We start from the raw sequence: 115343 nt of genomic DNA on the forward strand, positions 1-115343 counted from the left end.
TGCCGAAGAGGTTGCGGTCGCTGCCCTGGGGCGCTGACTTTTGCACGTCGCCCGACGAATTCAGCAGCTTGTAGACCGGCGACTCGGTGTTGCGCACCGACGAGGTCTGCGTGGTGTCGATGTTGGCGGTCGTCTGCTTGTTGACGGCACTCGAACCAACACTGTCGTTATTGGCATAGGCGCTGCCAGCGGCGATCAGAAGCGCGGCGGCGGTAAGGACAATCTTCTTCATTTTGGGCACTCCTGGATTTCAGATCCCGGAGCGGCGGACTTGACCGCCGCTCTGCGTCTCGTCTTGGGATCGACTGTTTAGTTGTTGCCGAAAAGGTTGCGGTCGCTGCCCTGAACGACGGGCTGGTTGTCGGCATGGGCCGGCTTCTGGATCGAAGCGGTATGCGAGCTGTCGACTGCGGCGGCAGGCTGGTTCGCACCGTTGGAACCATAATTGTCGCTACCAGCGAAGGCGCTGCCGGAAATGGCCAGAAGGGCGGCGGCAGTGAGAACAATCTTTTTCATTTTTTATACTCCAGTATTTTCAGTTTTTTCGTCCGTCTAGCGGCGTGTCTTGGGAAGAAAATCGCGTCGTTCGGACAGCCCCGATGTGGGAAAGCCAGGTGGCGGTTTCCAATCACGAAGTTGTTTCGCTTGGACCATGACTCTGCATCTTGAAATTGTACCAGAGCCTACTACCACCAAGCTTTTTATCAACTTTATCAATTGGTTATCAAAAAGCCACCTATGCATCACCAACAGTGTCGGAGTGCCAGCGTTCACACCGTCCTGCACGCACCGTCAACAGAAACGAACCGTTCGGTTCGATTTCAGAATCCTCTAATAGTCACTTTTTGATACTATTAACCCTTTCGACGCCGGCTAACTCCCGATCGGCTGGCGATTCGTGACGGGCGCCAAGTGCGGCAAAAGCGGGAGATCGGCCTTCCCTAGGAGATGGGCTGCGGTATTCACATTCCGTGTCGCGCCCGCATGGATACGATGTCGCTTTCATGCCGCCACCGAACCGGCCGTCGTGATTAGATCATGGCATCTCAGGTGCCGCTTGGTGACGACGAAGCGGAGAATTGGGAAGCCGGTCAAAACCCGGCGCTGCCCCCGCAACGGTGGTGGAGTTCAAGTCGCAACGGGAGACCACTGGGCCACAAGCCTGGGAAGGTGTCGCGACCGTCCGCAAGGACACTCCAGAGCCCGGAAACCAGCCCGAGATTTCTAGACTCGACTGATCGCGGTGGGCGGTCAAGAGGTGGATGGTGCATGTCCGGCCTGGCGCCGGGTTGCCGCTAATCTTTCCTCCATCACCACCAGTTCAGTCCTTGAACACGAGGACAGGACATGGATGCGCGCAACGACATGCTGAGGCTGCTGCACAGCCGCAAGCAGGGCTACTCGCTGGAACAGCCCTTTTACACCGACGCCGATTTCTTCAAGCTCGACATGGAACTGATCTGGTATCGCGACTGGCTGTTCATAGGCCATGACTGCGAACTGCCGAAGCCCGGCAGCTTCATCACCGCCCAGATCGGCGACTATCCGGTCGTGCTGGTGCGCGACCAGCAAGGCAAGATCAACGCCTTCCACAATTCCTGTCGCCATCGCGGCAGCCGCGTCTGCAACACCGAGAAAGGCACCGCTGCCAAGCTCGTCTGCCCCTATCACCAGTGGACCTACGAACTCGACGGCCGGCTCTTGTTCGCCCGGCAGATGGCCGATGGTTTCGACAAGAGCCAGTTCAGCCTGAAGCCGGTCGCTTGCGAAAGCGTCGGCGGCTACATCTTCATCTGCCTGGCAAAAGAGCCCGCCGACTTCGCGCCGATGCGCGCCATGATCGAGCCCTATCTGCTGCCGCACCGACTGCGCGAGGCGAAGGTCGCCTTCGAATCGACCATCGTCGAAAAGGGCAACTGGAAGCTCGTCTGGGAAAACAACCGCGAGTGCTATCACTGCGCCGGCAACCACCCCGAACTCTGCAAGACCTTCCCGGAAGCGCCGACGGTGACCGGTGTGCAGGGCGCCGACAGCGACCCCGAAATGCTGGCGCACTGGGCGAAATGCGAGGCGGCGGGCCTCCCTAGCAAGTTCCGCATCGACCCGGCCGGACAATATCGCGCCACCCGCGCGCCGCTGCTGCGCGATGCCGTCAGCTATACGATGAACGGCAAGCGGGCAGTGACGAAGAACCTGTCCGACACAGTCTCGGCCGACCGGATCGGCACCTTGATGCACTATCACTACCCGACGACATGGAACCACATTCTCATCGACCACGCGGTGACCTTCCGCGTGCTGCCGATCAGCGCCACGGAGACCGCGGTGACGACGAAGTGGCTGGTCCACAAGGATGCGGTCGAAGGCGTCGACTACAACCTCGAAGAACTCACGCATGTCTGGACCGAAACCAACGATCAGGACCGCCGCATTGTCGAGGAAAATGCCTTCGGCATCCTGTCGCCGGCTTATGAGCCCGGCCCCTATTCGGAACTGCATGAGGGCGGCGTCATCCAGTTCGTCGAATGGTACGCGGCCTTCATCGGCCCGCGCCTTGCCGAAGGCGGCCGGCCGGCGCTGCGCAGCGTCGCCTGAGGGGTGGGGGATGAACGCGATGACCGACCTCGGGCTTTACCGCCACCTCGACGAGATGGCGCCCTGGAACGACAGGCTGCAGGTGTTGGAGGTGATCGGCGTCGCCGACGAGGCGCCCGACGTCAAGACCTTCACCTTCCGCTCCGACAACCAGACCTGGTTCCGCTACAAGCCGGGCCAGTTCGTGACGCTGGAACTGCCAACCGCCGGCGGCCCGCTGATGCGCACCTACACGCTGTCGTCGTCGCCGTCGCGGCCGTTTTCGATCGCGGTGACGGTGAAGGCGCAGGCCGGCAGCCTCGGCACGCGCTGGATGTTCGATCATCTGAAGCCAGGCACCCACGTCAAGGCCTATGGACCGGTGGGCGACTTTTCGCTGCACAGCCATCCGGCGGCGAAATACCTGTTCATCTCGGCCGGCTCCGGCGTCACGCCGATGATGTCGATGCTGCGCTGGCTGAACGACTGCGCGCCATGGACCGATGTCGGCTTCGTCAACTGCGCCCGGCGGCCGGAAGAGATCATCTTCCGCAAGGAACTCGAATTGCTGGGCAGCCGCATGCCCGGCCTGTCGCTCGGCTTCATGATCGAGGAACGGTCGAGCCGTGAAGGCTGGTTCGGCCATATGGGCCGTATCGATGCCATCCGCTTGCCACTGCTGGCGCCCGACTTTCGTGAGCGAGAGATCTTCTGCTGCGGCCCGGATCCGTTCATGCGCGCGGTGCGCGGCATGCTTGAAGCCTCGGGCTTCGACATGGCCAGATACCACCAGGAAAGCTTCGCCGCTCCCGCGGTCGAGGAAGTACCGGCGCCGTTTGCCGTCCCGGCGGACGGCGGCACCGGAGTGCCTGTCGAAGCCGTGACCCCGATCCGCTTCGCGCTTTCGGATGTCGACGCCGAATGCGTTGCAGGGCAGACCGTGCTGCAGACGGCGCGCGCCTCGGGCGTCAGGATCCCCGCGGCCTGCGAATTCGGCCTGTGCGGAACCTGCAAGGTCAAGAAGGTCTCGGGCGACGTCGAGATGAGCCACAATGGCGGCATTCTCGATCACGAGATCGACGACGGCTTTATCCTGGCCTGCTGCTCGAAGCCGCTGTCGGCGCTCGAAATCGAGGCCTGAAGCGTAGCGGTTCAAACGCCGTAGCGCTCGGTACGGATGAGGCCGGGCGGGACTTCGGCATCGATCAAGGCCTGGGCGGCGGCTGACACGAAGGCGTTCGAGCCGCAGACGAAAGCAAGCCTCGGCGGCTCGGGCAGCCGCGCCATGGATTGCATCATCATCTGGACGTCTATCCGCCGCGAATAGTCCTCGGGGCGCCGTGCGGCCTCGCGCGTCAGCGTCAGCACAAGGTCGAACCCGTCGCGACGGTTGTCGAGGCCGATCAGCTCGTCGCGAAAAATCACCTCATCCCAGACCCGCGCCGAAAACACCAGCGCGACCGGCACCGAAGATTTCCGCGCCACTCGGTGGCGCACCATCGCCATCAGCGGCACCACGCCGGAGCCGCCTCCGACCAAAAGCAGCGGCTCGCCATCGCTGTCGGACCAGACGAAATGGCCGCCGAGCGGACCACGCAACTCGATCTCGTCACCGACCACGGCCACCTCGTGGAAGAAGGGCGAGACCTCGCCATCGTCGAGCCGCTCGATCGCCAGCTCGATAGTCCCGCCACTCTCGGGCGCCGAGGCGATGGAATAGGAACGGCGCGCCTGGTAGCCATCCGGCGCCGTCAGCCGGACATCGACATGCTGTCCGGCCTGATGGACGAAAGGCCGCGACAGCTTGAAGACAAAACTGGTGACGCGCGGCGTGCGCTTTTCGATGCGAATGATCTTCGCCGTCTGCCAGGGCGATTGCGCCGCCGCTGCCTCGCTCATGGGTCGCCGGAGTAGCGCTGCTCGCGCCACGGGTCGCCATAGATGTGATAGCCGCGCAATTCCCAAAAGCCCGGCTCGTCGCGTTCGGTGAACTGCAGCCCGTTCAGCCATTTGGCCGACTTCCAGAAATAGAGATGCGGCACCAGGAGCCGCGCCGGCCCGCCATGGTCCGGCGTGATCGGCTTGCCCTCATAAAGCAGCGCCACCATCGCCTTGCCGGCGACAAGGTCCTTCACCGGCACATTGGTGGCGTAGCCGTCGAACGAATGCGCCAGTGTGAAGGAGGTCGGCGACCCAATGCCGGCATCCGCGAGGATGTCGTCGATCAGCACGCCTTGCCATGCCGTGTCGAACTTGGTCCACGCGGTCACGCAATGGATGTCGCGCGTCATCCGGGTCAGCGGCAGCGCATTGAACTCGGCCCAGCTCCACTTCTTGATCGGCCGCGGTCCGTGCTTGAGCGTGAACGACCAGTCCTCGGTGCGCAAGCGCGGCGTCGGTCCGGCCGACAGCACGGGAAAACCTTGCTCGAGATACTGTCCGGGCGGGATGCGGGCGTCCGTATCCGTCGGGGGCCTTCGCCCGGAAGAGAAGCCGCGGGTAACCATTGGGACAATCCGTTTGCGCTGCGTTCGAAATCGACCGCAGCCAGTGTTCGCGAAGATATCCCGACGGGCAACAGGAATCTTGGGCAGCCCGACGGGCTCACCGCCGATGCGGCAAGCCTGTCGAACTCGTCCCTCAGCCGGCGGCGAAGGGCACCGCGACGAAGATCTGCGCGTCGCCGCGATCGACGAGCAACAGCACAGATTTCCTGCCGGACTTGCCGGCCTGCGCGATCGCCTGGTTTGCCTGCCTGGCGTTCTTCACCGGGGTCTGGTCGACACCGACGATGACATCGCCCGGCTGGATGCCGGCGGCCGAGGCCGCCTTGTCCGGATTGACGCGCTCGACCAAGGCGCCGCGCTGGTCGTCGGTCAGGTTCAGCTGCTCGCGAACATCCGGCGTGAGGTCGGTGAGGCCGAGGCCGAGAGACGGCACGCGCAAGGCCTGCTCCGTGGACTTGCCGCCATTGCCTTCGGCCGATGCGGTCTGCACGTCATCGCTGTTGCGTCCGACATCGGCGGAAATCTGCATGGTCTTGCCGTCGCGCCAGACATTGAGCATTTCCCTGGCGCCCGGTGCTACGTCGGCGACGGCACGCGACAGGTCTTTCGGATCCTTTATCTCCCGGCCGGCGAAGCCGGTGATGACGTCGCCGGTCTTGATGCCCGCCTTCGCGGCCGGCGATCCGTCGGTGACCTCGGAAACCAGTGCGCCGCCGGGATGGTCAAGGCCCATGGCGCTGGCGACGTCCGGCGTCACCTCCTGGATCTGGACGCCGAGATAGCCATACTGGATGTCGCCGCCCTTCATCAGCTTGGCGACCACCTTCTCGGCCTGGTCAGACGGGATGGCGAAGCCGACCCCGACGCTGCCGCCATTGGGCGAATAGATCGCCGCGTTGATGCCGACGACATTGCCCGCGACATCCACCAGCGGGCCGCCGGAATTGCCGTGGTTGATCGGCGCGTCGATCTGGATGAAGTCGTCGAACGGACCGCTGTGCAGGTCGCGGCCGCGCGCCGAAACGATGCCTGCGGTGACCGTGGTGCCGATGCCGAACGGGTTGCCGAAAGCCAGCACCTGGTCGCCCGGCATTAGCTTGTCGGAATCGCCCCATTTGACGGTCGGCAGGGACTTGTCGGCCTTGACCTTGAGCACGGCGAGATCGTTCTTGGCATCGCGGCCGACCAGCTTGGCGGGAAGCTCGGTGCCGTCATCGAGCGTCACCTTGATCGAGGTGGCGCCATCGATGACGTGATTGTTGGTGACGATGGTGCCATCCGAGCCGACGATGAAGCCGGACCCAAGTGCCTCCGCACGCTGCGACTGTTGCTGCGGCGGGGTCTTGGGCATGGGTGTTGCCTGGTCGCCGAAAAACTGACGGAAATAGTCGTCGAAGGGCGAACCGCCGTCGAAGGGGGAGTCTTCGCTCATCGTTTCCGGCTGCGCTTTCATGACGGTGGTGACCGTCACCACCGCCGGCTTGTCGGCCGCCACGATCGGAGCAAACGAGCCGTTCGGCGCCTTTATGCCGGCGACGGGGGTCTGGGTTGTCGGAACGGTGCTGCTTGCGCCCATATTGTTCGCACTCTCTGCGAAGGACACCACGAAGGGGGATAGGATCAGCGCAGCGCCCAGCAAGGCCGCGACGCGATGTCTGCGAAGGATATCTGACATGGTCGTCTGTCCGGGCGAGAGTTGATCCGGCGCCGTGGCCGCTTCTCCCGTACGGGAAACCGGCCATCCGGCGTGTCGACGGTTGCGATTGCCTGTCTCGCCTGGCATGGCAGCCGACCGGATCGACAGACCTGCATCTAGGGTCTGGATGGGTCCGAATTAGGGTTCTTGTGCCATCTTACGAAGATTTAATGTCCGCGGGCGCTTCGGTCGGCGCATCAACGCCCATTGGTGCGCCTGAGATAGGCCGAGGCGATCTCCCGCATCCGCTTGCCGTCGAAGCTCGGCCCGTGCCCGCCATGGCCGATGCGGATCGGCAGGTCGAGCAGCCGCTGCATCGTGCGACGATAGGCGGCGCGGTCGGAATCCGGCAGGTCGTCGATCAGCATGCCGTCATAGATGGCATCGCCGGCGAAAAACAGGCCGTCGGCCTCGTCGAACAGCGCGATCGAATCAGGCGAATGTCCCGGCAGGTGCAGCACCTTGAACTGCCGGTCGCCGAGATCGACGACATCGCCCTCGGCAAGCGTCCTTGTCAGCGGTGCCGGCGGGATCCTGTAGTCGGCCGCTTTCCAACTGGGCGCCGGCAATTTCGAGACGGCGCCGTCGAGATTGTGGAACATGTAGGCGTAGGTCACCGCCTCATCCATGCTGTCGAATTTTTCGGCGCTTTGCTCCGGTCCCGCCCGCAGCGGGAATTCGTGCAGCGAGCCGACATGGTCGAGATGGATATGGGTGGCGACGACCAGCAGCGGCTTGCCGGCGGGCGTGTCAATCTGGGGCGCCAGCGGGCAGATGCCCATGCCGGTGTCGACGAGCAGGTCGACGTCGCGGCCTTTGAGATGCCAGATGTTGGCGCGCACGAAATCGTGCACGAACGGCTCGGTCAGCATCGTCGTCCTGGCGTCGATACTGGTCTTGCTGAACCAGTCGCCCAGCACACGTTCGTCCATCAGAGTGGCACCCACCAGACTGGCGCCATCAGACGAAGGGCTTTCCGACCTTGTATTTTTCCGGCACCAGCCGCCTGAGATAGGCCATGCCGGCCTCGGACAGTTGGTTGACATCGGGCTTCATGAAATCGTCGGGCATGTGGCGCGTCTTGCCGGCGACGTTTTTCAGCGGCACCTTCTTCAGCACGGTCTTCGTGCCGTCATATTGCAGAGCCACCGAGCCCCCACCCTCCTCGGCGACGGCAACGGCGAAGGCGCCGGCATCGAAGGCCTCCTTGGCGTCAACGGCGCTGATCGCGCCGACATAGCCGCGCGGCATATAGCCGAGTGCATCGACACGTGCGCGCTTGCCAGGCAGTCCCTCGGCCAACGCCCGTTCCAGCGCTGCCGGCAGGTCGCTGCCCGACAGCTTGACGTTGCCATGGGCGTCGCGCTCAAGCTTCTCCGGTGGCACCAGGCTTTCGACCAGTGCCTTGCCGTCGGCGGTGCTGACGCCTTCGGATACGGCGACGATGCAGCGCTTGTGGCGGTCGAGCGCGGCGCGCACGTCGTCGATGAAGCCGGCGGCCGAGAACGGCCGCTCCGGCACGTAGACGAGATGCGGGCCGCTGTCGGGGTCGAGCTGCCATGCGGCCGCGGCTGCGGTGAGGAAGCCGGCGTGCCGGCCCATGACGATGCCGACATAGATGCCGGGCAAGGCGCGGAAATCGAGATCGACCGAGAGGAAGGCCCCGGCAACGAACTCGGCCGCCGAGATGAAACCCGGCGTGTGGTCGTTCTCCTCGAGATCGTTGTCGATGGTTTTCGGCGCGTGCACGAAGGCCATCGTGCCGCCGGCGGCGTCGGTCAGGATCTGCTGCGTGCCGGACGTGTCATTGCCTCCGATATAGATGAAGGCGTCGGCTCCGGCCTTCTTCAGGCCGTTGAGGATGACCTCGCAATAGGCCGCGTCTGGCTTGTCACGCGTCGAGCCCAGTGCCGCACTCGGCGTCGCCGCGATCAGCCTGAGCTGTTCCTCGGAGATGGCCGAGAGGTCGGCATAGTTGCCGTCACGAATGCCGCGCACGCCGTGGATCGAGCCCAGCACCTTGGCGCCGGGATGCCGCTTGCGGATCTCCAGTGCTGCACCAACCATGGTCTGGTTGATGACAGCGGTCGGTCCGCCGCCCTGCGCGATCACAAACGTTCCTGACATTCTTCAATTCTCCGGATGGTGGCTTCGCAGGCACATTCGCCTGTCTTGCGGCATCACGCAACGGGAGAGTCAAACGGCTGCGAGCAGCCGTCGAACGATCAGACGACGACGACCGGGTTCTTCTTGGAAACGCGGCTGTAGAGGTCGATGATGTCCTGGTTGATCAGGCGCACGCAGCCCGACGACATCGCCTGGCCGATGCTCCACCATTCGGGCGAGCCGTGGATGCGGTAGCCGGTATCCTTGCCGTCCTGGTAGATGTAGAGCGCCCTTGCACCGAGCGGGTTGGTGAGGCCGCCGGGCTGGCCGCCCTGCCATTTCACCAGCTCCGGCTTGCGCGCGATCATTTCAGGCGGCGGCGTCCAGACCGGCCATTCCTTTCCGTACTGGATGTTGGCGCGGCCGGACCAGCGGAAGCCGTCCTTGCCGATTCCGACGCCGTAGCGGATCGCCTCGCCGCCGGGCTGCACCAGATAGAGCATGCGCTCCTGCAGGTGCACGACGATGGTGCCGGGCGCCTCGCCGGTCTTGTCGACGACGATCTGGCGGCGAAATTCCGCCTTGACCTTCTGATAGGGCACTGCCGGCACTTCGAATCCGCCATCGGTGAGCGAGGCGTACATCACGTCCGGGCCGGTGATGTTCTTGTCGACGCTGATCGCGGGACGGATTGGCCGCACCGAGCCGGTGGTGGTGTCGTCGAGCTGCAGCTGCGGCAGGTCGAGCGTCTGGCTGCAGCCGGCCATGCCGAGCAGCGCCATGGCGCCGGCGCCTGAAAGCACCGCGCGGCGGGAAAGCAGATTGTCGGCTTCGATCGCGTCGCCATTCACTGGCGGCGTCAGATTTTGCGGCTTACGCATGCACCCAAACCCTACGCTGTCGGCGGAAACACGGTCCGGCCGGATAGGGCCAGTTTCGCCAATCATGGTTGAAAAAGCGTGAAGAGCCGGACTTTGGTCTTAACCCTGTTCGGCTGTCACCCGCGCGGGCAAGGCGAAACGGCCCGCCTCGGGATTTCGAAGAAGCCTCTTTACATTTTTGCGCGCCCAAGGATTTATCCTTTTCTTTGCGCTCAAGGAGACACCGATGTCCTTCGAAAACTGGGCCGCCTTCGCCGCCGCCTCCACCATCCTTCTCGTCATTCCGGGCCCGACCATCCTTTTGGTCGTGTCCTATGCGCTGGGCCAGGGCTGGCGCACGGCGTTGCCGATGGCGGTCGGCGTGGCGCTGGGCGATTTCACCGCCATGACGTTGTCGATGCTGGGCATCGGCGCGCTGCTGGCGGCATCGGCCACCGTTTTCACGGTGCTGAAGGTGATCGGCGCCTGCTACCTGATCTATCTGGGCGTAAAACTGTTCCGCGCCGGCGGCGCGCTCAAGGCCGAGCCGCGCACCGACGTGGTGTCCTCGGCGAAAATGATGGCGCATGCCTGGCTGGTAACAGCGCTCAACCCCAAGAGCATCACCTTCTTCGTCGCCTTCCTGCCGCAGTTCCTCGACCGGCACGCGGATTTCTGGACGCAGATGCTGGTCTTCGAGACGACCTTCCTGGCGCTCGCCTTCGCCAATGCCTTCGGCTATGCGCTGATCGCGGCCAGGGCACGCAATGTCGTGCGCAATCCCAAAGCGATCCGCATCTTCAACCGCACCGGTGGCACGCTGCTGGTCGGCGCCGGCATCGCCACCATGGCGGTGCGCTCGGGTAATTGAGGCGGAAGAATTCGCCTGCCCTGCCTGATTTTGCTTGCTCGATGGGGCCTGGGCCCAGGGTTGGCGTGCCAGCTTTTGTTGGCCTAAGATAGGCTGGCCTCGGCATCTGATGGAGGGCAAGGCATGGCGGTCAAGGACGCATTCGGCCTGACATTGTCGGGTGCGACGGGGGCCGGTTTCGCGCCCTACGCCCAGGCCGTGCGCGAACTGCAGTGCTTCATTGGCGATCCCGTCGCCTCAGCCGACCGCGCCATCGCCGAAAACCCCGATTTCGTCATGGCGCATGTCTTCAAGGGCTATCTCTTCGGCCTCGCCACTGAGCGGGCGGCAAGCCTGGTGGCCAAGGCTTGTCACGAGGCTGCGCTGCCGCTTGCTGCGACGCCGCGCGAGCAGGCGCATGTCGCGGCCCTCGGTCATCTCGCCGCCGGCCGCTGGCATGAGGCCTCGCGAACGCTCGAGGACATCGCCATCGACTTTCCGCTCGACATGGTGGCGCTGCAGACCGGGCACCAGATCGATTTCTTCACCGGCAATGCCCGCATGCTGCGCGACCGCATCGGCCGCGCGCTGCCCTTCTGGCAAAAGGACATGCCCGGCTACCACGCCGTCCTCGGCATGCAGGCCTTCGGGCTGGAGGAGATGGGCGACTATGCGCGCGCCGAAAAGCTTGGCCGCACGGCGGTCGACATCGAGCCGCGCGACGGCTGGGCGCAGCACGCCGTTGCCCATGTCATGGAAATGCAGAGCCGGCAAAGAGACGGCATCGCCTGGATGCGCGCCAACCCGGAGGCGTGGACGAAGGACAGCTTCCTGCAGGTGCACAATTGGTGGCATCTGTCGCTGTTCCACTACGATCTCGGCGAGACCGACGAGGTGCTGGCGCTCTATGACGGGCCGATCTACGGCACGCCGTCGACGCTGGCGCTCAACATGGTCGATGCCTCGGCGATCCTGTGGCGGCTCTATCTCGGCGGCGCCGATGTCGGCGACCGCTGGGCAGCCCTTGCCGCCAACTGGCCCAAGGCCGGCGCCGGCAATTACGCCTTCAACGATGCGCATGCGATGATGGCCTTCGTCGGCGCCGGCCTCGAAGCGCCGGCCAAAACCCTACTCGAAGCGCAGCGCGAGGCGATGCGCGGCAACGACGACAATGCTGCCTTCACCCGGGATGTCGGCCATCCCCTGACGCTCGCCATCAAGGCCTTCGGCGACGGCAACTATGCCGAGACGGTACGCCTGATCCGGCCGATTCGCGCCATCGCTCAACGCTTCGGCGGCAGCCACGCGCAGCGCGACGCTATCGATCTCACTTTGATCGAGGCGGCGCTGCGTTCCGGCGACCATGCCCTGTCGCGGGCGCTAACGGCGGAACGCACGCTGGCGCGGCCGGACAGTCCGCTCTCGGCATTGTTTTCGCAACGCGCCGCCGAATTGTCCGAGAATTGACCGGCGGCGAATCTTGCCTTAAAAACTGGCCAAGCCAGATTTTTTCGAGACCCGAAAAAAATAATGGCAGTGGGAGGAAAGCATGTATCTCGGCCTCGATCTGGGCACGTCGGGCGTCAAGGCGCTGTTGATCGATGCAGGTCAGAACGTCATCGGCTCCGGCCATGGTTCGCTCGACGTGTCGCGGCCGCATCCCGGCTGGTCCGAGCAGGATCCGGCCGACTGGATCGGTTCCTGCGAGACGGCGATCGCCGAGCTGAAGGCGTCGCATCCAAAGGAGCTTGCCGCGCTCAAGGGCATCGGCCTCTCCGGCCAGATGCATGGCGCCACTTTGCTCGATGCCGCAGACAAGGTGCTGCGCCCTTGCATCCTGTGGAACGACACGCGCAGCCACGCCGAAGCGGCCGCGCTCGATGCCGATCCACGCTTTCGCGAGCTCACCGGCAACATCGTCTTCCCCGGCTTCACCGCGCCGAAACTCGCCTGGGTGAAGAACAACGAGCCCGATGTTTTCGCCAAGGTGGCGAAGGTGCTTTTGCCCAAGGACTTTCTGCGGCACTGGCTGACCGGCGAGCATATTTCCGAAATGTCGGATTCGGCCGGCACCTCCTGGCTGGATGTCGGCAAGCGGTGCTGGTCCGCCGACCTTCTCGCCGCGACCTCGCTCGACGAGAAGCAGATGCCGTCGCTGGTCGAAGGCACTGCGAAAGCCGGCGGCCTGCGCGCCGAACTGGCCTCGAAATGGGGTGTGTCATCAGGCATCCCGATCGCCGGCGGCGCCGGCGACAATGCGGCCTCGGCCTGCGGCATGGGCACGGTGGGAGCCGGCCACGCCTTCGTCTCGCTCGGCACGTCGGGCGTGCTGTTTGCTGCCAACGCCTCCTACCTACCCAATCCGGCAAGCGCGGTGCACACGTTCTGCCATGCCTTGCCGAATACTTGGCACCAGATGGGCGTCATCCTCTCGGCCACCGATTCGCTCAACTGGCTGTCGGAGATCACGGGCAAGGGCGCTGGCGAACTGACTGCCGAGCTTGGCGATACGCTCAAGGCGCCGAAAGGCGTGTCTTTCCTGCCCTATCTCTCGGGCGAACGCACGCCACACAATGATTCCGCCATTCGCGGCGCGTTCACCGGGCTGGCGCATGAGTCCAGCCGCGCCGTGCTGACCCAGGCGGTGCTCGAAGGCGTCGCCTTCGCTTTCCGCGACAGTCTCGAAGCGTTGAAAAAGGCCGGCACGACCTTGACGCGGGTGACGGCGATCGGCGGCGGTTCGCGCTCGCGCTACTGGTTGAAGGCGATCGCCACCGCGCTGCAGGTGCCGGTTGACATTCCTGCCGAAGGCGATTTCGGCGCCGCCTTCGGTGCGGCCCGGCTCGGGCTGATCGCCGCGGCCGGCGCCGATCCGCTTGCCGTCTGCACTGCGCCGGCCACCGACGCCACGATCGAACCGGATACGGCGCTGATCGGCGCCTATGCAGACGCTTATCACCGCTACCGGTCGCTTTACCCGGCGATCAAGGGCGCCACGGCATGAGCGGGCTTTCGCCCAGGCCGTGGCATCGCGGCTCACTGCGCCGGCACCTTGTCGAGGAAACCGGTGACGCTCTTCAGGCGGCCGTTGTCGATGACGCCGATGTCGGTGCCTTCGATCACGGATTCGGTGCCTTCCGGCCCGAGGTTCCACGAGAAACGGATCGTGTCGCCAAACCCGTCCGGTTTGCCCTTCAGCGAGAAGCGGAAGCCGGCAAAGCGCTGCTGCATGCCGTCGATGAGTGCGGCGACACCGTCGTGGCCGTCGCCTTGCATGATCGGATCACGGTAGCTGACATCCTCGGTGAAGGTCGCTTCCAGCAGAGCCTGCCGGCGGACGGCATCGCTCTCGTTCCAGGCGGTGATGTAGTTTTGGGCGATCGTGTTGAGGTCGGTCATGGTCTGTCTCCTTCGTTGAGTGGCTTTGACACCAGCCTTTTCGACCAGCGGAAGAACGAAACCAATTACGCCTGAGGTAATCAGGGCGAACTATCGAGAGGACAAAAATCATGAGCAGCGGATTTTTCGGCGACATCCAGAGGATCAAGTATGAGGGACCGGATTCGACCAATCCGCTGGCCTACCGGTTCTACAATCCCGACGAGGTGGTGGCCGGCAAGCGGCTGGAAGACCATCTGCGCTTCGCCGTGGCCTACTGGCATTCCTTCGCCTGGCAGGGCGGCGATCCCTTTGGCGGCCAGACCTTCGACCGTCCCTGGTTCGCCAAGGCCGGCGGCATCGACACGATGGAGTTGGCCAAGCTCAAGGCGGACGTCGCATTCGAGATGTTCTCGCTGCTTGGCGCCCCCTATTTCTGCTTCCACGACGCCGATGTCCGGCCGGAGGGCAAAGATTTTTCGGAAAGCGCCGCGCGCCTCGACGAGATCGCCGACTATTTTGCGGGAAAGATGAAGCAGACCGGCGTCAAGCTGCTGTGGGGCACCGCCAACCTGTTCTCGCACCGCCGCTTCATGTCGGGTGCGGCCACCAATCCCGATCCCGATGTCTTTGCCTATGCGGCGGCGACGGTGAAAAGCTGCATCGACGTCACCAAGCGGCTGAAGGGCGAGAACTACGTGCTGTGGGGCGGACGTGAGGGCTACGAGACGTTGCTCAACACCGACCTTGGCCGCGAGCAGGAACAGGCTGGCCGCTTCCTCAGCCTCGTCGTCGACTACAAGCACAAGATCGGCTTCAAGGGCACCATCCTGATCGAGCCGAAGCCGCAGGAGCCGACAAAGCACCAGTACGACTACGATGTCGCGACGGTGTACGGCTTCCTCAAGCGCTTCGGGCTGGAGAAGGAGGTCAAGCTCAACGTCGAGCAGGGCCACGCCATCCTGGCTGGCCATTCCTTCGAGCACGAACTGGCGCTGGCCAATGCGTTGGGCATCTTCGGCTCGATCGATATGAACCGCAACGACTACCAGTCGGGCTGGGACACCGACCAGTTCCCCAACAATGTCCCGGAAATGGCGCTGGCCTTCTACCAGGTCTTGCTGGCCGGCGGCTTCAAGACCGGCGGCACCAATTTCGACGCCAAGCTGCGCCGCCAGTCGCTCGATCCGCAGGACCTGCTGATCGGCCATATCGGTGGCATGGATTCTTGTGCACGCGGGCTCAAGGCCGCCGCCCGCATGGTCGAGGACAAGGCGCTGTCGGGACCGCTGGCCGAACGCTATGCCGGCTGGAATTCGGCCGAGGCCAAGGCGATGCTGTCGGGCAAACGCACGCTGGAGGAGATCGCCGAGCGTGTGGTGAAGAAGAAGATCGAGCCGCAGCCGCGCTCGGGCCGCCAGGAACTGCTCGAGAATATCGTCAACCGCTACGTCTGAGCGCGAAATTTCGTCCATACCCTTTCCAGGGGCGGCCAAGCATTGCTGCCCCGGAACGGCTTTGCGCGATGGGCGGGACCGACGACACGGTTCTGCCCCGCATCGCCCCTCAATCGCCTCGCTCTTGCCTTCAAACAGCCGTCACGGATCTCGTATAAGGATGGCTCCTGTGGCGGGTGAAGAAGAAGGAGGCGAACCGATATGCAGCACGAACGCGAAATCGACGCCCTACTCTCGTCCGGCGAGACCGGATCGATCATCGATCGGCTGATGGCGTTGCCGAGACCTACCGACGATGTGAAGAACGAATGGGATCGCGCTGTCAGCAGCCGATTCGAAGTCCGTCTGGCGAGACAGATGCGCTCGCAGATCGACAACGGCAGCGATCGTCAAAACGCTGCTTGAGCCACCAAAGCGCTCCGCGCTTTGGAATCTTTGTTCCATGCATGTCGTTGTCCCAAAACCGCTACACACTTTTGGGCGACACGCACTATCCCCGGCGCAGCCTGACCGGCGCTTCGCCGAAAGCTCTTGAAAACGCTCTGGAAAACGCTGCGGCGGACGAAAACCCCGTCCGCCCGGCGATGTCTGCCATGGCGACGCGCGTATCGACCACCAGCCGGCGTGCGGCACCCAGCCTGAGCCTGAGGTAATAGGCGCCCGGCGTCTCGCCGATCGACTTGCGAAAAATGCTTTCCAGCGTCCGCGCCGTCACCCCGGCGCGCTTGGCCACCGCGGCGGTGGTCAGCGGCTGGTCGACATGCGCTTCCATCAGCCGGATGGCTTGCGCCAGCCTGGGATCATAGCCGTCAAGGCGGCCAAGCGAGACCAGCGGCTGCGCGTCGGTGGCGGCGCGTGCCTGGTCGTAGATGAACACGCTGGCGACATCGAGCGCCACCGCCATGCCGAGCCGCGTGCGAATCAAATGCAGCATCAGGTCGAAGGTCGGCGAGGCGCCGCCCGAGGTGAAGACGGGACCGTCGATAACGTAGCGGTCGGGGCGCACGTCGACGCCGGGAAAGGCCGACGAAAAATCCTCCATGTCTTCCCAATGGGTGGTGGCGCTGCGCCCTTCCAGCAGGCCGGCGCGTGCGACCAGCCAGGTGCCCGCCTCGACGCCGCCGCAGGCTCGCGCAGCACGCGCCGCGCGGCGCAGGCCGGCAAGCAGCGCCGACGTGGCATAGTTCTGCGTGCCGAAACCGGCGACCACGATAAGCACGTCGGTGACTTCGTTGGCATCGAAGCGGCCGCTGACCGCAACCGGCAGGCCGCAAGTGGTGACCGGCGCCTCACCGGTCACCGAAACCAGTTTGAAGTCGAACAGTGTCTCGCCGGCGATGCGGTTGGCGGCGCGCAGCGGATCGATGGCCGAGGCCACGCACATGATCGACGAGCCTGAAAACACCAGCAGCGTCACCTTGAGCGGTGAACGCTCGGCGCGAAAGATTTCAGATTTTTCGCTTTTGATCATATCCCCTTCGTAAAACGCAAAACAGTTTCCGACAAGTAGCGCAATGTTGTCGTCTGTTTCGATTGGGAGGAAATTTCATGCCGCTCGCAATGAACCGTGAGGTCTTCATTACCTGTGCCGTGACCGGGTCCGGCGGCTCGCAGGACCGCAGCCCGCATGTGCCGCGTTCGCCCAAGCAGATCGCCGATTCGGCGATCGACGCGGCCAAGGCCGGTGCGGCGATCGTCCACTGCCATGTCCGCGATCCCGAGACCGGCAAGCCTAGGCGCGACGTGCATCTCTATCGCGAAGTCACCGAGCGCATCCGCGACGCGAACGTCGACGTGGTGCTAAACCTGACCGCCGGCATGGGCGGCGACATGGTGTTCGGGTCGCCCGAGGCGCCGCTGCCGCTGAATGAAAAAGGCACCGACATGGGCGGCGCCACCAACCGCGTCGAACATGTGCGTCAGTGCCTGCCGGAGATCTGCACGCTGGATTGCGGCACGATGAATTTCGCCGAAGCCGACTATGTCATGACCAACACGCCAGGTATGCTGCGCGCCATGGGCGGCATGATGACGGCGCTCGGCGTCAAGCCGGAGATCGAGGCCTTCGACACCGGCCATCTGTGGTTCGCCAAGCAATTGGTCGAGGAAGAGGTGCTGAAGCCCGACGCGCTGGTTCAGCTCTGCATGGGCGTGCCGTGGGGGGCGCCCGACGACCTCAACACCTTCATGGCCATGGTCAACAACGTGCCGTCGACCTGGAACTGGTCGGCCTTCTCGATCGGCCGCAACCAGATGGCTTATGCTGCCGCCGCGGTGCTGGCCGGCGGCAATGTCCGCGTCGGGTTGGAGGACAATCTGTGGCTCGACAAGGGCGTGCTGGCGACCAATGCGCAACTGGTCGAGCGTGCCGCCAGCATCGTCACCAATCTCGGCGCTAGGATCCTCGGGCCGGAAGAAGCGCGCCAGAAGCTCAACCTGACCAAACGGGCGCCGATCGCCGCGTAGTTTGGAGGGTGTCGAGATGACTACCGTCAAATTCACCGCGATGAAGGATGGCGACAGGGAAGACTATGAGTTCCTGACCACGCATGAGATCGACTACGCTGCCAGGACCGGCGAGCGGCTGCTCGATGCACTGGTGCAGCTCGACGAGGGCCTGTCCGGCTACAAGATCACCCGGCTCGGCCATTCGCTGCAGGCGGCCACCCGCGCCTGGCGTGACGGCGCCGACACGGACTGGATAGCCTGCGCCCTGCTGCACGACATCGGCGACATCTACGCGCCCTACAACCACGACGAATATGCGGCTGCGATCCTAAAACCCTTCGTACGCGAGCAATGCACCTGGGTGGTGGAAAAGCACGGCGATTTCCAGCGCCTCTATTACGCCCATCATCTCGGCGGCAATCCTCACGCGCGCGACCGCTTCGCCGGGCACGCCTACTTCGACGATTGCGACCAATTCTGCGAGCGCTGGGACCAGTCAAGCTTCGACCCCGACAACGAGACGCTGCCGATGGATTTCTTCCGACCTTTCGTGCTCGAAGTCTTTGCCCGCAAGGCCTACGACCCATTGGTCATCCGCGCCGGCGAGCGCGTGCCCCTCATCGATCCAGACATGGCGAACACAAGAACCGGAGCCTCCGCATGAGTATCATCAACAAGGCGGCCGCCATTGGCGGCGGTGTCATCGGCGCCGGCTGGGTGGCGCGGCTGCTCTTGAACGGCATTGACGTGTCGATCTTCGATCCCGATCCAGAAGCCTCCCGCAAGGTCGGCGAAGTGATGAAGGGCGCGCGGCGCGCCTACAAGCAGATGCTGCCCGGCGGCCTGCCCAAGGAAGGCAAGCTCACTTACGCCAAGACCATCGCCGAAGCGGTTTCCGACGCTGACTTCATCCAGGAAAGCGTGCCGGAAAGGCTCGACCTCAAGCACCGCGTGCTGGCCGAGATCGACGCCCATGCACCCGCCAATGCCATCGTCGGCTCCTCGACCTCCGGCATCAAGCCGACCGACATGCAGGTGGCGATGAAGAAGCATCCGGAGAGGCTGGTCGTCGGCCATCCGTTCAATCCGGTCTACCTCTTGCCGATCGTCGAGATCGTCGGCGGCGAGCAGACCTTCCCCGAGGCGATCGAGGTCGCCAGGGAGATCTATGCCTCGATCGGCATGAAGCCGGTGGTGATCCGTAAGGAGATCGAGGCCTTCGTCGGCGACCGCCTGCTCGAAGCGGCCTGGCGCGAAGCGCTGTGGCTGATCAAGGACGGCATTTGCACCGTCGAGGAACTCGACGACATCATGCGCTATGGCTTCGGCCTGCGCTGGGCGCAGATGGGCATGTTCCAGGTCTACCGCGTCGCCGGCGGCGAGGCCGGCATGCGCCACTTTATGGCGCAGTTCGGACCCTGCCTGCAATGGCCGTGGACCAAGCTGATGGACGTGCCGGAGTTCAACGACGAACTGGTCGACCTGATCGCCACCCAGTCGGACGACCAGGCGCACGGGCTGTCGATCCGCGAGCTGGAAAAGATCCGCGACGACAATCTGGTCGCCATCATGGAAGCGCTGTCGAAGCAGAACAAGGGCAAGGGCTGGGGTGCCGGCGCCTTGCACAAGGACTACACTAGGCAGCTGGCCAAGCTGGCAGCGAAGAAGCCGACCGCCTCCAAGGCCGCCGAAAAGGCCAAGGCGAGCAAGCCGGTGAAGAAAACCGAAAAGCCGAAGAAAAAGAAGAAGGGCTGAGACCATGGACTTCGGTCTGTCGGAGGAGCAAAAACTCATCGTCGAGACGACGCGCGCGTTCGTCGAAAACGAGCTTTACCCGCATGAGCAAGAGGTGGAGCGCACCGGCGTGCTGCGCCGCGAGCTGATCGAGGAGATCAAGGTCAAGGCGATCGAGGCCGGGCTCTATGCCGCCAACATGCCAACGGAAGTCGGTGGCGCCGGGCTGGATACGGTGACCTGGCTGCTCTACGAAAAGGAACTCGGCCGCGCCAACTACGCGCTCCACTGGACCTGCGTGGCGCGTCCTTCCAACATTCTTCTGGCCGGTACGCCGGAGCAGCGCGAAAAATATCTGTTCCCATGCATCCGCGGCGAGAAGTGGGACTGCCTGGCGATGACGGAGCCGGGCGCCGGCTCCGACCTGCGTGGCATGAAGGCGACCGCCGTGCAGGACGGCGACGACTGGGTGCTGAACGGCACCAAGCATTTCATCAGCCACGCCGACCTCGCCGACTTCGCCATCGTCTTCATGGCTTCGGGAGAGGAAGAGTCTTCGCGTGGAAAACGCAAGAAGATCACCGCCTTCTTCGTCGACAAGGGCACCAAGGGTTTTACGGTGCGCGACGGCTACCGCAACGTCTCGCATCGCGGCTACACCAACGCCATCCTGGAATTCGACGACTGCCGCTTGCCGGCGAGCCAGGTGCTCGGCGAGGTGCACAAGGGCTTCGATGTCGCCAATTCCTGGCTCGGCGCCACCCGCCTGCAGGTCGGCGCCACCTGTCTCGGCCGCGCCGAGCGTGCGCTTGGCCATGCCGTCGAATATGCCGCCCAGCGCCAGCAATTCGGTCAGCAGATCGGCAAATTCCAGGGCGTGTCGTTCAAGCTCGCCGACATGGCGACCGAATTGAAGGCCGCCGACCTGATGGTGTTCGAAGCCGGCTGGAAGTACGATCAGGGCACCGTCACCGACCAGGACATGGCCATGGCCAAGCTGAAGGCCACCGAGATGCTCGCTTTCGTCGCCGATGAGGCGATCCAGATCCATGGCGGCATGGGCCTGATGGACGACCTACCGCTGGAGCGCATCTGGCGCGACGCCCGCGTCGAGCGCATCTGGGAAGGCACTTCGGAGATTCAGCGACATATTATTTCGCGGGCGCTGCTGCGTCCGTTCGGGGCTTAGAGCATGATCGCCAAAGCCGGATTCCGGTTATTGGAAAAGATCGAGCTCAAACGAAAAGATGACCATGCATAAACTCGAACGTCTCCTGCGCCCAAAATCGGTTGCCGTATTCGGCGGGGCGCAGGCTGCCGCCGTGGTCGCCCAGTCGATCAAGATGGGCTTTGCCGGCGAGATCTGGCCGGTGCACCCGACCAAGGACGAGGTCGCCGGACGCAAGGCCTATCGTTCGGTCGCCGATCTTCCGGGTGCACCCGATGCCGCCTTTGTCGGCGTCAACCGGCATCTTTCCATCGAGGTGGTCAAGGCACTCGCCGAGCGTGGCGCCGGCGGCGCCGTCTGCTTTGCCGCCGGCTTCCTCGAGACGGAAGCCTATGACGAGGATGGCGAGCGTCTGCAGGCCGAGCTGGTCGCCGCCGCAGGCGAAATGCCGATCATCGGCCCGAACTGCTACGGCCTGATCAACTATGCCGACGGTGCGCTTTTGTGGCCCGACCAGCATGGCGGCATCAGGCTGGCCGAGGGCGGCCGAGGCGTCGCTATCATCACCCAGTCGTCCAACATCGCCATCAACATGACGATGCAGAAGCGCGGCCTGCCGATCGCCTTCCTGATGACCGCCGGCAACCAGGCGCAGACGGGCCTGTCCGAAATGGCGCTTGGCCTGATCGAGGACGAGCGCGTCACCTCGCTCGGGCTGCATATCGAGGCCTTCGATTCGGTAGCCGGCTTCGAAAGACTGGCAGCGCGCGCCCGCGAGTTGAAAAAGCCGATCATCGCCATGAAGGTCGGCCGCTCCGAGCAGGCCAGGCAGGCGACCGTCTCGCACACCGCTTCGCTGGCCGGCTCGGACGCCGCCTCGGGCGCGTTCCTGAAGCGGCTGGGCATCGCTCGCGTCGATTCCATCCCCGCCTTCATCGAGGCGCTGAAGCTGCTGCACGTCACCGGCCCGTTGCCTGGTTACCGGCTGTCGTCGATGAGCTGTTCGGGTGGCGAGGCGTCCGTGATGGCCGACAGCGCGGAAGGGCGCTGGGTCAATTTCCCGGAGCTCACCCACAAGCACCGCGCCCATGTCAAATCGACGCTCGGGCCGTTGGTCGCGGTCGCCAACCCGCTCGACTACCACACCTTCATCTGGAACAACGAGCCGGCGATGACCGCCACCTTCACCGCCATGGTGTCGGGCGGCTTCGACCTTAACATGCTGGTGCTCGATTTCCCGCGCCCGGACCGCTGCTCGGATACCGATTGGTGGGCAACCTTGCGCGCTTTCGAATCGGCGCTCAAGACCAACAAGGCGCAAGGCGCGATCGTCTCGTCGCTGCCGGAAAACCTGCCTGAAGAGTACACGGCAGGCCTGATGGCGCGCGGCATGGTGCCATTGTTCGGCATTTCCGAGGCGATGGACGCCGCCCAGGCGGCCGCCTTCATCGGCTGGGCCTGGCGCGAGCCGCAGGCGCAGCCGATCGACACCTCGGCATCGGGCGCGCCGGTAGGCGGCCATGTCACGCCCGACGAGGCCGAAGCCAAGGCGCGACTGATCGAGGCCGGATTGCCGGTGCCGAAAGGCGAGCGTGCCGGCAATGCCGTCGAGGCGGTGATCTCGTCCATGGCGCTCGGCTTCCCCGTGGCGCTGAAGGCTTTGGGCGTCACCCACAAATCCGAGATGGGCGCCGTGTTGCTCAACCTCAAGGATGCCGAATCCGTCAGCACCGCCGCTCATGATCTCGGCCCGCTGGGCACCGGCCTCTATGTCGAGCGCATGGTGCGCGACGGCGTTGCCGAACTGATCGTCGGCTTCACCCGCGACCCGATGTTCGGCGCGGTGATGACGCTGGGCACCGGCGGCGTTCTGGTCGAGCTGCTGCGCGACAGCGTGACGTTGATGCTGCCGGCGACGCGCGACGACATCGAGGCCGCGTTGCGCAGCCTGAAACTCTACCCGCTGCTCGAAGGCTATCGCGGCCGGCCGAAGGCCGATGTCGCTGCGGCCATCGAGGCGATATCGGGCATCGCAGCCTTCGTGCAGCAGAATGCCGGCGAGATCGAGGAACTCGACATCAACCCACTGATCGTCTGCGCCGAAGGCAAGGGCGCCTGGATCGCCGACGCTCTGCTGGTGCTTGGAGAAAAGAAGAATGGCTGACGTCATTTCGACCCGCCGCGAGGGCACGATCCTCGAAGTCACGCTCGATCGGCCGAAGGCCAATGCCATCGACCTCAAGACATCGCGGCTGATGGGCGAGACGTTCAAGGCATTCCGCGACGATCCTGAGTTGCGCGTGGCGATCGTGAAGACCGCCGGCGACAAGTTCTTCTGCGCCGGCTGGGATCTCAAGGCCGCTGCCGGCGGCGATGCTGTCGACGGCGACTATGGCGTCGGCGGCTTTGCCGGCCTGCAGGAATTGCGTGACCTCAACAAGCCGGTCATCGCCTGCGTCAACGGCATGGCGGTCGGCGGAGGCTTCGAGCTGGCGCTGTCCTGCGACCTCATCTACGCCTCGGACCATTCCTCCTTCGCCCTGCCCGAAATCCGCGCCGGCACGCTGGCCGATGCAGCAACGATCAAGCTGCCGAAGCGCATTCCCTATCATGTCGCCATGGATCTTCTGCTCACCGGCCGCTGGATGGATGTCGCCGAGGCGCATCGCTGGGGCCTGGTCAACGAAGTGCTGCCCAAGGAAAAGCTCGAGGACCGCGTCTGGGAGATCGCCCGCCTGCTCGCCAGCGGCCCGCCGCTGGTGTTTGCCGCGATCAAGGAAACGGCGCGTGTTGCCGAGGCGCTGACCTTCCAGGAGGCGATGAACAAGGTGACGCGCCGCCAGCTGCCGACCGTCGATGCCCTCTACGGTTCCGAGGACGGCATGGAAGGTTTTCGCGCTTTTGCCGAAAAACGCGACCCGGTGTGGAAGGGCAGGTAGGACGCAGTCCGTTCAGCAGCCATGACCGACTACAAAACCCTCATCGACGCCGAGACCTGGGCCTTCATCGAGCGCACCAATTCCCATTATCCGCCCGATACGATCGACTACACGATCGCCGAGCAGCGTGCGATCTATGACCGCATGTGCTGGGAATTCTTTGCCGGCTATCCGCAAGGCGTGACGGCTGAAACCACCGTCATCGCAGCGCCCACTCACGACATCCCGATCCGCATCTACCGCAACGCGACGCCGAACCCGGCCGCTATGGTGCTCTATGCCCACGGCGGCGGCTTCATTCTTGGCGGGCTGGACAGCCATGACGATGTCTGCGCCGAACTTTGTGCCCGCACCGGCTACGAGGTGGTCTCTGTCGACTATCGGCTGGCGCCGGAGCATCTTCACCCCGCCGCCTTCGATGATGTATTGGGCGCCTTCGAATGGGCCGCCAAGACTTACAACTGCCCAGTCCTGCTGTGCGGTGACAGCGCCGGCGGCAATCTCTGCGCCACCGTCAGCCATGCGACGCGCGGCCACGCTAGAAAACCGATCGGCCAGGTGCTGATCTATGCGGGCCTTTTCGGCGACCGTTCGAAGGGTTCCTACGTGACGCATGCCGAGGCGCCGATGCTGACGGTGCGCGATATCGAATACTACAAGCATGTCCGCACCGGCGGCGTGGATCGGACCGGCGACATCACCCTGTCGCCGCTCGCCGACGCCGATTTCGCCAACTTGCCGCCGACCGTGCTGATCACCGCCGAATGCGACCCGCTGTCGTCCGACGGCGAAGCCTATCGCGACCGCATCCTTGCCGCCGGCGGGCGGGCCTTCTGGTTCGAGGAGCCGGGGCTGGTGCATGGCTATCTCAGGGCCCGGCACACTGTCGGCCGGGCTCGCGCAAGCTTCACCGGCATCGTCGATGCGGTGTCGGCGCTGGGCAGGGGCGACTGGATATGGTGAAGCCTTCGCCATTTGCGCCGATCCGCAATGACGGCGCCTTGCCGTCAGTCACTTCGATCCAACTGAGCGACCAACGCACGAGCCTTCGTCTCGGCCAATGAACCTTTCCGCCTCCGTCCGCGACTGACGTGAGGTGCCGCATGGTGCGGCCCGGAAAGGAAAGCCCGCCATGACCAGACACCCAGAGGCTCCATGGTCTCCGGGAACAACAGAAGCTCAGCGCGACCACCGCCTTAGGGACGGAGTCGATGCGCTGGGCTTTCCGCTGATTCCGTTGACCCTGCGTAAGAGCCAGCGTATCGTGACCAGGAGGAAAGCAGACAATTCGATCAGGGACGAACGTGACGGAACGCCGCGCCTTGCCCTGATTCGCGCGGCGAGACCGGACGTTTCTCCCGTATCCTGTGGGGGGAATGTCATGTCTCGCGATCACGGCTCGTTCGTGCCCTCTCGCGCTGGCCGTTTGCGCCGCGCAAGGCAAACCGCCAGCGCTTTGCTGGCATTGGCGCTGACCGCCGGCCTGTGGCTGGGCAGCCCTGCCCAAGCGCAGGAAACCCAGATCATCTATCCCGGTTCGATGGCGGTGACCGGATTTTCCGGCACCATCATTCCCGGCTTCGAGGAAGGCCTGCCGCCCGGTGTCGATCCGGTCGACGAAACCTTCATCGACACCACGCGCGCAACCTTGCGCGTTTTCGACGTTTCAGGGCTGGGTGGACCGGCCTCGGGCCAGCTCGTCTACACGCCGCCGCCCTTCGAGGTGACGGCCGAGCAGATCGGCCAGGTGTTCGCCCTTGCCTATGACGACGGCGTGCGCGACGGCGTTCCCTCGGGCATTCCGAACCTCTATGCCGGTGCCACGTCGCTGCACGGCATCCGCATCGTCACGCCTGATGAAGACTCCGACGGACGGCCGGAACGCCAACGCCGCGGCACGGCGGGTGTCACCTTCATGGACGGCCAGTTCGGCATCGAGAACGGCGGCGGTCCCGGCACGATCTGGAAGATCGACGGCATCACCGGCGCCGTGTCCAAATTCTCCGACATCGACACCAACAGCGGTCCCGGCATCGGCGACATCAGCTTCGACGCCATCCACCGCCAGTTCTTCGCCAGCGACCTCGACACCGGCCTCATCCATCGCATCGACGCCAACGGCGCGCTGATCGACAGCTTCGACCACGGCGTTGCCGGGCGCCCGGCGCACGGGCTCGCCCCCGTCGCCGACGACGGCGCGGTGATGGATATCCAGGGGGCTGCCTTCGACAGCGAAGACCCCGACAGCTGGGGCTATACGCAGGACGAACGCCGCGTCTGGTCCGTCGCCTATCATGGTGGCCGGGTTTACTACTCGGTCGGCGAAAAGGCCGAGATCTGGTCGGTGGGCATTGCCCGCGACGGCAGCTTCGCCGGCGATCCGCGCTGGGAGCTGACGGTCAAGGCCGACAAGGACTACGCCGTCACCGACATCGCCTTCGACAACCAGGGCTTCATGTACCTGGCGCAGCGCGGTCCGGTGGAAAACCGCTACGACTACAGCCAGTTCGCCGATTCCGGCAAAGGCGAAGTCATCCGCTACTGGCGCGAGAACCCGGACGATCCCTCGACGGAATCGGTCTGGGTGGAAGCGCCGCAGGAATATGCGGTCGGCTTCCCGCAAGGCAACCGGCAGTCGGCCGGCGGTCTGGACCTGCAATATGGCTATGACGCGGACGGCAATCTCGACACCCGCTCCTGCGCCGACACGCTGGTCAACACCGGCGACAAGTTGCGCGACAATCCGGCATTGGCCGAACAGCTCGCCACCGGCGGGCCATCCGCCGTGCACGGCGTGCAGATCACGCCGACGCCGCTGGTCAAGCCAGCCAACGTGCCGCCCTTCGGCTCGTGGTTCGTCGACTTCGACGGCTATTTCGAAGACCCAGAGGTGGAAGGCCATGTCGGCGACGTCGAGGTCTGGCGCCCCTGCGAGGGCCGTGCCGGCTATTATGAGGAGATTCCGGGCGGCTATCTGCCACCGTTCTATCCGCCGGACTTCCCACCGCCCGGTGATCTGCCTCCATGTCTCGATGTGGAAGACGTCCAGTATTTCTGCACGCCCTCCGGCCTCGAGGCCGATCTCTATCTCCATGACCATGCCGGCTTCGGCGGCGATTCGATCAAGGCTTCGTCCAGGACGCCAGGCGTCGGGGTAACCTCACCCATGTCGCATGCGCCCGGCGCGCCCTACACGATCAACATCACCGGCCATTATCCGGGCGACACCGTCAATGTCGGGCTCTGCTTCTACAGGCAGTCCGACCGCGACAAGGGCGGCTACTTCCCTTGCTGCAAGATGACCGTGCCACTCAGAACGCCAGCCGTCAGCTGCGAACCGTGAGGAGGGAAAGATGATGAATCTCGCACTTTCCCCGCTCGCCCAGAGCAACCGGTCGACCAGCACGCAACCAACCGTCATGGAGACGATCATGAAACCCCTGTCACTCGCCAGGCGCGGCGCGCGCTGGCTGATGGCGGCCGGTATCGCGGTCGCCATGCTGACGCCGGTACAAGGCTTCGCGCAAGACGCTGTCCCGATCAGCCCGGAGCTGAGGCTCGACCTCGACAATTCGCGTGTCGTCAATCCGAGGCCCGACCGGATCGTGCCTTTCTTCACCAAGAAAGGCACTCAAAGAGGCTGCGACTACGTCGTCTATTCGCTGAGCTTCGGCTTGCGCGGCGATCCGCAGGGCTTTGCCGATCCAAGTCTCATAGCCAGACTGAAAAAGATCAGGGTCGACTTCAAGGACCAGCTTCCGCACGGCCTCGAGATCGTCAATGTGAACGTGTCCGGTGACGGCACCGATTCGTCCGGCGGTCCGCTGCCGGGTGCGACGATCAGCACGTCGGCAGATCCGAACGACACGGCGACGGTTTCCGATTTCCGGATTTCCGCCGCCGATCTCGACGGCGTCGGCGCTCCGAACGAGCGCATCATAAATTTCCGCATCACGGCCAAGATCGATCATGCGGCCTTTCCCGCGCCGCCGATCGTCGACAACCAGGGTCTGATCACCGTGACCGCCGGACCAGGCACCGCGAAGATCATCCCGTCGCAGGATCCGAGCAAACCGGATGATGGCGATTTCCTCACCGGCGAAAAGACCTCGATCAAGATCGACCTGACCAAGTGCAACCGGCCGCCGCCACCTCCCGGCAAGGAGTGCTTCAAGGTGGAGCGCGGCAAGGTCGATTGCGTGCCCGGTGGCGGCGCCTTCATCTACCACATGCCGGTTGGCCCGGAGATGGGCGGCAAGTGGGTGCAGGTGTCGACGACGACGCCGGGCATCACCATCATCCCCGACACGCAACTGGTGCCGGCGGGCGGCGGTGTGCTCAACTGGAAGATCGTCGGGACATCGCCCGGCGACGTCATCCACCTCATCGTCACCGGTATCGAGACCTATGCCGGCCCGGAGGAAGGCTGGGGCCTGTGCTGCACGCAGACCATCGACATCGTCATTCCGCGTGACCTCAGATGCCCGCCCGACAAGGAGCCGGACCTCAAGGTCGAGAAGCGCGCGGACGTGACGCGTTGCACGATGGCCGGCGGCTGCGACTTCACCATCAGGGTCACCAATGTCGGCGGCGCGCCCTATCACGGCAAGATCCTCCTCGACGAGGTGACGCTGCCGGCCGGTTCCACGCTCGATTCAGGGCCGAATCCGCCCTGGGTCTGCGTGCCCGGAGCAACGCCGATGACGTGCACCCATCCGGTGACCACGCTCAACCCGGGGGCTTCCGTCGACCTCAAGCTCGGCTTCAAGCCGGCCGGGGGCTGGCAAGGCGGTGCTTTGCGCAACTGCGCCACCTACAATCATGGCGCCAGCGGCAAGCCGTTGTTCGGCAGCCAGCAGAACGATCGCGGCTGCGCCTCGATCCCGATCTGCCGGCGTGGCGATCGTGATCCGGAATGCCGGCCGCCGGTCGAAAAGAAGGTCGACCTGATCCTGAAGAAGCGTGCCCGCATCCCGGTCTGCACGCCCGACGGCATATGCTACTTCGTGATCGACATCATCAACAACGGCAGCGTCCCCTATAACGGGCCGCTGACGGTCATCGACAACTATCCAGGCGGCGCGCCGGCATCCTCGACCTTCGGTCCGAGCCCGCCCTGGACATGCGGACCGAATGGCCCCGGCCAGTTCCGCTGCGACAATGCCGGCATCGTGCTGATGCCGGGCGCCTCGACGCCGATCGTCGTCAAGGCGGTGATGCCGGCCGGATATCAGTCGGACACCGTCGAGAACTGCGCGGCGGTGAAGCCCATCCCCGGTGAGGTCGACCTCACCAACAACAAGGCCTGCGCCAAGGAACGCTTCCGTCATCCCAATGGCGGCAAGCCGACCCTGCGCATCACCAAAGTGTGCAACGGCTCGCTCGCCGGTGCCGCGGTCATCTCGTGCCGCATCACCGTCATCAGCCTCGGCACCGCTGCCCCCACCGGTCCGGTGCGGGTCAACGATGCGGCGACGTTGGTGGCTGGCGGCGCGCCGGTCCAGATCCAGACCGTCACTCCTGACGGCGCGGAATGGGCTTGCGGACCGGTCCCCGCCAATGCGCTGTCGTGCCAGATTCCCGGCGCCGTGATGACGCCCGGAACCTCAAGGCATTTCGACGTGACGGTCTCGGCCAATGGCGAGTTCGAGAACTGCGCGCGCGGCTCCTACGGGCCGGCGCCGGGAGACGACATCGTCTACCCGATCGGCCAGGCTTGCGCCAAGGGCGGCGGGGTCTCCACCATCCGCGTCGAGAAGACTGGCGACAGCGAGTGTCTGCCCGGCCGGCCCTGCACGTTCGAGATCACCATCACGAATGACGGGACGACCCCCTTCTCAGGTCCGGTCCGCATCGGTGATGCGATCGGCGTGGAGGGCCTCGGCAGGCTGGAAGGCGTTGCGATCACCTCGATCGAGCCGCCCTTCGGCTGCTCGCCGGAACCGGCAACCTTGCCCCTGTCCTGCATCGCCAATCTGACGCTCGGCGCCGGGGAAAGCCACGTGCACACTGTCACCGTGGTCATTCCCGACGACGGCCGTCTGGCCAATCTGCAGGGCACGGTCAACGGCCAGAACTGCGTTGGCGTCCTGTCTCCCGACACAAGGGTACAAGGCGGCGGCGACGTGCTTTCTGGCGATCAGGCCAACATCCAGGACGATCGCGGCAAGGCCTATGCCTGTCATCCCTTCACCATCAAGAACGAGGTGGAGAAGGAATGCTCGCAAGGCTTCGTCATGAACAATGCCGGCAGGTGCGTCTGCCCGCCCGGCACCACCTTCCGAAACGGCCAGTGCTCGCCCGGCGGCGGCGTCATCACCGACCCGAAGCCGAAGCCCTGCGTCCTGCTCAAGGGCCAGATCCGCACCGAGGACGGACGTTGCATCTGCCCGCGCGGAACCGAGCTTGAGAATGGTGCCTGCGTGAAGGTCACGCAGGGCTGCACCATCCCCGGTTCGGTCCCGACAGCGGACGGCAACTGCCGCTGCCCCGCCGGCACGCATCTCGACAGGAATGCGAATGCCTGCGTGCGGGACAAGCAGAAGCCCGAGCAGTGCACCATTCGCGGTCAGGTCCATGACGCAGACGGCGATTGCGTCTGCCCGAGGGGGACCGAGGTGCGCGATGGCGCCTGCCGGCCGATCAGGCCGAAACCGGAGCAGTGCACCATTCGCGGCCAGGTCCACAACGCCAACGGCGATTGTGTCTGCCCGAAAGGAACTGAGGTGCGCAATGGTGCCTGTCGCCCGGTCCGGCCAAAGCCGGAGCAGTGCACGATCCGCGGCCAGGTCCACGACTCCAACGGCAATTGCGTCTGCCCGAAGGGTACGGAGATCCGCAATGGCGCCTGCCGGCAGAAGAAGCCTCAGCTGGAGCAGTGCACCATCCGCGGCCAGGTGCATAACAAGCGCGGCGAATGTGTCTGCCCGCGTGGCACCGAGGTCCGTGACGGCGCTTGCCGCAAGGTTCGGCAGGAATGCGCGCCGGGCTCGCAGCTGATCAACGGCGAATGCCAGCCGATCATTATCAGGCGCTGCCCCTCCGGGACGACTGGAAGATATCCGAACTGCGTGCCGATCCGCAGGCAGCCGGAGATCAACCCGAACCTGCTGCTCAATCCGAACATCCTCCAGCAGGTCCTGCCAAGGCGCGCGCCGCAGGTGGACCAGCAGGATCCGGCCACCCTGAACTCCAAGCCGTAATCCTGGCACCAAAAGACCAAACCCCGCCGGAGCAATCCGGCGGGGTTTTTCGTGGCTTGATTGATTGCGTGAACCTTGATGCGGCAAGCGGCGACCAACGCCTGAAGGAACACATCAGGAGAGAGATATGTCTTCAGTCAGCTACGCCTTTCGCAATACGGTTGCGACCGTTGCCTTGCTCGCAGCCGGACTAGCCACCACCTCCGCCTTCGCCGAACAGGCCAACATCAAGTCGATGTCCTTCGACACGCAGAGCGTCAACACCACCCTCCATGTCGTCTCGAGCGACAAGCAGAAATGGGATACGCTGAAGAGCGGCACAGTCCAGTTCTGGGGCCACATGAAGATCAATACACGCTGGCCCGGCTATGTTCAGGATGTCGGCGTCGCACTCGGCGTCTGCGGACCCGGCCAATGCGGCGTTTTTCCGCCGATCTGGAGCGACGCGCCGGTCAGCCGCGACTACGACCACCAGGAAAACTTCGCCTTTGACCCGTCCAAAATACCGCTGTCGTCCGATACCGGCATTGCCGTCGTGCCCTATGGCGACCAGATCATCGCCAAGTGCAACCAGCACCTGCAAGCCGACGGACCGACGAAATCCTACACGTTCAACCACACTTTTCACGCCAGCTTCACGGCGCTTACCGACAAGGCGCTCGACATGGACAATGCCGTCGCCGAAACCCAGCCGGGCAGCTGGCCTTATCCACTCTTCAACTCGCACTACGCCGAGCACGGCACGTTCCAGGTCCAAATCGTCTGCGATCCGGTGATCAAGCCCGCGGTCCAGGACGTCGCTGCCGATTTCGGCAAGTTCGAGGTCGACAACGTCAAGCTGTTCTTGACCACCTACCAGTCCAATCAACCGGGCTCGACGCCCGGCACGGTCTGCCCCTCGCTGAAGGTTACCAGCCGGGCGCAGGCCAACCAGGCCGGGCCGGTCTCTATGCGCATCTGGCGACAGAAGGACGGCGGACCGATCACCTCCGAGTTCAAGCAGGCGTGGGCGTCATATGACGCGGCCAAGAACGGCTATTTCGCGACCTACGAGAAATGGGAGAATGTCGGCGCAACTGCCTACTTCCAGTATAAGACCGAAATCGTCGGCAATGGTCCGTTCGAACCCTTCGACGGCTGGAAGGACATCACGGTGCATTGTACCGGCGCCGGCGGCGGCGGCTTCACCGACGCACCGCAGGCCGATCCCGACAACCCGCCGGCAAAGGCCGATTGGCAGGGCGAAGTGACCTTTTCCGATAGTGCCGGAGGAAAGAAACTGTGCCCACGCAAGGGCCAGGTCGCATTCGAAGTGAGCCGCGACGAGCCCGGCGCGTTCCACTACAGGATCAGCTGCTCGAACGGCGCCTTCTTCACCGGAACCAAGGTCGCCTTCAACGATGGCGGTGCGTTCAAGGCGAGCGCTTTCCACGATCTCAGCATCGTCAGAACCCGCGCGATCCAGTGCACGCTGCAGGAGATCAAGCAGAATGGCACCATCGCCACCGTCGATACGGACAAGGAGGATTTCACCTGCATAAAGCGCACCTTCGAACCGGAGGCCGACGATCTTGTCTCCAGCACGCGTCCGGACTTCGGCAAGCCCAGGCAGCCTCCGGTGGTGGTCGATCCAGGCCGCAAATGCCTGCCCGGCCAGAAACAGGTGGGTAGCAAATGCATCGACAGGCCGCTCGTTGCCGCGTGCAAAAGCACCGAGAAGCTCGTCAACGGCAGGTGCATCGGCGTCAGCATCCACTGCCTGCCGGGCTATCGTCAGCTCGGCTTGAAATGCGTGAAGAACCCGGTGATCGCCGACAAATGCAGGCGCGACGAACTGCGCATCAACGGCAAATGCGTGCGCAAGCCTCCCGTCATCATCGACTGCAAGCGCGGCTACCATCTGGTCGGCAAGGCGTGCGTGAAGGACGCGATCATCACCACTGGCTGCCGGGCAACCGAAAAGCTGGTGCGTGGACATTGCGTGCCCAAGCCGGGCGTGACGGACTTGCAGAAGTTGAAGCAAGGCAGGCCCAGGTCTCTTCTGCCGGGGCAGGCCAAGCTGCGGCGGTAGGCGAACTGAAATCCTGACGCATAGGAAGGAGAGAGGCGGCTGAGGCTGCCTCTCTTCTTGTGTGGAGAACGCACCGGCGCCGGATTTCTGTCGACAAGCAGCGTCGGGACCATTAGAGCGACGTGCGTCCATTTGGACGCACAAAGTACGCTCTAACACTTTTGAATCTACGCATCGTGCTTTCCGAAAATCGGTTCCGATTTTCGGGCCGATACGTTAGGGAGCGGGTTCCAAGAACGGGAAGCGGACATGGCTCAAAAGACCCTGATCGCGCCATCGGTGCTGGCGTCGGATTTCTCGAAGCTCGGCGACGAGGTCGAGGCCGTCGCGGCGGCCGGCGCCGACTGGATCCATCTCGACGTGATGGACGGCCATTTCGTGCCCAACATCACCTTCGGCCCGCCGGTGGTCAAGGCGATCCGCAACCGCACCAAGGCCTTTTTCGACTGCCATCTGATGATCGCGCCGGCCGACCCCTATCTGGCCGCCTTCGCCGAGGCCGGCTGCGACGGCATAACGGTGCATGCCGAGGCCGGACCGCATCTCGACCGCTCGCTGCAGACCATCAGGAACCTCGGCAAGAAGGCCGGCGTGTCGCTCAATCCGGCGACGCCGGAAAGCGCAATCGAATATGTGCTCGACCGGCTCGACCTGATCCTGATCATGACCGTCAATCCGGGTTTTGGCGGCCAGGCCTTCATTCCGGCCGTTGTCGACAAGGTGAAGCGGGTCAAGGCGATGATCGGCAAGCGGCCGATCCGGATCGAGATCGACGGCGGCGTCTCGCCGGAGACGGCGCCCCTGGTCACCGCTGCCGGCGCCGACGTGCTGGTCGCGGGCGCGGCCATCTTCAAGGGCGGCAGCGTCGAAGCCTATCGGGCAAACATCGAGGCGATCAGGACGGCAGCGGACCGCGCCGCCATCTGAAATCGATTGCAGCAAGATTCGACAGCTTCAGCCGGTCCTGACGATGAAACCCGAAATGCTAGGCCAGGCACGGGCTTGGTCGCCAAACTTCCGATTGTAACGGCAAAGGAAACGCGCCAAACGCCTCTTGTTCGGTGTGCGCGGGTTTCTTCGGGACAAAGAGATTTTCCTGACAATAGTTACATTGGCGGATGGGGTACTGCCATCTCTCCTCTTTAAGTCGAATACCGCCATCTTCTGCTTGAGCGTCGAAAGCAGGGCGCGGTATATTACGCGTACGGGATCAATGCTGCTTTGACACAAGAATCCACAACGGGCCCAAGCAGGCAACAGGAGCTATATTGACATACGGAACCGCCGATCTGGGCGATGAAGGGGCCGGACCCAAGAGCACCCTCGCCAGCACGGTCTATCATCAGCTACGCGACGATCTTCTGCGCGGCGTGCTCGAAACCGAAAGCAAGCTTCGGGTCGAGTGGGTGGTTTCGCGGTATGGCGCAGGGGCTTCGCCCGTGCGCGAAGCTCTCAACCGTCTCGCCTCGGAAGGTCTGCTTGGCCGCCACGACCAGCGCGGCTTCTTCCTCATGCCTGTCAGCGCCGAGGAACTGGAGGAGTTGACCCGCACGCGCTGCTGGCTGGAAGAGCGGGGGCTGCGCGAATCGATCGCCCACCGCACGCCGGAATGGGAAGAGCAGCTCGTGCTGGCGCTGCATCGCCTGGCGCGCGCCCCGCGCCGCCTGCCGGACGAGCCCTCGTCGAACAATCCGGACTGGGAAAAGCTGCATCGCTCCTTCCATCGAGCGCTGATTGCAGCCTGCCGGTCGCACTGGCTGGTCGGGTTCTGCGACCAGCTTTCCGATCAAGCCTCCCGCTACCGGCTGATGTCGCAGGTCAGCCCGGCAATCGAACGCGACGATCTCGGCGAGCATCGCCTGATCGGCGAGCGCACGCTGGATGGCGACGCCGACGGCGCGGTCGAAGCCCTGCTCAGCCACTACCGCCTGACGGCGGCCATGTGCATGGAGCGCTTTGCCCAGGACGAACAGGCCAAGGCCGGCAAGGCATCGCGCGGCCGTAAATAGCTTCTCGTCCCGCGCCAAAAATCTGATATTTGCGCTGCTGCAGACGCCATATCAGGGAAAACCATGAGCAATCACCTGTTCGACGCTTTCCGCGCCCGCATGCCCGCGCCCGGGCGGCGGCTGATGGCGACGGATGACGGGCGCTCCATCACCTATGGCGACATGCTGGCCCAGTCGGCGCAGCTGGCGCATGCTCTGGTCCAATTCGGCGCCAGACCGGGCGACCGCGTCGCCGTCCAGGTCGAGAAGAGGCCGGAAGCCATTTTTCTCTACCTTGCCTGCCTGCGCGCCGGTGCCGCCTTCCTGCCGCTCAACACCGCCTACACGCTGGCGGAGCTCGGCTATTTCTTCGGCGATGCCGAACCGCGGCTGGTCGTCTGCGATCCCGCGAAGGCAGCCGATATCGGGCCTCTGGCTGAGAGATCGGGCGCCGCCGTAGCCACGCTTTGCAGCAAGGGCGAAGGTTCACTGACCGAGAGTGCTTCACACCAGCCAAAGGAATTCCACGATGTTGCGCGCGAGCCCGACGATCTGGCGGCTATTCTCTACACGTCAGGCACGACCGGCCGCTCGAAGGGCGCCATGCTCAGCCACGATAACCTTGCCTCGAATGCGCGGGTGCTGGTCGAGCATTGGCGTTTCACCACCGACGACGTGCTGATCCATGCGCTGCCGATTTTCCATACGCACGGCCTGTTCGTCGCCACCAACGTCATCCTGATGGCCGGCGCCTCGATGCTGTTCGAGCAGAAATTCGACGCAGGCCGCATCGTCTCGCTGCTGCCCGGCGCCACGGCGCTGATGGGCGTACCGACCTTCTACGTCAGGCTTTTGCAGCAGGCGGGCCTGGACGGCCAGGCGGCGAAAAACATCCGCCTGTTCATATCCGGGTCGGCGCCGCTTCTGGCCGAGACGCATGCGGCCTGGCGCGAGCGCACCGGCCACGCCATCCTCGAGCGCTACGGCATGACCGAGACCAACATGAACACCTCGAACCCCTATGATGGCGAGCGCCGCGCCGGCACGGTCGGCTTTCCCCTGCCGGGCGTTTCGCTGCGCATCGCCGATCCCGACAGTGGCCGCACACTTTCCCAGGGCGAGGTCGGCATGATCGAGGTCAAGGGTCCGAATGTCTTTGCCGGCTATTGGCGCATGCCGGAGAAGACCAAGGCCGAATTCCGCGACGACGGCTTCTTCATCACCGGCGATCTCGGCCTAGTCGATGCCGATGGCTATGTGCACATCGTCGGGCGCGGCAAGGACCTGATCATTTCCGGCGGCTACAACATCTATCCGAAGGAGATCGAGAGCGAGATCGACGCGCTTGTCGGGGTCAGCGAAAGTGCCGTGATCGGCATTGCCCATCCGGATTTCGGCGAAGGCGTCACGGCGGTCGTGGTGCGGGCACCAGCGTCTGATATCGGCGCCGCCGATATTATCGCGGCGATCGGTGCACGGCTCGCCAAGTACAAACACCCCAAGCGGGTGATCTTCGTCGACGAATTGCCGCGCAACACCATGGGCAAGGTGCAGAAGAATCTTTTACGCGAAACCTACAAGGACATTTTCGCGCCAGCGAAAGCCGGCTCATGAGCTGAATTCGGCCCTGGCATCGAAGCCTGCGCGGGTCAGTTCGGATACAACAGCCCAAAAACATGCTCGGCGATGGCGAGGCTCGAGGTCAGGCCGGGGCTCTCGATGCCGAACAGATTGACGATGGGGCCGGCGCCATGGTCGGCCGGGCCTTGCAGCAGGAAATCGGCGGCCGGCTGGCCCGGACCGGAGAGTTTCGGCCTGACACCGGCATAGGCTGGCAGCAGGGTGTCGTCCGCAAGACCCGGCCAGTAACGCCTGATTTCGCCGTAGAAGGAATCGGCCCTGCCGGGATCGACCGTATAGTCGACATGGTCGATCCATTCGACATCGGGTCCAAAGCGCGCACTGCCGCCGAGATCGAGCGTCAGATGGACGCCAAGGCCGCCGTCGACCGGGACCGGATAGATCAGCCGCGAGAAGGGTGAACGGCCCGAAAGCGCAAAGTAGTTGCCGCGCGCCAGCCATTGCTTGGGAATGAGGCGTTGCGGGAAACCTTCGATGCGCCCGGCCAAGGCCTGCGCGTCAAGGCCTGCGGCGTTGACGAAGGCGCCGGCCTTCAATTCGAACGGCTCACCACTGGTGTCGAGCGTACGGATTTGCACCCCATCGGCACCAGTGACTGCCGCGGCAACCGTGGTCAGGAAAACGAAGGAAGCGCCGGCGGCTTCCGCGTCGCCGCGCAGGGACAGCATCAGCGCGTGGCTGTCGACGATGCCGGTCGAGGGCGACAGCAACGCGCCGGCGCAGGTCAGATGGGGCTCGAGGCTTTCCGCCTCTGCGCGTGTCAGCAATTCGAGATCGGCAACCCCGCTGCGTTGCGCGTTGGCCCGGATCGTCTGCAGCCTGTCGAGCTGCGCCGCTTCGACGGCAACGATCAGCTTGCCGGTGCGGGCATGGCCGATGTTGCGCTCGCGGCAATAGGCATAGAGCCTTTCGCGTCCTTCGACGCAGAGCCGGGCCTTCAGGCTTCCAGGCTTATAGTAGATGCCGGCGTGGATGACTTCCGAATTGCGCGAACTGGTCCCGGTGCCGATGTCTGCGGCCTTTTCGACCACCAGCACCTCGCGGCCGGACAAAGCGAGAGCGCGGGCGACGGCGAGGCCGACGACGCCCGCCCCGGCAACAACGCAATCGACTGTGTGCATCGGTAGGCTTTCAGCGCTAGAGCAATTCCAGGAAAAGTGCGAAACGGTTTTCCCGGGAAAAGCGCGTAGCGCTTTCCCTTGGAATTGCGTCGAAACAAACAGATAGAGCGGTTCTGCGTTTCCGTGAAACGGTGAACCGCTCTAAGTGGCGCTGCTGTCCGTAAACACTTTCGCGCCGTCGATCCAGACGCCCTTGACGTTCAGATCGTCCGACAAGGCGACGATATCGGCCGCGGTGCCGTTGGCGAAACGGCCGAGCCGGTGCGACTGGCCGATCGCCTGCGCCGGATAGAGCGAGGCCATGCGCAACGCCTCCGACAGCTCCAGCCCGACGACACGGTGGACGTATCGAACCGCCGAGATCATGTCGAGATCGGCACCCGCAAGCGTTCCGTCGGCCAGCCGCAGGCTGCCGTCCTTGCGGTAGATGGTGCGGCCGTTCAGCGTGAACGACGTCATGTCGGTGCCGATCGTCGCCATCGCGTCGGTGACTAGCACGATCTTGCCCGGCCCCTGCTTGGCGCGCAGAGCGATCGCCATGGTGGCGGGATCGACATGGATGCCGTCGGCGATGATGCCGGCAAACAATGTGCCGGTGTCGATGGCGGCACCCGCCAGCCCCGGCTCACGGTTGCCGATCTGGCTCATCGCGTTGAACAAATGGGTGACCACCGTCGCGCCGGCAGCGGCGAAGGCGCTCGCCGTGGCGTAGCCGGTGTCGGAGTGGCCGAGGCTGACGACAATGCCGGCCTTGGCCAGCGCAGTGACGCGCGTAGGCTCGACGGATTCAGGCGCGATCGTAGTCAATAGCACCGGCAGACTTTCGCGCGCAGCGATCAGCCCTGCCTGATCCGCGTCGGTCATCGGCCGGATCAGCGCCGGGTCATGCGCACCCTTGCGGGCAACAGACAGATGCGGACCTTCGAGATGCAGGCCCAAAAAGCCCGGCAGCTTCTGCCGCGCGGCCGCGGCACCTGCGGCAACTGCCGCGGCGGTGATGGCGGGCGTGTCGGTGATCAAAGTCGGCAACAGGGCTGTCGTGCCGAAAGGCGCATGCGCCCGGCAGATGGTCTCGATCGAGGCGACATCGGGATGGTCGTTGAGCATGACGCCGCCGCCGCCATTGACCTGCAAATCGACGAAGCCCGGCGCAAGCAGCCCGCCGCCGGTCTCGACTTTGATGACGTCGGACGGAATGGCACCGGCAGGCACGATGGCCTCGACCAGACCGCCCTGCACGACAAGGGCGGCATCCTCGTGCCAGTCGGCGCCGTCAAAGATGCGGGCGCCAGTCAGGGCAAAACGGTCGCTCATACGGTTTCCGTCACTTTGCGCAGATTGCGCGGCGTGTCCGGATCGAGGCCACGATGACGGGCAAAGGCCTCGACGAACATGTAGAAGGAGACGATCAGAGCCAGCGGATCGGTCAGGGGATGGCCGGTGGCGACATGCGGCAGGCGCGTAGCGCGGTTGGCAAGCGCCGAGGTGACGAACACCGGTGCCCCCTTGCCCGCCAGGCTATCGGCGGCCTCGGCCACCGAAGGCTCCGAGGCATCGCGGGCGGCGAGCGCCAGCACCGGGAAGCCCGGTCCGACCAGCGCCAGCGGGCCATGCATGACTTCGGCCGCACTATAGGCCTCGGCATGCATGCCGCAGGTCTCTTTGAATTTCAGCGCCGCCTCGTTGGCCATCGCCGCGGACGGGCCGCGGCCGAGGATGAACAGCGACTTCTGCTTCTCGATCGTCTCGGCCAGCGCGGTCATCCAGTCGCAGGCGATGGCCTTGCGGAAATGCTCGGGCAAGCGGGCGAGTGCTGCCAGCAGCGCATCGTCGCCGGTGGAATGCGCCATCAAGGCGAGACCGGCAACGGCGGAATTGATGAAGGTCTTGGTCGCAGCGACACTGCACTCGGGTCCGGCGAGGATGTCGATCGCATAGTCCGAGGCGCGCGCCAGCGGCGAATCGGCGGTGTTGGTGATGGCGACGGTCAGCGAACCGCCGGCCCGTGCCGCCTGCGCCATGGCGACGATGTCGGGGCTCTTGCCCGACTGCGAGATCGCTAGGCAGGCCGAACCGGCAAGCCTGAGCTTGGCGCCATAGATAGAGGCGATCGACGGGCCCACGGAAGCGACCGCAAGGCCGGCGGTCAGTTCGACGGCATATTTCATGAAGGTGGCGGCATGGTCGGACGAACCGCGCGCCACTGTGACGACGAAGCTCGGATCGCGCTCCCGAATGCCGCGCCCGGCTTCGGTCAGCACCGCCGCCGAGCCGTCGAGCAGTCGGGCGGTGGCTTCCGGGATCTCCTCGATCTCGCGTCGCATATGGGTGGTTGATGTTGTGCTCATGGCCGGCCCTCTTCGCCCGGCCCGCTCAGCCGGAGTTCGGCGACGAAATCATAGGCGTCGCCCCTGTAGATGGAGCGGGTGAATTCGATCACCTTGCCGCTCGCCAGATAGGAAATACGTTCAATGTGCAGTCCGGCAATGCCTGGCGGCACTTCGAGCAGGCGCGCGTCGCTGTCGCCGAGATTGGCGGCCGAGATGCGCTGCACCGCCCGCACCGGCCGATTGCCGGATGTTTCCAGCGCCGCGTAGAGCGACGAGCCGATTGCCTCCGGGTCGGGTAGCACGCTGGCCGACAGCGAGGCGCGCTCGATTGCCAGCGGCGTGTCGTTGGCAATGCGCAGGCGCGCCACGCGCGCCACAAGTTCGCTCGACGACAGGCCAAGCACCATCATCTCGTCGGGCGAGGGCGCATAGAGGCCGCGGTCGAGCCAGGCCGAACGCACCGCCATGCCGCGCCGCGCCATGTCCTCGGTGAACGAGGTCAGCCGCGACAGCGACTGCTCGACGCGCTCCATGCGCGGCGCGACGAAAGTGCCGGAGCCGTGGCGCTGGACGAGGATGCCGCCCTTGACCAGGTCCTGCACCGCCTTGCGCACGGTAACGCGCGAAATGTCGGCCTTGCTGGCGATGTCGCGTTCGGACGGCAGCGCGTCGCCGGGTCCGATCAACCCGCGGTTGACCGCGTCCTCGATGCTCTTCCTGAGCTGCAGATAGAGCGGGGCGCCGCTTTGCGACGACTCCTTCAGCATGGCGAAGATCTGGTCGGCCGCGTTCATCCGGCCGTCTCCGCGGCATTGGCGAAAATGCGCACCGCCATCTGCACCGCGCCACCCAGCGCATCGTCGAGCGGCGGCTTGAGCAGCGCCTGGTAGCGCGCCGACAGGCGCGGCGCATAGAGCGGCGCCAGCCCGCCGAGCAGGCAGAGCGGCGTACCGCTCGAGAGATCGAGCGCGCCGAGCGAGGCCTCGACATCGGCGATTGCCTTGTCGAGGATCCAGTTGGCGACGATGTCGCCCTTGGCGGCGTGATCGAAGACCTTGGGCGCGAAGCCGCCGAAATCGCCAGGCTTGGCGTTGGTGGTGAACTCGACCACGTCTTCCGGATTGTTGCGGAAGACCGCGAGCATGGCGTCTGTCAAGGGCGAGGCCGGTCGAATGCCATCATAGGCGAGCAGCGTTTGTTCGAGCAGGTCGCGGCCGATGCGCGCGCCGCTGCCCTGGTCGCCGACCTGGAAACCCCAGCCACCGATGGCGCGCGACCTGCCGTTCTTGCGCGCCATATACGCAGTGCCGGTGCCGAGGATGGCCATGGCGCCGTCGCCGGAGCCAACCGCGCCCTCCAGCGCGATCTCGGCATCGGTCTCGACGCGGCTTTGGCTGAACGGCAGGATCGCCTCGAGCTGCTGTCTGTAAGTGCCAACATTAGCGCCGGCGAGGCCGAGAATGGCGGGGGTCTGCGGGATCAGTTCCGGATTCTGTCCGGCAGCAATGAACGCCTGCCGGGCCGCCTCGACGATGTTGGTCCGGGCGCCGGTGAGGTCGGTGCGGATGTTGGCGGCGCCGCTCTTGGCGCGGCCGACGACCGTGCCACCCGCTGTCGCAAGGGCTACCCTGCAGCTGGTGCCGCCGCCATCGATGCCAAGCACGAAATTCACGCGATTTCTCCTCCAAGCGAATAATACCAATAAAATACCAATAGCCAAGAGTTAATTTCGGTTTCAAAAAGATTAAGACGTATTTTATTGAAAAATCTAGGTAATTTGCCGGCGAGTGAATTTTGCGGCTGCGATTTCGTTAATGCGTGTGGACAAGTGGTATTTTTTTGGTATTGTTTTGCGAGTTGGAGGGAATTGCATGGCCGAGAAGCGCACGGAAGCGCATCATCAGAACGCCGAGGGACTGGACATCCAGGCCCCGGACGCCATCCTTTCCTTCTTGGCCGACGCACAGATCGAGGCCGCCAGGGCCGTGCGCGGCGCCATTCCCGCCATCGCCAACGCTGCCGAGATCATCGCCGGCCGGCTGGCAGGCGGCGGCAAGCTTGCCTATGCGGCAGCCGGCAGCTCGGGCCTGATGGCAGTGGCCGATGCCCTGGAATTGCCGGGCACCTTCGGCATTGCGCGTGACCGCATCGCCATCCTGATCGCCGGCGGCGAAGAAGCCTTCAAGACACTGGCCGGCGGGCCGGAGGACGACACCGACGAAGCCTCGACTGCGGTTGCCAATGCCGATATCGGCGCGGGCGACTGCCTGATCGCCATTTCGGCCAGCGGCTCGACGCCCTATGCGGTCAGGGCGCTGGAGGATGCGCGCAGCCGCGGTGCCGCGACCGTCGCCATCGCCAACAACAAGGACACGCCGCTGCTCAAGCTGGCCGATGTCGCCATCCTGCTCGAGACGCCGCCAGAGCTGATTGCCGGCTCGACCCGCATGGGCGCCGGCACCGCGCAGAAGATCGCGCTCAACATGCTGTCGACGCTCACCGCCATTCATCTCGGCCATGTCCATGACGGCTACATGGTCAATCTCACCGCCGACAACATCAAGCTGCGCGATCGCGCGGCACGCATCGTCGCCGCCATCAGCGGGCGCGGCAGGGACGATGCGGCGCGCCTGCTCGAAATGAGCGGCGGCGTTGTCAAGACAGCCATTCTGCTCGCCGCCGGCGCCGCCAACGCCGATGCGGCCGAGAAGATACTGGAAAGAACCGGCCACAAGCTGCGGCCGGCGCTTTCCGCGATCGAGGGGAGCAAGGGGCCGCAAGCCTCTGTTCTCATCAAAACCGAACCTGAAAAAGGTCAACAGGGAGACTGAGCATGACAACGAAACTACTGACGGCCCTTCTTCTCGGCACCAGCATTCTCGGCACCGCCGGGGTGGCTTATGCCGACGACGTAACGCTCAACATCGAAAGCTGGCGCGGCGACGACCTTGCCATCTGGAAGGACAAGCTGATCCCGGCCTTCGAAGCCAAGAACCCCGGCATCAAGGTGGTGTTCGCACCGTCTGCGCCGACCGAATATGACGCCGCACTCGGCGCCAAGCTCGCCGCCGGCTCGGCGGGCGACCTGATCACCTGCCGCCCGTTCGACAAGTCGCTTGAACTCTACAAGAAGGGCAACCTCGCCGATCTGTCGGCGCTGCCGGGCATGGAGAATTTCTCCCCCGTGGCCAAGGCCGCCTGGCAGACCGACGACGGCAAGGCGACATTCTGCGTGCCGATGGCCTCGGTCATCCACGGCTTCATCTACAACAAGGACGCCTTCGACAAGCTCGGCATCAAGGTGCCGGAGACTCGTGACGAATTCTTCGCCGCGCTCGACAAGATCAAGGCCGACGGCACCTACATCCCGATGGCGATGGGCACCAAGGATCTCTGGGAAGCAGCGACCATGGGCTACCAGAACATCGGCCCGAACTACTGGAAGGGCGAGGATGGCCGTACAGCGCTCATCAAGGGCGAGCAGAAGCTGACCGACAAGGACTGGGTGGCGCCGTATGAAGAACTTGCCAAGTGGAAGCCTTATCTTGGCGACGGCTTCGAGGCGCAGACCTACCCGGACAGCCAGAACCTGTTCACGCTCGGCCGCGCCGCCATCTACCCGGCCGGCTCGTGGGAAATCGCGCTGTTCAACACCCAGGCGCAGTTCAAGATGGGCGCCTTCCCGCCGCCGGTCGAGAAGGCCGGCGACGCCTGCTACATCTCGGACCACACCGACATCGGCATCGGCCTGAATGCGGCCTCGAAGAATGCGGATGCGGCCAAGACCTTCCTGACCTGGGTCGCCTCGCCGGATTTCGCCACCATCTATGCCAATGCGTTGCCGGGCTTCTTCAGCCTGAACTCGGCGCCAGTGAAGATGGAAGACCCGCTGGCCCAGGAATTCGTCTCCTGGCGCGACAAGTGCAAGTCGACGATCCGCTCGACCTACCAGATCCTGGGCCGCGGTACGCCGAACCTCGAAAACGAGACCTGGGTTGAATCGGCCAACGTCATCAACGGCACCGACACGCCGGAAGCGGCCGCCAAGAAGCTGCAGGACGGTCTCGACAGCTGGTACAAGCCGGCAAAGTAAGAGCTCAGGCAACGGGCCGGCCGGGCACATGCCCGGCCGGCATTCGAAAAGCGTCTGTTTTGAGATTGCGATTGTCGGCCCTGCCTCTCAGCCTTACCCTCGCTTTGCGGGGAAGGCGAAGCTGACGTGTCGCAAGCCTCCATTCTTGGAGGCAGGCCGTGCATCGAGGCATCATCTAGCATCGCATCACCTGGAACCGAGAGACGGCGGGGACCGAACTCATGGCCGCACAAACACGACCCAAACGACCGTTCCGCTGGCACATCGGAATCTTCCTGGCGCCGGCGGTGCTGGTCTATACGGCGATCATGATCCTGCCGCTGGCCGGCACGCTGCAGCTGTCGCTGTTCCGCAACATCGAGCAGTCCCAGGTGTTCGTCGGGCTTGAGAACTTCCGCACCCTGTTCGGTAACCCCAACTGGTCCGTGGGCTTCTGGAATGCGCTGCGCAACAACGTCTGGTTCTTCATCATCCACATGCTGGTGCAGAACCCGATCGGCGTCCTGCTGGCGGCGCTGCTATCCAGTCCCAGGCTCAGGTTCTCCGCCTTCTACCGCACGGCGATCTTCGTGCCGACCATCCTGTCCTTCGTCATCGTCGGCTTCGCCTGGAAGCTGATCCTGTCGCCGCTGTGGGGCGTGGCGCCGCATATGCTCGACCTGATCGGCCTGAAAAGCCTGTTCACGCCGTGGCTCGGCAAGGAAGAATACGCGCTGACCGCGCTCAGCCTGATCTCGGTGTGGCAGTTCGTCGGCATCCCGATGATGCTGATCTATGCCGCCCTGCTGTCGATCCCCGATGAGGTGCTCGAGGCGGCCGAATGTGACGGCATCACCGGCATGTCGCAGTTCTGGAAGATCAAGCTGCCGCTGATTCTGCCGTCGATCGGCATCATCTCGATCCTGACCTTCGTCGGCAATTTCAACGCCTTCGACCTGATCTACACCGCGCAAGGCGCGCTGGCCGGACCGAACTATTCGACCGACATCCTCGGCACCTTCCTCTATCGCGCCTTCTTCGGCTTCCAGCTGCAAATCGGCGACCCCAACATGGGCGCGGCGATCGCCACCATGATGTTCCTGATCATCCTCGGCGGTGTCTGCATCTATCTCTTCCTCGTGCAGACGCGCCTGCGTCGCTACCAGTTCTGAGGGGGCGAGAAATGAGCACCGCAACCCGTTCGCTGCCCCGCACCATCGGCGCCCACGCGATCCTGCTGACCTATACGGCGATCGCGCTGTTCCCGGTGATCCTGGTCATCATGAATTCGTTTAAATCCCGCGCGGGCATCTTCGGCGCGCCGCTGACGCCGCCGACGCCGAAGACCTTCGACCTGATCGGCTACACCACGGTGATCGGCCAGGGCGACTTCGTTCACTATTTCCAGAACAGCCTCGTCGTCACCGTCGCTTCGCTGTTCTTCGTGCTGCTGTTCGGCGCCATGGCCGCCTTTGCACTGTCGGAATACCGCTTTCGTGGCAATACGCTGATGGGGCTTTATCTGGCGCTCGGCATCATGATCCCGATCCGCCTCGGCACCGTCGCCATCCTGCAATTGATGGTGGCGAGCGGGCTGGTCAACACGCTGACGGCGCTGATCCTAGTCTACACCGCGCAAGGCCTGCCGCTTGCCGTCTTCATCCTGTCGGAATTCATGAAGCAGGTGTCCGACGATTTGAAGAATGCCGGCCGCATCGACGGCCTGTCGGAATACACGATCTTCTTCCGGCTCGTGCTGCCGTTGGTCAGGCCATCGATGGCGACGGTCGCCGTCTTCACCATGATCCCGATCTGGAACGATTTGTGGTTCCCGTTGATCCTGGCGCCGTCGGAAGAGACCAAGACAGTAACGCTCGGTGCGCAGCTCTTCCTCGGCCAGTTCGTCACCAACTGGAACGCCATCCTGGCAGCCCTGTCGCTGGCGATCATGCCGGTGCTGATCCTCTACGTCATCTTCTCGCGGCAGCTGATCCGCGGCATCACGTCTGGAGCCGTCAAGTGAGTTCGCAAAAACCCCTTCGCGTTGTCGTCGCCGGCCTCGGCAATATGGGCCGCAGCCATGCGCTGGCCTATCACACCAATCCGGGTTTCGATATCGCGGCACTGGTCAACCGCTCCGACGTGCCGCTGCCGGAAGGGCTTGCCGGCTACGGCATCAGGCGCTCATTCGACGAGGCGCTGCGCGACGAAAAGCCAGATGTCGCCTGCATCGCCACCTATTCGGACAGCCATGCCGACTATGCGGTGCGGGCCATCGAGGCGGGTTGCCACGTCTTTGTCGAAAAGCCGCTGGCAACGACGGTCGCCGATGCCGAGCGTGTCGTCGCCGCCGCCAAGGCCAACGGCAAAAAGCTGGTGATCGGCTACATCCTTCGCCATCATCCGTCCTGGATCCGGCTGATCGCCGAGGCACGCAGGCTCGGTGGCCCCTACGTGTTCCGCATGAACCTCAACCAGCAATCCTCGGGCCATACCTGGGGCACGCACAAGCAGTTGATGCAGACGACCTCGCCAATCGTCGACTGCGGCGTGCACTATCTTGATGTGATGCTGCAGATCACCGACGCCAGGCCGGTCGAGGTGCGCGGCATGGGGGTGCGGTTGACCGAAGAGGTCGCGCCGATGATGTACAATTACGGCCATCTGCAGGTGCTGTTCGATGACGGCTCGGTCGGCTGGTACGAGGCCGGCTGGGGGCCGATGATTTCGGAGACCGCCTTTTTCGTGAAGGACGTCATCTCGCCGAACGGCTGCGTGTCGATCGTCATGAAAGAGGGCGTCAAATCCGATGACATCGACACCCACACCAAGACCTCGACCATCCGCCTGCACAATGCCGCGACCGGGCCGGACGGCAAGTTCGCCAGGCCCGACGAGATGCTGTCGATGGAAGGCGAGCCGGGCCACCAGGACCTGTGCGATCTCGAACAAGCCTTTGTGCTCAGAGCGATCCGCGAGGATCTCGATCTCAACAGGCATATGGACGACGCGGTCAAGTCGCTCGCCGTCTGCCTTGCCGCCGACGAGAGCGTGCGCAGCGGCGCCGCCGTCAAACTCTAAAAGCTAGGAACCAATATTGTGGGCTCGCTGAAGATCGAGAATGTGAAGAAGGCTTTCGGGCCGGTCGAGGTGCTGAAGGGCATCAACCTCGAAGTGACGGACGGCGAGTTCGTGGTCTTCGTCGGCCCGTCCGGCTGCGGGAAGTCGACGCTGCTCAGGGTCATCGCCGGGCTGGAGGATTCGACCTCGGGCCGTGTCGTGATCGACGGCGAGGACGTATCCGTTACACCGCCGGCCAAGCGCGGCATCGCCATGGTGTTCCAGACCTATGCGCTCTACCCGCATCTGACGGTGAAGAACAATATGGGTCTAGGGCTGAAGCAGGCCAGCACGCCGGCGGCCGAGATCGATCGCCGCATCGGCATTGCCTCCTCCATGCTATCGCTGGAGCCCTATCTCGAAAGGCGGCCCGCCGAACTCTCCGGCGGCCAGCGCCAGCGCGTCGCCATCGGCCGCGCGGTGGTGCGCGAGCCGAAGCTGTTTCTCTTCGACGAGCCGCTGTCCAATCTCGACGCCGCACTGCGCGTCAACACCCGGCTGGAGATCGCGCAGCTGCATCGCCGGCTGAAGGCAACGATGGTCTACGTCACCCACGACCAGGTCGAGGCGATGACGCTGGCCGACAAAATCGTGGTGCTGAATGCCGGCAGGATCGAGCAAATCGGCGGCCCGATGGAACTCTACAATTCGCCGGCAAATGAATTCGTCGCCGGCTTCATCGGCTCGCCGAAGATGAATTTCATCGACGGCGCGAGGCTGGGCGAGACGGCCAAGACCATCGGTGTCAGGCCGGAACACCTGACCGTAGACACGAAATCCGGCGCCTGGAAGGGCACGGTGGTGCATGCCGAGCATCTCGGCGCCGACACCAATCTCTATCTCGACTGCGAAAAGGCCGGGCTGATCACGGTGCGCATCTTCGGCGTCTACAATGCCGAACCGGGTGCGACGCTTTACGCGACGCCGGACCCGGCGAAGACCTATCGGTTTGGGGCCGATGGCAGAGTCTTAAAATAACTTTGCCAACGAAGGCTGGCGCCGCCCCTCATTGCCCTGCCGGGCATTTCTCCCCATAAACGGGGAGAAATAAGCTGGCCGCATCCTCGGCGCTTATTCTGCAACGTTGGTGTTTGGCGAACGCTGCGATAATAGCGTCCTTCTCCCCGTTTACGGGGAGAAGATGGCGACAGCCAGATGAGGGGCGGCGCAGCCCTTCGTTTTGATTCGCCTATTCGTCCGCCTTGAACGTCTGCTTCTGCTGGCCAAGCCCCTCAATGCCAAGCTCGACCACATCACCCGCCTTGAGGAACACCGGCGGCTTCATGCCCAGTCCGACGCCGGGCGGCGTGCCGGTGGAGATGATGTCGCCGGGATGCAGCGACATGAACTGGCTGAGGTAGGAGACCAGATAGGCGACGCCGTAGACCATGGTCTTGGTCGAGCCGTTCTGCATCGTCTTGCCGTTGACCGTCAGCCACATCTTGATGTTCTGCGGGTCGGCCACCTCGTCCTTGGTTACCAGCCAGGGGCCGATCGGGCCGAAAGTGTCGCAGGACTTGCCCTTGGTCCACTGGCCCTGACGCTCGGCCTGGAAGGCGCGCTCGGACACGTCATGCGAGACGCAATAGCCGGCAACATAATCCAGTGCTTCTGCTTCGCTGACATATTTCGCCGTCTTGCCGATGACCACGCCGAGCTCAACCTCCCAGTCGGTCTTTACCGAGCCGCGCGGGATGAGCACGTCATCATCCGGTCCAACGATGGCCGAGCTTGCCTTCATGAAGATGATCGGCTCCGGCGGCACGGCGGCGCCGGTCTCGGCGGCGTGATCGGAATAGTTCAGCCCGATGCAGATAAACTTTCCCGTACCGGCAACGCAGGCGCCGATGCGTGGGCTACCGGAAACCGCCGGCAGTGATTTCGGGTCGAGCTTCGACAGCATGTCCAGCGAGGCCGGATGGAGCACCGTGCCGGCGATGTCGGCGACATAAGCGGAGAGGTCGCGGATCGTCCCATCCGCATCGAGCAGGCCGGGGCGTTCGCTCCCCACCTCGCCATAGCGCAGCAGTTTCATGCAGTCCTTCTCCTGATTGCGGCCAGAGGCCGTTTGCAAACTCGCTCCGCCGAGGTGACGATATGGTTTTTTAGAAACCGGGCGGAACGTAACGAATGGACCTATCCCGGGGCAAGCGCGGAAGCAGCCCCAGATGGCCTGGGGACCATGTTTTTCAGACTGTCAGATCGACCAGCCACCGTCGATATTGTAGGCCTGCCCCGACGTATAGGTGGCGCCGGCCAGATAGACGGCGAGATCGGCAATTTCCTCCGGCCTGCCGAGACGGCCCATAGGCTGCCGGGCGATGAAGGCGGCGCGGGCGGCTTCGTAGTCGCCCTGCGCGTGCATGCGGTCATGCAGCGACGGGCTTTCGACGGTGCCGGGGCAGATGGCGTTGCAGCGTATGCCCTTGCCGACATAGTCGGCGGCGATCGCCTTGGTCAGGCCGATGACCGCAGCCTTGGTGACACCATAAGCGAAACGGTTGGGCACACCTTTGCCGGCGCCGGCGACCGAAGACATGTTGACGATCGATCCGCCGCCACGCTCCAGCATTCCCGGCAGCACGGCGCGGATGGTGCGGATCATCGCGCGTACATTGAGGTTGAAGGCGAAGTCGAGATCGGCGTCCGCCATTTCAAGGATCGAGCCGGAATGGACGAAACCGGCGCAATTGAACAGCACATCGACAGGGCCGATCTCGGCGAAGCCCGATTTCACCGCCTCGTCGTTCAGCACATCGAGCTTGCGGGTGTTGATCCCGCTTGTCTTGCCGAGCTCGGCCAGCAGCACCTCGTTGATGTCGGTGGCGTGCACCACCGCACCCGCCTTGGCGAAGGCCAGCGCACTTGCCCGGCCGATGCCTTGCGCCGCTGCGGTGACGACAACGACCTTGCCCGCCAGATCCGCCATGCTGTTCTCCTCGACTGTCTATCGCCGCCCGGATTTCTAAGGGCATTCGGCCAAGGTGCAATGTGCCAGGCAGGCACTATCGTGCCGCCTGTGCGGACGCTTACCTGCAGGCCAATTGTTTTTTCTCGTTAAAGAACATCCAATGACCCGTCAAGTCCGAACGTCGCCACAGGTCGCTCGCGCGGACTGTCAGTCGCCGTAGGGCACCCAGACGTTCTTGGCCTCGACGGCACGGCGCAGGAAGGCGTCCCCCGCGGCGTCCGCCGAAGCCCAGTCGAGGCTGCGCCCATTGCCCGTCCAGACGCGCTTGAGGTTGCCGATCGAGTCGGCTTCGGCTTTCGCACAAGTCTCGGCATCGGCGAACACCCAGAGACCGTCGACATCGTCATGCTTGGCCAGCACGCTGGCAAGCTCGGCGCTGCGGCCGGTGACGATGTTGATGGCGCCGGCTGGAACGTCGGAATACTCGATGACTTGATAGAGATCGGTGGCAAGCAGCGGGTATTTTTCCGATGGCACCGCCACCACCGTATTGCCCATGGCGAGCGCCGGAGCAACCAGCGAGATCAGGCCGAGCAAGGGCGCCGCGTCGGGCGCGACAATGCCGACGACGCCGACCGGCTCGTGCAGGGCAAGGGCCACGGCGCGGGCAGGCGGCTGGTGCACGCGGCCCTCGAACTTGTCGGCGAGGCCGCCATAGAGGAACAGCCGCTCGATCGACTGCTCGACCTCCTCGCGCGCAGCTTTTGCGGTGACGCCAGTGAGCTGGACGAGGCGGGAGGCGAACTCGTTAGCGCGGCCGGCAAGGTTCTCGGCCAGATAGTAGAGCACCTGGCTACGGTTATAGGCGGTCGCGTCCGGCCAGCCCTTGCAGGCGCGGGCAGCCGAGACGGCGTCGCGAATATCCTTGCGGTTGCCGAGACCGACCTCGCCGGCAAGCTTGCCCTTGGCAGTGGCAATGCCAAGCGAATAGTTACCGTCCGGCCTGACCTGCTTGCCGCCGATGAACAATTTTGCCGTGCGGTCGATCGCGTCGCCTTCCGATTGCTCGACAGGCTGCGCGGAAGATGTCGCCGGTTTGATCACCGGGCCGAGCGGCAGTTTCGCCGTCAGATACTCAAACATGCCCTCGCGGCCGCCTTCACGGCCGAAGCCGCTCTCGCGATAGCCGCCGAAGCCGCAGGCGGCGTCGAACATGTTGGTGCCGTTGACCCAGACGACGCCGGCCCTCAGCTGTGGCGCGACATGCAGGGCCAGATTGACATTCTCGCTCCACACCGAAGCGGCCAGGCCGTAACGTGTGTTGTTGGCGAGCTCGATCGCTTCCTCGGTGTTGCGGAAGGTCATGGTGGCCAGCACCGGGCCGAACACCTCCTCCTGCGCCAAGATATTAGCCGGAGAAACACCAGTCGCGAGCGTCGGCAAATGGTAGTAGCCGGAGGACGGCAGTGCCGCGTCCGGCTGCCAGCAGACGGCGCCCTGTTTTGCCCCTTCAGCAACCAGTCCCTTGACGCGCTCCAACTGCGTGAGGTCGACCAGCGGGCCGATATCGGTGTTCTTGTCGAGCGGACTACCGACGCGCAGTCGGCCCATTCTGGTCTTGACCTTGGCGATCAACGCATCGGCGACGCCTTCCTGCACCAGCAGGCGAGAGCCGGCGCAGCAGACCTGGCCCTGGTTGAACCAGATGCCGTCGACCAGGCCTTCGACAGCGCTGTCGAGATCGGCATCCTCGAAGACGACGAAGGCCGACTTGCCGCCGAGCTCCAGCGACAGTTTTTTCCCCGACCCTGCCGTAGCCTTCCTGATGATCTTGCCGACCTCGGACGAGCCGGTGAAGGCGATTTTCTGGATGCCGGGATGGTTGACGATGGCCGCACCGGCCTCCGGTCCGCCCTGGATGATGTTGACGACGCCCTTCGGTACCCCGGCGCGTTCGCAGATTTCGGCGAACAGGATGGCGGTCAGCGGCGTGAACTCGGCCGGCTTCAGCACCACCGTGCAGCCGGCGGCCAGTGCCGGCGCGATCTTCCAGGCCAGCATCAGCAGCGGAAAATTCCACGGGATGATCTGGCCGACGACGCCGACGCCCTTATGGTCGGGGAAATCCTTGTCCAGCGCCTGCGCCCAGCCGGCATGGTGGATGAAATGACGGATCGCCAAAGGCACGTCGATATCGCGGCTCTCGCGGATCGGCTTGCCATTGTCGATCGATTCCAGCACCGCGAACAGGCGCTGATGGCGCTGCATGGCGCGGCCGATGGCGTAAAGCACCTTGGCTCGGTTGTAGCCGGAGGAAGCGCTCCATTTTGGCAGTGCCTTGGCGGCCGCAGCCACCGCGGCGTCGATATCGGCTGCACCCGCATCCGAGACTTTTGCGAGCAGCTTGCCGGAAGCGGGATCGCTGGTGTCGAAGGTCCTGCCGCTGCCCGCCGCCTTCCACTCGCCGCCGATGAACAGCGCCTTGCCGAAATCTCGCGCGGCAAGCCACGCATCCGCCTCGTTGCGGGCCTCCGGCGCCGGGCCGTACTCCATGGCGTGATAGCGTTCGAGAATGTTCATCGGGCGTCTCCGCTAGGAGGAAATTTGTTCTGAGCGGCGCGACGTAGCGCCTCACGCCATCGCGTGGCGATGATTGGCCGAATAATGGCCGGTCAGATGATGCTCGAGTTGGCGCTCGATGTCGGTCAGCAGGCTCGATGCGCCGAAGCGGAACAGGTCGGGCTCCAGCCATGGCCGGCCCAGTTCTTCCTTCATCAGCACCAGCCAGTCGAGCGAAGCCTTGGCGGTCGAAATGCCGCCGGCCGGTTTGAAGCCGATGAGATAGCCGGTTTCCTCGAAATAGGCGCGGATGGCGCGCACCATGGCGAGGCCGACGGGCAGCGTCGCGTTGACGCTTTCCTTGCCGGTCGAGGTCTTGATGAAATCGGCGCCCGCCATCATCACCACCATCGAGGCCAGCATGACGTTACGCAGCGTGGCGAGATCGCCAGTGCCGAGGATGACCTTGAGATGCGACTCGCCGCAGGCTTCGCGCATCGAGACGATCTCGTTGTAGAGTTCCTGCCATTTCGCCCCGAACACCAGACCGCGCGGGATGACGACGTCGATCTCGTCGGCGCCGTCCCGCACCGAGGCCTCGATCTCCTGCAGGCGCGTCGACAGCGGCGCGAGACCGTGCGGAAACGCGGTCGAGACTGCGGCGACATGGATGCCGGTGCCGCGCACGGCATCGACAGCGGTGGCGACGAAGGGATGATAGACGCAGACCGCCGCCGGGCGGATGGTCTCGCCCGCTATGCCCAGGCCTTCGACGATGTCGCGGCGGAACGGGTTGATTGCCTTGGCGCAGAGCCGGCGCACGCGTTCCTCGGTGTCGTTGGAATTCAGCGTCGTCAGGTCCATGCAGGCGACGGCTCGCAGCAGCCAGGCGGCCTGGTTGTCGGCCTTGATCGAGCGCCGCTTGGTAAGGCTGGCGACGCGGCGCTCCAGCGCCGAGCGGTTGACGCTGCGCACCGATTCCATGAAGCCGAGATCGAGCCGCATGCCGGGATTGCGGGCAATGGCGTGGTCCGGCAGTGCAGGCGTGTTGGCGGCGGTGCGCGCCGGCAGCGGCGTGACCTTGGACGCGCCGGCGTCGGCTTCACGGATAGTGCTGCTCATCTCCTGCCCTCTTCATTCAGCGGCGTACGCCGAAGATAGCCCGTGAAGGTGCACTTCACGAGTCCTCAAGCGGCTCATAGCGGAAAAAGGCAGCGAACGCAGCAGATTTTTGACCGCATGGTCAAAACATGCGTTCGGATACAGGCGCCGAAGCGCCCCGACGTCTCAGCCGACGAAGGCGCGCTCGACGACGAAGCTCGACGGCTGATGCAGCGAGCCTTCATGGAAGCCCAGGCTCTCGGCCAGCTCCTTGACGTCCTTGAGCATGTGCATCGAGCCGCAGATCATGATGCGGTCGGTCTCGGGGTTGAGCTTGTCGATGCCTAGGTCGGAATAAAACTTGCCCGAGCCGATCAGCGCGGTGATGCGGCCCATGCGCGCCGACTCTTCGCGCGTCGTCGAGTTGTAGAGGGTGACACGGCCGCCGGTCAGTTCGCCGATCAGCGGGTCGTTCTCAAGTGCCGCCACCAGTTCCTGGCCGTAAACCAGCTCGGCATTGTCGCGGCAGGTGTGGGTCAGGATGACCTGCTCGAACTTCTCATAGGTGTCGGGATCGCGCAGCAGGCTGGCGAAGGGCGCGATGCCGGTGCCGGTCGAGATCATGAACAGGCGCTTGGCGGGGGTCAGCGCGTCGAGCACCAGCGTGCCGGTCGACTTCTGGCGCATGATGACGGTGTCGCCAACCTGGATTTTCTGCAGTTCCGAAGTCAGCGGGCCGTCCGGCACCTTGATCGAGAAGAATTCGAGTTCGTCGTCCCAGGACGGGCTGGCGACCGAATAGGCGCGGTAAACCGGCTTCTCGGCATTGGGCAGGCCGATCATGACGAACTCGCCAGAGCGGAAGCGCAGCGACTGCGGCCGGGTGATGCGGAACGAGAACAGGCGGTCGGTGTAATGCTTCACCGAGACGACCGTTTCGGCATAGACATTGGCCGGAATCGGAAACTGCAGCGGCCGGGCGCCAGCGGTGTTGAACGCGGATGTGGTGTTCATCAAACCTAACCTTCTAGGACGCCGACGCCAAACTATCCCCTGCTCGCCCGAACCAGTCAGGTTCCGGCGTGCCGTTTGCACACTGCGAAGCGGTAAGCTCTTGTGTCCCAAATTTATTAGTATACAAATGATATTTGCGTCAAGAGACCAGCGTAAAACACCTTTCCAAACTGAGACATATCCGTAGTCCGGGCATTTCGGGTTTCGACAATGAAAGAGAATTTTTCGGCGTTGCCGGGCAATGTCGTCGCCGGCATCGATGTTGGCGGAACCTTTACCGACCTGCTTCTGATCGACGGCAAAGACGGTGGCCGTGTGCATATCGCCAAGACCCCGACCACGGTCGACAACCAGGCCTTCGGCGTGGTTTCAGCGCTTGGCGCCACCGGATTTCCCATCGACGGCATCGACCTCATCGTGCACGGCACGACTACCACCACCAACGCCGTGCTGGAGCGCCGGCTGGCGAAAACCGGCATGATCACCACGCGCGGCTTTCGCGACGTGATCGAACTCGGCCGGCGCACCCGGCCGCAGCCCTATGGCATGACAGGAACGTTCGTGCCGGTCATTCCGCGCAATCTCAGGCTCGAAGTGTCGGAGCGGGTCGAGGCCTCCGGCGCGGTTCGGGTTCCGCTCGACGAAGCCGAGATGCGCACCGCTGTTTCACGGCTGATCGAAGCCGGCTGCGAATCCCTCGTCATCCATTTCCTGCACTCCTATGCCAATCCGTCGCATGAGTGCCGCGCCGCCGAAATCGCCGCCGAACTTTGGCCGAACGGCTACATCACCACGGGCCATGCGCTGCTGTCGGAAGCGCGCGAGTTCGAACGCGGCGTGACGGCTTCGGTCAACGCCTCGGTGCAGCCGATCCTCGAGCGCTATGTCGAGCGCCTGCGCAAGGAACTCGCGGCAAAGGGCTACGCCCGCGATTTCCTGATCATGAACGGCAATGGCGGCATGATCTCGGCCCGCTTCGTCACCCGTGAATCGGCAAAGACGGTGATGTCGGGACCGGCCTCCGGCGTCATCGCCGCCGCCTATACCGGAAAACGTGCCGGCTTCGAAAACCTCGTCACCTACGACATGGGCGGCACCTCGACCGACGTGGCGCTGATCCGCAACGCAGAACCGGCCGTGTCGAACGAGATCGAGATCGAATATGCGATGCCGATCCATGTGCCGATGTTGGCCGTGCATACGGTGGGCGCCGGCGGCGGCTCGATCGCCCGCGTCGATGCCGCAGGCCTGATCCAGATCGGCCCGGAAAGTGCAGGCGCCAATCCCGGTCCGATCTGCTACGGCCGCGGCGGCAACGAGCCGACCATCACCGACGCCAATCTGGTGCTCGGACGGCTGGCGCCGAAGAAGCTGCTGGCGGTCGAAAACCCGGTCACCGTCGAGCGCGTCACCGGCATATTCGAGGACAGGATCGGCAAGTCCACCGGCCTGTCGGGTGTCGAAGCGGCCGGCGCGGTGCTGCGTCTCGGCAACATGAAGATGGCCGGTGCCATCCGCATGGTCTCGGTGTCGCGCGGCCACGATCCGCGCGATTTCGCGCTGTTCGCCTTCGGCGGCGCTGGGCCGCTGCATGCGACAGCACTGGCGCGCGAGCTTGGCCTGCCGAAGGTGCTGGTGCCGGCACGGCCCGGCATCACCAACGCGCTCGGCTGCGTCGTCGCCGATCTCCGTCACGATTTCGTCAACACGGTCAACCAGCCGGTGGCGGCGCTCGATGAAAGCCAGCTCCACGGCATATTGGAACGGCACCGGAACGAAGGCGAGGAGCTGATCGGCAAGGAGGCGGTGATGCCGGAGACGATCCGCGTCACCCACTCCGCCGACATGCAGTTCGTCGGCCAGACGCATATCATCAACGTGCCGCTGCCTTCCTCTTCCGTCACGCGTGAAATGCTGCAGCGTCTGTTCGAAAAGGCCTATTTCGCCCGCTTCAAGGTCGAATTGCCGGAGATCCGCGCCAATCTGGTCAATCTCAACACTTCGGTGACCGGTGTCAGGCCAGCAATCGATCTTTCCCGCCTGATCGACCCGGCCGGACGCGCGAAAACACTCGACGAGGCACGGCGCGAAATCCGGCCGGTCTGGTATGCCGGCGCCTGGCACAACACGCCCGTCTACGCGCGCGAAAAACTGCCGCTCGATGCGGTGATAGAAGGGCCGGCGATCCTCGAGCAGATGGACGCCACCACGGTGCTCGAACCTGGCGACCGGGCGCGTTCGGACGCCGACGGCAACATCATCATCGATATCGGCGAGGCCTGAGATGGGAAAGCTCGACACCATCACGCTTTCGGTACTTCAGGCGGCCCTGCAGCAGGTCTGCGACGAGATGGACCTGACCTTTTCGCGCGCTGCCTTCTCGCCGGTCATCGCCGAGGCCAATGACCGTTCCGACGGCATCTATTCGGCGCTCGACGGCTCGCTGATCGCGCAAGGCAGCCAGGGCCTGCCGGTGTTCGTCGGGGTGATGCAATATTCGACCAAGACGGTGATCGAGATGATCGCCGACGGGCGCTGCCTGCCGCCGGAGCCCGGCGACATCTACATCGTCAACGATCCCTATCTCGGCGGCACCCACCTGATGGACGTCCGCTTCGCCATGCCGGTCTATCGGGGAGGAAAAATCTTCTGCTGGCTGTCGAACACCGGCCACTGGCCCGACATTGGCGGCTCCGTGCCGGGCGGCTTCTCGGCTTCGGCAACGGCGGTCGAGCAAGAAGGGTTGCGGCTGCCGCCGGTAAAGCTGTTCAAGAAGGGCGTGCTCGACGCAGAAATCTACGCCATCATTTGCTCGAACATCCGCGTCGCCGACCAGCGGATCGGCGATATAAGGGCGCAGGCCGCCGCACTGCTGGTCGGACAGGACCGCCTCAATGGAATCCTCGATCGTTACGGCGATGAAACGGTTGTCGAGGCGATCGCGGAACTCCGCCGCCGTGCCGCCGAGCAGATGCGTGCCAACATCGCCGCCATCCCGGATGGAACCTACAGCTCGAAAGCCTTCGTCGATTCCGATGGGGTGGTGAACGAGCCGCTGACCATTGCGCTCGCCGTCGAGAAGCAGGGCGACACGCTTACCTTCGACTTTGTCGGCTCATCAAAGCCCTGCGCCGGGCCGATGAACAGCGTGCTGGCGACGACCTTGTCGTCGGTCTATCTGGCCATGCGCCATATTTTCCCGGACGTGCCGATCAGCGCCGGTGCCTTCGAGCCGCTCATCGTCAAGCGGCCGGAGGGCACCTTCCTAGACGCGAAGTATCCGCGCCCCGTCTCAGGCTGCGCGGCCGAGGTGTCGCAGCGCATCGCCGAAGCGGTGTTCGCGGCCATGGTGCAGGCGCTGCCCGACAAGGTGACGGCCGCCCCCGCCGGCTCCAGCGGCAATTTCGCGCTTGGCGGCAACGACCCGGTGCGCGGCCGCGACTACGTCATGTACCAGATCTCCGGCGGCGGCTATGGCGGCAATGCCGGCCATGACGGCCTGACCAATGGCTGCTCGACGATAGGCATCTCCAAATCGCCGCCGGTCGAGATCATGGAGCAGGCCTTTCCGGTGCTCTACCGCCACTATGCCTTGCGCGAAGGCTCCGGCGGCGCCGGCAAGCAGCGCGGCGGTTTCGGGCTCGCCTATGAGGTGGAGATCCTGCGCGGCGACGCTCGTGCCTCCTTCGTCATGGACCACGGCCGCTTCGGCCCGCAAGGCGCGCTGGGCGGCAAGGACGGCGCGCCCAATACGGTGTCTGTCTTCCGTGGCGGCGCGGAACATGTGCCGCCGCACCTGTCCAAGGAACAGGACATCGCGCTCAAGGCCGGCGACCGCGTCCGCGTCGGCACGCCGGGCGGTGGCGGCTATGGCGATCCGTTCCAACGCGAGGCAAATCTGGTGCTGAGAGACGTGGCACTCGGTTACTACACGCCCAAGGAGGCCAGTGATAAGTTCGGCGTTACCTTGTCGGCGGACGGGCTGGCCGTAGATCGGGCGGCAACCGAGAAGCGGCGCGCCGGCTAGAGCGGTTCATCGTTTTACGGTAACGCCGAACCGCTCTATCTCTTTGTTTTGACGCAATTCCCAAGGGAAAGCGCTACGCGCTTTTCCCGGGAAAACCGTTTCACGCTTTTCCTGGAATTGCTCTAAGCCTCTCCGTCTCTTTCACGCCCTGACGAAACGACTCCATCAAGGCGTGAATCTAAGCCGGCTTCAAATATCCAGATTGGCCACCGACAGCGCATTGTCCTGGATGAACTCGCGCCTCGGCTCCACCTCGTCGCCCATCAGCCGCGAGAACAGCGAGTCGGCATCGGTGGCGTCATTGACCTTGACCTGCAGCAGCGAGCGCACATTCGGGTCGAGCGTGGTTTCCCAGAGCTGTTCGGCGTTCATCTCGCCAAGGCCCTTGTAGCGCTGCATGGTCAGGCCCTTGCGGCCGGTCGCGAACACCGCGTTGAGCAGCGCCAGCGGTCCCGAAATGGTCTCGGAAACATCCTTGCGACGCAGCACCGGCGGCGTGCCGTAGACTTCGGTCAGGCGCGGCGCATAGCGATCGAGCTGGCGGGCGTCGGCCGAATTGATCAGCCCGAGATCGAGCTGCGCGAACTCCTTGACGCTGCGCACCGTGCGCTCGAACACATAGCCGCCGACGCCTTCGTTGGAGGTCGACATACGGCCGGTCCAGCCGCGCTCGGTGTCCTCGGCAATGATGTCGAGGCGCTTGGCGACACGCTCGGCCATGGCGTTGGCGCGGCCAAGATCGCCGAGCACATCCGGGTTGAGCGCGCCGGCGATCGCCGCCTGCTCGACCACACTGCGGTTGTAGCGCGTGTGCAGCCCGTTGATCAGCTGCCGCACCGCCAGCGCGTCGTCGATGGCGCTGCGCAAATCCTGTCCGGCCCGCACCTCGCCGGAACCAAGCGAAAGCGACGCTTCCTCAAGCCCCGAGCCGATCAGGAATTCCTCGAACGCGCCTTCGTCCTTGATGTATTGCGAGCTCTTGCCGCGCGTCACTTTGTAGAGCGGCGGCTGGGCGATGTAGAGGTGGCCGCGCTCGATCAGCTCCGGCATCTGCCGGAAGAAGAAGGTGAGCAGCAAGGTGCGGATGTGGGCGCCGTCAACGTCGGCGTCGGTCATCAGGATGATCTTGTGATAGCGCAATTTATCGGCGTTGAACTCGTCCTTGCCGATCGAGGTGCCGAGCGCGGTGATCAGCGTGCCGATCATGTCGGAGCCGAGCATGCGGTCGAAACGTGCCCGCTCGACATTGAGGATCTTGCCGCGCAACGGAAGAATGGCCTGGTTCTGCCGCGAACGACCGCCCTTGGCCGAGCCGCCGGCCGAGTCACCCTCGACGATGAAGATTTCGGACTTGGCCGGATCGCGTTCCTGGCAGTCCGCCAGCTTGCCGGGCAGCGAGGTGACGCCGAGCGAACTCTTGCGGGTGATGTCGCGCGCTTTGCGCGCGGCTTCACGCGCCGCGGCGGCCTGGATCACCTTCTCGATGACCACCTTGCCCTCGGTCGGGTGTTCTTCCAGCCAGGTGCCGAGTGCCTCGTTGACCAGCCCTTCCACCACCGGGCGGACCTCGGACGAGACCAGCTTGTCCTTGGTCTGCGAGGAGAATTTCGGGTCCGGAACCTTGACCGACAGAACTGCGGTCAACCCTTCGCGGCAGTCGTCGCCGATCAGCGACACCTTCGCCTTCTTGGTCTGGCCGGAGGATTCGCCATAGCCGGTGATCTGGCGCGTCAGCGCACCGCGGAAGCCGGCCAGATGCGTGCCGCCGTCGCGTTGCGGGATGTTGTTGGTGAAGGCCAGCACGTTCTCATGGTAGCTGTCGTTCCACCACATCGCCACCTCGACGGTGATGCCGTCGCGCTCGGCCTTGATGGCGATAGGCTTGTCGATCAGCGGTTTCTTGACCCGGTCGAGATATTTGACGAACTCCTCCAGCCCGCCATCATAGTGCAGTTCGTGGCGCACGATGTCGGCGTGGCGGGCATCGGTCAGCACGATGCGCACGCCGGAATTCAGGAAGGCCAGCTCGCGCAGCCGGTGCTCCAGCGTGCCATAGTCGAACTCGACCATGGTGAAGGTTTCGGACGACGGGAAAAAGGTGATCTCGCTGCCGCTGCGTCCGTCATAGGTGCCGGCAGTCTTGTTCTGCTCGTAGCTGCCGGTGACCTTCAGCGGTGCGTCGGCATTGCCATGGCTGAAGCTCATCTCGAAGATCTGGCCGTTGCGGCGAATCCTGAGTTTCAGCCAGGCCGACAGTGCGTTGACCACCGACACGCCGACGCCGTGCAGGCCGCCCGACACCTTGTAGGAATTCTGGTCGAATTTGCCGCCGGCATGCAGCTGCGTCATGATCACTTCGGCCGCCGAAATGCCTTCGCCGGTGTGGATATCGGTCGGAATGCCGCGGCCATTGTCGATGACAGTGACCGATCCGTCGGGATTGAGCGTCACCGTGACGAGGTCGGCATGGCCGGCCAGCGCCTCGTCGATGGCGTTGTCGACCACCTCGTAGACCATGTGATGCAGGCCCGAGCCGTCATCGGTGTCGCCGATATACATGCCTGGCCGCTTGCGGACAGCATCCAACCCCTTCAAAACTTTGATGGAATCGGCGCCGTACTCGGCTTCCGCGCCGTTGGCGCTTTCAGTCTGATCGCTCATGAAAACCTGTCTGATTGATGGCGCTGGCCCGGTGCCGGAAATTGGCTCCGAATCGCGCCGTTTTGATGTCCTAGATATAGGCGCAAAAGGCGGTTTTTCCAAGGTTTGCGAGCATTTCCGGGGTGCAAGAGCCGGCTATCGGCGACCGGCTTCGGTCAGGCCTATTTCACGCGGGCCAATCGATCCCTGAGAAACTTGATCATGAACTTGTAGCGCGGCGCCAGCCGGCCGCTGCGGTCGAGCTCCAGCGTCATCTCCAGCGCCTCGGAAAGAACCGCCTTCGGGTTCTTGGCGACCTGGGAATAGTCGATCATCGCAACCACCAGATCGCGCTGCCAGGTGGCGTTGTCGGGGTCGGATTGGGCAAGCTGCTGGCGGATGTCCAGGCTATCCTGGAACGCCTGCCGCGCACCCTTGATGTCGCGCTGCTTGACCTTGAGCATGCCGATCTCCGACAGCGTTATCGACAGGTCGCGCTGCCAGTCGAGATTGGCCGGGTCCAGCTTCGCCAGCCTGTCGACGATGACGAAACTGTCGAGATACAGTTTGAGCGCGCCCTTGCGGTCGCCCTGGATGGCAAGCACGCCGGCGACCTTTTCGAGGCTGACCGAGAGGTCGCGCTGCCACTCCGTGTTTCCGGGGTCGCCGTCTGCGAGCTGACGGGCCTGCGCCAGCGCTTGTTGATAGGCCGCAAGCGCTGCCGGCCAATCCTCCTGATCCTTCAGCGCACTGCCGATCTTGGTGTTGCCGACCGACAGATCGCGCTTCAGCTCGGTGTTATCGGGGTCGCGGCTCAGCAGCCGTTCGACGATTCCTAGGCCTTTGCGGTAGGCGGCAAGCGCGCCGACGGCGTCGCCGCGCTCGCGCTTGAGGTCGCTGATCGTGTCGTGACTGACCGAGACGTCGCGTTGCCTTTGCGCGTCGTCGGGCGCCTTCACGGCCAAGGCAAGGCGGATAATCAGGCCTTCTTCAAAGGCCGCCTGCGCATCGTCCAGCTGTCCCGCGGCACGTGCGAGGCGGGCGATCTCGTCATAGGAAATGGTCAGGTCACGCTGCAGGTCGGCGCGCTCCGGCTCGTTGGCGGCGAGCACTTTCTTGATCGACAGGCTTTCCTGGTAGACTTGTGAGGCGCCGGCCAGATCGCCGTTTGTCACCAGCACGTCGCCGATCTTGTCGTCATTCATGGCCAGATCGCCGAACCATTCCAGGCGGCCCGGGTCGGCCGAGGCCAGCTCACGCAGCATCGCGCGCGCCGTCTGGTAGTTCTGCAGGGCCGCCGGCAGATCGCTTGCGCCATCCTGATGTTGCCGAGCTTGGTGTGGCTGATGGCGAGATCGCGCCGCACGCCCGGATCGGTTTCCTGCCGCGACCTTTGCTCGAGATTGGCCCGCAGCGCCTCGAAGGCGCGACCGGCGGCGGTGATGTTGCTAACGGTGGTGTAGAGTTTGCCCAGCTCATCCAGCGTGCGGATCTGGCGGTCGAAATCGTCGGGATCGAGCGCCGACGGCCCGGCCTCGCCATAGAGCGCCAGCACAGCCTCATAATCCTTGATGGCGGCGCCATAGTTGAGGTCGGCGCGGGCCGCACCGCTCGACAGAAAGCGCGTCGCGGCTTCGGACAGTGTGCGACTGGCGAAATTGGCCTTCAGCGCCTTGCGCGACACACTGTCGATGCCGGCGGCCTCGGCGAGTTTTGCCCGCGCGGCATTGAAAGCGCCGAGCGAAAGCTGCTCTTGCGCCTGCTGGCGCAGCGCGCTCACCTGCGGATCGCTGGCGCCGAGACCCCTTCATTTCGCTGCGCACCTTGACGAAGGCGTCGGCGGCCTCGCGCAGCCTGGCGTTCACGCCGAAAGATGGCTGGCATCGGCGCTGATCAGCGCGCCATAGAGCGGCGCCAGCGGCATGTCGGCATCGCTGGCGATCCGCTCGACCTCGTCGCGCATTTGTGGTGTCACCTCGGCCATGGCCAGCAGCAGCCGCTCGCGCTCCGGCAACTGCTCTCTGGTGGATGCGGCGAAGAACAGTTGCGGCAGGCCGCTCTCGACATAGGGCAGTTGCTTGCCGCGCGTCAGGTCGTAGACCTCCTGCTGCACCAGCGTCAGCACCGAGCGGATTTCGAGCCCGTCGGTGCCGAGATATTTCGCCAGCGCCGCGGTGAAAGGCGAGTTCTGGCCCGTGCCGTCGCCGGCCGTCTCGCCGGGCGCGGCGGAAAAGGCAAACAGGGTATTTTCTGCCTTCCCGATACGGCCGAGACCGGGCCGCACCTTGTCCGAGACATTCTTGGCCAGCGCTGTCGCGCCACGGCCTTCGCCGGCGCTTGCCGTGAACGGATCGCTGCGGCAGGCGTCGAGCACGATCAGCCCGACCTTGGCCGTCGCGGCGACGGCCTCGCGCACCTCTTCCAGCGGCAGGCTGGTCCTTTTCAGCGCATCGAGCGAGGAAGCGTCGGCATCGACCGGCAGCAGCCGGTTGTCGCCGGAGATTTCGACGCCATGGCCGGAGAAATACACCAGCGCCACGTCGGCGCCCTTGGCATCCTCGCGAAAATCGTAGAGCGCGCGGCGCATGCGGCGCAGATCCCGGTTGGTTTCGACGACGCCTCGAAGCCGAGCTTTTTCAGCGCCGCTTCCATCGCCTCGCCGTCATTGACGGGATTGGCCAGCGGCCGGATCAGCCGGTAGTCGTCATCGGCGACGATCAGCGCCACGCGCCGCTCCGCCATGGCGGCGGCGGCCGTCGACAAGATCAGCAATAGCGCAAACAGAAATCGCAAGTCGAACCGCCCCGGCCCGGTCAATGGCCGGAGCATTTCATCTCTTTATGGCGTGAACAAGCCGGGTTGTCTTGCCGGTAAACGGAGCCTAACCGGCCCGCAGCGGCTTCAGCGCCTCGCTCCAGCGGAACAGCTCGTCGAGCATCGTTCTGGTACCGCCAAGCACCTGCTCGCTGGGCTCGAAAGCGCCATCCTCATCGAGCAGCTTCTGATAGGCATGCAGCGCCACGCCCTCGGGGATCGGCATCACGCCGACCGAAGTCAGCAGCGGCTTGACCGCCTGCGCCGCGCGCAGGCCGCCGGAGACGCCGCCATAGCTGAAGATGGCTGCGGGTTTGTATTTCCACTCGCGGGAGAGATAGTCGACCGCGTTGACGATCGCCGGCGCCACGAAATAATTGTACTCCGGCGCCACGAAGACGAAGGCATCTGCGGCGTCGATCGCCTTCGACCAGGCCTTGGTGTGGTCCTTCTCATATTTGGCGAGCTTCGGATGATGCGGCTCATCTAGCACCGGCAGGTTGAACGCGGCGATGTCGGTCAGGACGGGCTCGAACTTGCCGTGCTCGCGCGCAAAGCCATCCAGCCACTTGGCGAAAACCGGTCCGGCGCGGCTGGGTCGCGTGCTGCCGATGATGACGTTCAACCGGTGTTTCAAGGCGGGCTCCTGGAATGATTGGCAGTGGCGGTACCTGTTGGTGACCGTCACCTAAGCCACGCGCCAACAAGCGGCAAGAAGGCACGGCGAGGGGACCGGTCACATTCCGGGGAGCGGATGCCCGGTGCCCTGCCGTTCGGCCACATGGACGCCGGCTTTGCCGCTCACTACATTGGGGTATCAGCGGAGCATCCGATGGACACGCAGCCCGCCCCTTTCGTTCGGCCCGCACCGAAGCCGCGCACCACGCCGCCGTCGACGCTGGAGATGATGCGCATCGTCCACCGCAATCCGCTCGAGCTGTGGGGCGAGCACACCTACAACGAACCCTGGATCTCGGTGAACGGCATTGGCGGCCCGCTGGTCATCGCCAACGACCCTGGCCTGATCCGCCATGTGCTGGTCGACAATGCCAGGAACTACAAGATGGCGACGGTGCGCCAGATGATCCTGCGCCCGATCCTGCGCGACGGCCTGCTGACCGCCGAGGGCGAGGTGTGGAAGCGCTCGCGCAAGGCGATGGCGCCGGTGTTCACGCCGCGCCACATCTTCGGTTTTGCCCAACCGATGCTGAAACGCACGCTGGACTTCGTCAGCCGCTACGAGGCCGGCGGCACTTCCGACATCGCCCACGACATGACGCTGCTCACCTACGATATCCTGGCCGAGACGCTGTTTTCCGGCGAGATTTCGGGCGAGCCGGGCAGCTTGGCCAGGGAAATCGACCGGTTGTTCGAGACCATGGGCCGCGTCGATCCGCTCGACCTGCTGCGCGCGCCCGAATGGCTGCCGCGGCTCACCCGCATCCGTGGCCGCAAGACGATGGCCTATTTCCGCAAGATCGTCACCGATACCGTCCGGATGCGCGAGGAGCGGCTGAAGCGCGATCCCGATGCGGTGCCGCAGGATTTCCTCACGCTGCTGCTCAAAGCCGAGGGGCCTGATGGGCTGACGCGCGCCGAGGTCGAGGACAACATCATCACCTTCATCGGCGCCGGCCACGAGACGACGGCCCGAGCTCTGGGCTGGACGATCTATTGCCTGGCCGAGGCGCCCTGGGAGCGCGAAAAAGTCGAGCGCGAGATCGACACTGTCTTGGCGCGCGAGCCTGATCCGACGAAATGGCTCGATGCCATGCCGCTCACCCGCGCCGCCTTCGAGGAGGCGCTCAGGCTCTATCCGCCGGCGCCGTCGATCAATCGCGAACCGATCGAGCCGGAGACCTGGAACGAGCTTTACATCCCCAGGCGCGCCGCGGTGCTGGTGATGCCGTGGGTCGTGCATCGCCACAGAAAGCTGTGGGACCGGCCGGACGCCTTCATGCCCGAGCGTTTCCATCCAGGGAATCGTGAAAAAATCGACCGCTACCAGTATCTGCCGTTCGGCGCCGGCCCGCGCGTCTGCATCGGCGCCAGCTTCGCCATGCAGGAGGCGATCATCGCGCTGGCCATCATGCTGTCGCGCTTCCGCTTCGACACCACTGCCGAGACGAAGCCCTGGCCGGTGCAGAAGCTGACGACGCAGCCGCAGGGTGGATTGCCGATGCAGGTCACCGCCAGACACGCCTCATAACCCGCAGCGAATTTCTGCCGGCTACGCGGCCGACTTGCGCTGGAACTGGCCTGCGGCGCGGAAGCGCCAGAGGTAGCTTGGCAGAATCGTGCCGATCGACTGCGGCTGGATGCCGAGGCCTGCAAGCGTCCTGTTTTCCCTGGCGGCCGCGTCCGAGACGATGTTGTGCTCGCGCAGTTGCAGCACCTGGTCCTTGGTCAGCATTGGGTTGGGCAGCAGGCCGAGGATCGACGCCTGCATGTTCGCCACCCACCATGGCACCGGCATCAAAATCCGCTTGCGCTCGATGACGGTGAGCAGTTCTTCCATGCATTCCTTGAAGGTGAGCACCTGCGGCCCGCCGAGCTCGTAGATCCGGCTGCCCTCGACCTTGCCCTCGACCGAGCGCGCCACCGCCTCAGCGACATCGCCGACATAAACTGGCTGGAACTTGGTGTGCCCGCCGCCGAGCAGCGGCAGCACCGGCGAATAGCGCGCCATGCTGGCGAAGCGGTTGAAGAAGGCGTCCTCGGGTCCGAAATTGATCGAGGGACGGAAGATGACGGCATCCGCGATCGTCTCCAGCACCGCCTTTTCGCCGAGCGCCTTGGTGCGGGCATAGTCCGATTGCGCGTTGAGGTCCGCTCCCAGCGCCGAAATATGGGTGAGGCCGGCACCGACCGAGCGCGCGGCTTCGGCGATGGCGCGGGAGCCGAACTCATGCACGGCGCCGAACTTCTGCCGGCCGCTCTCATGCAGGATGGCAACCAGGTTGATGACATGGTCGGCGCCCTGCACGGCACGGTCGACCGACCAGCGCACGCGCACATTGGCCTGCACCGGCTGGATCTGGCCGACATTGCCGAGCGGTTGCAGATGGCCGGCGAGATCGGGCCGGCGGACGGGCACCCTGATGCGGTAGCCGCGCTTGGCCAGCGCCCGAACGACATGGCGGCCGACAAAACCGGACCCGCCGAACACGACGACGAGCTTGGGGGTCTGCAGGATTTCGGTCATGGCTGGCTCCGGCGCTCGCAAGCTTGGCTGAAGCCGCTTCTTAATCCGTTTCGAGGCAAAGGCAAAGAGCGACCGGAGGTCGCTCGTGACCTTGTTTCAGAGCAATTCCAGGAAAGGTGTGAAGCGGGTTTCCCGGGAAAAGCGCATAGCGCTTTCCCTTGGGAATTGCGTCCAGGCAGACCAGCCTCAGAACGCCTTGCCGATGCGCGCGTCGACCGAATGGCGGTTGCCGCCACGGATGACGAAGAAGAGCAGGATCGCCGCCCACAGCAGCGACTTTTCTGCGCCGGAAAAACCTTGGCCGATGGTGACCCAGTGGAACCAAACAGTCACCAGAAGCACGAACATCCCGGCAAAGGCAGCCGGGCGGGTGAGCAGGCCGATGGCGATGAAAATGCCGCCGAAGAATTCGGTGCAGGAGAGAAGCAGCGACCAGAACGCGCCGGGATAGAAGCCGAGGCCCTCGACCATCTCGGCGGCGCCGAGCGGATCGGTGATCTTCTGTGAGCCATGGATGGTAAGGAAGATGCCGGCGACCGCCCGCAACATGGTTTCCGCGGCATTGTTCAGTGTGGCGTAGAGGCCGCCAAGGGCGGGAATGAAAAGGTTGTTGCTGGTGTTGTCGGTGGTTGCGGACAAGGCGGTCTCCCTCTGTTGCTGTCATCCGCAGACGCCCGATGGCGTCGGGCGGTGTCAAATAAACAAAAGTTGACCATCGCACACATGTTTTTCTTGACAGGAGACAAAACGTAGAAAACCCCGCCGAAGCGGGGTTTTCCGGGTGACGTTCGTGTCGAAACCAGGGTCCAACGAGACGGCCTGACCTGAGACGGTATCAGCTTGGCGTGAGACGCCCGCCCCAGCCCTGGACGCATCCGACAGTAGGCACCGACCGGGCAAACCCAACCCGGACAAGCATTGGTCGCCGGGGTTGACCGGAAGGTTCAGCGACGGACGCAAAAATCCACGCCTGCCCCACAGCCTCGCGCGAGAGATCGGCTATTTATTTGATGGATAAGGATTTTCAGGCCGAGTAGCGCTCGGCGAATTCGGAAATGCGCTGCACCACCGCCTTGGGGGCGTTAATGCCCCGCGCTTGCGCCTTCTCCGCCGCCTCGGCCCGGGCGCGTCCCGGCACGTGCACGCCGTAGCGCCGCCGCAGCCGGTCGAGCTGGTCTCTCATGCGCTGCTCGAAATCCGGATCGAGCAGCTTCGGCTCGATCGCAAGCACGAACAGGCCGGTTCCCGGGCTGTCCGGCCCGCCGCTGAACCAGGGTGCGTCGAGCGACCAGTTGGCGCCGGACAGGCCGGCCGCCAGCACCTCGACCATCAGCGCGATGTTGGCGCCGCGCTGGCCGCCGAAGGCAAGCATGGCGCCCTTCATGGCCGCCGCCGCATCGGTGGTCGGGTTGCCGCTTTCGTCGAGCGCCCAGCCTTCAGGAATTTTCTTGCCGTCCTCAGCCAGCCTGCGGATGTTGACGAAGGCAGTGGCGCTCGACGACTGGTCGATGACTAGAGGCGATCCGTCGGCGGTGGGTGCGGCAAACGACATCGGGTTGGTGCAGTAGACCGGCTTGACCGAGCCTGAACCGGCAAGCACCGCCGGCCCGTTGGTGGCGGCGAAGGACACCAGCCCAAGTCCTGCCAGCCGGCCGGTGAAATAGCCGAGGGCGCCGCACGTATAGGCGTTCTTCTGTGAGAAGATCGAGACGCCGAACAGTTTTGCGGCCTTGGCGAGATCGTCGATCGTGCGGTCGAAGCCGGTATGGGCAAGGCCGCCACGCGCGTCGGAAAGATAGACGGCGAGCGCCGGCCTGGTGATGACGGGATCGGCATTGCCGTCGATGCGGCCGGCTTCGATCGCTTCCAGATAATCGATGAAATGCGTCAGCCCGACCGAGGTCAGCCCTTCTGCCTCGGCCGCGACGATCGAAGCGGCGAGCGACTGCGCTGCTTCCTCATTGGCGCCGGCGCCCAGCGCCGCCATCCGGCACAATCCGGTTGCCTGCTCGAGACTGAGTTGCATGGCGATGAATCCTAAGTGAGTAGGGAGTAGTCAGTAGTGAAAACGAGTCAGCGAATGGCCGACTACACCCTATTTGCCACTCACTACTCGCTAACCAATCTTGTTCGGGATCCGCGCTTCGATCCGGCTGAAGGCGAACACGAGAATGCCGGTGATCGCCATATAGATCAACGCCAGCAGCAGCAAGGGTTCATAGGTGAGGTAGGTGTCCTGTCGCACCTTGGACGAGACGGCGAAGATGTCGATGACGCTGATCGTCGCCACCAGCGGCGTTGACTTCAATTGCAGCACGGTTTCGCCGGTCAGGGTCGGCAGCGCCCGATAGATGGCCTGCGGCAGCCAGATGCGCCGGAAAATCTTCCAGCGGCTCATGCCGAACGCACGGGCAGCCTCGAGCTGGCCCTTCGGCACGCCGGCGAAGGCCCCCCGCATCACCTCGCCCTCATAGCCGGCGAAGGACAGCGTCAGCGCCAGGACGCCATAGGGCCAGGCCTGGCGGAGATAGGGCCACATCCAGGACTCGCGGATCCAGGGGTACTGCGGAAACAGCGAGCCCAGCCCGTAATAGAGCAGCCAGAGCTGGATCAGCAACGGCGTTCCCCGGATCACGGTGCAGAAGGCCTTGGCGGGGGCGGAAAACCAGAACGGGCCGGCGGCCTGCGCCAGCCCGAGCGGCACGGCGAGCAGGAAACCCAGGAAGCAGGTGACGGCCAGGATCCACAGCGACCGCCACATGCCCAGCAATCCCATTTCGTAATATTGCGGCAGCCAGTCCCAGCGCATGAAGAAGGCGGCGCCGAGGACCAGCGCCAGCGCGATCAGGATCAGCACGATACGATGCGGCTGCAGCCACAGCGATGTGCGCGCGGCAACGTTGATGATGGTCGCTTCGCCGGCCATCAACGTGCCTCCTTGACCGAAGGCATGCCGCGCAGCGACCAGGCCTCGACGCGGCCGAGGATCAGGTTGGAAAACAGCGACAGCATGAGATAGAGCGCGCCGGCCGCGACATAGAAGGTGAAATAGGCTTTGGTGACGCCCGCCGCCTGCCGTGTTGCCAGCGCGAGTTCGAAAAAGCCAACGACTGCCAGCAGCGCGGTGTCCTTGGTGGCGATCAGCCAGAGATTGGCAAGGCCGGGTATGGCGAAAGGCAGCATCGCCGGCAGCGTGATGCGCCTGAGAAGAAGGCCGGGAGACATGCCATACGCGCGCGCAGCTTCAATTTGGCCCTGCGGAATGGCAAGGATCGCGCCGCGGATGACCTCGGTCGAATAGGCGCCCTGGACAAAGCCCAGCACCGCGATGCCGGCCGCAAGCCCGCTGATGTCGATACGCTGATAGCCCATCGCCGTCAGCAGCTGGTTTATCAGGTCGGTGCCGGCGTAATAGAGCAGCAGGATCAGCACGAGTTCCGGTACAGCGCGCACCACGGTCGTGTAGACGGCGAGGAGATCGCGCACCACCGGGCCGCCATAGAGCTTGCCATAGGCGCCGCACGTACCGATCAGCAGACCGAGGCACGTTGCGCCGACCGCGATCTCTATCGAATGAAGCAGACCGAGCAACAGAGTCCCGCCCCAGCCGGGCGGCACGGGCGAGAGAAGCTCGATGATGCCGGCCGCCGAGGCCGGAAGAAGTGCTTCGATCAGCTTCGCCCCCAAATGGCTGGCGCCAGGACTGCTGGAGGTTTCCGCCAGCAGCAAGCTTGCATGGACAGGTCTCGACGAAACCATGCGGAGTGGGGAGCACTCCGCATGGCTATTCGCTCAGCTGCGGCCGTCAGTTCGACTGGCTGTCTTCGCCGTAGATGTCGAAATCGAAGTACTTCTTCGAAATCTCTTCATACTTGCCGTTGGCGCGGATCGCCTTGATGCCGGCGTTGATCTTGTCCTTCAGCTCGGTGTCTTCCTTGCGGATGCCGGCGCCGACGCCGGGACCCAGAACCTCGACGTCCGGAGCCACCATGCCCTTCAGGTCGCAGCACCCCTTGCCCTGATCGGACTTGAGGAACTCGCCGAGTGCGATCGAATCGGCCTGCACCGCGTCGACACGGCCGGCTGCGAGGTCCTGGTTGGCCTCGTCCTGGGTCTGGTATTCCTTGATTTCGGCCGCACCGGTGAAGTGCTTCTTGGCGTAGACGGCATGCACGGTCGACACCTGCACCCCGATGACCTTGCCCTTGAGGTCATCCGGCGTGGCGCCGAACTTCTGGTCCTTCGGCCCGATGATGGCGGTCGGCGTGTTGTAATACTTGTCGGAGAAGTCGATCGTCTTCTTGCGCTCGTCGGTGATCGACATCGAGCTGGCAATGACGTCGATCTTCTTGGTCGTCAGCGCCGGGATGATGCCGTCCCAGGCGACGGGGGTGATGACGCAGTCGAGCTTTTCTTCAGCGCAGACAGCATCGATGAAATCGATCTCCCAGCCGACCCATTTTCCCGAGGCGTCCGGCGAGGTGAAGGGCGGGTAGGGCTCTGCGGCGACGCCGATCTTGACCGGATCGGCCTTGGCCATGCCCATGGCGGCAACGCCGAGCAGCAGCGCTGCGGCGAATGTCTTCAGAACAGTCTTCATTTTCACGACTCCCAGTGTGTTGTTGGTTCCCGGTTCTTCGCCCGCTTACCCCGGATCGTTAGCCGATGTTGCGGATGAATTGTTTGAGCCTTTCGGATTTGGGCGCACCGAAGATCTGCTCCGGTGGTCCTTCTTCCTCGACCAGCCCGTTGTAGAGGTAGACGACATGCGTCGCGACCTCGCGGGCGAACTTCATCTCATGCGTGACCAGCACCATGGTGCGGCCTTCGCGCGCCAGGTCGCCGATCACCTTCAGCACCTCGCCGACCAGCTCCGGATCGAGGGCCGAGGTCGGTTCGTCGAACAGCATGACGCGCGGATTGATCGCCAGCGCGCGGGCGATCGCAGCCCGCTGCTGCTGGCCCCCAGACAGATAGGCCGGATAGACGTCGCGCTTTTCGGCGAGGCCAACGCGGGCAAGCAGCTTTTCGGCCTGGGCGATCGCCTCGTCGCGCTTGACGCCGAGCACGTGCACGGGAACCTCGATGACGTTCTCGATCAGCGTCATGTGGCTCCACAGGTTGAAGTTCTGGAACACCATGCCGAGCTTGGAGCGGATGCGTTCGATCTGCCTGCGGTCTGCGGGAACAGTGTGGCCGTGGCTGTCGGCCTTCAGCTTGATCTCCTCGCCATTGACGCGGATGATGCCGCTGGTCGGATTTTCCAGGCAGTTGATGCAGCGCAGCAGAGTCGACTTGCCGGAGCCTGAGCCGCCGATGATGGCAATCACCTCACCGTCGCGCGCCGACAGCGAGACGCCCTTCAGCACATGCAGCTCGCCAAATTTCTTGTGCAGGTTCTCGACATGGATGGCTTCGGCGGCGCCGTCCTGCGCCGTATGCTTCAGTGCGGGAGCCGTAGCCGACGCCATTACGCTTTCGGTGCTCCGCGGAGCCGCCGGACCCATCGCTGCTGCAATCGTTTACCCATTACCCGTCGCAAAACAGAAGTTCCCTGTCGCAAGATGGACCGTTCCGCTTGCCTCCGTCAACCACGGTTTTTGGACCATTGATCACAGCCTCTTGTGGTGGTTAGTGGCGGCAACGGACGTTTTAGGGAGAAGTTGGTGGGCAAAACATTCGGGTCGCAGTCCATGGCCGGGCAACTGGAACGCGTTTTGATGCGCTCCGCTGCCAGCGCCATGCGCCATGCCAGAGCTTCGGAGTGGCACTATGGCCCGGGCTTCGATCCGCAAAAGGCGGCCGCCCAGCACGAGGCGCTGACCAGGCTGGTGGCGGGCTCGGGTGCCGAGATCGAATGGCTGACCGACACCGATGACGGGTTGGCCGATTCCGTCTTCACCCACGATCCCTCGCTGATGACCGACCATGGCGCCATCATCCTCGCCATGGGCAAGGCGCTGCGCCGTGACGAACCGGCCTTGCACGAAGCGGCCTATACGCGCATGGGCATTCCCGTCCTTGGCCGCATCGAAAGCCCCGGCCAGGTCGAAGGCGGCGACTGTGTCTGGGTGGACAAAACCACGCTGGCCATAGGCCGCGGCGTGCGCACCAACCAGGACGGCATCCAGCAGCTTGCGAACCTGCTGACGCCGCAGGGTATCCAGGTCTATGGCTTCGACCTTCCTCTGTGGCACGGCGAAGAGGCCTGCCTGCACCTGATGTCAGTGATCAGCCCGCTGGCCGACGATCTGGCGCTGGTCTACGCGCCGTTGCTGCCGGCTACCTTCTACCAGATGCTGCGCGCCCGCGGCATTCGCCTGGTCGAGGGCGACGCCGACGAATTCTTCGCCTCTAACGGGCTCAGCCTCAACGTGCTGCCGACCGCGCCGCGCCAGGTCATCGCGGTCGCCGGTTTTCCGAAGACCGCAGCCGCCATGCAGGCTGCCGGCTGCACGGTCTCGACCTTCGAGGCCGACGCTCTGTGCATCGCTTGCGAGGGCGGCCCGACCTGCCTCACGCGTCCGGTGCTCAGACAATGACGACGATCGGCGAAGCACTCATCACCTTGCTCGAAGCCCATGGCGTCGACACCGTTTTCGGCATTCCGGGCGTCCATACGGTCGAGCTCTATCGCGGCCTGGCGCGTTCGAAGATCCGCCATGTCACGCCGCGCCACGAGCAGGGCGCCGGCTTCATGGCCGACGGCTATGCACGCGCCAGCGGCCGGCCGGGCGTCGCCTTCGTCATCACCGGGCCGGGGCTCACCAACACCATCACCGCCATGGGCCAGGCGCGCGCCGATTCGGTGCCGATGCTGGTGATCTCCGGCGTCAATGCCATGCCGACGCTCGGCAAGGGTCTTGGCCATCTGCACGAACTGCCCGACCAGCGCGGCATGATGGAAAAGGTGGCGCTGTTCTCGTACCGTGTCACCGAGGCCGGCGAACTGCCCGGCGTGCTCGGCCGCGCCTTCGCGCTGTTCTCGTCCTCGCGTCCCGGCCCGGTCCATATCGAAATCCCGACCGATGTCATGGTCAAACCGGGCGACGGCATCGAAGCCTTGCTGAGCAATGTCGCGCCGCCGGTTCCCGATGCGGCGGCGATAGGGGAGGCGGCCAGGCTTTGCGCGGCCGCCCGCCGCCCGCTCATCCTTGCCGGCGGCGGCGCCAGGCGGGCCGAGGCGCCGTTGCGGCGGCTGGCCGAAAGGCTCGGCGCGCCGGTCGTCGAGACCGCCAATGCGCGCGGCCTGCTGCACCGCCATCCGCTATGCGTGCCGGCAGGCCCTTGCCTGAAGGCGGTGCGGGCGCTGATGGCGGAGGCCGACCTGGTCATTGCCGCCGGCACCGAATTCGGTCCGACCGAGTATGACGGCTATAGCGATGGCGGTTTTGTCCTACCGCCCAACCTAATCCGCATCGACATCGGCGCCGACCAGCTCGCGCGCCGCCCGGCCACCGTCGCCATCCAGGCGGATTGCGCCGAGGCAATCGAGGCCTTGCTGGCTCAAACAGGTAGCGCACCGGCGGCATCGGCCGACGGCCCGGCCCGCGCCGCCGCGACCCGGCAGGCCGCGTTTGCCGAGCTCGGCCCGGCCATGCAGGCGCAAATGCGCGCGGTCGAAGTGATCCGCGATGCCTTGCCCGGATCGATCATCGTCGGTGACTCGACGCAGCCGATCTACGCCGCCAACCTGTACTACGACCATGACCGGCCGGGCGGCTGGTTCAATGCCGCCACCGGCTTCGGCGCGCTGGGCTTTGGCCCTCCGGCGGCCATCGGCGCCGCGCTTGCCGTGCCTGAGGCACCGGTCGTCTGCCTCACCGGCGATGGCGGCTTCCAGTTCACCTTGCCGGAACTGGGCGCCGCGCTCGATGCGGATGCGCCGGTCATCTTCGTCGTCTGGAACAATCGCGGCTATCGCGAGATCGAGACTTCGATGCTGAATGTCGGCGTCGAACCGGTTGGTGTGTCGCCGGCGCCGCCGGATTTCTGCAAGCTGGCCGAGGCCTATGGCATTGCCGCCGAGCGGCTTGCCGGCGTTGGCGGGCTGGAGGATGCGCTCAAGCGCGCACGCGCGACCGGACTGCCCTACGTCATCGAGATAACCGTGGACTGAGTTTGGCCGAGCAACGCGTTTCATGCGTCAGCCTGGCGAGGCTTGCGTCCGGCCGGCGGCCCGAGCGATGCAAAGTCGCGACCCAGCCATGTCGATATTTCAGTTGAGTGATCGAGTGAAAGGCGCGACTTTCGCTGGCGGCGTGGCCTAAGCATAAGAACACTGGAGCAGTCGAATATGACGGAAACACTGGACGGCAGGCATATCGTGGTGACCGGCGGCACCGGGGCGCTGGGCGGCGCGGTTGTCGGCAAGCTCCTGGAGCAGGGCGCGGTCTGCCATGTTCCCAATGCCCATGCCGCCGCACCTTCGCATTTTCCTTTCACCACGCATGATCGCGTCAGGCTGGCGCACAATGTCGACCTTTCGGACTCCGCCAAGGTCGAGGCGTTCTACCACCAGCTTCCGGAACTCTGGGGTTCCATCCACCTGGCGGGCGGCTTCACCATGGCGCCGGTGGAGAAGATCGAGTCGGCGTCCTTCGCCGAGATGATGGACACCAACGCCCGCACGACCTTCCTGTGCTGTCGCGCGGCGGTGCGCTCGATGCTGGCGTCGAGCACGGCGGGCCGCATCGTCAACGTCTCGGCGCGCGCCGGGCTCGAGCCCAGGCGCGGCTCCGGCATGGTCGCCTATGCCGCCAGCAAGGCGGCAGTCGCCGCGATGACGCTGGCCATGGCCGAGGAGTTGAAAGGCAAGGGCATATTGGTCAATGCCGTGGCGCCCTCGACTCTCGACACGCCGGCAACCCGGACCGACATGCCGGACGCCGATTTCAGCAAATGGGTCAGCCTTGAAGCCGCCGCCGAGGCGATCGCCTATCTCGCCTCGCCGGCCAATTTGGCAATGAGCGGCACGCTGGTGCCGCTTTACGGCAGGGCCTGAGCGCAATCTTCTAGCCAAAGAAAAACCCCGCCGGAGCGATCCGGCGGGGTTTTGTTTTCAGTCGGTGCGAAGGGGCTTAACTGCCCTGCTTCTTCAGCGCGGCACCCAGGATATCGCCCAGCGAAGCGCCGGAGTCGGTCGAGCCGTACTGGGCGACCGCTTCCTTCTCTTCGGCGATTTCCAGCGCCTTGATCGAGACCTGCAGCTTGCGGGTCTTTTTGTCGAAGGCGATGACGCGGGCATCGACCTTCTGGCCGACGGTGAAGCGCTCGGGGCGCTGCTCGTCGCGATCACGGCTGAGGTCAGAGCGCTTGATGAATGTCTCGATGCCGCTGTCGACCAGCCGCACTTCCAGACCGCCATCCTTGACGCCGATGACCTCGCAGGTGACGACGGCGTTCTTGCGCAGTTCGCCCGAGGTCGCCGCTTCGCCGACCGTATCCTTGGCCAGTTGCTTGATGCCGAGCGAGATGCGCTCCTTCTCGATGTCGACGTCGAGCACCTGCGCCTTGACCATGTCGCCGCGATTGTACTCTTCGATGACCTGCTCGCCCGGACGGGTCCAGTCGAGGTCGGAGAGGTGCACCATGCCGTCCACGTCGCCTTCCAGGCCGATGAACAGGCCGAACTCGGTCTTGTTCTTGACCTCGCCCTCGACCTGGCTGCCGACCGGATGGGTGCGCGCGAAGGCTTCCCACGGGTTTTCCAGCGTCTGCTTGAGGCCGAGCGAAATGCGGCGCTTGGCCGGATCGACCTCGAGCACCACCACGTCGACTTCCTGGGTCGTCGACAGGATCTTGCCGGGGTGCACGTTCTTCTTCGTCCACGACATTTCCGAAACGTGGATGAGGCCTTCGATGCCCGGCTCCAGCTCGACGAACGCGCCGTAGTCGGTGATGTTGGTGACGGTACCCTTGATCTTCTTGCCGATCGGGAACTTGGTGCCGATCTCCAACCACGGATCGCTTTCGAGCTGCTTCATGCCGAGCGAGATGCGGTGGGTATCTTGGTTGATGCGGATGATCTGCACCTTGACCGTCTGGCCGATGTTGAGGATCTCGGTCGGATGGTTGACGCGGCGCCATGCCATGTCGGTGACATGCAGCAGGCCGTCGATGCCGCCGAGGTCGACGAACGCACCGTAGTCGGTGATGTTCTTGACGACGCCTTCGACCACCTGGCCTTCTTCGAGGTTCTGCACGATTTCCGAACGCTGTTCGGCGCGGCTCTCTTCGAGCACGGTGCGGCGCGACACCACGATGTTGCCGCGGCGGCGATCCATCTTGAGGATCTCGAAGGGCTGCGGGTTGTGCATCAGCGGGGAAACGTCGCGGATCGGGCGGATATCGACCTGGCTGCGCGGCAGGAAGGCCACGGCGCCGTCGAGGTCGACGGTGAAGCCGCCCTTGACCTGGTTGAAGATGACGCCTTCGACGCGCTCGCCCTTGGTGAACTTCTCTTCGAGACGGACCCAGCTCTCTTCGCGACGAGCCTTCTCGCGCGACAGCATCGCTTCGCCAAGCGCGTTCTCGATGCGCTCGACATAGACTTCGACGGTGTCACCGACCTTGAGGGTGGTGTCCTTGCCCTTGACGCCGAATTCCTTCAGCGGCACGCGGCCTTCGACCTTGAGGCCGACGTCGATGATGGCCATGTCCTTTTCGATCGCGGTGATCGTGCCCTTGACGACCTGGCCTTCGCCGGAATGGCCGGCGGTAAAGGATTCTTCGAGCAGGCTCGCGAAATCATCGCGAGTGGGATTTGCAGCTGACATATTTTCTCCTGGAATGCCCCGCATCTCAAGCGGGACGGGCGCCGTGGGTTAGCGTTGCGTTGGCCTACCGGCGTTCCGGGCTACAAAGCCCTGGGCCGCTCTAAGCGGCAATTCCGGCGCATGAAGAATGCTGGCAGGCTGGTTCGTGCCCGATATGGGTATTTTCTTCACCGCCGGCAATCGGCAGCGTGAGGAAAAACCTGGATCAGGCCTTGTTTCTCTTGGCCAGCACGTCGTCGATGATCGCCATGGCTGCAAGAAACGCGGCTTCTATAGCCATTTCGCTGGTATCAAGCAAGTGCGCGTCGGCCGCCGGCTTCAGCGGCGAGTCGGCGCGACCCATGTCGCGCTCGTCGCGGCGCTGGATGTCGGCAAGGATCGTGGCGAAGTCGGCGCTGCCGCCGATGCTTTCGATCTCGGCCAGCCGCCGCCGCGCCCGCACCTCGGCGCTTGCCGTCACATAGAGCTTGATGTCGGCATCGGGGCACACCACGGTGCCGATGTCGCGCCCGTCGAGCACTGCACCCGGCGGCGTCTTGGCGAAGTCGCGTTGCTTTTCGACCAGGATGCGCCGCACGGTCGGATAAACCGCAACCTTCGAAGCTGCCTCGCCGACCGCATGCGCCGACAGCACGGCCCGGTCGAGCCTAGCCAGATCGACCTGACGCGCCGCGGTTTCGGCAGCCGAGACATTGTCGAGCGGTAGCGCGTGTTGAAGCAGTGCATAGGCTACCGCGCGATAGGTGAGGCCGGTGTCGAGCAGGTTCAGCCGGTAGTGGTCGGCGAGCCGCCGGGCGAGAGTGCCCTTGCCGGCGCCGGCAGGCCCGTCGATGGCGATGGTGAAGGTTGGGGTCATTGGTAGGTCAACGCCTCGTCTGCCTGGCGACAGGCCCTCGCGTCTTCGCCATCCCAGGGCGCAGCGAACGCGAAGCGGAGCGAAGCTCCTGGGATCCATACCGTGACATCAGCCGAAGATAGCATCGTTGCGGCGCTTCGATGTAACGGCATGGATCCTGGGGTCTGCGCCGCGTCGCTTCACTCCTTGCTCCGCCCCAGGATGACGAAGGGAGAGATGTCAGGCACCAATTTCCCAAGGTAGCCATTGCCATCGACCGCTATCCGATCTCCGCCCCAAGCCCCTTCATCAACCCCATGAACTCAGGAAAGCTCGTCGCGATCATCGCCTGGTCGTCGATGGTCACCGGCTTTTCCGTCGCCAGCCCCATGACCAGAAAACTCATGGCGATGCGGTGGTCGAGATGGGTCTGGACGATGGTGCCCTGGCCATTGGGGTGCTGGCCCAGGCCCTTGCCGCCCGGCCTGCCACGCACGGCAAGCGTCGCTTCGCCCTCGGTGCAGTCGACGCCGTTGAGCTTCAGCCCGTTGGCCACCGCCGAGAGCCGGTCGGATTCCTTCACCCGCAACTCCTCCAACCCCTGCATCAGTGTTTCGCCTTCGGCGAAGCTCGCCGCCACCGCCAGCACCGGGTACTCGTCGATCATCGACGGCGCCCGCTCGGGCGGCACGATGACTCCATTCAGTTCGGAATAGCGCACGCGCAGGTCGGCGACGTCCTCGCCGCCGGCATTGCGCGGGTTCAAGATGTCGATCCGGCCGCCCATCTCCTGCAAGGTCAGCAACAGCCCGGTGCGCGTCGGGTTCATCAGCACGTTTTCGATGACGATGTCGGAACCCGGCACGATGAGGGCGGCCACCAGCGGGAAGCCGGCCGAGGACGGATCGCCGGGCACGGCGATGATCTGCCCCGTGAGCTTGCCCTGGCCTTCGATGAAGATATGGCGCACGCCGCGCTCGTCGGTCTCGACCGTCAGATTGGCGCCGAACCCCTTCAGCATCTTTTCGGTGTGGTCGCGCGTCATCACCGGCTCGATCACGGTGGTGATGCCCGGCGTGTTCAAGCCGGCCAGCAGCACCGCGGACTTCACCTGCGCAGAGGCCATCGGCACACGGTAGGTGATCGGTGCGGCATGCTTGGGACCGCGCAGGGTGATCGGCATGCGGTCACCGGGCGTCGCCTTCAGCACCTGTACGCCCATCTGGCGCAAGGGTTCGAGCACGCGGCCCATCGGCCGGCCTGACAGCGAAGCATCGCCGATGAAGGTGGTTTCCATGTCGTAGGTTCCGACCAGGCCCATGGTGAGGCGCGAGCCGGTGCCGGCATTGCCGAAATCGAGCGGGCCTTCGGGCTGCAGCAGCGCGCCGTTGCCGGTGCCGCGGATCACCCATTCGTCGTCATGCTTCTCGATATGCGCGCCCATCGCCTTCATGGCCGCACCCGTGCGCATCACGTCCTCGCCTTCGAGCAGGCCGGTGATGCGGGTCTCGCCGGAGGCCAGGCCGCCGAACATGAAGGAGCGGTGCGAGATCGACTTGTCGCCGGGCACGCGCGCGGCGCCGGAAAGGGCTGGTGACTTGCGGGCCGTGGCCGGTTTCGGAGCGGCAGCGTGAGACATGGTTTTCCCTGGATGGAATGCCGGCGGACCGGCCATTTTCTTTTGTTGCGGCGGTCTCGTATCACGGCGCACGGAAATGGTCATCCCCTTGTACCGGGCCTTCGAAGGCCGGCTTTTGTAACGCCGGCTTTTGGCTTTGACAGCGCCGTAAACAGTGGTTAAGGGGACCAACCTTTTATCTACGAGGCTTGCCGTGGCAAAACCCGAACTTGGCACCAAACGCATAGACCCGGAAACGGGTCGGAAATTCTATGACCTGAACAAGGACCCGATCGTCTCGCCCTATACCGGCAAGAGCTATCCGCGCTCCTATTTCGACGAAGGCAAGATCACCGCGATCGAGGAGGACGAGGAAGTCGCCGAGAAGGAAGTCGACGCCGAGGAGGAAGAGGGCGCCGAGATCGTCTCGCTCGAAGAGGCCGATGAGGAGGCGAAGACCGGCGACGATCTTCCCGATCTGGGCGACGACGAGGACGATGTGGACCTCGGCGACGACGAGGACGACACGTTCCTCGCCGACGAAGAGGAAGAAGACGACGATGTCGCCGACATGATCGGCGTTGGCGACGACGACGACGAAGTCTGATCGGCCGCGGGCATGCGCCTGCAGGCTTTCTTGGGTTGTGACGAAAAAGCGGCTCTGGAAGGCTTGATATTGACGGAAGGCGGGGTTAGAAGCCGCCTGCACTAACGGCGCGGTCTTCGCAACCCGCGCCGATCTCTTCGCCGGAAACGGCGCCGGCTGACTGCCGGGAGTGGGGCCATAGCTCAGTTGGGAGAGCGCTTGAATGGCATTCAAGAGGTCGTCGGTTCGATTCCGATTGGCTCCACCAAACAGTCCTTTTCCGATGCTTGGTTTCGCGGCATTCGTGCTCGCCGCCTGCCAATCGGCTCCTGAAACACCGCCACCGCCTGCCCCACAGCCCGCCCTTCCCGCTGTTGCGGCTCCTGCTCCGGAGGGTTCGGCGGTTCTGGATCCCTCCGTGGCGATCACGCCCCCCGCCAAGGGCGTTCCGCCCAAATACGCCGCTTTTTCCGGCATATGGGCCGGACGGCTGGATGGGATGTATGAAGGCAAGCTGGCCGTGCTGACGATTTCTCCACGCGGGCAGGTGACGGTCACCTATGCGTGGGGCGATCTGGCCGACAACAGGCCGGGAGTGGCCGACGGCGCCGGGAAGATTGTGGGGAACACAATGAAGCTTGGGCGCCTCCCCAATGGCGCGGATGCCAGCTTTGCGATGCTGCCGGACGGAACGCTGGCTGCGACCTATACGCTTGCCGGGCAGACCTACACGGGCGCGTTCGCCAGGCAATAGTCGAGGCAGACAAACGCCGTTCTCGGAACCTTGACAGTCTGTGTCATGGACGATGGGTGTGTTGACGCGCTACCCACGGACCCGACGTAATCCTGTCGCGCCGACGAGGATGTAGAATGAACGGGCTTGTCGCATGAAGAAGATCGGCTTCCTTTCCTTTGGCCATTGGTCGCCCTCGTCCCAGTCGCAGACGCGGTCGGCTTCCGATGCGCTTCTGCAGGCGATCGAGCTGGCCGTCGCTGCCGAGGAACTGGGCGCGGACGGCGCCTATTTCCGCGTGCATCATTTTGCCCGCCAGCTTGGTTCGCCCTTTCCGCTTCTGGCCGCGGTTGGCGCCAAAACCAGCCGCATCGAGATCGGCACCGCCGTCATCGACATGCGCTACGAGAACCCGCTGTATATGGCGGAGGACGCAGGCGCGGCCGACCTGATCGCCGGCGGTCGCCTGCAGCTTGGCATCAGCCGGGGATCGCCGGAGCAGGTGATCGACGGCTGGCGCTACTTCGGCTACGTGCCGCAGGAAGGCCAGAGCGATGCCGACATGGCACGCAGCCACGCCGAGGTTTTCCTCGAGATGCTGCGCGGCGAAGGCTTCGCGCAACCCAACCCGCGGCCGATGTTTCCCAATCCCCCTGGAATGCTGCGTCTCGAGCCGTTCTCGGCCGGTCTGCGCGACAGGATCTGGTGGGGCGCCGCCACCAACGCCACCGCGCAATGGGCGGGCAAGCTCGGCATGAACCTGCAGAGCTCGACGCTCAAATTCGACGAGGGCGGACAGCCGCTCCACATCCAGCAGGCCGAGCAGATCCGGGCTTTTCGCGCAGCGTGGAAGGAAGCGGGGCATGCGCGCGAGCCGCGGGTGTCCGTCAGCCGCAGCATCTTCGCGTTGGTGAATGACCGCGACCGCGCCTATTTCGGCAGCAACGGGAGCGAGGATCATTTCGGCTACATCGAGCCCGACAAACTTGCCGTGTTTGGCCGTACCTACGCCGCCGAGCCGGATGTCCTCGTTGATCAGTTGAGAGAGGACGAAGCGATCGCCGAGGCCGATACACTGCTGCTGACCGTCCCCAACCAGCTCGGCGTGGATTACAACGCGCATGTCATCGGGGCGATACTGAAGCACATCGCGCCGGCCCTCGGCTGGCGCTGATGTTCCGACCTTCTTCGGCGCGCAGGCGGGCGCGGCGCTTATGCACTCGCGCAAACCGCCCAATGCGCGCGGACCATTCTTCGCGACATCGACGATGATGTAATCAGCGCAACAGGGCGAACCGGGTTTCGCAAGCTGTGCCGGGAAGCGGCCGGCCCTGCAGCGTTTCTGAGGTCGCTCGTCGGTTTCTGGTGAGGCTTGTCGCGCCAGGCACCGTAGATCGTAGCGGGCATCACGCGGTCTTCACGGTGCCAGCCTGGCCCGAATCGGCTAAGCCTTGCTTATGCAGGAAACGTCACTCTACACGCCGGTAAAGCGGTTCCTCGAGAGCCAGGGCTTCACCGTCAAGGGCGAGATTGGCGGCTGCGATATCGTCGGCGTGCGCGATGGCGAGCCGCCCGTGGTCGTCATTTGCGAGCTGAAACTGCAGTTCAACCTCGAACTCGTGCTCCAGGCAGTCGATCGCGCCGCGGCCTGCGACGAAGTCTGGCTTGCAGCGTGCATGTCGGCACGCGGCAAGGGCCGCGAGCAGGATCGCCGGTTCAGGGCGTTGTGCCGGCGCCTGGGCTTCGGCCTGCTGGGCGTTGGCGGCAAGGGCGAGGTCGAACTGCTGCTCAGCCCTGCCGCGCTGCCGCCAAGGCGCGACCCGAGGAGACGGTCGCGATTGATGGACGAGCATCGGCGCCGGCGCGGCGATCCCGCACCCGGCGGCAGCACGCGCGTACCGATCATGACCGCCTACCGGCAGGACGCGCTGGCTTGCGCCGCCGCCATGGCCGATGGCCCGAAGCGGCCGCGAGATTTGAAAGCCGTTTCACCACGCGCGGCCAGCATCCTGCTGCACAATTACTACGGCTGGTTTGCGAGGGCCGAGCGCGGCGTCTATGCGCTGACCGACCTCGGTCACGCCGCCATGCAATCAAATGGGATCCTTCAGGGTTCGCAGCAGGGCTCTCCGTATGAGGCCGATCAACTCGGAATGAAGGTCGGCACGTGACCGGCTGCCGCCGTCCTCGCAGATCGGGTCGACCTCCCCGAGCGATTTGAGCAGTTCGGCGCCGCCCGGCTTGCATTCCGGCAGAAAGCTGAAGTGCACGGCGCCCGCGACGGTGGCGTATGTTCCTTGCGGTACCAGGGCAGCCAGTTTGTCGGCGATTACCGCCTCGGGAATGGTGTCGGCGCTGCCCAGATTGATGAAGCTCATCGGGACCGCGATCTCTTTCAGGCTCTGTGCCTCGTAGGCCTGTGCGAGACCTGGATCGACCAGCACCGCCGATTTGATGCGCCGATCGAGGTTCGATCGTTCGAAGCGCGCTTTGTCGATTGTGCGCAGATCGACCTTGTCGACCCGTACCGGCTGGTCATCGACATAGGCCTGGCCGCCCGCATACCAGGCGCAATCCATTTGGCATAGGTGTCGCAGTAGCGCGCATAGGCTTGGGGAGAGCGCTTTCGCGCCCGGCGATACATTCGCTTCTCTACAGGTTGGTGCGTCAGAAACGCTCGCGATAGTCGCGCGGGTTCGTGCCGAGGACGCGCAGAAAGCCGCGCCGCATCGTCTCTTCCGAGCCGAAGCCACAGCGCCGAGCCGTCTGGTTGACGGCCAGGCCCCGTTCCAGCATCCGGCGCGCCGCCTCGATCCGGATCTCTTCGATTGCACGGGCGGGTGTCCGGCCCGTTGCGTCCCGATAGTGCCGCGAGAAGCTGCGCGGGCTCATATTGGCGCGGTCGGCCAAGTTCGGCAGCGACAGGTCACCGCCCAGATTGTCCAGGATCCAGCCATGCAGACGGTCGAAGCGCTCGTCGCCTTCCTGCAATTTGAGGGTCTGGCTGAATTGCGCCTGGCCGCCGGGGCGTTTCAGGAAAACAACCAACTGGCGAGCCACCGCAAGAGCCATGCGCCGGCCAAGGTCGGCCTCGACGAAGGAAAGCGCGAGATCAATTCCCGCCGTCACACCTGCGGACGTCCAGATATTGCCGTCGCGAATGAAGATCGGGTCGGGTTCGAGCCGGACCGCCGGAAAGCGCTGGGCGAACTCGGCGCAGCGTCCCCAATGGGTCACGGCGCGACGGCCGTCGAGGAGACCTGCCGTCGCCAGCAGGAAGGCGCCGCTGCAGACCGATGCCGTTCGCGTGGCGCCGCGCGAGCGGCCGATGACCCAATCGATCAGGCTCGGATCCTCGCAGACTGCGTTAACACCCCAGCCCCCAGGCACGATCAGCGTGTCGATTTCGAGCTCACACGGCGGCAGCGCCGCCGTCTCGATCATGAGGCCGGCCGACGTCCTGATCCGCGGGGAGGCGGCCACGACAACGACCTCATAGGCAGCCGGCTCGCCGGCCTGCAGCTTGAAGTCGTTGGCACTGGCGAAAACCTGAAGTGGCCCACTTACATCGAGGAGCTGGACGTCGGGATAGGCAAGGATTTCGATGCGGCGCATAGCGATTTGGCTCGAAATGAGGGGTGATTGGCGATCGTGCCAAAGCATGATCCCCTAGATTGGCCGGAGTCAACCTGCGGAGATTCCCATGGCCCTTCGTTTCGGCATCCTCGTATTCCCCAATGTCCAGCAGCTCGACCTCACCGGTCCTTACGAAGTCCTGGCCTCGGCAAAAGGCGCCGAGGTGGAACTGATCTGGAAGGACCGCAATCCCATAATGTCGTCGACCCGCCTATCCCTTGAGCCGACGGAGACGTTCGACGATTGCCCGCCTCTCGATGTGCTGTGCATTCCAGGCGGAGGAGGCATCAATGCGCTGCTGGAGGATCAGGCGGTCCTCGAATTCGTGCGGGAGCGCGCGGCGCAGGCACGCTACGTCACGTCGGTGTGCAGCGGCGCCCTGGTGCTCGGCGCGGCCGGGTTGCTCAAGCGCAAGCGGGCGACGACGCATTGGTATGCCCATGATTTCCTTGCCGAGTTCGGCGCAATTCCTGTCGACGAGCGCATTGTCGAGGACGGGAACCTGATCACCGCAGGCGGCGTCACCTCAGGCATCGATTTCGGTCTCCTCTTGGTCGCCAGGCTTCTCGGCCAGGCCGAGGCCGAAACGGTGCAGCTCACACTCGAATATGCCCCGGCTCCTCCCTTCCGATCCGGCACGCCCGCGCAGGCTTCGCCTGCTGTGCTGGCGCAGGCAAAAGAGCGGCTTACGGCCTCGAGGCGGGCTCGCGAGGAGATGTTTGCCCGCTGGCGCAGCGCCGGCGCGGTTCCCGAGCCGTCACGCGCCCATGGCTGAACCGGCCGGTCGAATGGCGCATCTCCGCGCTATTCGGCCCTGCTTCATTTCGGCGGTTGACTCGCCCGTCGGTCTGTGCAGAAATTGGTTGGACCATTGAACCACTTTAGGCTCAGCCTGCGTGACCGATTTCCTTCCGCCGATCCAGACGACGGCCCGCGACGATGCGGTGCTGAAGGCTTTGGCCGGCTTCGTCATGCAGGAAAAGCTGGAGCCCGGTGAGAAGCTGCCGACCGAGCGCATCCTCGCCGAGCGCCTCAAGGTCAGCCGCAACACGGTGCGCGAGGCGCTGACGCGCTGGGAGGGGCTGGGCCTGGTCGAGCGACGCCAGGGCAGCGGCACCTATCTCAAGGCGGCCGTGTCGCTCGACATGCTGCACATGCCGCTGACACTGGCCGGCGGCAATGATTTCACCGGCCTGATGCGCACGCTGGAAATCCGCCGCGCGCTCGAGGCCGAAGCCGCCGCCCTTTGCGCAGTTCGGGCGGGCAAGGCCGACCTCGCCGAGATCGAGCGCAAGCTCGACATCATGGAAGAGGCCTTCCAGACCCGCGCTGGCATGTCGTCGGAGGAAGACTGGGAGTTCCACCAGGCGGTCTACCGCGCGTCCGGCAATCCGCTGTTCGAGCAGATCATCAGCGCCATGCACGAGCTGTTCCACCGCTTCTGGGAACATCCGCTCGGCGTGCGCGATTTCGGCCATGCCAGCTTTCCCTACCACCGCGCCATCTTCAATTGCATCGCCGCCCACGACCCGGAGGGAGCTCGAGCCGAAGCGCTGAAGCTCATCGCCACCGTCGAGAACGACCTGAAGCGCGGCGCCGCCAATCTCAAACTTTCGGATCGAAAATGAACGAGCACCCCACCGGCTTCGACCCAGGCACTTTTGGCAGCGACTACCTCGCCGAGGCGGCGACGCTCCTCGCCCATGACGATCCGTTCCCCGGCGGTGCGGTGGTGCCGCCGATCTATCAGACCTCGCTGTTCACCTTCGCCAATTATGCCGAGATGGCCGATACTTTTGCCGGCCGCCGCCGCCAGCCGATCTATTCGCGCGGCGACAACCCGACGGTGATGGAGTTCGAGGCGCGCGTCGCAGCGCTCGAAGGCGCCGAAGCCGCACGCGGCTTTTCCAGCGGCATGGCGGCGATCAGCGCCACCGTGCTTGCCTTCGTCGGCGCCGGCGAGCGCATCGTCGCCGTGCGCAACTGCTATGGTGACGCCTACCGGCTGTTCGAGCGGCTGTTCCCGCGCCTCAACATCAAGGTCGACTATGTCGACGGCTCCGACCCCGACGCGGTCGCGGCGGCACTGCCCGGCGCCAAGCTGCTCTACCTGGAAAGCCCGACCTCGATGATGTTCGAGCTGCAGGATATCGCGCATCTGACGCGGCTGGCCAAGGAACAGGGCATCGTCACCAGCATCGACAATTCCTGGGCGACGCCGGTGTTCCAGAAGCCGATCTCGCACGGCGTCGACCTCGTCCTTCACTCGGCCTCGAAATATCTCGGCGGCCACAGCGACACCGTCGCGGGCGTGGTGGCGGGTTCGGCGCCCCATATCGGCCGCATCAACGAGCAGACCTATTCCTCGCTCGGCGGCAAGCTGTCGCCGTTCGAGGCATGGCTCTTGCTGCGCGGCCTGCGCACGCTGCCGCTGCGGTTGCCGCATCACATGAAGAGCGGGCTCATCCTCGCGGAACGGCTGAAGGCGCACGGCCAGGTCGAGCGCGTCAACCACCCGGCCTATTCCAACCATCCGGGCAAGGCGACGCTGGCCGGCTATGCCGGGTTGTTTTCCTTCGAGGTGACGGAGGATGTCGACATTCCGGCCTTCGTCGACGCGCTTAAATTCTTCCGCATCGGCGTCAGCTGGGGCGGTCACGAGAGCCTGGTCGTCCCGGCAAAGGCCACGCTCGAGCAGACGCCGGGCCTGAATTCGATGGCGCGCTTCGGCGTCAGCCCCCGAACCATCCGCTTCAACGTCGGATTGGAAAGTGTCGAGGATCTCTGGGCCGACATCGCCCAAGCCTTCGACAAAGCAAAAAAATAACGAGGCAGTTCAAAATGGGAGTACCGAACATGAAAAAACTGACATTCATGCTTGCCGCCGTCGCCGGACTGGCGATCTCCGCCGGCAGCGCAATGGCCGAATCGACGCTCAAGATGGTCGAGGTCATCACCAGCCCGCCGCGCACCGAATTTTTGAAGAAGCAGATCGCCGAGTTCGAAGCCGCCAATCCGGGCGTCAAGGTCGAGCTCGTCTCGCTGCCCTGGGGCCAGGCGTTCGAGAAGTTCCTCACCATGGTGCAGGCCGGCGACACGCCCGACATCGTCGAGATGCCGGAGCGCTGGATAGGCCTCTATGCCACCAACGGCCAGCTCGAGGACCTTGGCCCCTATATGGCCAAGTGGGACGACGCCAAGACGCTTGGCGACCGCGCCAAGCAGTTCGGCTCGACGGTCAATAACACCCAGTTCATGATCCCCTACGGCTACTATGTGAACGCGCTGTTCTGGAACAAGAAGCTGTTCAAGGAGGCCGGTCTCGACGGCCCGCCGGCGACGCTCGATGAATTCGTCGAGGATTCCAAGAAGATCTCGGCCATTCCCGGAAAATATGGCTACTGCCTGCGTGGCGGCCCCGGCGCCTTCAACGGCATGCACATGTTCATGAACATTGCCGCCGGCAAGGGCGGCTACTTCAACGAGGATGGCACCTCGACCATCAACGATGAAGGCTCGGTCAAGGGCCTGCAGATGCTGGCCGACATGTACAAGAACGGCCTGGCGCCGAAGGATGCGGTAAGCTGGGGCTTCAATGAAACCGTCACCGGCTTCTATTCCGGCACCTGCGCCATGCTCAACCAGGATCCGGATGCGCTGCTCGGCATCGCCGACAAGATGAGCGCCGACGATTTCGCCGTGGCGCCATTGCCGGTCGGGCCGAGCGGCAAGTCCTATCCGACGCTCGGTTATGCCGGCTGGGCGATGTTCGCCAATTCCCAGCACAAGGACGATGCCTGGAAGCTGATGGCGACGCTGCTGTCGCCGAAGGACAATCTGGAATGGGCCAAGGAAGTCGGTGTCGTCCCGATCCACAACGGCGCCGATCAGGATGCCCATTTCAAGACCGAGCAGTTCAAGGGCTGGTTCACGGAGCTGAGCGACAGCTCCAAATATGAAATGGTGACGCCGCCGACGCATCTGGAGAACCTCGGCAACTTCGTCGACCAGGTGGCGATCAAGAACTTCCAGGAAGTGCTGCTCGGCCAGAAGACGGCCAAGGAGGTGGCCGACCAATGGGCCGCGTTCCTGACCAAGGAGCAGCAGGACTGGATGGCCAAGAACAAGAAGTAGGCCAGCTTCTTCCTTCTCCCCGTTCACGGGGAGAAGGTGGCACGAACTGACGGATGAGGGGCGGCGCGACGTCTGCAACGCTGGCTCGGCCCCTCATCTGCCTGCCGGCATCCTCTCCCCGTAACCGGGGAGAAGGACGCTGTCCCCGACGCTGCTCCAGGAGACGATCCAGAAGCCGATGACCTATGCCGTGTCCGCAATACGACCCACAGGCAAGCCGCGACGCAAACGGCTATCTCACGCCGCCATAGAGCCTTGGCTCTATCTTTCGCCGGCTATCGTTCTGCTGGTCGTCGTGCTTCTCGTGCCTCTGATCATCGGCATCAGCTACTCGTTCCGCAAATTCTCCGCCTTCAGGTCGGAATATGTCGGCCTCGGCCAGTACGAAACGATGCTGTCCGACCAGGTGCTGGGACAGGCGCTCGTCAACACGCTATGGTGGACGGTCGCCAGTCTGTTCTTCCAGTTCTTCCTCGGGCTTGGCCTGGCCTTACTGCTCGACAAGCCATTCTCGGGCCGCAAACTGGTGCAGGCGGTGGTGTTCCTGCCCTGGGCGGTGCCGTCCTTCCTTTCGGGCCTCACCTGGGCCTGGCTGTTCAACCCGATCATCGGGCCCTTGCCGCATTGGCTCTTTGCGCTGGGGCTGAAGGCAGAGCCGACCAACATCCTGTCCGATCCGGCTACCGCCATGTGGGGGCCGATCATCGCCAACATCTGGTTCGGCATCCCGTTCTTCGCCATCACGCTGCTGGCGGCGCTGAAGTCGATCCCGTCGGAACTGCATGAGGCCGCCGCCATCGACGGCGCCTCGCCCTGGCAGCGCTTCACCAAGGTGACGCTGCCGTTCCTGGCGCCGACCATCGTCATCACCGTCATGCTGCGCACGATCTGGATCGCCACCTTCGCCGACCTGATCTTCGTCATGACCGAGGGTGGGCCGGCCGGCTCGACCAGCACCGTGCCGGTCTACATCTATGTCAGCGCCTTCAAGTCGCTGGACAAGGGCTATGCCTCGGCGGTGGCGGTGCTGCTGCTGGTGCTGCTGATTGCCTATGCGGTGGCGCTGATCGCCATACGCCGCTTGCTGGTGAGGCACGTCTGATGATCGCCGGACGCTCCACTTCCTCGCGCATCGTCGGCGGCATCGGCCTCTACGGCGCCATCGCGGCCTACATGATCTTTGCGCTGTTCCCGATCTTCTGGACGCTGAAGATCTCGGTGACGCCGGAACGGCTGCTCTATTCCGAAGGCATCACACTGTGGCCGTCGCAGACGACGTTCCAGAATTTCGTCACCGTGCTCGAAGCCTCCGACTTCCCGCGCTATTTCATGAACAGCGTCATCGTCTCGGTGTCGACGGCGGCATTCGTCACGGTCATCGCCACGCTTGCTGGCTACGCAATGTCGCGCTTCACCTTCCGTGGCAAGGCGACGCTGGCGATCCTGCTCCTGCTCACCCAGACTTTCCCGCTGGTGATGGTCATCCCGCCGATCTACCGCGTCATGGGAGAGCTCGGCCTCACCAACAGCCTGGTCGGGCTGATCATCATCTACACCGCCTTCAACACCGCCTTCGCCACCTTCCTGATGCAGTCCTTCTTCGACGGCATCCCCAAGGACCTCGAAGAAGCGGCGATGATCGACGGCTGCACGCGGGCCCAGGCGATGCGCAAGGTGATCGTGCCGCTGACGCTGCCCGGCATGGGCGCCACGCTCGGCTTCGTCTTCACAGCCGCCTGGAGCGAGCTTCTGTTCGCCCTGATGCTGATTTCCAGTGATGACCAGAAGACGTTCGCCGTCGGCCTGCTCACCTATATCGGCAAGTTCGCAGTCGACTGGGGGCAGATGATGGCGGCATCCATCCTGGCGCTGATCCCGGTCTGCATCTTCTTCGCCTTCCTGCAACGCTATCTCGTCACCGGCCTCACCGCCGGCGCGGTCAAAGGATAATCGATGGCTTCCGTCACGCTGCAACATGTCGAGAAGGACTACGGCTCGCTGCGCATCCTGCACGGCGTCGACCTCGAAATTGCCGATGGCGAATTCGTCGTGCTGGTCGGCCCGTCCGGCTGCGGCAAGTCGACCTTGCTGCGTATGATCGCCGGGCTGGAGGAGGTCTCGGGTGGCGAGATCCGCATCGGCGAGCGGCTGGTCAACGACGTCGCTCCGAAGGACCGCGACATCGCCATGGTGTTCCAATCCTACGCGCTCTACCCGCATATGGACGTGTCGTCGAACATGGGCTTCAGCCTGCTCTTGAAGAAGGCCGAAAAGACGACGATCGACACCAGGGTGGGTGCGGCCGCCAAGCGGCTTGGCCTCGACAGTTTCCTCGGCCGCCTGCCGCGCCAGCTGTCCGGCGGCCAGCGCCAGCGCGTCGCAATGGGCCGCGCCATCGTGCGCGACCCCAAGGTGTTTCTGTTCGATGAGCCGCTCAGCAATCTCGACGCCAAACTGCGCGTCCATATGCGCGCCGAAATCAAGGCGCTGCACCAGCAGCTCAAGACCACATCGGTTTATGTCACCCACGACCAGATCGAGGCCATGACAATGGCCGACCGCATCGTCGTCATGCATGACGGCTATGTGCAGCAGGTTGGCCATCCGCTCGAGCTCTACGACCGGCCGATCAACATGTTCGTCGCCGGTTTCATCGGCTCACCCGGCATGAATTTTTTGCCGGCAAAGGTCAGCAAAAGTGGCAAGGTCGACGCCGTACTGGCTGACGGCCAGAAACTGAGACTGCCCGATGGCCTGCCGTTGAAGGATGGCGATGCGCTGACCGTCGGGCTCAGGCCGGAACACATCCAGCTCTCCGAAGATGGGCCGCTCAAGGCCGAAGTCGAAGTGGTGGAACCACTCGGCCTGTCGACACAGTTCTATGTCAAGCTCGCCAACCAGCAGGTCTGCGTGTTCGTCATGGGGCGCAGTAATGTCCGGCCAGGCGACATGGTGCGGCTTGCCGCCGATCCGACGGCGCTGCATCTCTTCGATCCGGCGAACGGGAACCGTATCGGCTAGTTTAGCGCAGGCGGAACGCATCCAGCGTGTAGTCCGGATACGCGCCCTCCCGGTCGAAAACCCCGGCCAGGTCGGCGACATCAACCAGTATGCCCGACAGCACCAGCGCGGTGGCGACGCTCACGCCGGCGCCGCCGGCAATGTCGTGCTCGACGCTGTCGCCGACGCAGACCACGCTGGCTCGGTCCGGATTGCCGGCGAGCGCCAGCGCCGCGTCGTAGATCGCGGGATAGGGCTTGCCGATGCGGGTGACACTGCCGCCGAGGCTCTCATAGAGATCGGCGAGTTCGCCGGCGCCGAAGCGCGGTCCGACCGCTGTCAGCATGATCCTGTCGGGATTGGTGCAGAAACACGGCACCTGTTTCACCGCCGCCGGGCCGAGCAGCGTGCGATAGTGGTCGAGGTCGAAACGATCGCCTTCGCTGGCCGAGATCAGCACCAGCTCGGCATTGCCGCCGCTGTCGGTCAGGGTCAAGGGCAGGCCCTCGATTGCCGAGCGGTCGCTGTCGCGGCTGATCAGCAAACATTTCGTACCCGGGCGTAACTCTTCGGATGCCGCCATGGCGTGAAAGGCGCGCCATGCCACCTCGCCGGACGAGACAAAATGATCCCAGCTTCCTGCCTCGAAGCCGAGCTTCTGCAGGCGCCGCTCGTTGGGTTCCGCCCGTTTGCCGGAATTCGAGATCAGCACCACCGTCTTGCCGGCGCGCTTCAGCGCCGACAGCGCCTCCACCGCGCCCGGATAGGGTTGCTGGCCATCATGCAGCACACCGAACTGGTCGAGCAGGAACACCTCGTAGCGCTCGGCCAGCGCTCCGATCCCGTCGAGGTGTTTTGCCTGTTTCGCGCTCACAACAACCCCGCTTCGCTTGCGCCCATCAGCGCCAGCCGCGCCGTGCCGGCGGCGGCCTCGTCGGAAAGCGCCGGCAGGAAATCGACCCCGAGCTTGCGCTGGCGGATCGCGGTCCAGGCGGCATTGGCGGCACCACCGCCGACGCTCCGGACCGAGGTTAGCCTGGGCGCGCCGAGCTCGGCGAGCCGCTGATAGCCGAGTGCCTCGATTGCCGCGATGCCTTCCAGCATCGCCTTCAGATAGTCGGCTTCGGACTGGGGTCGCGGCTCGAGGCACGGCGGTAGCGTCGGGTCGGCGATCGGGAAGCGCTCGCCGGGCGTACCAAGCGGATAATAGTCGAGGCCGGTCTCCGTCTCCGGATCGATCGCTGCGCTCAGTTCGATGATGCGCGCGAGCGAAAAATGCTGGGCCAGCACCTTGCCGCCGGAATTCGACGCACCGCCGGCCAGCCAGGCATCGCCCAGGCGGTGGCTGTAGATGCCATAGCGCGGCGCCGAGATCGGCCGGTCGGACAGGATCTTGATGGTCAGCGACGATCCTAGCGCGGTGACGCCGTCGCCGGCGACCGCCGCGCCCGTCGCCAGAAACGAAGCGCAGCCATCCGTCGTTCCGGCGACCACGGCCACGTCAGGCGACAGACCGAACAGGTCGGCGGCGCTTGGCGTGAGCCTGCCAGTCACGCTGCCTGGCGCGACGACATCGGGCAGCAGCTCCATGCGCATGCCGGTGGCCGCGATCCAGTTCGGCCAGCGGCGGGCCTCGACGTCGTAGCCGGTTTTCAGCGCATTGTTCTCGTCGCTGACGTCGAAGCGGCCGGAAAGCCGCCCGGCGATCCAGTCGGCCTGGTGCAGCATTCGAGCGACGCCGGTCTGGCGCTGGAACCACAACGCCTTGGCGAGCCCGGAGGTTGCGCCGTGCGCGGCGCTCGTCTCCGGTGCCTCGCGAGCGACCGCGGCGAGGATGGTGTCGTCTGCAACCCTGTCGTTGTACATCAGCGGCTCGGCCAGTGGCCGCCCGGCATTGTCGACCGGCAGCAACGTGCCCGACGTGCCGTCGACGGCGATCGAGCGCACCGCCGCGCGATCGATGCCCACCAGCAGTTCCGCCAGCGCTGACGCGACCGCTTCCCACCACACGGCGGGGTCGCGGCCGTTCGCGCCAAATCGCTCGAGGGCAACGGTGGACTGCGCGGTAATGGAAAAATCCGGACGCATGGCAACGGCGCGTGCACCCGAGGTGCCGATGTCGATGCCGATGGCAAGTGGCGCCATGTCATCCGTCCTCTGTTGGCTGCCGACCGCGTTGAGCTTTCTCCAGCGCCTCGGCCGGTTTCGCCCAAATCCCGTCGCCGGGACCGGAGTTGATATCGCAGATGCGAGCGATCTACGTCAACTGTGATCTATATTCGTCAAACCGGCGTTGAAATCCGATTTGTTTTGAGTAAGTTAAACCAAATTTCATGCCGAAATGGCATCCCGGGAGCAAAAAATTGAGCGACTCCGGCCGCCAGCGTCAGATTGTCGAATTGCTGAGGGATCGCCCGTTCGCCTCGGTGCGCGACTTGCAGGAACGGCTTGGTGTTTCTGCTGCGACGGTCAGGCGCGACATCGACAAGATCGATGAGGCTGGCGAGGCGCGCAAGGTCTATGGCGGCATCTCTGCGCTCGACGGCGCCTCGCAGACCGGCGTCGCCTATGCCAGGCCCTATGACGAGAACCGCGATCTCGCGGTAGAGGCCAAGCGGCGGATCGCCGCCCTCGCCGCAACCATGGTGAGCGATGGCGACGCGGTCATCGTCCATGGCGGCTCGACCTGCTTCCATCTCGGCGTCAGGCTGGCCGACCGCAATATCCGTCTCTACACCAACTCGATGCCTTTAGCGGCCTATCTCAGCGACCATGGTCATTGCAGCCTGACGATTGCCGGCGGCGACCTGCACCGCGAGCCCGGCATCATCCATTCGCTCACCCAGGCCGTGCCCTTCTATGCCTCCAAATTCTTCATCGGCGCGCAAGGCCTCTGCCAGGAAGGTGTGCTGGAATCGCATCCGCTGCTGGTGCGCTCCATCGTCGACCTCAGCCCCTGCGCCGACCAGATCGTGGTGCTGGCCGACAGCCGCAAGCTGTCGATCCATGCGCGCAACGTGGCGCTGCCGCTGTCGCGCATCGGCACGCTGGTGACCGATGACGGCCTCTCCGACGCGGATGCACGCATGCTGGAGGACGCTGGCGTGATGGTGCGGATCGCCCCGGGAGCCATCCAGTGAATGTGGCGGTGCTCGACTTCGGCAAGACCAATTCCAAGCTGTTCGTCTTCGATCAGGATGGGCGAATTCTCGACGAGCGCAGGACCAAGCCTGCCTGGGCGCGCGAGGGCGGTTTCAGCGTGCTCGATGAGGCGGCGTTGCATGACTGGGCGGTTCGTGCCGTTGCCGACGCTGTCGACCACCACCGGGTCGAGGGGCTGATGGTGTCGGGCCATGGCTGCACCTTCGCTTTGGTCGACGAGACGGCGCTGACGCATCCGATCCTCGACTACGAGCAGGAACCACCGGCCGACATCGCCGCGCAAATCGATCGCAACATCCCGGATTTCGCCGAGACCTTCTCGCCGCGCCTGCCGCTCGGCTTCAACTACGGCCGCCATATGCTGTGGCTGAAGGCGGTCGAGCCGCGCGCCTTCACGGCCGCGACATCGATCCTCGGCTATCCGCAATATTGGAGCTGGCGCTTCGGCGGCCGGGCGGTCTCGGAAGTTTCCTATCTCGGCTGCCACTCGCATCTGTGGGCGCCGCGCCAGCGCGACTTCTCCTCGCTGGTCGACGCCGAAGGCTGGCGCGGCCAGATGCCGGCCTTCGCGCGCGCCGGCGCTGTCATCGGCGAGCAGCGGTTCGGTGAAGCCGCGCGGCCGATCGCCATCCACAATGGTGTCCATGACTCGAATGCCGCGCTCCACGCCTATCGTCGGCAGCAGCTCGGACCGCTCACCGTCGTGTCGACCGGTACCTGGGTCGTCGTGCTCAATCCGGATTGCCCGCTCGAGGCGCTCGACCGCGACCGCGACATGCTGGTCAATGTCGATGTCGATGGCGGCCCGGTGCCGACAATCCGTTTCATGGGCGGGCGCGAATTCGCAACCATCAGCGGCGGCTGGCAAGGCGCGATCGCGCCATCCGCGATACAGCAGGCGATCGACGCCGGCATGATGGCGCTGCCGAGCTTCGCGCCGGGCGGGCCGATGCCCGACCGTCGCGGCGAAATCGTCGGCGGCACGCCAAATGCAGAACAGCGCGCGGCCGTGGCGCTGCTCTATGTGGCCCTGATGGTCGATTTCTGCCTCGACCTGATCCATTCGCACAACACCGTCATCGTCGATGGCGGGCTGAACACCGGCGGCCTGCTCGCCAGCCTATTGGCGCAACTGCGCCCCGGCCAGGCCTTCCTGCAGGGTGCGACGCTCGAAGGCAGCGCCACGGGAGCCGCGGCGCTCGCCTTCGAGAGCGTCGGCCGCGACTTTGCCGCAGAAGCGCCGGAGCCGGTGCGCGCCTCGCATTTCGCCGGGCTGGCCGGCTATCGGGACGATTGGCGCGGCCGCGTGACCTGAAGCCTGCGGCCAATTTTAAAACCGTGCGCTAAAATCGTCCTTGTTGATTCGCCCAGATCGGGCTCTTGAACAAGGAACGGCATGAGCAAGGCCCTCACCACATTCGCACTGGTCGCGGTGCTCACCGCTCTGCTCATGGCGCTAAGCCTTGCGGTGGCCAGACACGGCTATCCCTATGGCGCGATCGGCGTGAAGCGCCTCGACGGCATTGCCGATGCCGGTTCGTTTCTGTCTTTGGCCGCCGTCTATTTCTTCAGCGCGCTCTTGATGATGATCCTCCCCATCCGCGCCGCCAGCATTGTGCTGACCAATGCCGCCGATGCCCTGTTTTGGGCAACGATCGCGCTGTTTGCGACCATTGTCGGCTGCCTCGTCGCCCGATGGGCCTTCGGCCAGGGCGGCGTGCTGTGGGCGCTGATCAACTGGCGGTTCCTGTTTGTCGCGGCCGTCGTCGCCGCCCATCTCACCATGAACGAGCTTCGCCGCAACGTCCTGCTGAGAAGCCTGTTCTTCGTCGTCTTTGCCGCGGCGACGCTGGCCTGCCTGTTCTGGTCCTTCGCGGTCTGAGACCAGGCACATTGATTTCGTTCCGATCTCCAGGGCGACACGCGCGGGCTTTCCCCTGCGCGCGTCATGGGCTATCGAGGGTCCGATTTGAAAGGGCCTCACTCTGTCGCTATTTGTCTGATAAATGACTTGGGCGATGGATGACTGGGTGGTAGGAAGCCCGGCAGACGGCGCCACCAGCGAACCACCACAAGGAAAGACCATGACCCTGTTCCGCAAAAACCTCATCGACGGCGAGTGGCTGGGCGAGGCCGGCTCCCGCAACATCAACCCCTCGAATACGGGCGATGTGGTCGGTGAATACGCTTCCGCCGGTCCGGAGCAGGCCAAACAGGCGATTGCCGCGGCGAAAGGCGCCTTCCCCGCCTGGTCGCGTTCGGCGCCTCTGGCCCGCCATGCGGTGCTGAAGAAGGCGTCCGACGAGATCATGGCCCGCAAGGACGAGATCGGCCGCAACCTGGCGCGCGAGGAAGGCAAGACGCTGGCCGAGGGCATCGGCGAGACCATCCGCGCCGCCCAGCTTTTCGATTTCTTCGCCGGGGAAACGCTGCGCCTTTCGGGCGAGCTGGTGCCCAGCGTTCGGCCGGGCGTCGGCGTCGAGATCACGCGCGAAGCGGTCGGCGTCGTCGGCATCATCACGCCGTGGAATTTCCCGATCGCCATTCCGGCCTGGAAGATCGCGCCGGCGCTCGCCTACGGCAACACCATCGTCTTCAAGCCGGCGGAACTGGTTCCCGAGAGCGCCTGGACCATCGTCGATATCCTGCATCGCGCCGGCCTGCCAAAGGGCGTGCTCAATCTGGTCATGGGCAAGGGCTCGGTGGTCGGCCAGGCCATGCTCGACAGCCCTGACGTCAACGCAATCACCTTCACCGGCTCGGTCGGCACCGGCAAGCGTGTTGCCGCTGCAAGCGTCGAGCACATGCGCAAGTTCCAGCTCGAAATGGGCGGCAAGAACCCGCTCGTCGTGCTCGATGACGCCGACCTTTCCGTCGCCGTCGACTGCGCCATCAACGGCGCCTATTTCTCGACCGGCCAGCGCTGCACGGCGTCCTCTCGCCTGGTTGTCACCGACGGCATTCACGACCGCTTCGTCGCGGCACTCAAGGAGCGCATGGAAAAGCTCGTCGTCGGTGACGCTCTGGACGCCAGGACCCAGATCGGCCCGGTCGTCGACGCGACCCAGCTGAAGCAGGACGAGGATTACATAGCCATCGGCCGCCAGGAAGGCGCCGAGCTTGCCTTCGGCGGCGAGCGGCTCGATGCCGCAACGCCCGGCTTCTATCTGAGGCCGGCGCTGTTTACCGGCGCCACCAATGCCATGCGCATCTCGCGCGAGGAGATTTTCGGACCGGTCGCCAACGTCATCCGCGTCAAGGACTATGACGAGGCGCTTGCCGTGGCCAACGACACGCCTTTCGGCCTGACCTCGGGCATCTGCACGTCGAGCCTCAAGCACGCCACGCATTTCAAGCGCAATTCCGAGGCTGGCATGGTGATGGTCAACCTGCCGACGGCGGGCGTCGACTTCCACGTTCCCTTCGGCGGCCGCAAGGGATCGAGCTACGGCCCGCGCGAACAGGGCCGCTATGCTACGGAGTTCTACACCACGGTGAAAACCGCCTATACTTTTGCTGGCTAATCAACGGCTGAGCCAATGATATCCGTCAATGCGGACCTGACCTGGCTCAACCCGCCGCCGCATCATGAATTCGGCGACAATGCCGTGCATGTGCGCACCGGCAAGGAGACCGACTTCTGGCGCGAAACCTTCTACGGCTTCCGGCGCGACAACGGCCATTTCCTGTATCGCCCGGTAACGGGCGATTTCAGCGCCGAGGTCACGGTCAAGGGTGACTACCAGGTGCTCTACGACCAGGCCGGACTGATGGTCCGGCTCAGCGAAACGCACTGGATCAAGGCCGGCATCGAATACACCGACGGGCTGGCCTATTTCTCCGTCGTCGTCACCAACGACACGTCCGATTGGTCGCTGGTCAGCATCCCGGCCGACCCTGATGGCGTCAGGATCCGCCTGACCCGCCACGCCGAAGCCATCCGTGTCCAGTATCTGGACGCTTCAAATGGCCACTGGAAGCCGGTGCGAATTGCTTATTTCCCGCCCTCGAAGTCGGTCGATATCGGCATGATGTGCTGTTCGCCGCAGCGCGAAGGCTTTGAGGTCACCTTCGCCGACTTTTCGGTCGGCCCGCCGATCTCGCGAGAGCTGCACGACTGAGGCAAGAGCAATTCCAGGAAAAGTGCGTAGCGATTTTCCGTCCGGAACTGCGCAAAGCAAAGAGTCGGGCGGAGACGGCACCGCTGGCTCACCACGGCACATGCAGGATCTCGAGCTTGGGAAGACCGATCGGCCTAATGCCCAGATCGTTGGCAAGGGCGCCAAAGCCTTCGGTTTCGATCAGGTCCCGGTACGGAAGCTCGGGAAAACGAAGACCGCCGCGATGCAGCGCGGCATCGACCAGCAACATGGTTCCGCCGACGCCGTCGAGGCCGATCTTCTCGAGATGCCGGACGTCGCTGAGAAGGAGCCGACCCGGTGCGCCGGTGGCAGGCTGGAAAATGCCGTTGCGGATTGCGCGGTAGTAACGGTAGTCCTTCGAATGGCGGGTTGTGACGAAGCTGTTGTGGTCGAAACTGTCGCCGCCGGCGATCTTCACGCAATTGGGCACCGCGATGCGATGCCCGGCTCCGATAAGCCGGCTCACAATGCTAGGCGGGAATCGCCAGACGTCGATGTCGATCCACAGCGCCCAGTCATCGTCGGCGTCCAGCCCCTGATCGATCAAGTGATTGCGGACCTTGGCGATGTTGCCGCGCCGGCTGCGCTGCAGCCGCGGCATCGCTCGCTTGGCGCGGTCAAGGCTGGCGCTGCCGAGCTGTTTTTGCAGCAGCACGATGCCGCGATACGCCCCGGCCAGTGGCGCCACCGCCGTCTGCAGTCGTTCCCAGCTTCCATCCGAGCTGTCGCCTTCGCAGAAGACGAGCTTGATCCTGTCCTTTGGGTAGTCGAGCTGCTGCAAGGCATCGAGGAAGGGCTGGATATGGTCGGCAGCGTCGCGAAGCGGCACCAGGACGGCGATGTTTGGGCCAGTCGGTGGCGGCGCCGAAAGAGCCGCCTGGCCGACGCCGCGCTTGGCCGCCGTCTCATCCAGATGGGCGCCGCGCGTCAGCCTGTACCATGTCCAGTAGGCGAGGGTGCGAATCCTCCTCTTCAACCCCGGCGCAGGTTCGGGTGTCCACCACGTGCCGGCCCAGTGATGGATCGACAGCGTCAACCCTGCGCTGCCGTCTTTGCGCCCCGACGAGTCGATGGGCGTGAACAGGGCGGACGGATGGATCGCGAAGGCCGTCTGGTCGCCATGGCCGAGCTGCGCCGAGGTGAGCAGGCAAGGCCCTGTCGCATCGAGCGCATCCCTGGCATGGGTCAGTCCGGGCAGCATCGAAATGATCTCGAGCCAGAACGGATGCCGGGGCGGGCTGGCCATCGTTCCGTTGAACGAAAGGTAGGGCAGCCCGCGAAAGTCCGCCTGCACCAGCGTGTGCGTGTCCGGCTCCTTGCAAAGCACGATCCGGTTCTCGCCCATCACGGGATCGAAAGGTGCCACGCATTCGCAGTCGATATCGCCATAGACGCCGCCGAAATGGTAGAGCAGCAGATAGCGCCCGGCATCGGCGCGCAGCACGCCGTGCGAGTAGCTGCAAAAGGTCGGCAGGAAATCCGGATAGTGCTCGGCGACGAACTCGAGCAGCATCCGGTCGCTCCAGAACATCATCGTCCAGTCGGGATGATGCCGCTTCCAGCTCTCGACATAGGCCTGGAACCGGGCAGGGACCGCGTCGGTCTTCCATGTCTGGTGCAGGATCGGCGGGATCATCGACGGCTCATCGATCGCTGACTGGGCGCGGCCGGAGCGTCATGCATCTTCATCTGCCAGTCCGAGACCACTGTGGACGGCGTCGCGGATGGCCTGCGGCCCGAATCGCGACCAAACCGCTTCATGGGCGCGGGCGCGCTGCCGGGCCATGCGGGCGGGATCCGCGCAGAGCGCGATCGCCATCGCCGCCAACTCTTCATCCGAAGCTGCCAGCAGCACCTCTTCGTTTTCGACCAGGTCCAGCCCTTCGGCCGCCAGCGGCGTCGCGATGACGGGCACGCCCCACGCCATCGCCTCGAGGATCTTGATGCGTGTGCCGCCGCCCATGGATAGCGGAACGATGCTGAGATGCGCTGCCGACAGCAGCGGCCTGACATCGTCGGGGTCCTCGACCAGCGCCACACCGTCCAGCCTTGCCAGGGCTTGTACGGACGGCGCGGGCGAGCGGCCGGCAAGAGTGAGTCTTGCCGTCGGCAGCGCCTGCCGGATGCGGGGCAGGATGTTGCGGGCCAGCCGCTGGGCGGCATCGATGTTCGGTTCGTATCCGAGGTGGCCGACGAGCAGGATGAGCGGGAAACCGTCTGAAGGGGCAGCCAGCAGCGCGGTGGGCATGTCCTCGGCCCGTGGGATACCGTTCGCAATGATATCGACCGGCACTGTGCTCGAGACGACCGACTTGAATTTCTCGCGGTCGAGGCGCGAGCAGACCCAGATCCTGTCGACGATCGCGGCCGCCTTTCTTTCGAGGCGCCTGACGTCAGGTGCGCCGGCGCCCCGGGCGGACTGCAGCTGCCCAGCGAGGTCCGATTCGACATTGTGCATGTCGAGGATGAGCTGCCCGGCCAGCGGCCGCAAAGGCTTGAGCAGCCTGAACAGCGGAATGCCCTCGACCACGATCGTGTCGGGGCGAAATTCGCGAACCAGCGCCTCGAGCCGCGCCAGCGCCGGACGCGGAATCCGGGTCTCGGTCTTGGCCCTCCACAATCCGAGCGCCCGCGTGCGTGGTTCTCCCTCGGCAGTCAGGGCCGCGACGCGAATGTTGGCTGGGAGCGGTTGCGGCGGACCGGCCAGCGGTCTGACCGAGACAAGGCAGAGCGGACCGAGTTCGGCTGCCGCCACGGCGTTGCCGAAGTTCCTGAGATCGGCGCCCGATGTCGGCGGAAAGGCCGGATCGATGCAAACCACCAGGGTTCGACGCGCTTTTCCGGATACGGATGCCGATGCGGCTTGCGGAGCCGCCCGAGCCGGTCGTCCGAAGCGAGTGTGGGGATGATGCTGCAAGGGCTTCCAACTCCGGCCCAACGCCTTAGGCGCTGGAGCAATTCCAGGAAAAGTGTGCACGGTTTTCCGTCCGGAATCGCGCAAAGACAAGTGACGGCGCGCGTCATAATCGCCACATCGGCAAACAGGCTGCGATATAGCCACGGGAAAATGCGGGCATGCAACCCACAGCCGGCTTTGTTCGCCTCAATAGGTGGCGCGGCCGCCGGAAACGTCGAAAACGCCGCCGGTGGTGAAGGAGCATTCCTCGGAAGCGATCCAGGTGATCAGCGCCGCCACCTCCTCGACTTCGCCGAATCGCGCCATCGGGATCTTCGACAGCATGAAGTCGATATGCTGCTGGCTCATCTGGTTGAAAATCGCCGTGCGCACCGCCGCCGGGGTGACGCAATTCACCGTCACCTTGGTCTTGGCCAACTCCTTGCCCAGCGACTTGGTCAGCCCGATCACCCCTGCCTTGGAGGTGCTGTAAGCCGAGGCGTTGGGATTGCCCTCCTTGCCGGCGATCGAAGCGATGTTGACGATCCTGCCATAGTCGCGCTCGAGCATATGCGGCACCAGCGCTCTGTTGCAGTAGAAGACACCATTGAGGTTGATGTCGATGACCCGGCGCCAGTCCTCCACCGAATAGTCCCAGGCCGTCATGTTCGGTCCGGTGATGGCGGCACTTGTGACCAGGATGTCGACGGCGCCAAACGCCCTGATCGTCTCTTGCGCGGCACGCCCGACCGCTTCGGCATCGGCGACGTCGACGATCGTCCCGTCTAAGCCCGGGATCGCGGCCTTGGCCTGCTCGCTCTGGGCCGGATCGCGGTCCCAGACCGAGACACGCCCGCCTTCGGCCACGATCCTTTGCGCCACCGCCAGGCCGATGCCTGAGGCGCCGCCGGTGATCACGGCCGATCGTCCGGCAAACCGTCCTGCGAAACGCATCGACATGCGGCACTCCTCCCGGCGGCGAATGTGAAGTCAACGTCCGCCAAGTTCAAGTCGGGATTGGAGCCTCCGATGGGGATCTTGGTGGACCAGGAGCTGCGCGCTGTCAGCCGTTCTTGATCGATTGCCAATGGCTCAGCTGCTCTGCGATCAACTCCACCCGCCGCTGATTGTCGCGCCCGTCCAGGATCGCCAAGTCTTCGGCCTCGGCGCGCAAATAGACGCCGGAGGTGCGCGCATTCAGTTCCGGCTGCGTATCCGCGCGCGTCGTGAAATAGCCCGACGCGCGATCGGCGGTCTCCAGCCGGATCTCGCCTGTCCCGTGCAACTGCGGCGCGTTTGCGTCCAGGGGCCGTTCTCCGTTCCAATAGTAGAAGATGCCGGAGGGTTCCTTCTTCTCCTTCAGCGCTTCGCTCCAGTATCTCGCTGACAGGCTGCCATTCTCCCGCCATGAGCGACCCGTCAGCTCGATCGCACCGTCGCGGTTTCGCGCGATGCGCAGCAGGCTCACCGCGGACGGCTCCTTCGCGGTGCGCTCCGACAGGGAAAACTGCCACCAGAGACCCTCTATGCGGGCGATGTTGCCCTCATTTTCGATTGCGCTCCGCAGCTTTTGATTGATCGCTCTCATCTCCGCCGCGGTCGCTGCCTCGCCGTACCGTACCGAGGTCAGGCCGAGCAGATCGCTGGGAAGCTTGGCGCCGTTCGCATGGAGGATAAACGTGCGGCGCATCCCGAGGACACCGCCGAAAAGCCCGGCTTCGAAAACCACATTGTCTCGGGGAGAAGCTTGAGCCGATACCGAAGCGGACGATTCCGGCTGGCTCGCGCTCGTCCAGTCGTCCTGGGCGAACACAAACGCGGCGAAGTCGACCTCGCGGGTAAGCTCGATGAGACGCCCCAGCGTGGTCGTCCCGGGGCTGAAGGAGGTCGTCCAGGGCTCGACTTGCGCGATCTCTTCAAGACCGCGTGTCAGTGCGTCGAGCAGTTTCTTCTGCTTTCCCGACGAGCCCAGGAAGATTCGCGGTTTGGCCATCCATTTTCTCCAGTTGCGTACCCGCGGCTCCTGCCGACATAAGCCTGCGAGGGCGATTTTCGCTTATTGTATTCATCTCACAGGCGGCAGCAACGGCTGAACGAAAGACGCGATCTCGCTACTACGCCTTCTCCGTCTGGTGCTGGAAGAACTGCAAAAACAGCTCCCGCTCGGTGGTGATGTCGAGCTTCTCATAGATACGGCGGCGATGGTTCTTGACCGTGCCGACGGTGATGCCGAGACGCTCGGCAATGTTGGCGGTCGGGTGGCCGGCCAGGATGAGCTGGACGAGTTCCCGCTCGCGCAGCGACAGCTCCGGCCACAGGCTCGCTGGAATACTCGGTTTCTGTTGCGGCGAGGCACCAGGACCGGTCGGCGCCGATGTGCGGGAAAAATCGGCCCGGCGTGCTCTGATGTCGAGCGCATGCAGCGCCTCGAACACTGGCAGCCGTTCCTGCAATTGGGCGATCTCGCTGTCCCTGAAAGACATGGTCGAGCGGTCGAGGAAGATGCCCAGGCACCAGTCGCCGCCATCGGCGAGCAATATGCCGACCTCGTCGCAGATTTCCGACTGCGCCAGGAAGCCGGCTATGTATTGGCCGCGCTTGGCCTTGTCGTCGGCAAACCGCCTCAAAGGCATGATGCCGAGCCGCCGCTCCTGTCGCCATGAGGCGTAGAAGGGGTCGAATACATAGTAGCTGGCGAGGTAGCGCCGGACCATCTCGTCCGAAAACCGCCGGTGCTTGACGAATTCTGGCGTCTTCGTCGCCGAATAGCGGGTGACGGTGACGAGGTCATGCGCGATGTCGGCGCCGATCAGGTCGATCAGGCAGTCGACATGCCGGTCCGTGCCGGTGGCGGCGATCGCCCTGGCAAGCGGCGCCCAGATGTTGCCCATGCGCATGCCCTCTTCTCGGCGATGTCCGCCCGGCCGTCATTGTGTCTTTTGGCATATGGCGCAAGGCCGCCCCTCGAATCTAGCTTGCGTCACCTCAAGCAGATCCTGGAAGGCGACCGTGACCCAGCCAAATCCCGCCGGCCCCATCGTCGGCAATCCAATCGTGATCGGTATCGACGCCGGCGGCACCATGACCGATACGATCCTTGTCGATCAGGACGGCCACTTCAAGATCGGCAAGTCGGCGACGACGCCGAAGAACGAAGCCGAGGGTTTCCTGGCGTCGGCGGAAGACGCCGCCGATGCCTGGGGCATCTCGCTGGAAGCGTTGTTCTCCGGCGTCAACGTCGTGCTCTATTCCGGCACCGGCATGCTCAATACGCTTTTGTCGCGCACCGGCCGCCGACTCGGCCTGATCACCACCAAGGGCCTGGAGGACATGATCCTCATGGGTCGCGGCCTGCAGGCCTGGGCCGACTATTCCTATGCAGACCGGCTGCATGCGGTGACCCATCATCATCCCGATCCGCTGGTGCCGCGCCGCCGCACGCACGGTGTCACCGAGCGCATCGACCAGTTCGGTGACATCGTGCTGCCGCTCTACGCGCATGAGGTTTCCGCCGCCGCGAAAAAGCTGATCGCCGACAAGGTCGAAGCGATCTGCATCATGACCATCTTCTCGCACGTCAATCCGGCGCACGAGAAGCGCATCGCCGAGATCTGCCGCGACGAGATCACCGCCGCCGGCGCCGACATCCTCGTCTACACCAGCCACGAGGTGCGTCCGGTCATCCGCGAGCAGTCGCGCTTGAACTCGGTGCTGATCGAGGCCTACGCCACTTCGCGCGGCCGCAAGCAGCTCAAGGGCATCGAGGATGTCTCGAAAAAGTACGGCTTCAAATATGGCGTGCAGACGCTGCTTTCTTTCGGCGGGCTGACCTCGATCAACCATCCGCGCTTGCACGAAACGATGATCTCCGGCCCGATCGGCGGCATCCTGGGTGCGGCCTATGTCGGCAAGCTGATCGGCAACGATTCGCTGATCTGCTCGGACATGGGCGGCACCTCCTTCGACATGGGCGTTATCACCCGCGGCCAGACGCGGATCGAGAACGAGCCGTTGATGGACCGCTTCAAGCTCAACGTGCCGACGCTGCATCTCGATACGATCGGCGCCGGCGCCGGCATGATCCTGAAGGTCGACCCGTTGACCAAGAAAGTTTCGCTCGGACCGGAAAGCGCCGGCTCCGATCCCGGACCGATCTGCTTCGACCGTGGCGGCACCGAACCGACCATCGCCGATTGCGACGCTATCCTTGGCCGGCTGAACCCGCATTATTTCCTCGGCGGCAAGGTCGTGCTGCAGGTCGACAAGGCTCGGCAAGCCTTCGAGGAGAAATGCGCCCGCGTGCTCGGCGTCGGCGTCGAGGAGGCGGCCGAGGGCATGATCGACATGCTGGAGGCCGACGCCAACAACGCGCTGCGGCGCGTCATCTCCGGCCAGGGCATCCACCCGTCGGAGTTCACGCTGCTGTCGTATGGCGGTTCGGGCCCATTGCACCTTGCCGGCTGTTCGCGCGGCATCGGCTTCAAGGACATTATCACCTTCCAGTTCGCCGCCGCCTTCTCCGCTTTCGGCTGCACCACCGCCGATTTCATGCGCCGCCATTCGGTGTCGACGCAGCATGACATCCCCTCGCGCGCCGACGAAGCGACGCTTGCGGGCTTTGGCGCCAAGGTCACCACGGTCTGGAACGATCTGACCAAGGCGGCAGTCGACGAGATGATCGCCGACGGCCATGCGCGCGAGAAGATCAAAACCGTGCCGTTCCTGATGATGCGCTACACTGGCCAGCTCGAAGACGTCGAAGTCATGGCACCGCTTGCCGAGGTCAATTCGGCCGACGATATGCGCAAGGTTCTCGACGAGTTCGAGGCGGTCTACGCCAAGGTCAACCATCGCGTTTCGCGCTATGGCGAGGCGGGCTTCACCATCACTGAACTCGGGCTCATCGCTACCGCCGACAAGGTCAAGCCGGTGCTGCTGAAGCGGCCGCTCGGCGCCTCCAATCCCGCCTCCGCCCATAAGGGTGTGCGCGAGGCCTATATCGCCGGGCGCTGGCACAAGGCCAATCTCTACGAGATGGACCTGCTTCAGCCCGGCCATGAAGTGATCGGCCCGGCCATTATCGAACATCCTGCCACCACGCTCGTCGTTCATCTGCAAGACCGTGTCTTCGTCGATGAATGGACGCTGCTTCACTATTCCCATGCTTGAGAGGGCGACCGCCATGTTGGACAAACCTGCCTCGGCCCTGCGGCTTCGCGAAAGGCTGCTCGATTCCGAGCGGCTGATGGAAGAGACCGGCTGCTATGACGGCATCACCGAGCTGTCGCTGCGCAACCAGGACCCGCTGAAATTCGAGACGCTGCACACCAAGCTGCGCGCCTATTGCGTCTCGGCGCGTGAAATGGCCCGCCGCATTTCGGCTTCGCCCGGCGTGCGCGAGGTCGGCGAGATGGTGGTGGCGATCTATACCCCCGAGGGCGACGCCATCGCGCTGTCCAACGGCATCATGGTGCACGTCCACACGATGAGCCGCTTCATCAAATGGATGATCAAAAACGGCTACGAGGACAATCCGCGCATCCGCGAAGGCGACATCTTCGCCAACAACGATGCATTCATCGGCACCGTGCAGGTGCCTGACGTGATGGACGTGGTGCCGATCTTCCATGAAGGCACGTTGGTCGGCTGGGCCGGTGCTGTCTGCCACGAGCTGGAGGCCGGTGGCATTACGCCCGGCGGCGACGTCTGCCTGGCGCAGGAGCGCTTCACCGAAGGCCTGTTTGTCTGCGCCGAGAAGATCGGTGAGAACGACGAGATCCGCCGCGACTATGTCATCCGCTGCGAGCGCAATCTGCGCATGCCGATCTACTGGGTGCTGGACGAGAAGGCCAAAGTCGCCTCGTGCATCGACATGCGCGAAAGCGTCAAGCAGCTGATTTCGGAAATTGGCCTCGACTACTGGATGAAGGTGTCGAAGGAGTTCATCGAGGAGGGCCGTCGCGCCCAGCTCGCCCGCACGCGCCAGCTCACCGTGCCCGGCATCTATCGCGGCCACACCTTCTATGGCCACGTCAACGCCGGCAAGCCCGGCTTCCAGCCGCTCGGCGATCCCGACTGGCTCTACAACATCCCGATCGAGATGGAGATCGGCACCGACGGCAAGATCACCATGGACTTCGAGGGCACCCAGCCCTGGGGCTACCATTCGATGAACTGCACGCCGGCCGGCATGGATGGCGGCATGTTCGTGACGCTGACCCAGCACATGAATTTCGAAGGCCTGGTCAATGACGGTGCCTGGATGGCGACCGAGCTGAAATTGCCGCATGGCACCTGGACCAATCCCGACAACGAGATGGTGGCGACGGCGACATCATGGGCGCTGCTGCTGCCGGCCTACGGCGTGTTCCAGCGGCTGCTGTCGCGCAGCTTCGTGGCGCGCGGCTATGTCGAGGAGGCCTTTGTCGGCCAGGTCAACAGCCCGATGATCGAAATGGGTGGCGAGAGCCAGTACGGCACGCCGTTCGGCATGGCACATTTCGAATGCGCCGCCGCCGGCTCCGGCGCGCTGGCCATCAAGGACGGGCTCGACACCGCCTATGTCGGCTGGAACCCGGAATCCGACATGGGCAACATCGAGGTCTGGGAACAGTCGATGCCGATGGTCTATATCGGCCGCTCGATCGTTCCCAACTCGGGCGGCGCCGGCAAATATCGCGGCGGCTGCTCGTTCATCTCGACCTGGCTGATCAACAAGACCTCGCATCTCAGGTTGCACACGTCGGAGCACTCCTCGCGCGTGTTCGACAATGGCGGCATGTGCGGCGGCTATCCTGCGCCGACCTGCCAGAAGCATCGCGCCGTGCGCAACTCCAACATTCACGAACTGGCAGCCAAAGGCGAACCGCTGGCGCATGCGCCGGGCACCGATCCGCACGTCTCGGATTACGAGAGGAACATCGGCGGCGACCATGTCGTGATCGAAGGCCCTTACATCACCGCCCCGCACAAGGAAGGCGATATCTTCAGCCATTCCTACAATGGCGGCGGCGGTTATGGCGACGTGCTGGAGCGCGACCCGATCAAGACGGCATGGGATGTCGAAAACGGCTTTCTCACCCGCGAGGCGGCGGACCAGGTTTTCGGCATCGTGCTCAAGGACGATGCCGAGGGCTATCCGGTCGTCGATGTCGACGCGACCGCCAAACGCCGCGCCGCCATGCGTAAGGAGCGCCTGGCCAAAGCGATCCCGGTATCGGACTGGATCGCCGCCGAGCGCGGCCGCGTCGAGAAGGCCGACTTCGCCCCGGAGGTGAGGAAAATGTATGCCAGCGCAATCAAACTGTCGCCGCGCTTCACCAAAGATTTCAGTGATTTCTGGAACGTCGACGCCAGATCGATCTTCACGGCGGGAGCAAAGCCATGACCTCATACAGCAAGGAAATCATCCGCGATCTGGCTAGCGGTCAGCTGCCCTGGCCGCAGACACGGCGCATCATGAGCGCCTACAAGGACGATGACCGCTTCTTCAAGATCGTCGCCGTCCATCAGGATCGCGTCGCCTGGAAGGATCCGATCCTGTTGCCGGTTAGCGATCATCTCTTCATCTGCCAGAGCGGCGAAGAGCGGATAACGCGATGCGAATGCGGCCATTCCTTCGGCGACTACCGCAAGAACTGGAAGCTCAAGGCTGCGATCATCGTGCGCGATACCGAAGAGACGGTGCGTGAGATCTATCCCAACAGCGATCTTCCCGATCCCGCGTGGATGGAGATCCGCGAGTTCATCTGCCCTGAATGCGGCACGCTGCACGAGGTCGAGGCCGCCGCACCCGGCTATCCGATCGTGCATGATTTCGAGCCTGACCTGGAAGGCTTCTACCGCGATTGGCTTGGCAAGCCGCTACAGCCTTGACCGGGCCGGTTGCCGGGCCTTGGATGGATCGAAGTTCGCCACCGGCTCCGGAATGATGGTCGATGGCGGCTGCCTTGCGGTGTGATTGCGGAGAACCTGTTCGATGACCAATCTCTCGGGCCGCGCCGCCATCGTCACCGGCGGTTTTTCCGGCATGGGTTTTGCCATCGCCACGGCGCTGGCACAGGCCGGGGCCAACGTGGCCGTCGGCTCCTATGTGGCCGCGCCGGGCTCGGGCAGGACCGACGCCGCCTACTATCCGGGCGCCGACGAGATCGAACGGGTGCGCGCGGCTCTGGCGGCGCATGGCACGAAAGTCCACGCTGCGCATCTCGACGTGCGCGACAGCGATCTCAGCAATCGCTTCGCGGCCGAGGCGGAGGCCGCGATCGGGCCGGCCGATATCCTCGTCAATGCCGCCGGCACCACAGCCGAGCAGCCGGTCTGCGGCCATTCCGACGAACTCTGGGACAAGATTGTCGACACCAACCTCACCGGTGCCTTCCGCGTCACCCGTGCCGTGCTGCCCGGCATGATCGGGCGCGGCTGGGGCCGTATCGTCAACATCGGCTCGACCGCGGCCTCCGTCGGCTGGAAGGACAATCCGGCCTATTGCGCCTCGAAGGCCGGCCTGCTCGGCCTGACCCGCTGCGTGGCGCTGGAAGGCGCCCCGCATGGCGTCACTTGCGTCATGATCAGCCCGACCTGGGTGGAGACCGAACTGATGCGCCGCAACGTTGCGCAAGTCGTCGAGCGTGAAGGCAAGGGCCGTACGCCGGAGGAAGCCATCGCCGAAATCGCGCGCGGCAACCCGCAACAGCGTATGCTGCAGCCGGAAGAGATCGCGGGGCTTGCCGTCTTCCTGTGCTCGGACGCGGCCAGGGGCATCACCATGGAAAACATCCAGATCACCGGCGGTGCTCTGTGGTAGCTCCGGCTCGCCGCCCCCGACCCGGTCCGGCCTTATGAGACGAACGCGCCGCATTAACGCCATTCACCTGTTGCATGACAATGCGCAGGTCCTTGCCGTTTGCCCGCGACAACATTTGTCATTGAGTGAGGCGCGATTGAACGGTAGGTTATATTGCACTGCACAATAGACGCCCAGGATCGGGCCTCGGACCAGCCTCTGGCAGGCCCAGCCGTGAAGGCTCAATGGATGAGAGATCCGTTAGCGATATGAAGATTCCAAAATCCTTGTTGATCGATCCGGAGAAGAGTGTCGTCTACGGCACCTTCGCCGTCGCCGTTTCGATCTTTGCCTTCGCCTACTCGACCAATTTCGGCCAGGTTCTCATCCTCGCCTACTACGCGGTCTGGCTTCCGCTCATCCTTGTCGACTACCGGCGGTTTTTGCGGCATCTCTCCGACGCCTGGCTGCCGCTGCTGTTTGTCGCCTATGTCTGCTTCTCGGTTTTCTGGTCGCATGCGCCCGGCACGACCGCGAGGGCGTCGCTTCAGTATTTCTCGCATGTCCTCTGCGCCTATGTTGCCGCGCGCACGGTCAGTGTTCGCACATTGGTGGTGGGTTCCCTGATCGGAATTTTCTTCGTCCTGCTCTATTCGCTGCATGTCGGCGCCTATGCGCTCGACACCATCGACGGGACCACCAATTTCGTCGGGGCCTTCGGCTCCAAAAACCAGGTCGGCTTCTTCGCTTCGTTCGGCATCTATCTCTGCTTCGTCTTTGTCATCTTTTACCGGCGCGGCTGGCCAAGCCTGGTCTGGACGGCGCCGATCGGCCTGCTGTCGCTTTACATGCTGGCCATCGCCCATTCCGCCACCTCGGTGGCGTCGCTGCCGGCGGGGCTGGCGGTCGTCATCCTGCTTGGCGTGAGCAAGGTGCTGTCACGCCGCTACAGGCGGGTGCTGTTCGCGGTCGGCGCCTGCACGCTGGTCGGGGCGATCATGGCGGCGCTCAATCTTGGCCTTATGGATTTCGTGCTCGGCATCTTCGGCAAGGATTCGACGCTCACTGGGCGAACCTATCTGTGGGAACAGGGCTGGGAGGCCGCCCAGCAATTCCCGGTCCTCGGCTATGGCTATGCCGCCTATTGGGTGCAGGGTTTCGCCGAGGCCGAACGGTTGTGGGCCGAGTTCTACATCACGACGCGCACCGGCTTCCACTTCCACAACACCTATATCGAGACGCTGGTTGAGCTCGGCTTTGTCGGGGTGACGCTGATTGCGCTGGTCATCCTGCGCGCCTTCTATGGACACGTATCGTCCGTGATCTTCCGCGACTGGCGCGCCGATTCGGTCGTCCTCGCCGGCGCGGTCGGCCTCATGCTGCTCCGCTCCTTCTTCGAGGTCGAAATCCTCGGCCCCTACTTCACCGCCTCGTTCGTCGTCTACTACGGACTGTTCAAGCTGCGCGAAGTGCCGGTGGTGCGGCCGCAGCGGTCGCGGATCGCCATCCAGGAAGCGAAAACCGCAAGCAGCGGAACCCACGCAATAGGTTAGAGCAATTCCAGGAAAAGTGCGGAGCGGTTTTCCGTCCGGAATTGTGTGAAAACAAATACTTAGAGTGGGTCGTCGGGTCCATCAAAAGCCGAACCGCTCTAAGCGGCAGGGCCGACGCTCAGGCGATGGCGCGAGAACGCTGCATCTGCCGCTGCAGGAACCGCCGCACCGGCTCGTCATAGAGGCGGGTTGCGATGTCGGCGATGACGATCACGGCAAGCGCCATGACGATGCCGAACCAGGGATGGTTGGCGAACGGATCGATGGAGACGGCCTTGCCCGCTCCCGCGATGATCATCAGCATCGGCGTGTGGATGATGTAGATCGGGTAGGAGATCCGTCCGAGCCAGCCATAGAGCCTGGCAAGGCCTGGACGGGTCGGCGCTACGGCGCCAACCGTGACCAAGAGCGGAAACAACAGCACGACGCAGATGAGATCGTAGGGCGCGCGGCCGGCGCCTGCCGGCGCGATGGCAAAGACCACCAGTGTCAGGATCATCGCCATCTCGACCCAGTAGCCTTTCTGCAGGAACCCGAGACTCCTTTGGATGCTCCCCATCGACCGGCAAAGCAGCACGCCCAGAAAGAACGAGAAGGTGACGCGCGGCAGGCCGCTGGCGATGGTCTGTCCGGTCATGCCGAAATCGAGCGTGCCGGCCAGCACCGCAGCAAGGATCAGCAACGCCAGGCTGCCGGCGATCAGCACCACCAGCGCCCTTTTCGACAGCACGAAGAACAAGAGCACATAGGCAATGTTCACCAGCAGCTCGAAAAACAGCGACCAGGAGGCGGGATTGAGCGGAAAGATGGTGTGATAGGCATCGCCGACCAGCGGAATGAACAGCATGCCCGTCGTCAGCATGACGGCAATGTCGGAGACCGGCAGATACTCGGCCGGAATCAGCCTGTTCTTGATCACCAGATAGAAAAAGCCGAGCAGCGTGCCGGCAAGGTAGAGCGGGTAGAGGCGGATCAGCCGGATCAGCAGGAAGCTGCCGACGCTCATCCCGGTTTCGATCTTCCTGTCATAGGCGTGTGCAATGACGAAGCCGCTGAGCAGGAAGAACAGGTCGACCGCAAGGTAGCTCGAAGGCAGCACCTTGCCGTCGGAGATGAATGGCGAGAAGTGGTAGAGCATGACGCTGATCGCCGCCACGCCGCGCATTGCGTCGAGATTGAGGTACACGTGACGGGGTGCCGGCTGCATTATGGGCCTTCATCAGCGGATCGCTGCGCGACGTCTACAGCGGCTCTCCTGCGCCCGGCTGGGCGGCACTTGAGCTGCCTTCTCAACTCCTGCCGGCCGGCGTCGATGACGCCGGGCCGTTTACCTACTGGCTGACGATTGTCAGGCCTACTGGCTGGCCATCGGCGCCAGCTTGACCTTGATCACGTCCCCCGGCAGCACCGGTGTGTCCTCCTTGGCGGCGATCTCGCTCGTCTTGCCGTCGACAACGCGCACCAGCGAATAGAGGAGGGCCGGTTCTTCGCCGCTTGTGATGGCAGCCGTCGTTGCCGGATCCGTTGCCTGGGCCATCAGGCCTTTTTGCATGCCCACCCTGAGCGCAGCCTCGTTCAGATCGGCTTCGGTCTGCTGCCGGTCGGCGGCGAGCTTCGAGCTCAAGGTGTTTTGGGCATCGATGGCATCCTGCGTCGCCTTGCTGATCGACTGCTTGGCGGTGAGAATGGCCGTTTCGTAGTCCAGGATCTTGCCTTGCAGGTCGGCGACGGATTGCTGTGAATCCAGCAATCGCGAATTGGCGACCAAACCCTTTTGAGCCAGCGGGCCGATGTTGCTGAGCTGCTTCTGCGCCAGATCGACCTGCTTCTGCTGGTTCACGATCTTCTGCTGCAGCGATTCGATTTCGGACTGCAAAACGCTCTTCAACTCGTCGAGCGCCTGCAGCTTCAGCTTCAGCGCTTTCTGGTCGGAGGTGAGGATTGTCATCTCG

General features: G+C 64.2%; 98 protein-coding genes, 1 tRNA gene, 1 pseudogene and 1 riboswitch (2 of these 101 running past the window's edge). Of the genes and pseudogenes, 54 read left to right on the plus strand and 46 right to left on the minus strand.

The genetic code is table 11. The annotated features are described in order from the left end of the window. Together ACFX5Q_RS01640 and ACFX5Q_RS01645 are read right to left on the minus strand one after the other, a co-directional pair. On the minus strand, nt 1-232 hold the 5' portion of the coding sequence (locus tag ACFX5Q_RS01640; protein ID WP_404274850.1) for a DUF680 domain-containing protein. Its footprint begins 8 nt before the window's first position; the window shows 232 of its 240 coding nt (coding positions 1-232); the start codon lies at nt 230-232; the stop codon falls past the left edge of the window. A gap of 77 nt (nt 233-309) precedes the next feature. Further along, nucleotides 310-516, minus strand: coding sequence for a DUF680 domain-containing protein (locus ACFX5Q_RS01645; RefSeq protein ID WP_404274851.1), 207 nt, complete (start codon nt 514-516; stop codon nt 310-312). A gap of 515 nt (nt 517-1031) precedes the next feature. Then, a riboswitch (cobalamin riboswitch) is annotated at nt 1032-1234 on the plus strand. 113 nt (nt 1235-1347) lie between these two features. Here ACFX5Q_RS01645 and ACFX5Q_RS01650 point away from each other — a divergent pair. Then, complete coding sequence (locus ACFX5Q_RS01650) at nt 1348-2595, plus strand: aromatic ring-hydroxylating dioxygenase subunit alpha (RefSeq protein WP_404274853.1); 1248 nt, start codon at nt 1348-1350, stop codon at nt 2593-2595. A gap of 19 nt (nt 2596-2614) precedes the next feature. After that, a complete protein-coding gene (locus ACFX5Q_RS01655; RefSeq protein WP_404275350.1) occupies nt 2615-3715 on the plus strand; it encodes a 2Fe-2S iron-sulfur cluster-binding protein in 1101 nt (366 codons plus the stop codon). An 11-nt stretch (nt 3716-3726) separates the two neighbouring features. Here the strand turns inward: ACFX5Q_RS01655 and ACFX5Q_RS01660 are convergent, their stop codons facing one another. From ACFX5Q_RS01660 to ACFX5Q_RS01685, 6 genes are all read right to left on the minus strand, one after another. After that, on the minus strand, nt 3727-4473 hold the full coding sequence (locus tag ACFX5Q_RS01660; RefSeq protein WP_404274855.1) for a ferredoxin reductase: 747 nt from the start codon (nt 4471-4473) through the stop codon (nt 3727-3729). Further along, on the minus strand, nt 4470-5081 hold the full coding sequence (locus ACFX5Q_RS01665; protein WP_404274857.1) for a sulfite oxidase-like oxidoreductase: 612 nt from the start codon (nt 5079-5081) through the stop codon (nt 4470-4472). The genes ACFX5Q_RS01660 and ACFX5Q_RS01665 overlap by 4 nt, the downstream gene beginning before the upstream one ends. A 133-nt stretch (nt 5082-5214) precedes the next feature. Then, the gene (locus ACFX5Q_RS01670) at nt 5215-6756 is read right to left on the minus strand and encodes a DegQ family serine endoprotease (protein ID WP_404274858.1); all 1542 of its coding nucleotides are present in this window, start codon (nt 6754-6756) and stop codon (nt 5215-5217) included. Between the two features lie 218 nt (nt 6757-6974). Then, nucleotides 6975-7709 (minus strand): MBL fold metallo-hydrolase, encoded by a 735-nt coding sequence (locus ACFX5Q_RS01675; protein ID WP_404274860.1) that lies wholly within the window; start codon nt 7707-7709, stop codon nt 6975-6977. Between the two features lie 28 nt (nt 7710-7737). Continuing rightward, the gene (locus ACFX5Q_RS01680; RefSeq protein ID WP_404274861.1) at nt 7738-8904 is read right to left on the minus strand and encodes a diphosphate--fructose-6-phosphate 1-phosphotransferase; all 1167 of its coding nucleotides are present in this window, start codon (nt 8902-8904) and stop codon (nt 7738-7740) included. Between the two features lie 98 nt (nt 8905-9002). After that, entirely contained in the window at nt 9003-9665 is a 663-nt protein-coding gene (locus tag ACFX5Q_RS01685) for a L,D-transpeptidase (protein ID WP_404275352.1), read from the minus strand. A gap of 325 nt (nt 9666-9990) precedes the next feature. Between ACFX5Q_RS01685 and ACFX5Q_RS01690 the strand changes: the two genes are divergently transcribed. From ACFX5Q_RS01690 to xylB, 3 genes are all read left to right on the plus strand, one after another. Beyond that, on the plus strand, nt 9991-10614 hold the full coding sequence (locus tag ACFX5Q_RS01690) for a LysE family translocator (RefSeq protein ID WP_404274863.1): 624 nt from the start codon (nt 9991-9993) through the stop codon (nt 10612-10614). A 123-nt stretch (nt 10615-10737) separates the two neighbouring features. Then, the gene (locus tag ACFX5Q_RS01695; RefSeq protein ID WP_404274865.1) at nt 10738-12060 is read left to right on the plus strand and encodes a tetratricopeptide repeat protein; all 1323 of its coding nucleotides are present in this window, start codon (nt 10738-10740) and stop codon (nt 12058-12060) included. An 82-nt stretch (nt 12061-12142) separates the two neighbouring features. After that, nucleotides 12143-13597: a xylulokinase gene (gene xylB / locus ACFX5Q_RS01700; protein ID WP_404274867.1), complete on the plus strand. Its 1455-nt coding sequence runs from the start codon at nt 12143-12145 to the stop codon at nt 13595-13597. Between the two features lie 32 nt (nt 13598-13629). Here the strand turns inward: xylB and ACFX5Q_RS01705 are convergent, their stop codons facing one another. Then, nucleotides 13630-13992, minus strand: a complete 363-nt coding sequence (locus ACFX5Q_RS01705) for a nuclear transport factor 2 family protein (protein ID WP_404274869.1) — start codon at nt 13990-13992, stop codon at nt 13630-13632. A 110-nt stretch (nt 13993-14102) separates the two neighbouring features. On the opposite strand from ACFX5Q_RS01705, the gene xylA reads away from it, so the two are divergent. Together xylA and ACFX5Q_RS01715 are read left to right on the plus strand one after the other, a co-directional pair. Next, nucleotides 14103-15428 carry a xylose isomerase gene (xylA, locus tag ACFX5Q_RS01710; RefSeq protein WP_404274871.1) on the plus strand — a complete coding sequence of 442 codons (1326 nt, stop codon included), beginning with the start codon at nt 14103-14105 and terminating at the stop codon, nt 15426-15428. A 201-nt stretch (nt 15429-15629) separates the two neighbouring features. Beyond that, the gene (locus ACFX5Q_RS01715) at nt 15630-15833 is read left to right on the plus strand and encodes a hypothetical protein (RefSeq protein WP_006202320.1); all 204 of its coding nucleotides are present in this window, start codon (nt 15630-15632) and stop codon (nt 15831-15833) included. An 85-nt stretch (nt 15834-15918) separates the two neighbouring features. Here the strand turns inward: ACFX5Q_RS01715 and ACFX5Q_RS01720 are convergent, their stop codons facing one another. Next, nucleotides 15919-16899, minus strand: a complete 981-nt coding sequence (locus ACFX5Q_RS01720; protein WP_404274873.1) for a GlxA family transcriptional regulator — start codon at nt 16897-16899, stop codon at nt 15919-15921. Between the two features lie 77 nt (nt 16900-16976). On the opposite strand from ACFX5Q_RS01720, the gene ACFX5Q_RS01725 reads away from it, so the two are divergent. The 13 genes from ACFX5Q_RS01725 (at nt 16977) to ACFX5Q_RS01785 (ending at nt 36592) form a co-directional block, all read left to right on the plus strand. After that, nucleotides 16977-17894, plus strand: a complete 918-nt coding sequence (locus ACFX5Q_RS01725; RefSeq protein ID WP_404274875.1) for a 3-keto-5-aminohexanoate cleavage protein — start codon at nt 16977-16979, stop codon at nt 17892-17894. 16 nt (nt 17895-17910) lie between these two features. Then, nucleotides 17911-18540: an HD domain-containing protein gene (locus ACFX5Q_RS01730; RefSeq protein ID WP_404274876.1), complete on the plus strand. Its 630-nt coding sequence runs from the start codon at nt 17911-17913 to the stop codon at nt 18538-18540. Further along, on the plus strand, nt 18537-19631 hold the full coding sequence (locus tag ACFX5Q_RS01735) for a carnitine 3-dehydrogenase (protein ID WP_404274878.1): 1095 nt from the start codon (nt 18537-18539) through the stop codon (nt 19629-19631). Before ACFX5Q_RS01730 ends, ACFX5Q_RS01735 begins: the two co-directional genes overlap by 4 nt. A gap of 4 nt (nt 19632-19635) precedes the next feature. Continuing rightward, nucleotides 19636-20799: an acyl-CoA dehydrogenase family protein gene (locus ACFX5Q_RS01740; protein ID WP_404274880.1), complete on the plus strand. Its 1164-nt coding sequence runs from the start codon at nt 19636-19638 to the stop codon at nt 20797-20799. Between the two features lie 64 nt (nt 20800-20863). Next, nucleotides 20864-22942 (plus strand): acetate--CoA ligase family protein, encoded by a 2079-nt coding sequence (locus ACFX5Q_RS01745; RefSeq protein ID WP_404274882.1) that lies wholly within the window; start codon nt 20864-20866, stop codon nt 22940-22942. Next, on the plus strand, nt 22935-23717 hold the full coding sequence (locus ACFX5Q_RS01750) for a carnitinyl-CoA dehydratase (RefSeq protein WP_120011890.1): 783 nt from the start codon (nt 22935-22937) through the stop codon (nt 23715-23717). The genes ACFX5Q_RS01745 and ACFX5Q_RS01750 overlap by 8 nt, the downstream gene beginning before the upstream one ends. 21 nt (nt 23718-23738) lie before the next feature. Then, a complete protein-coding gene (locus ACFX5Q_RS01755) occupies nt 23739-24680 on the plus strand; it encodes an alpha/beta hydrolase (protein WP_404274884.1) in 942 nt (313 codons plus the stop codon). Nucleotides 24681-25098: 418 nt separating this feature from the next. Next, nucleotides 25099-27060: a hypothetical protein gene (locus ACFX5Q_RS01760; RefSeq protein WP_404274886.1), complete on the plus strand. Its 1962-nt coding sequence runs from the start codon at nt 25099-25101 to the stop codon at nt 27058-27060. A 10-nt stretch (nt 27061-27070) separates the two neighbouring features. Further along, nucleotides 27071-30919: a hypothetical protein gene (locus ACFX5Q_RS01765; protein ID WP_404274888.1), complete on the plus strand. Its 3849-nt coding sequence runs from the start codon at nt 27071-27073 to the stop codon at nt 30917-30919. Between the two features lie 127 nt (nt 30920-31046). Beyond that, on the plus strand, nt 31047-32990 hold the full coding sequence (locus ACFX5Q_RS01770) for a hypothetical protein (RefSeq protein ID WP_404274889.1): 1944 nt from the start codon (nt 31047-31049) through the stop codon (nt 32988-32990). Nucleotides 32991-33239: 249 nt separating this feature from the next. After that, nucleotides 33240-33917: a ribulose-phosphate 3-epimerase gene (gene rpe / locus ACFX5Q_RS01775; protein ID WP_006202308.1), complete on the plus strand. Its 678-nt coding sequence runs from the start codon at nt 33240-33242 to the stop codon at nt 33915-33917. A gap of 341 nt (nt 33918-34258) precedes the next feature. After that, a complete protein-coding gene (locus ACFX5Q_RS01780) occupies nt 34259-34999 on the plus strand; it encodes a GntR family transcriptional regulator (protein WP_404274891.1) in 741 nt (246 codons plus the stop codon). 63 nt (nt 35000-35062) lie between these two features. Continuing rightward, entirely contained in the window at nt 35063-36592 is a 1530-nt protein-coding gene (locus ACFX5Q_RS01785) for a malonyl-CoA synthase (protein ID WP_404274893.1), read from the plus strand. Between the two features lie 35 nt (nt 36593-36627). On the opposite strand, the gene ACFX5Q_RS01790 is transcribed toward ACFX5Q_RS01785, so the two are convergent. The 5 genes from ACFX5Q_RS01790 to ACFX5Q_RS01810 form a co-directional block, all read right to left on the minus strand. After that, entirely contained in the window at nt 36628-37740 is a 1113-nt protein-coding gene (locus ACFX5Q_RS01790; protein WP_404274895.1) for an NAD(P)/FAD-dependent oxidoreductase, read from the minus strand. Nucleotides 37741-37881: 141 nt separating this feature from the next. Then, nucleotides 37882-39054, minus strand: a complete 1173-nt coding sequence (nagA, locus tag ACFX5Q_RS01795) for an N-acetylglucosamine-6-phosphate deacetylase (protein ID WP_404274897.1) — start codon at nt 39052-39054, stop codon at nt 37882-37884. After that, nucleotides 39051-40088, minus strand: coding sequence for an SIS domain-containing protein (locus tag ACFX5Q_RS01800; protein WP_404274898.1), 1038 nt, complete (start codon nt 40086-40088; stop codon nt 39051-39053). The genes nagA and ACFX5Q_RS01800 overlap by 4 nt, the downstream gene beginning before the upstream one ends. Next, entirely contained in the window at nt 40085-40864 is a 780-nt protein-coding gene (locus ACFX5Q_RS01805; RefSeq protein WP_006202301.1) for a GntR family transcriptional regulator, read from the minus strand. Before ACFX5Q_RS01805 ends, ACFX5Q_RS01800 begins: the two co-directional genes overlap by 4 nt. After that, nucleotides 40861-41742, minus strand: a complete 882-nt coding sequence (locus ACFX5Q_RS01810) for a BadF/BadG/BcrA/BcrD ATPase family protein (RefSeq protein WP_404274900.1) — start codon at nt 41740-41742, stop codon at nt 40861-40863. The genes ACFX5Q_RS01805 and ACFX5Q_RS01810 overlap by 4 nt, the downstream gene beginning before the upstream one ends. Nucleotides 41743-41941: 199 nt before the next feature. Between ACFX5Q_RS01810 and ACFX5Q_RS01815 the strand changes: the two genes are divergently transcribed. From ACFX5Q_RS01815 to ACFX5Q_RS01840, 6 genes are all read left to right on the plus strand, one after another. Then, nucleotides 41942-42901, plus strand: coding sequence for an N-acetylmuramic acid 6-phosphate etherase (locus tag ACFX5Q_RS01815; protein WP_404274902.1), 960 nt, complete (start codon nt 41942-41944; stop codon nt 42899-42901). Between the two features lie 2 nt (nt 42902-42903). Continuing rightward, the gene (locus ACFX5Q_RS01820; RefSeq protein WP_404274904.1) at nt 42904-44163 is read left to right on the plus strand and encodes an ABC transporter substrate-binding protein; all 1260 of its coding nucleotides are present in this window, start codon (nt 42904-42906) and stop codon (nt 44161-44163) included. Nucleotides 44164-44384: 221 nt separating this feature from the next. After that, nucleotides 44385-45314, plus strand: a complete 930-nt coding sequence (locus ACFX5Q_RS01825) for a carbohydrate ABC transporter permease (RefSeq protein ID WP_404274905.1) — start codon at nt 44385-44387, stop codon at nt 45312-45314. An 11-nt stretch (nt 45315-45325) separates the two neighbouring features. Continuing rightward, nucleotides 45326-46165 (plus strand): carbohydrate ABC transporter permease, encoded by an 840-nt coding sequence (locus ACFX5Q_RS01830; protein ID WP_404274906.1) that lies wholly within the window; start codon nt 45326-45328, stop codon nt 46163-46165. After that, a complete protein-coding gene (locus ACFX5Q_RS01835) occupies nt 46162-47223 on the plus strand; it encodes a Gfo/Idh/MocA family protein (protein ID WP_404274907.1) in 1062 nt (353 codons plus the stop codon). The genes ACFX5Q_RS01830 and ACFX5Q_RS01835 overlap by 4 nt, the downstream gene beginning before the upstream one ends. Nucleotides 47224-47241: 18 nt before the next feature. After that, nucleotides 47242-48240 carry an ABC transporter ATP-binding protein gene (locus ACFX5Q_RS01840; RefSeq protein ID WP_404274909.1) on the plus strand — a complete coding sequence of 333 codons (999 nt, stop codon included), beginning with the start codon at nt 47242-47244 and terminating at the stop codon, nt 48238-48240. Nucleotides 48241-48451: 211 nt separating this feature from the next. Here the strand turns inward: ACFX5Q_RS01840 and ACFX5Q_RS01845 are convergent, their stop codons facing one another. The 5 genes from ACFX5Q_RS01845 to ACFX5Q_RS01865 form a co-directional block, all read right to left on the minus strand. Further along, a complete protein-coding gene (locus ACFX5Q_RS01845; protein ID WP_404274911.1) occupies nt 48452-49297 on the minus strand; it encodes a fumarylacetoacetate hydrolase family protein in 846 nt (281 codons plus the stop codon). Between the two features lie 162 nt (nt 49298-49459). Beyond that, nucleotides 49460-50191, minus strand: a complete 732-nt coding sequence (locus ACFX5Q_RS01850; RefSeq protein WP_404274913.1) for an SDR family oxidoreductase — start codon at nt 50189-50191, stop codon at nt 49460-49462. Between the two features lie 189 nt (nt 50192-50380). Further along, complete coding sequence (locus ACFX5Q_RS01855) at nt 50381-52753, minus strand: aldehyde dehydrogenase family protein (protein WP_404274915.1); 2373 nt, start codon at nt 52751-52753, stop codon at nt 50381-50383. Between the two features lie 51 nt (nt 52754-52804). Next, entirely contained in the window at nt 52805-53854 is a 1050-nt protein-coding gene (gene deoC / locus ACFX5Q_RS01860; protein ID WP_404274916.1) for a deoxyribose-phosphate aldolase, read from the minus strand. Between the two features lie 165 nt (nt 53855-54019). Next, the gene (locus tag ACFX5Q_RS01865) at nt 54020-54847 is read right to left on the minus strand and encodes a ferredoxin--NADP reductase (RefSeq protein WP_404274918.1); all 828 of its coding nucleotides are present in this window, start codon (nt 54845-54847) and stop codon (nt 54020-54022) included. Nucleotides 54848-55057: 210 nt separating this feature from the next. Here ACFX5Q_RS01865 and ACFX5Q_RS01870 point away from each other — a divergent pair, with 210 nt between their 5' ends. Both ACFX5Q_RS01870 and ACFX5Q_RS01875 read left to right on the plus strand, forming a co-directional pair. Next, a complete protein-coding gene (locus ACFX5Q_RS01870; protein ID WP_404274920.1) occupies nt 55058-57130 on the plus strand; it encodes a hydantoinase/oxoprolinase family protein in 2073 nt (690 codons plus the stop codon). A gap of 1 nt (nt 57131) precedes the next feature. Next, on the plus strand, nt 57132-58874 hold the full coding sequence (locus ACFX5Q_RS01875; RefSeq protein WP_404274922.1) for a hydantoinase B/oxoprolinase family protein: 1743 nt from the start codon (nt 57132-57134) through the stop codon (nt 58872-58874). A 189-nt stretch (nt 58875-59063) separates the two neighbouring features. On the opposite strand, the gene gyrB is transcribed toward ACFX5Q_RS01875, so the two are convergent. From gyrB to ACFX5Q_RS01900, 5 genes and pseudogenes are all read right to left on the minus strand, one after another. Then, entirely contained in the window at nt 59064-61535 is a 2472-nt protein-coding gene (gene gyrB, locus ACFX5Q_RS01880) for a DNA topoisomerase (ATP-hydrolyzing) subunit B (RefSeq protein WP_404274924.1), read from the minus strand. A 161-nt stretch (nt 61536-61696) separates the two neighbouring features. Further along, entirely contained in the window at nt 61697-62779 is a 1083-nt protein-coding gene (locus ACFX5Q_RS01885; protein WP_404274926.1) for a hypothetical protein, read from the minus strand. Next, entirely contained in the window at nt 62716-63294 is a 579-nt protein-coding gene (locus ACFX5Q_RS01890) for a hypothetical protein (RefSeq protein ID WP_404274928.1), read from the minus strand. Before ACFX5Q_RS01890 ends, ACFX5Q_RS01885 begins: the two co-directional genes overlap by 64 nt. Nucleotides 63295-63375: 81 nt before the next feature. Beyond that, a pseudogene (locus ACFX5Q_RS01895) lies at nt 63376-64343 on the minus strand (caspase domain-containing protein). A 52-nt stretch (nt 64344-64395) separates the two neighbouring features. Continuing rightward, nucleotides 64396-64965 carry an NADPH-dependent FMN reductase gene (locus tag ACFX5Q_RS01900; RefSeq protein ID WP_404274930.1) on the minus strand — a complete coding sequence of 190 codons (570 nt, stop codon included), beginning with the start codon at nt 64963-64965 and terminating at the stop codon, nt 64396-64398. Nucleotides 64966-65160: 195 nt separating this feature from the next. On the opposite strand from ACFX5Q_RS01900, the gene ACFX5Q_RS01905 reads away from it, so the two are divergent. After that, a complete protein-coding gene (locus tag ACFX5Q_RS01905) occupies nt 65161-66537 on the plus strand; it encodes a cytochrome P450 (RefSeq protein ID WP_404274932.1) in 1377 nt (458 codons plus the stop codon). A 21-nt stretch (nt 66538-66558) separates the two neighbouring features. Here ACFX5Q_RS01905 and ACFX5Q_RS01910 read toward each other — a convergent pair whose 3' ends face one another. The 7 genes from ACFX5Q_RS01910 to ACFX5Q_RS01940 form a co-directional block, all read right to left on the minus strand. Further along, nucleotides 66559-67533, minus strand: a complete 975-nt coding sequence (locus tag ACFX5Q_RS01910) for a complex I NDUFA9 subunit family protein (RefSeq protein ID WP_404274934.1) — start codon at nt 67531-67533, stop codon at nt 66559-66561. Nucleotides 67534-67719: 186 nt separating this feature from the next. Next, nucleotides 67720-68172, minus strand: a complete 453-nt coding sequence (locus ACFX5Q_RS01915) for a DoxX family protein (RefSeq protein WP_404274936.1) — start codon at nt 68170-68172, stop codon at nt 67720-67722. 385 nt (nt 68173-68557) lie between these two features. After that, on the minus strand, nt 68558-69559 hold the full coding sequence (locus ACFX5Q_RS01920) for an Ldh family oxidoreductase (protein ID WP_404274938.1): 1002 nt from the start codon (nt 69557-69559) through the stop codon (nt 68558-68560). Nucleotides 69560-69649: 90 nt separating this feature from the next. Further along, nucleotides 69650-70459: an ABC transporter permease gene (locus tag ACFX5Q_RS01925; RefSeq protein WP_404274940.1), complete on the minus strand. Its 810-nt coding sequence runs from the start codon at nt 70457-70459 to the stop codon at nt 69650-69652. Continuing rightward, nucleotides 70459-71124 carry an ABC transporter permease gene (locus ACFX5Q_RS01930; RefSeq protein ID WP_404275354.1) on the minus strand — a complete coding sequence of 222 codons (666 nt, stop codon included), beginning with the start codon at nt 71122-71124 and terminating at the stop codon, nt 70459-70461. Before ACFX5Q_RS01930 ends, ACFX5Q_RS01925 begins: the two co-directional genes overlap by 1 nt. Nucleotides 71125-71338: 214 nt before the next feature. Next, on the minus strand, nt 71339-72133 hold the full coding sequence (locus tag ACFX5Q_RS01935; protein WP_404274942.1) for a transporter substrate-binding domain-containing protein: 795 nt from the start codon (nt 72131-72133) through the stop codon (nt 71339-71341). A gap of 58 nt (nt 72134-72191) precedes the next feature. Further along, nucleotides 72192-73004: an ABC transporter ATP-binding protein gene (locus tag ACFX5Q_RS01940; RefSeq protein ID WP_404274944.1), complete on the minus strand. Its 813-nt coding sequence runs from the start codon at nt 73002-73004 to the stop codon at nt 72192-72194. Nucleotides 73005-73226: 222 nt separating this feature from the next. On the opposite strand from ACFX5Q_RS01940, the gene ACFX5Q_RS01945 reads away from it, so the two are divergent. The 3 genes from ACFX5Q_RS01945 (at nt 73227) to ACFX5Q_RS01955 (ending at nt 76537) form a co-directional block, all read left to right on the plus strand. Next, entirely contained in the window at nt 73227-74075 is an 849-nt protein-coding gene (locus ACFX5Q_RS01945; RefSeq protein ID WP_404275356.1) for a dimethylarginine dimethylaminohydrolase family protein, read from the plus strand. Beyond that, the gene (locus ACFX5Q_RS01950) at nt 74072-75652 is read left to right on the plus strand and encodes a 5-guanidino-2-oxopentanoate decarboxylase (protein ID WP_404274946.1); all 1581 of its coding nucleotides are present in this window, start codon (nt 74072-74074) and stop codon (nt 75650-75652) included. The genes ACFX5Q_RS01945 and ACFX5Q_RS01950 overlap by 4 nt, the downstream gene beginning before the upstream one ends. 177 nt (nt 75653-75829) lie before the next feature. Beyond that, complete coding sequence (locus tag ACFX5Q_RS01955) at nt 75830-76537, plus strand: SDR family NAD(P)-dependent oxidoreductase (RefSeq protein ID WP_404274948.1); 708 nt, start codon at nt 75830-75832, stop codon at nt 76535-76537. A gap of 76 nt (nt 76538-76613) precedes the next feature. On the opposite strand, the gene rpsA is transcribed toward ACFX5Q_RS01955, so the two are convergent. From rpsA to aroA, 3 genes are all read right to left on the minus strand, one after another. Continuing rightward, nucleotides 76614-78311, minus strand: coding sequence for a 30S ribosomal protein S1 (rpsA, locus tag ACFX5Q_RS01960; RefSeq protein WP_404274950.1), 1698 nt, complete (start codon nt 78309-78311; stop codon nt 76614-76616). A 205-nt stretch (nt 78312-78516) separates the two neighbouring features. Next, entirely contained in the window at nt 78517-79167 is a 651-nt protein-coding gene (gene cmk, locus ACFX5Q_RS01965) for a (d)CMP kinase (protein WP_404274952.1), read from the minus strand. Between the two features lie 259 nt (nt 79168-79426). Beyond that, the gene (gene aroA, locus ACFX5Q_RS01970; protein WP_404274954.1) at nt 79427-80785 is read right to left on the minus strand and encodes a 3-phosphoshikimate 1-carboxyvinyltransferase; all 1359 of its coding nucleotides are present in this window, start codon (nt 80783-80785) and stop codon (nt 79427-79429) included. Between the two features lie 193 nt (nt 80786-80978). On the opposite strand from aroA, the gene ACFX5Q_RS01975 reads away from it, so the two are divergent. The 5 genes from ACFX5Q_RS01975 (at nt 80979) to ACFX5Q_RS01995 (ending at nt 84254) form a co-directional block, all read left to right on the plus strand. Beyond that, a complete protein-coding gene (locus ACFX5Q_RS01975) occupies nt 80979-81371 on the plus strand; it encodes a TIGR02300 family protein (protein ID WP_006204003.1) in 393 nt (130 codons plus the stop codon). A gap of 171 nt (nt 81372-81542) precedes the next feature. Further along, nucleotides 81543-81618 (plus strand) — tRNA-Ala (locus ACFX5Q_RS01980). Between the two features lie 150 nt (nt 81619-81768). Beyond that, entirely contained in the window at nt 81769-82104 is a 336-nt protein-coding gene (locus tag ACFX5Q_RS01985; RefSeq protein WP_404274956.1) for a hypothetical protein, read from the plus strand. 133 nt (nt 82105-82237) lie between these two features. Continuing rightward, nucleotides 82238-83257 (plus strand): LLM class flavin-dependent oxidoreductase, encoded by a 1020-nt coding sequence (locus tag ACFX5Q_RS01990; protein WP_404274957.1) that lies wholly within the window; start codon nt 82238-82240, stop codon nt 83255-83257. 283 nt (nt 83258-83540) lie between these two features. After that, a complete protein-coding gene (locus ACFX5Q_RS01995) occupies nt 83541-84254 on the plus strand; it encodes a DUF2161 family putative PD-(D/E)XK-type phosphodiesterase (RefSeq protein WP_404274959.1) in 714 nt (237 codons plus the stop codon). Here the strand turns inward: ACFX5Q_RS01995 and ACFX5Q_RS02000 are convergent. Together ACFX5Q_RS02000 and ACFX5Q_RS02005 are read right to left on the minus strand one after the other, a co-directional pair. After that, nucleotides 84177-84662 carry an alpha/beta hydrolase family protein gene (locus ACFX5Q_RS02000; RefSeq protein ID WP_404274961.1) on the minus strand — a complete coding sequence of 162 codons (486 nt, stop codon included), beginning with the start codon at nt 84660-84662 and terminating at the stop codon, nt 84177-84179. The two genes, ACFX5Q_RS01995 and ACFX5Q_RS02000, sit on opposite strands and share 78 nt — an antisense overlap. 88 nt (nt 84663-84750) lie before the next feature. Then, nucleotides 84751-85698, minus strand: coding sequence for a GlxA family transcriptional regulator (locus ACFX5Q_RS02005; protein WP_404274963.1), 948 nt, complete (start codon nt 85696-85698; stop codon nt 84751-84753). Between the two features lie 88 nt (nt 85699-85786). Here ACFX5Q_RS02005 and ACFX5Q_RS02010 point away from each other — a divergent pair, with 88 nt between their 5' ends. The 7 genes from ACFX5Q_RS02010 to ACFX5Q_RS02040 all read left to right on the plus strand — a co-directional run bounded on the left by ACFX5Q_RS02010 (nt 85787) and on the right by ACFX5Q_RS02040 (nt 92874). Continuing rightward, nucleotides 85787-86494, plus strand: coding sequence for a DJ-1/PfpI family protein (locus ACFX5Q_RS02010; RefSeq protein WP_404274965.1), 708 nt, complete (start codon nt 85787-85789; stop codon nt 86492-86494). A 121-nt stretch (nt 86495-86615) separates the two neighbouring features. Further along, nucleotides 86616-87347, plus strand: a complete 732-nt coding sequence (locus tag ACFX5Q_RS02015) for a FadR/GntR family transcriptional regulator (protein ID WP_404274967.1) — start codon at nt 86616-86618, stop codon at nt 87345-87347. Further along, on the plus strand, nt 87344-88546 hold the full coding sequence (locus ACFX5Q_RS02020; protein WP_404274968.1) for a PLP-dependent transferase: 1203 nt from the start codon (nt 87344-87346) through the stop codon (nt 88544-88546). The genes ACFX5Q_RS02015 and ACFX5Q_RS02020 overlap by 4 nt, the downstream gene beginning before the upstream one ends. A 29-nt stretch (nt 88547-88575) precedes the next feature. Beyond that, nucleotides 88576-89853, plus strand: a complete 1278-nt coding sequence (locus ACFX5Q_RS02025; RefSeq protein ID WP_404274970.1) for an ABC transporter substrate-binding protein — start codon at nt 88576-88578, stop codon at nt 89851-89853. Between the two features lie 178 nt (nt 89854-90031). Continuing rightward, nucleotides 90032-90955 carry a carbohydrate ABC transporter permease gene (locus ACFX5Q_RS02030; RefSeq protein ID WP_404274971.1) on the plus strand — a complete coding sequence of 308 codons (924 nt, stop codon included), beginning with the start codon at nt 90032-90034 and terminating at the stop codon, nt 90953-90955. After that, entirely contained in the window at nt 90955-91803 is an 849-nt protein-coding gene (locus ACFX5Q_RS02035) for a carbohydrate ABC transporter permease (RefSeq protein ID WP_404274973.1), read from the plus strand. The genes ACFX5Q_RS02030 and ACFX5Q_RS02035 overlap by 1 nt, the downstream gene beginning before the upstream one ends. A 3-nt stretch (nt 91804-91806) precedes the next feature. Further along, nucleotides 91807-92874 carry an ABC transporter ATP-binding protein gene (locus tag ACFX5Q_RS02040; protein WP_404274975.1) on the plus strand — a complete coding sequence of 356 codons (1068 nt, stop codon included), beginning with the start codon at nt 91807-91809 and terminating at the stop codon, nt 92872-92874. Nucleotide 92875: 1 nt separating this feature from the next. Here ACFX5Q_RS02040 and ACFX5Q_RS02045 read toward each other — a convergent pair whose 3' ends face one another. Together ACFX5Q_RS02045 and ACFX5Q_RS02050 are read right to left on the minus strand one after the other, a co-directional pair. Next, nucleotides 92876-93727: a TIGR01459 family HAD-type hydrolase gene (locus ACFX5Q_RS02045; RefSeq protein ID WP_404274976.1), complete on the minus strand. Its 852-nt coding sequence runs from the start codon at nt 93725-93727 to the stop codon at nt 92876-92878. Beyond that, nucleotides 93724-94998 (minus strand): FGGY-family carbohydrate kinase, encoded by a 1275-nt coding sequence (locus ACFX5Q_RS02050; RefSeq protein WP_404274977.1) that lies wholly within the window; start codon nt 94996-94998, stop codon nt 93724-93726. The genes ACFX5Q_RS02045 and ACFX5Q_RS02050 overlap by 4 nt, the downstream gene beginning before the upstream one ends. Before the next feature lie 218 nt (nt 94999-95216). Between ACFX5Q_RS02050 and ACFX5Q_RS02055 the strand changes: the two genes are divergently transcribed. The 5 genes from ACFX5Q_RS02055 (at nt 95217) to ACFX5Q_RS02075 (ending at nt 100136) form a co-directional block, all read left to right on the plus strand. Continuing rightward, nucleotides 95217-95993, plus strand: coding sequence for a DeoR/GlpR family DNA-binding transcription regulator (locus ACFX5Q_RS02055; RefSeq protein WP_404274979.1), 777 nt, complete (start codon nt 95217-95219; stop codon nt 95991-95993). Continuing rightward, a complete protein-coding gene (locus ACFX5Q_RS02060; RefSeq protein ID WP_404274981.1) occupies nt 95990-97330 on the plus strand; it encodes an FGGY-family carbohydrate kinase in 1341 nt (446 codons plus the stop codon). Before ACFX5Q_RS02055 ends, ACFX5Q_RS02060 begins: the two co-directional genes overlap by 4 nt. An 81-nt stretch (nt 97331-97411) precedes the next feature. Then, on the plus strand, nt 97412-97897 hold the full coding sequence (locus ACFX5Q_RS02065; protein ID WP_404274983.1) for a hypothetical protein: 486 nt from the start codon (nt 97412-97414) through the stop codon (nt 97895-97897). A gap of 202 nt (nt 97898-98099) precedes the next feature. Further along, a complete protein-coding gene (locus ACFX5Q_RS02070) occupies nt 98100-99539 on the plus strand; it encodes an aldehyde dehydrogenase family protein (RefSeq protein WP_404274985.1) in 1440 nt (479 codons plus the stop codon). 15 nt (nt 99540-99554) lie between these two features. Next, a complete protein-coding gene (locus tag ACFX5Q_RS02075; RefSeq protein WP_404274987.1) occupies nt 99555-100136 on the plus strand; it encodes a DUF1349 domain-containing protein in 582 nt (193 codons plus the stop codon). Between the two features lie 88 nt (nt 100137-100224). Here the strand turns inward: ACFX5Q_RS02075 and ACFX5Q_RS02080 are convergent, their stop codons facing one another. The 5 genes from ACFX5Q_RS02080 to ACFX5Q_RS02100 all read right to left on the minus strand — a co-directional run bounded on the left by ACFX5Q_RS02080 (nt 100225) and on the right by ACFX5Q_RS02100 (nt 105950). Beyond that, nucleotides 100225-101793 carry a glycosyltransferase gene (locus tag ACFX5Q_RS02080; protein ID WP_404274989.1) on the minus strand — a complete coding sequence of 523 codons (1569 nt, stop codon included), beginning with the start codon at nt 101791-101793 and terminating at the stop codon, nt 100225-100227. 39 nt (nt 101794-101832) lie between these two features. Further along, nucleotides 101833-102978 carry a glycosyltransferase gene (locus tag ACFX5Q_RS02085; protein ID WP_404274990.1) on the minus strand — a complete coding sequence of 382 codons (1146 nt, stop codon included), beginning with the start codon at nt 102976-102978 and terminating at the stop codon, nt 101833-101835. A gap of 282 nt (nt 102979-103260) precedes the next feature. Further along, on the minus strand, nt 103261-104013 hold the full coding sequence (locus ACFX5Q_RS02090) for an SDR family NAD(P)-dependent oxidoreductase (RefSeq protein WP_404274992.1): 753 nt from the start codon (nt 104011-104013) through the stop codon (nt 103261-103263). 103 nt (nt 104014-104116) lie between these two features. Further along, the gene (locus ACFX5Q_RS02095; RefSeq protein ID WP_404274994.1) at nt 104117-105046 is read right to left on the minus strand and encodes a TIR domain-containing protein; all 930 of its coding nucleotides are present in this window, start codon (nt 105044-105046) and stop codon (nt 104117-104119) included. Nucleotides 105047-105167: 121 nt separating this feature from the next. Continuing rightward, entirely contained in the window at nt 105168-105950 is a 783-nt protein-coding gene (locus ACFX5Q_RS02100; RefSeq protein WP_404274996.1) for a LuxR C-terminal-related transcriptional regulator, read from the minus strand. Nucleotides 105951-106062: 112 nt separating this feature from the next. Here ACFX5Q_RS02100 and ACFX5Q_RS02105 point away from each other — a divergent pair, with 112 nt between their 5' ends. The 5 genes from ACFX5Q_RS02105 (at nt 106063) to ACFX5Q_RS02125 (ending at nt 113391) form a co-directional block, all read left to right on the plus strand. Continuing rightward, on the plus strand, nt 106063-108222 hold the full coding sequence (locus ACFX5Q_RS02105) for a hydantoinase/oxoprolinase family protein (RefSeq protein WP_404274997.1): 2160 nt from the start codon (nt 106063-106065) through the stop codon (nt 108220-108222). A gap of 13 nt (nt 108223-108235) precedes the next feature. After that, nucleotides 108236-110440, plus strand: a complete 2205-nt coding sequence (locus ACFX5Q_RS02110) for a hydantoinase B/oxoprolinase family protein (protein WP_404274998.1) — start codon at nt 108236-108238, stop codon at nt 110438-110440. Next, complete coding sequence (locus ACFX5Q_RS02115) at nt 110437-110928, plus strand: acetone carboxylase subunit gamma (RefSeq protein WP_404275000.1); 492 nt, start codon at nt 110437-110439, stop codon at nt 110926-110928. Before ACFX5Q_RS02110 ends, ACFX5Q_RS02115 begins: the two co-directional genes overlap by 4 nt. A 103-nt stretch (nt 110929-111031) precedes the next feature. Continuing rightward, entirely contained in the window at nt 111032-111859 is an 828-nt protein-coding gene (locus ACFX5Q_RS02120) for an SDR family NAD(P)-dependent oxidoreductase (RefSeq protein WP_404275002.1), read from the plus strand. A 248-nt stretch (nt 111860-112107) separates the two neighbouring features. Further along, nucleotides 112108-113391 (plus strand): O-antigen ligase family protein, encoded by a 1284-nt coding sequence (locus tag ACFX5Q_RS02125; protein ID WP_404275004.1) that lies wholly within the window; start codon nt 112108-112110, stop codon nt 113389-113391. 118 nt (nt 113392-113509) lie between these two features. On the opposite strand, the gene ACFX5Q_RS02130 is transcribed toward ACFX5Q_RS02125, so the two are convergent. After that, nucleotides 113510-114598, minus strand: a complete 1089-nt coding sequence (locus ACFX5Q_RS02130; RefSeq protein ID WP_404275006.1) for an acyltransferase family protein — start codon at nt 114596-114598, stop codon at nt 113510-113512. A gap of 147 nt (nt 114599-114745) precedes the next feature. Then, on the minus strand, nt 114746-115343 hold the 3' portion of the coding sequence (locus tag ACFX5Q_RS02135; RefSeq protein WP_404275358.1) for a polysaccharide biosynthesis/export family protein. It continues 566 nt past the right edge of the window; only the last 598 of its 1164 coding nucleotides appear in the window; its start codon lies off the right edge, out of view; it ends in the stop codon at nt 114746-114748.

It is taken from the genome of Mesorhizobium sp. IMUNJ 23033, from assembly GCF_044778005.1.
GTDB lineage: Bacteria > Pseudomonadota > Alphaproteobacteria > Rhizobiales > Rhizobiaceae > Mesorhizobium > Mesorhizobium amorphae_A.

Coding starts and splice junctions, on each gene's coding strand:
- ACFX5Q_RS01645 (WP_404274851.1), bottom strand. CDS start 516: ATGAAAAAGATTGTTCTCACTGCCGCCGCCCTTCTGGCCATTTCCGGC.
- ACFX5Q_RS01650 (WP_404274853.1), top strand. CDS start 1,348: ATGGATGCGCGCAACGACATGCTGAGGCTGCTGCACAGCCGCAAGCAG.
- ACFX5Q_RS01655 (WP_404275350.1), top strand. CDS start 2,615: ATGACCGACCTCGGGCTTTACCGCCACCTCGACGAGATGGCGCCCTGG.
- ACFX5Q_RS01660 (WP_404274855.1), bottom strand. CDS start 4,473: ATGAGCGAGGCAGCGGCGGCGCAATCGCCCTGGCAGACGGCGAAGATC.
- ACFX5Q_RS01665 (WP_404274857.1), bottom strand. CDS start 5,081: ATGGTTACCCGCGGCTTCTCTTCCGGGCGAAGGCCCCCGACGGATACG.
- ACFX5Q_RS01670 (WP_404274858.1), bottom strand. CDS start 6,756: ATGTCAGATATCCTTCGCAGACATCGCGTCGCGGCCTTGCTGGGCGCT.
- ACFX5Q_RS01675 (WP_404274860.1), bottom strand. CDS start 7,709: ATGGACGAACGTGTGCTGGGCGACTGGTTCAGCAAGACCAGTATCGAC.
- ACFX5Q_RS01680 (WP_404274861.1), bottom strand. CDS start 8,904: ATGTCAGGAACGTTTGTGATCGCGCAGGGCGGCGGACCGACCGCTGTC.
- ACFX5Q_RS01685 (WP_404275352.1), bottom strand. CDS start 9,665: ATGGCGCTGCTCGGCATGGCCGGCTGCAGCCAGACGCTCGACCTGCCG.
- ACFX5Q_RS01690 (WP_404274863.1), top strand. CDS start 9,991: ATGTCCTTCGAAAACTGGGCCGCCTTCGCCGCCGCCTCCACCATCCTT.
- ACFX5Q_RS01695 (WP_404274865.1), top strand. CDS start 10,738: ATGGCGGTCAAGGACGCATTCGGCCTGACATTGTCGGGTGCGACGGGG.
- xylB (WP_404274867.1), top strand. CDS start 12,143: ATGTATCTCGGCCTCGATCTGGGCACGTCGGGCGTCAAGGCGCTGTTG.
- ACFX5Q_RS01705 (WP_404274869.1), bottom strand. CDS start 13,992: ATGACCGACCTCAACACGATCGCCCAAAACTACATCACCGCCTGGAAC.
- xylA (WP_404274871.1), top strand. CDS start 14,103: ATGAGCAGCGGATTTTTCGGCGACATCCAGAGGATCAAGTATGAGGGA.
- ACFX5Q_RS01715 (WP_006202320.1), top strand. CDS start 15,630: ATGCAGCACGAACGCGAAATCGACGCCCTACTCTCGTCCGGCGAGACC.
- ACFX5Q_RS01720 (WP_404274873.1), bottom strand. CDS start 16,899: ATGATCAAAAGCGAAAAATCTGAAATCTTTCGCGCCGAGCGTTCACCG.
- ACFX5Q_RS01725 (WP_404274875.1), top strand. CDS start 16,977: ATGCCGCTCGCAATGAACCGTGAGGTCTTCATTACCTGTGCCGTGACC.
- ACFX5Q_RS01730 (WP_404274876.1), top strand. CDS start 17,911: ATGACTACCGTCAAATTCACCGCGATGAAGGATGGCGACAGGGAAGAC.
- ACFX5Q_RS01735 (WP_404274878.1), top strand. CDS start 18,537: ATGAGTATCATCAACAAGGCGGCCGCCATTGGCGGCGGTGTCATCGGC.
- ACFX5Q_RS01740 (WP_404274880.1), top strand. CDS start 19,636: ATGGACTTCGGTCTGTCGGAGGAGCAAAAACTCATCGTCGAGACGACG.
- ACFX5Q_RS01745 (WP_404274882.1), top strand. CDS start 20,864: ATGCATAAACTCGAACGTCTCCTGCGCCCAAAATCGGTTGCCGTATTC.
- ACFX5Q_RS01750 (WP_120011890.1), top strand. CDS start 22,935: ATGGCTGACGTCATTTCGACCCGCCGCGAGGGCACGATCCTCGAAGTC.
- ACFX5Q_RS01755 (WP_404274884.1), top strand. CDS start 23,739: ATGACCGACTACAAAACCCTCATCGACGCCGAGACCTGGGCCTTCATC.
- ACFX5Q_RS01760 (WP_404274886.1), top strand. CDS start 25,099: ATGTCTCGCGATCACGGCTCGTTCGTGCCCTCTCGCGCTGGCCGTTTG.
- ACFX5Q_RS01765 (WP_404274888.1), top strand. CDS start 27,071: ATGATGAATCTCGCACTTTCCCCGCTCGCCCAGAGCAACCGGTCGACC.
- ACFX5Q_RS01770 (WP_404274889.1), top strand. CDS start 31,047: ATGTCTTCAGTCAGCTACGCCTTTCGCAATACGGTTGCGACCGTTGCC.
- rpe (WP_006202308.1), top strand. CDS start 33,240: ATGGCTCAAAAGACCCTGATCGCGCCATCGGTGCTGGCGTCGGATTTC.
- ACFX5Q_RS01785 (WP_404274893.1), top strand. CDS start 35,063: ATGAGCAATCACCTGTTCGACGCTTTCCGCGCCCGCATGCCCGCGCCC.
- ACFX5Q_RS01790 (WP_404274895.1), bottom strand. CDS start 37,740: ATGCACACAGTCGATTGCGTTGTTGCCGGGGCGGGCGTCGTCGGCCTC.
- nagA (WP_404274897.1), bottom strand. CDS start 39,054: ATGAGCGACCGTTTTGCCCTGACTGGCGCCCGCATCTTTGACGGCGCC.
- ACFX5Q_RS01800 (WP_404274898.1), bottom strand. CDS start 40,088: ATGAGCACAACATCAACCACCCATATGCGACGCGAGATCGAGGAGATC.
- ACFX5Q_RS01805 (WP_006202301.1), bottom strand. CDS start 40,864: ATGAACGCGGCCGACCAGATCTTCGCCATGCTGAAGGAGTCGTCGCAA.
- ACFX5Q_RS01815 (WP_404274902.1), top strand. CDS start 41,942: ATGGCCGAGAAGCGCACGGAAGCGCATCATCAGAACGCCGAGGGACTG.
- ACFX5Q_RS01820 (WP_404274904.1), top strand. CDS start 42,904: ATGACAACGAAACTACTGACGGCCCTTCTTCTCGGCACCAGCATTCTC.
- ACFX5Q_RS01825 (WP_404274905.1), top strand. CDS start 44,385: ATGGCCGCACAAACACGACCCAAACGACCGTTCCGCTGGCACATCGGA.
- ACFX5Q_RS01830 (WP_404274906.1), top strand. CDS start 45,326: ATGAGCACCGCAACCCGTTCGCTGCCCCGCACCATCGGCGCCCACGCG.
- ACFX5Q_RS01845 (WP_404274911.1), bottom strand. CDS start 49,297: ATGAAACTGCTGCGCTATGGCGAGGTGGGGAGCGAACGCCCCGGCCTG.
- ACFX5Q_RS01850 (WP_404274913.1), bottom strand. CDS start 50,191: ATGGCGGATCTGGCGGGCAAGGTCGTTGTCGTCACCGCAGCGGCGCAA.
- ACFX5Q_RS01855 (WP_404274915.1), bottom strand. CDS start 52,753: ATGAACATTCTCGAACGCTATCACGCCATGGAGTACGGCCCGGCGCCG.
- deoC (WP_404274916.1), bottom strand. CDS start 53,854: ATGAGCAGCACTATCCGTGAAGCCGACGCCGGCGCGTCCAAGGTCACG.
- ACFX5Q_RS01865 (WP_404274918.1), bottom strand. CDS start 54,847: ATGAACACCACATCCGCGTTCAACACCGCTGGCGCCCGGCCGCTGCAG.
- ACFX5Q_RS01870 (WP_404274920.1), top strand. CDS start 55,058: ATGAAAGAGAATTTTTCGGCGTTGCCGGGCAATGTCGTCGCCGGCATC.
- ACFX5Q_RS01875 (WP_404274922.1), top strand. CDS start 57,132: ATGGGAAAGCTCGACACCATCACGCTTTCGGTACTTCAGGCGGCCCTG.
- gyrB (WP_404274924.1), bottom strand. CDS start 61,535: ATGAGCGATCAGACTGAAAGCGCCAACGGCGCGGAAGCCGAGTACGGC.
- ACFX5Q_RS01885 (WP_404274926.1), bottom strand. CDS start 62,779: ATGCTGCGTGAGCTGGCCTCGGCCGACCCGGGCCGCCTGGAATGGTTC.
- ACFX5Q_RS01905 (WP_404274932.1), top strand. CDS start 65,161: ATGGACACGCAGCCCGCCCCTTTCGTTCGGCCCGCACCGAAGCCGCGC.
- ACFX5Q_RS01910 (WP_404274934.1), bottom strand. CDS start 67,533: ATGACCGAAATCCTGCAGACCCCCAAGCTCGTCGTCGTGTTCGGCGGG.
- ACFX5Q_RS01920 (WP_404274938.1), bottom strand. CDS start 69,559: ATGCAACTCAGTCTCGAGCAGGCAACCGGATTGTGCCGGATGGCGGCG.
- ACFX5Q_RS01925 (WP_404274940.1), bottom strand. CDS start 70,459: ATGGCCGGCGAAGCGACCATCATCAACGTTGCCGCGCGCACATCGCTG.
- ACFX5Q_RS01935 (WP_404274942.1), bottom strand. CDS start 72,133: ATGAAGACTGTTCTGAAGACATTCGCCGCAGCGCTGCTGCTCGGCGTT.
- ACFX5Q_RS01940 (WP_404274944.1), bottom strand. CDS start 73,004: ATGGCGTCGGCTACGGCTCCCGCACTGAAGCATACGGCGCAGGACGGC.
- ACFX5Q_RS01945 (WP_404275356.1), top strand. CDS start 73,227: ATGGCCGGGCAACTGGAACGCGTTTTGATGCGCTCCGCTGCCAGCGCC.
- ACFX5Q_RS01950 (WP_404274946.1), top strand. CDS start 74,072: ATGACGACGATCGGCGAAGCACTCATCACCTTGCTCGAAGCCCATGGC.
- ACFX5Q_RS01955 (WP_404274948.1), top strand. CDS start 75,830: ATGACGGAAACACTGGACGGCAGGCATATCGTGGTGACCGGCGGCACC.
- rpsA (WP_404274950.1), bottom strand. CDS start 78,311: ATGTCAGCTGCAAATCCCACTCGCGATGATTTCGCGAGCCTGCTCGAA.
- cmk (WP_404274952.1), bottom strand. CDS start 79,167: ATGACCCCAACCTTCACCATCGCCATCGACGGGCCTGCCGGCGCCGGC.
- aroA (WP_404274954.1), bottom strand. CDS start 80,785: ATGTCTCACGCTGCCGCTCCGAAACCGGCCACGGCCCGCAAGTCACCA.
- ACFX5Q_RS01990 (WP_404274957.1), top strand. CDS start 82,238: ATGAAGAAGATCGGCTTCCTTTCCTTTGGCCATTGGTCGCCCTCGTCC.
- ACFX5Q_RS01995 (WP_404274959.1), top strand. CDS start 83,541: ATGCAGGAAACGTCACTCTACACGCCGGTAAAGCGGTTCCTCGAGAGC.
- ACFX5Q_RS02000 (WP_404274961.1), bottom strand. CDS start 84,662: ATGGATTGCGCCTGGTATGCGGGCGGCCAGGCCTATGTCGATGACCAG.
- ACFX5Q_RS02005 (WP_404274963.1), bottom strand. CDS start 85,698: ATGCGCCGCATCGAAATCCTTGCCTATCCCGACGTCCAGCTCCTCGAT.
- ACFX5Q_RS02010 (WP_404274965.1), top strand. CDS start 85,787: ATGGCCCTTCGTTTCGGCATCCTCGTATTCCCCAATGTCCAGCAGCTC.
- ACFX5Q_RS02020 (WP_404274968.1), top strand. CDS start 87,344: ATGAACGAGCACCCCACCGGCTTCGACCCAGGCACTTTTGGCAGCGAC.
- ACFX5Q_RS02025 (WP_404274970.1), top strand. CDS start 88,576: ATGAAAAAACTGACATTCATGCTTGCCGCCGTCGCCGGACTGGCGATC.
- ACFX5Q_RS02030 (WP_404274971.1), top strand. CDS start 90,032: ATGACCTATGCCGTGTCCGCAATACGACCCACAGGCAAGCCGCGACGC.
- ACFX5Q_RS02035 (WP_404274973.1), top strand. CDS start 90,955: ATGATCGCCGGACGCTCCACTTCCTCGCGCATCGTCGGCGGCATCGGC.
- ACFX5Q_RS02040 (WP_404274975.1), top strand. CDS start 91,807: ATGGCTTCCGTCACGCTGCAACATGTCGAGAAGGACTACGGCTCGCTG.
- ACFX5Q_RS02050 (WP_404274977.1), bottom strand. CDS start 94,998: ATGGCGCCACTTGCCATCGGCATCGACATCGGCACCTCGGGTGCACGC.
- ACFX5Q_RS02065 (WP_404274983.1), top strand. CDS start 97,412: ATGAGCAAGGCCCTCACCACATTCGCACTGGTCGCGGTGCTCACCGCT.
- ACFX5Q_RS02070 (WP_404274985.1), top strand. CDS start 98,100: ATGACCCTGTTCCGCAAAAACCTCATCGACGGCGAGTGGCTGGGCGAG.
- ACFX5Q_RS02075 (WP_404274987.1), top strand. CDS start 99,555: ATGATATCCGTCAATGCGGACCTGACCTGGCTCAACCCGCCGCCGCAT.
- ACFX5Q_RS02080 (WP_404274989.1), bottom strand. CDS start 101,793: ATGATCCCGCCGATCCTGCACCAGACATGGAAGACCGACGCGGTCCCT.
- ACFX5Q_RS02090 (WP_404274992.1), bottom strand. CDS start 104,013: ATGTCGATGCGTTTCGCAGGACGGTTTGCCGGACGATCGGCCGTGATC.
- ACFX5Q_RS02095 (WP_404274994.1), bottom strand. CDS start 105,046: ATGGCCAAACCGCGAATCTTCCTGGGCTCGTCGGGAAAGCAGAAGAAA.
- ACFX5Q_RS02100 (WP_404274996.1), bottom strand. CDS start 105,950: ATGCGCATGGGCAACATCTGGGCGCCGCTTGCCAGGGCGATCGCCGCC.
- ACFX5Q_RS02110 (WP_404274998.1), top strand. CDS start 108,236: ATGTTGGACAAACCTGCCTCGGCCCTGCGGCTTCGCGAAAGGCTGCTC.
- ACFX5Q_RS02115 (WP_404275000.1), top strand. CDS start 110,437: ATGACCTCATACAGCAAGGAAATCATCCGCGATCTGGCTAGCGGTCAG.
- ACFX5Q_RS02120 (WP_404275002.1), top strand. CDS start 111,032: ATGACCAATCTCTCGGGCCGCGCCGCCATCGTCACCGGCGGTTTTTCC.
- ACFX5Q_RS02125 (WP_404275004.1), top strand. CDS start 112,108: ATGAAGATTCCAAAATCCTTGTTGATCGATCCGGAGAAGAGTGTCGTC.
- ACFX5Q_RS02130 (WP_404275006.1), bottom strand. CDS start 114,598: ATGCAGCCGGCACCCCGTCACGTGTACCTCAATCTCGACGCAATGCGC.